Below are 111585 nucleotides of genomic sequence, written 5' to 3'. Positions count from 1 at the left end.
AGCCGCTTGAGCTCGTCGCGCAGGCGCGCAGCCTCCTCGAAGTCGAGATCGGCGGCGGCCGCCCGCATGCGCTTCTCGAGATCGGCCATGACCGCCTTGAGATTGTGCCCGACGGTGATCGCGTCCTTGGCCAGTCCCGTATCGACGCGGACGTGATCGCGCTCGTAGACGCTCTCCAGGATGTCGGCGATGCCGCGCTTGACCGATTGCGGCGTGATGCCGTGCTCGGCGTTGTAGGCGAGCTGCTTCTGGCGGCGCCGCTCGGTCTCCGCCATCGCCCGCTCCATCGAGCCGGTGATGCTGTCCGCGTAGAGGATGCAGCGGGCCTCCGCGTTGCGGGCCGCGCGGCCGATGGTCTGGATCAGCGAGGTCTCCGAGCGCAGGAATCCCTCCTTGTCGGCGTCGAGGATCGCGACAAGGGCGCATTCCGGGATGTCGAGGCCCTCGCGCAGCAGGTTGATGCCGATCAGCACGTCGAAGGCGCCGAGGCGCAGGTCGCGGATGATCTCGATGCGCTCCAGGGTGTCGATGTCCGAGTGCATGTAGCGCACCCGCACGGAGTTCTCGTGCAGGTACTCGGTCAGGTCCTCGGCCATGCGCTTGGTCAGGGTGGTGACCAGGGTCCGGTAGCCGGCCTGGGCCACCGCGCGGACCTCTCCCAGAAGGTCGTCCACCTGGGAGCGGGCCGGGCGGATTTCGATCACCGGATCGACCAGCCCGGTCGGGCGGATCACCTGCTCGGCGAAGACGCCCTCGGTGCGCTCCATCTCCCACTTGCCCGGCGTGGCCGAGACGTGGACCGACTGGGGCCGCATCGCGTCCCATTCCTCGAAGCGGAGCGGCCGGTTGTCGAGGCAGGAGGGCAGGCGGAAGCCGTATTCGGCCAGCGTCGCCTTGCGGCGGAAGTCGCCCCGATACATGCCGCCGATCTGCGGCACGGTGACGTGGCTCTCGTCGGTGAAGACGAGGGCGTTGTCCGGCAGGTACTCGAACAGGGTCGGCGGCGGCTCGCCGGGCTTCCGCCCGGTGAGATAGCGCGAGTAGTTCTCGATGCCGTTGCAGGCGCCGGTGGCCTCGATCATCTCGATGTCGAAGGTGCAGCGCTGCTCCAGCCGCTGCGCCTCGATCAGGCGGCCCATCTTGGTCAGCTCGGCGACGCGCAGCCGCAGCTCCTCCTTGATGCCCTTGATCGCCTGCTGCAGCGTCGGGCGCGGCGTGACGTAGTGCGAGTTGGCGTAGACCTTCACGAACTTCAGCTCGTTGATCTTCTTGCCGGTCAGCGGATCGAACTCGACGATGGATTCGACCTCGTCGCCGAACAGGCCGATGCGCCAGCCGCGATCCTCCAAGTGGGCCGGCCACAGCTCGATCACGTCGCCGCGCACCCGGAAGGTGCCGCGGGCGAAATCGGACTGGATCCGCTTGTATTGCAGCGCCACGAGGTCGGCGATGAGCTGGCGCTGCTCGATGCGCTCGCCCAGCGACACGGTGAAGGACATCGCCGTGTAGGTCTCGACCGAGCCGATACCGTAGATGCAGGACACCGAGGCCACGATGATCACGTCGTCTCGCTCCAGCAGAGCGCGGGTGGCGGCGTGGCGCATGCGGTCGATCTGCTCGTTGATCGAGCTTTCCTTCTCGATAAACGTATCGGAGCGCGGGACATAAGCCTCGGGCTGGTAATAATCGTAGTAGGAGACGAAGTACTCGACCGCATTGTCCGGGAAAAAGCTCTTGAACTCGCCGTAGAGCTGCGCGGCCAACGTCTTGTTCGGGGCCAGGATCAGGGCCGGGCGCTGGGTCTCCTCGATCACCTTGGCCATGGTGAAGGTCTTGCCCGAGCCGGTGACGCCGAGCAGCACCTGGTCGCGCTCCTGCTGCCTCACGCCGGCCACCAGGTCGGCGATGGCGGTGGGCTGGTCGCCGGCGGGAGTGAACTCGGATTTCAGCGTGAACTTCACGCCGCCTTCCGATTTCTGCGGCCGCTCGGGCCGGTGCGGCACCCAGGCCTGGCCGTTCTTGAAGAGCGGGTTGCCCTCGGTGAGCAGCTTCTCCAGCGCCTCCACCGTGGCCGAGACGCCCTCGGTGGCGAGCGACGGCGCGTCCTCGTCGGGCGCGGGCGCCGTCTCCGGGGCCGGCCCGTCGTCGGGGGGTGTCAGGCCGAGGGCCTGGGCCAGATGCGGGTCGATCTCGGCGGCGTCGTCGCGCAGGGTGAATCCCGCCTGCGGCGCCTCGGCGAAGCCCTCCGCCCGCCCGGACGCGGCGGCCTTCCGGCCCCGCCCCTTGCCCGCGGCGGGTGCAGGCTCGGCCACCTTCAACCGCTCGCGATTCAGCGCCGGGTTGAGCAGGGCCGCGAGATGCTCGTCGAGCGGCTTCAGCTCGGGCTTGTCGGCCTTGGCCGCGGCGGAACGCGCCTTGGGGCTCGGCTTGGCGCTGGGCTTCTTCGGAGTCGGCATGGGCTGAATATGGGCTCGACCGGAGGGATGAGGAAGACGGGTCAAACCGTTTCAGTCCCCGTCTTGCCGAGACTTCCGCCCGAACTACCGTTCCCTTGTTCAGGATATGCGCGTTGGCGAGGGAAGGGCCGTCATGAAAACGGTCAGCCTTCAGGAGGCTGAGGCGGATCTGCCGCGCCTCGTCGAGCAGGCCGCCCGCGGCGAGCCCTTCGTGATCACGAAGGGCGGCCGGCCGCTGGTGCGCGTCGTGCCCGAGACGGCCGACGCTCCGCGGACCCGGCGCATCGGCTTCCTCGCGGGGAAGATCTCGGTTCCGGACGATTTCGACACCCTCCACCAGGAGGAGATCATCCGGCTGTTCGAGGGTGAGCCCGACGCGCCGCGCTGACCGGTCGCCGGCGGCGCGGGGCGTTGCCTCACGCCGGCAGGGCGAGGTCCCGGTCCCAGTGAGGCTCGCCCTCGAAGCGGCGGACGAGGAAGGCGAGGAAGGCGCGGGTCTTGGCCGGGCGCCGGCCCGGCGGCATCAGCGCGGAGATCGGGAGGATGGGGGTGGGCGCGCCGAGATCGAGGGCGACGAGCCGCCCCGCCCGCAGGGCGTCCCCCACCAGGAAGGTCGGCTGGTAGACGAGGCCCTGGCCAGCGATCGCCGCCGCCACCAGGGCCGCGCCGTTGGGCGCGCGCAGGTTGCCCGAGACCGCGTAGGTCCGATCGCCGAAGCGCCAGCCGCCCGCATCGGCGAGGGTGTAGCTGAGGCAATTGTGGTCCTTCAGCGCCTCGGGCCGGTGCGGCGTGCCGTGCCGGGCGAGGTAATCGGGTGCGGCGCAGACCGCGATGCGGCAGGGCGCCAGGGTGCGGGCGATCAGGCTCGAATCGCCGAGCGCCCCGATCCGCACGGCGAGGTCCCAGCCCTCCTCGATCAGGTCGACACGCCGGTCGTTCAGGCCCAGCTCCACGCTCACCGCCGGATGCGCGGCGGCGAAGGCGGCGAGCGCCGGGGCGATCTCCCGCACGCCGAAGGAGAGGGGCACGTTGAGCCGCAGCGTCCCGCGGGCCTCCACCGCCTCCGCGCCCGCCACCGCCTCGGCTTCGGCGATCTCGGCGAGGATGCGCTCGCAGGCCTCCCCATAGGCCCGGCCCGCCTCCGTCAGGGTCAGGCGGCGGGTCGAGCGGTGCAGCAGCCGCGTGCCGAGCCGCGCCTCCAGGGCCGCGACATGCTTGGTCACCCCGGTCTGCGACAGGCCGAGCGCCCGGCCGGCGGCGGAGAAGCTGCCCAGGGCCGCTACCCGCGCGAACACTTGCATCCCGGTCACGCGGTCGAGCACGGCGTCATCTTACTCCAGTAGAGTGAGATGAATGGAGAAATCGGCGGATTATCGCAAGCGCCGGCATGGGGCACGATCTCTCTATCGCAAACGGACCCGTTCGACCATGACCACCGCCCTCACCACCACCACCGACACCCGCACCGCCCCCTATGCCGCGCTCCTGCTGCGGCTGACCCTGGGCGGGCTGTTCCTGGCCCATGCCGGGCTGAAGCTGTTCGTGTTCACCCCCGCCGGCACGGCGGCCTTCTTCGGCTCCCTCGGCCTGCCGCCGGCCCTCGGCTACGCGGTGATCGCCGCGGAGGCAGCCGGCGGCCTCGCCCTCATCCTCGGCCTCTATGCCCGCTGGGTGGCCCTCGCCCTGATCCCGATCCTCGTCGGCGCCATCGTCACCGTGCACGGCGCCAACGGCTTCTTCGCTCAGAACCCGGGCGGCGGCTGGGAATTCGCCGGCTTCTGGGCGGTGATGCTCCTGGTCCAGGCCGGGCTCGGCAGCGGCCCCTACGCCCTGCGCCGCGGCTGAGGGGGGCGGCGATGAGCGCGCCCATCCATCCGGAGACCCGCATCGGCCACGTCCATCTCAAGGTGGCCGATCTGGAGCGGGCGCTCGGCTTCTATTGCGGCGTGCTCGGCTTCACGCTGATGCAGCGCTACGGCAGCCAGGCGGCCTTCGTCTCGGCCGGCGGCTACCACCACCATATCGGCCTCAACACCTGGGAGAGCGCCGGCGGTCCCCCGCCGGCCCCGGGCACCACCGGCCTCTACCACGTCGCCATCCTCTACCCGAGCCGGGCTGCCCTCGCCGACGCCCTCCGCCGCCTCGACGCCGCCGGCATTCCCCTCGACGGGGCGAGCGACCACGGCGTCTCCGAGGCGCTCTATCTGCGCGACCCCGACGGCAACGGCGTGGAGCTCTACCGCGACCGCCCGGAGCCCGAATGGCCGCGGGACGAAGCCGGCCACCTCGCCATGGTCACCCGCCGCCTGGATCTCGCCGGACTGCGCGCCGAACCTTGAGGGCCGTGCCTGCTCAAAGCGCGCGAAAGGGCGTCATCGCCGCGACGGCTCGGGCGAAAACCGCCGCGCCGGAGTCTCCATCGGCTGGACAGGGAGGGGCGGGGGCGCCAGATGCCGGCTGCCGCAAGCAGTGAGATCCCGATGGCCGAAGACCGCCCCGCCGCCCCGCCCGCCCTCGACGACGAGACCCTCGCCTTTGCCGGGCGGGTCTTCCAATATGCCCGGATGGGGCATGCCGCGGAGCTTGCCGAGCTGTTCGGGCAGGGGCTGCCGGCCAATATCCGCAACGACAAGGGCGACAGCCTGCTGATGCTCGCCGCCTATAACGGCCAGGAGGAGACCGTGAAGGTGATCCTCGAGGCCGGCGGCGATCCGGAGCTCGCCAACGACCGTGGCCAGACCCCGCTCGCCGGCGCCGCCTTCAAGAACGAGCTCGGCATCGCCCGGCTGCTGCTGGAGCACGGCGCCCAGGTCGACGGCACCGGGGGCGGCAGCCGCACCGCCCTGATGACCGCGGCGATGTTCGACCGCACGGAGATGGTGGCCCTGCTCCTCGATCACGGCGCCGACCCGGATGTGCGCGACGGCGCCGGGCAGGATGCCGCGGCGCTCGCCCAGTCCATGGGCGCCACGCAGACCCCGGCCCAGCTCGCCGCGGCCAAGCGCTAGAAGCCTGCCGCCGGGCACAACTTCGGCGCGCAAGGCCCTCGACCGGCAAAGTGAATACGGAATAATCTCCGCCCAAAGAACGTGGGAGGAGGGTTTCGTGAAGAGGGTGTTCCGGATGGTCGGCGCCGCGCTCGCCGGCGGCTGGCTCTGCGGCGCGGTCGCGGCCGCGCCCGCCGCCTATCCCAACCAGAAGGAGGGCGACCTCGTCGTGAAGGATTTCCGCTTCGCGGGCGGCGGCAGCCTGCCCGAGGCGAAGCTGCACTACACGACGCTGGGCACGCCCCACCGGGACGAGACGGGCGAGATCGACAACGCGGTTCTCGCCCTGCACGGCACCACCGGCACCGGCAAGGCCTTCCTGGTCCCGACCCTGGGGCTGGAGCTGTTCGGCCCCGGCGCCCCCCTCGATGCGGAGAAGTACTTCGTGATCCTGCCGGACGGCATCGGCCGCGGCGGCTCCTCCAAGCCCTCGGACGGCCTGCGCGCCCGCTTTCCCCGCTACGGCTATGCCGACGTGGTCGAGGGCCAGTACCGGGTCGTCACCGAGGGGCTCGGCATCAAGCATCTGCGCCTCGTGCTCGGCACCTCCATGGGCGGCATGCAGGCCTGGATGTGGGCCGAGCGCTATCCCGGCATGATGGACCTGGTGATGCCGGTGGCGAGCCAGCCGATCCCGGTGAGCGGCCGCAACGCCCTGTGGCGGCGCCTGCTGATCGAGGGCATCCGCACCGATCCCGAATGGAAGGGCGGCGACTACGAGAAGCAGCCCTCCCGCTTCGGGAAGATCCTGCCGATCTTCAACATCATGACCGAGAGCGTGCTCGGCCTGCAGAAGGACGCGCCGACCAATGCCGGCGCCCAGGCGCTCTACGACAAGCTCGCCGCCGCCTACGAGAACAAGGCCGACGCCAACGACTGGCTGTACTGGTTCGATTCCTCCTTCGACTACGACCCCTATCCGCAGCTCGACCGGATCACGGCCAGGGTGCTCGCCGTGAACTTCGCCGACGACGAGCTGAACCCGCCCCAGCTCGACGTGATGAACGGCGCCATCGCCAAGGTGAAGGAGGCCCGCTTCGTGCTGGTGCCGACCTCGCCGGACACCCATGGCCACCAGTCCCTGCGCTACGCCAATCTCTGGAAGGGCTACCTCGCCGAGTTCCTGGCGAGCCCGAAGGCCGCCACGGACAAGCCGAACGCGGCCGAGGGCCCCGGCGGCGCGCCGGCCCGCTGAGGCCGGCGCTCAGCCCCGCGGAGGGGGCGGGGCGTCCGGCAGGTGGATGCGCCAGGGCTGCTCGAAAGGGTGCTCGTCGAGATTGGCTCCCGGGCCGCCCCGGTCGACCACCAGGAAGTCCTGCGCGGCTCCGAACGGGGTCAGCACCCCGTGCCACGTGCCCCGATGGTAGCTGACGCCCTGGCCCGGCGCGGTGACGAAGGCCTGCGGCCGGCCGGGCCGGTCTCCCTCGTCCGGGCAGACCACGACGAGGAACGGCGCGCCGTTCAGGGGCATGAAGGCCTGGCTGCCGAGGGGATGGCGTTCGACGAGGCGCAGGGTCAGGGGCATCGCGCAGGGCTGCGCCGCGACGAGGCCGATCACGACGCGGCCGTCCGCGCCCGCCACGCAGGCTTCCGCGAGCGCCGGAAAGCGCTGCGCCCGGCCGCCGTTCATCGGGCGCGCCGCCTCCGCCCGCTTGTCGAGGACGTCGCCGAAGGGGGCGAAGGCCTCCCGCGTGAGGGGACGCGCGATCAGGATCCGCTCGCTCACGGGGCTGCTCCATGCCAGGGGACGGCCCGCGCGGGATCCGTCCCGGTTCAGAGATCCGACGAGCGCCGCGACAGCTCGGCGCGCAGATGGCGCGCCGCCTCGATCAGGCCCGCATCGCGCCGCCGGCGCGGGCGCGGCTGGTCCAGGGTGACGTCGGCGGCGATGCGGCCGGGGCTGCCGGCCAGCACTACCACACGGTCGGCGAGATAGACCGCCTCGTCGATGTCGTGGGTCACGAACAGCACGGTCTTGCCGGTCTGCGCCTTGATCCGCTGCAGCTCGTCCTGCAGCCCCTCACGGGTGAAGCTGTCGAGGGCCGAGAAGGGCTCGTCCATCAGGAGCACGTCCGGATCGACGGCGAGGGCCCGGGCGATGGCGACGCGCTGGCGCTGGCCGCCGGAGAGCTGGTGCGGCCAGCGCTGGGCGAGATCGGCGAGGCCGACGAGCTTCAGCATCGCCTCGGCCCTGGCGTAGCGCTCCGCCTTCGACAGGCCGCTGTTCTCCAGGCCGAAGGCGACGTTGGCGATCACCCGCCGCCAGGGCAGCATCCGCGCATCCTGGAAGACCAGGGCCATGGGCGTGCGGACCTTGGGATCCGCGTCGATCGTCACGCCGCCCCCGCTCGGCTTGGCGAGCCCGATCAGCACCCGCAGCAGGGTCGACTTGCCCACCCCGGATTCGCCGACGATCACCAGGAACTGGCCCCGCGGGATCGCGAGGTCGAGCTCCGACAGGATCACGTTGCGCCGGCCGTCGCGCGCGTAGGCGAGGCTGAGGCCGCGGATGTCGATGATCGGCCGGCTCACGCGCGCCACCGCAGCAGGAAGTTCTGGAGGGCGACGAAGCCGGTGTCGAACAGGCCGTAGAGGGCGGCCATGGTCAGCATGTAGACCACCACGATGTCGGTGGAGAGGAGCGAGGAGGCCTGCATCATCCGCGCGCCGATGCCCGGCACGCCGAAGATCTCGGCGGCGACCACCGCCATCCAGGCCTGGCCCAGGGCCGTGCGCAGGCCGACCAGGATGCCCGGCGTCGCCGCCGGCAGCAGGATCTTGGTCAGGCGCGCCCAGGCGGAGCGGAAGCCGAAGGCCTCGGCCACCTCGAGCAGGTCGCGGTCGACCCCGCGCACCGCCCCCTGGGTGGCGAAGAACACGATCCAGAACACGCCGATGGCGATGATGAACACCGCGGCTGCCGGCTGCACGCCGAACCAGATGATCGCGAAGGGCACCCAGGCGAGGCCCGGGATCGGCCGCAGCAGCCGCACGATCCAGGCGGTGACGCTCTCGAAGGGGCGGAACATGCCGCTCAGGGTGCCGAGCGCGATGCCCATGCCCGCGCCGAGCCCCAGCCCGACCACGTAGTGGCTCAGGCTCTCGACGACCGCCGTCGGCCAGGCGCCGCCCGCGATCTCCTTGAGGAAGGCGGTGGGCAGGGTCGAGGGCGGCGGCAGGAAGGCCGGGTTGACGAGGTCGAGCCGCGGGGCGGCCTCCCACAGGCCGAGGAAGGCGAGGAGCCCCGCCGCCGCGAGCCCGGTCGAGCGCAGGAAGGTCATGGCGTCATGGCGTCGGGGTTACGGCTTGGCGGCCTTCTCGTAGAAGCTCGGCACGAACAGGCCGTCGATCGGCACCTCCTTGTCGAGGGTGCCGACGGTGACCTGGAAGGCCTGCATCTGCTTCGTCGCCTCCACGATCACCCGCGGGTCGGCGGTGAACTTGGCGGCCGGCGAGGTCAGCGCCTTCTGGATCGTGGCGACGTCGGTGATGCCCTTGCCCAGCGCCGCCTCGACCGAGGGCGCGGCCTTGGCCGGGTCCGTCTTGAGGAGGTCGACCGCCTTCACGAGCGCCTTCACCAGGCCCTCCACGGCGGCCGGGTTCTTGTCGGCGAACTTGCCGTAGACGGCGACCACGGTGCCGGGCTGATCGGGGAACATCTCGCCGCCATTGGCGATCAGCTTGATCGCCGGGTTGCGGCCCTGGACGATGGTGAGCGCCGGCTCGCGGATCGAGGCGCCGTCGACGGCGCCGGCGAGCAGGGCCTGCTGCGTGGCGTCGATGCCCATCGGCACGATCTCCACATCGGCCTTGTCGGCCTTCGCCACCTGCCAGAGCCAGTGCTGCAGGGTGGTGTTGGGCACCGAGCCGGGGGGCTGGGTGGCGAGGCGGGCCGGCTTGCCCTCCTTCGCCCGGTACTGCTGGAACGCCTCCGCCTTGCTCGGCGCGCTCGCGAAATAGGGGGCGAGCTTCGGGCCGGCGACGAAGACCATCTCCTCGACCGCGGTGGCGGCCACCACGCGCACGTCGATGCCCTTGGTGCGGGCGACGGCCAGGGGGGCGATGCCGGCGACGTAGACGTCGATCGTGCCCGAGGCCAGCGCCTGGATCATGTTCGGGCCGGATTCGAAGGTGGTGAAGCTCGGCTCCAGCCCCGCCTCCTTCAGCCAGCCCTCGCCGCGGGCGACGAAGATCGGCGCGGCGCCGATGACGGGGATCACGCCGATGCGCACGGGCACCTGTTGGGCCTGGGCGGGCACGAGGAAGGCCAGGGCCGCCAGCGCGGCGAGCAGGAGACGCATGGGGCAGGGTCCGGTATCGCGGGAACGGCTCCCCTTACGCATGGACGCGCGCAAGATCAAAGCGGCGTGATCGGCGGAACCCCGCCGTCCCCAGTCTCGGCCCCGATCGGCGGGTCAGGAACGCGGACCGGCCCCGCTTCGTTACGCTGGCGCTGCGCGACCCGCGCGGCCCGGACAAGGGATATATGCCATGAGCCTCCTCGGCAGCATCGTCAGCAAGATCCTCCATCCGTTCGGCGGCGGCGAAGCCCAGGCCAAGGAAGGTCCTGCGCCCTCGCAGGCGGAGGCCAAGCCCGGCGCGGGCGGCGACGCCCCCGCCACGCCCACGAGCGGCGGCACGGCCGGCAGCGGCGGCACCGTCGACGTGGCGGAGGTGCTCGACGGCCTCGCCGCCAAGAACCCGCAGAAGCTCGACTGGCGCCACTCGATCGTCGACCTGATGAAGCTGATCGACCTCGATTCGAGCCTCACCGCCCGCAAGCAGCTCGCGGACGAGCTGCACTACACCGGCGACAAGAACGACTCGGCCACGATGAACATCTGGCTGCACAAGCAGGTCATCAGGAAGCTCGAGGAGAACGGCGGCAAGGTGCCGGCCGACCTGAAGGACTGAGCGCCGATCCGCCCTCTCCCCTCTGCGGGAGAGGGCTTTTCCCCTACAGAGACCCCACCGTGCGCAGCCGCGCCCGCGGGTGGATCTCCGCCTGGCTCATCACCGCCGTCTCCCGGCGGAAGCGCTCGATGATCGAGCGCACGAAGGGCCGGGCCTGGGCGGAGGTGACCAGCACCGGCATCTCGCCGCGCCGGGCCGCGGCCTCGAAGCGGTCGCGCACGGCGTTCACGAATTCCGACAGGCGCGAGGGCTGCATCGCCAGGTAGCGCTCGTCGCGCTCGCCCACGATCGACTCGATGAAGGCCTGCTCCCAGGCCGGCGACAGGGTGATGATCGGCAGCGTCCCGTCCGGCCCCTGATACTGCGCGCAGATCTGGCGGCCGAGGCGCGCGCGGACATGCTCGACGATGTCGCGCGGGTTCTTCACCTGCCCCGCCACCTCGGCGATGCCCTCGACGATGGTGCCGAGGTCGCGGATCGAGACGCGCTCGGCCAGCAGCAGCTGCAGCACGCGCTGGATGCCCGTGGTCGCGATCTGGCTCGGCACGATCTCCTTGAAGAGATCCATGTGCTCCTTGGGCAGCTCCTTGAGCAGCTTCTGCACCTCGACATGGTTCAGGAGCTCGGAGACATGCGCCTTGATCACCTCGGTGAGGTGGGTCGAGACCACGGTGGCCGCGTCGACCACGGTGTAGCCCTTGAGCTGGGCTTGGTCGCGCAGGCTGGCGTCGATCCAGGTCGCGGGCAGGCCGAAGGTCGGCTCCAGCATGTGCTGGCCGGGCAACTGCACCTGGCCGCCCATCGGGTCCATGGCCATGAACTGGCCGGGGAAGATCTGGCCGTTGCCCGCCTCGATCTCCTTCACGCGGATCACGTAGCCGTTGGCGTCGATGCCCACATTGTCGAGGATGCGCACGGAGGGCATCACGAAGCCGAGCTCGGCGGCGAGCTGGCGGCGCAGGGCCTTGATCTGGTCGGTGAGCCGGTCGCCGCCCTCGCCGCTGACGAGGGGCAGGAGGGCGTAGCCCATCTCGAGCTTGAGGTCGTCGAGCTTGAGCAGGTCCGTCACCGTCTCCTCGCCGGCCGCGGTCGCGGCGGAGGCGGCGGTGGGGGTGGCCACGGCGTTCTCGGCCGCCGCGCGCTCGCGGTTCACCTTGGCGATCTTCCAGGCGGCGTAGCCCGCCCCGCCGCCGAGCGCCAGGAAGGGCAGCATCGGCATGCCGGGCAGGAGGGCGATGAGCAGCATCACCCCCGCCGACATGCCGAGGGCCTTCGGGTAGTTGGCGATCTGCTTGCCCAGGGCCTTGTCGGCGGCGCCCTTCACGCCCGCCTTGGAGACGAGGATGCCCGCTGCGGTCGAGACGATCAGGGCCGGCACCTGGCTGGCGAGGCCGTCGCCGATGGTGAGCAGGGTGTAGGTCTTGGCGGCCTCGCCGAAGCCGAGGCCCTGCTGGGCCACGCCGATGATGATGCCGCCGATCACGTTGATCGCGGTGATGAGCAGGGCGGCGATGGCGTCCCCGCGCACGAATTTCGAGGCGCCGTCCATGGCGCCGAAGAAGGAGGATTCCTCCTCCAGGGCCGCGCGCCGGGCCTTGGCGACCTTCTCGTCGATGAGCCCCGCCGAGAGGTCGGCGTCGATCGCCATCTGCTTGCCGGGCATGGCGTCTAGGGTGAAGCGGGCCGCCACCTCGGCGATGCGGCCCGAGCCCTTGGTGATGACCACGAAGTTCACGATGATCAGGATCGCGAAGACGATGATCCCGATCACGAAATTGCCGCCCATCACGAAATGCCCGAAGGCTTCGATGACGTGGCCGGCCGCCGCCGTGCCCTCGTGGCCATGGCCGAGGATCAGGCGGGTCGAGGCGAGGTTGAGCGCCAGCCGCAGCATCGTCGCGATGAGCAGCAGCGTCGGAAAGACGGTGAATTCCAGCGGGTTGTCGATGAACAGCCCGGTCATCATGATCAGCACGGACATGATGATCGACACCGCGAGCAGCAGGTCGAGCAGCACCGCCGGCAGCGGGAAGATGAGCACCGTGAGGATGCCCAGCACCGCCGTGGCGAGGAACAGGTCGGAGCGCTTCGCGAGGGCCTGGAGGCTCGCGCGGTCCGGCAGCGTAAGGCCGCCGAGGCCCGGGAATCCGGGCCGGCCGGTGGTCACCGCGCCTGCCGTCTCGCTCATGCTCGTCCGCATCCCGGCCGCGGGAAGGGCGCGGCAACCCGGCAAGAATTGCCGGGCACACGGTTAGCGGAAGGTTAACGCGGCGCGCGCCGCCTCCGCGCGCCGCCCCCGCTCGGGAACCAGCCGGAGCCGACCCGCTTGATCGGACAGGGGTCGGAAGGCCCCGAAGGAGGACATCATGGCGGCCAGGACGATCACGGCCCTCTTCGACGATTACGAGGAGGCGGCCCGCGCCATCGACGCGGTCGAGGCGGAGGGAGTGCCGCATGCCGCTATCAGCATCGTGGCGAGCAACCCCGACGACCGGCATTCCGGCCGCGTCCCGCCCCAGCCGCCCGGCCGGCCGACGGCCGTGGCGGGGCACGACGCCGCCGACGGCGCCGGGACCGGCGCGGCGGTCGGCACGGTGATCGGCGGCGGGGCCGGGCTGCTCGCGGGCCTCGGCCTCCTCGCCATCCCCGGGATCGGCCCGGTCGTGGCCGCGGGCTGGCTCGTCGCCACGGTGGCGGGGGCCGGATTCGGCGCCGCCACCGGCGGCCTGCTCGGCGCCCTTACCGGCGCGGGTTTGAGCGAGGCGGATGCGGAGGCCTATGCCGAGGGCGTGCGCCGGGGCGGCACCCTGGTGACGGTGCGGGCCGAGGAGGACTTGGCGGACCGGGTCCTGCACATCCTGGAGCGCGGCGGCTCGATCGATCTCGACGAGCGGGCGAGCGACTGGCGGAGCCAGGGCTGGCAGGCGACGGGCGCGGCTTCGGCCCACCCGGTCCCGGCGCCCCCTTCCGCGACGCTCCCCGCCGCGGCTGCCGCCGTCCCTCCGGCGGCGACCCCTGCCGCTCCGCCCGGCTCCAGCACGCATTCCGTCCCGGTCCCGACCCCCGAAGACGACGACGAGGCGGAGCCGTTCTCGAGCGGCGAGCCCCGGCCCTCCACGGACCCGACCCACGCCCCCCATACCCGTCAGGTGCCCGGCGGCATCCGTTAGGGACGCGACGACGCGGCCGCCCCGTGAGGCGGCCGCGGTCTGCCATGAGAGCGGATCGGGGGCGGCGCGGCGCCGGCCTCAGGGTTTGGCCTCGAGCACGCTCGCCATCACGGTGCCGTAGTGGCAGGCCGTGGCGAGGAGCACGAAGCCGTGCCAGATCGCGTTCTGGAAGGGCAGGCTGCGCCAGACGTGGAAGACCACGCCGAAGGAGTAGAGCAGGCCGCCGATGCCGAGCAGCCAGAGCGCCTGAAGCGACAGGCCGGCGATGATGGAATCGTAGGCGAGCACGCCGCTCCAGCCTAGCATCAGGTAGAGGGCGATGGAGACCCGGTCGAAGCGGCCGGGCATGGTCAGCTTGATGGCGATGCCGATGGCGGCCACCGTCCAGATCAGGGCGAGCAGGCTCCAGGCGACCGGGCCGGACCCGACCAGGGCCACCAGCGGCGTGTAGGTGCCGGCGATCATCAGGTAGATGAAGGCGTGGTCGTAGCGCCGCAGGATCCATTTGCGCGGGGAGACCGGCCACATGTTGTAGGCGGCCGACGCCCCCAGCATCGCCACCAGGGCGGCGGCGTAGATCAGCACCGAGGAGAGTTCGGTCCAGCCGAGATGGGTGAGCGCGGCGGTCACGATCAGGGCGATCGCGCCGGTCAGGCCCAGCGCCACACCGACGAGGTGGATGGCGCCGTCCGCCAGCAATTCGTGCCGGGTATAGTGCCAGGTCAAGGCCAGGGGCCTGCCGTCCTCCGCCAGGGACATTGTCGGCGCCTTTCTCCTCTCTGTTGCCGTGACGATAAGAGGAATCGCCCCAAGTCGTTCCATAGGAAGAGTACGGACTTTCGGGATATCGTTACCGCATCTCTTCGCAGGTACTCCGAAAGAGAAAGGTGGGGCGTCACGCTCGACTGACGTCGGGCGTGGTTTCACATTGCACTGCGCCGTTCATCTTGCGCCGCAAAACACAGCGACCTCCACTCTACGTTGGGTCCGTGACATGGGTACGACTTGCGACAGCGGGCCCGGCGCCGGTTATCGCCCGTGGATTGGCCGCAAGGACCGGGCCAGGAGCTGTCTAAGCCCGGCGAGCGGGCCGTCCGTGTCGGGCGCGTCCCGGGCGAGCCGCTCGGCCTTGCGCAGCAGGGCGGCCGCCGTGCCCTTCGGGTCGGGCAGCTCCCAGGCCACGTCGAAGCCCGCCCGCGTCACGTAGCGCGTGTCGGGAGCGTGGTAGTAGCGGGCGCGCGTTCCCGCCACCCGGTCGACCAGGGCGAAGTTCGCGTTGAGCGCGGGCTGCCAGTTGAGCCCGACGACCCGCCGCCCGGGCGCGGCGAAGGCGGTGGTGTGGAAGGCGGATCCCGCCGAGCCCAGCACGACCGGATGGGCCGAGAGCAGGCGGACCTGCTCGGGGAAGCGCAGGGTCTCCGGATGGGCGATCGCGACCCCGCGCCGCGCCAGCTCGGCCTCCAGGGCGTCCTCGTTGACGATCCGGGCGATGCCCGCGCCGAGCCGGGTCTTCGAGAGATAGAGGAAGCGTTCCTGGCGTTCCCCCTCCCAGTAGGGCCGGCCGATGGCGCGGCAGAGGTCGCCGAAGACCGCGTGCACGCCGCTCTGCTCGGTCAGGCTCGGGGCCGGCACCAGAACCTCGGCGAGCCGCAGGGGCGCCCCGGGGCTCTCCAGCTCGTCGAGTTCGTAGCCGAGGCGGCCGAAGATCGCTGCGCCGAAGCCGGCCCAATGGGCGTCCTGGACCGGGCCGGGGCGGTGGCAGAGCAGCGCCGGCCTCTCCCCCTCCCAGCCGATCAGGGGCCAGAGCCGGGGGAGCGTGTTGAGCAGGAAATGCCCGTAATGCCAGGCGATCGGCCCGAGATAGAGGGCGCGGCCGAGCGCCGAGGGCGTGCCTTCGGGCAGGCGCTCCCCGGGGGCGAGGTCGCGCCCGGCATCGCCGATCCGGGTCGGCCCGGAGAACAGGCCCCAGGCCCCCTCGGGCCGGGGCGGCACCAGCAGGGCGTCGCGCACGGGAACGAGCGCCGGGGGCGCCTCGATCCAGTCCGCCCGTCCCCAGAGCGTCGTGCAGCGCAGGAGCGGCCGTGCCATACGTCCCGACGCTCCTTCGCGGGTGGGGGAAAGCGGGCCGCCATGCCATGCCCGCGGCGGGAAGGCCAAGCCCTGCGGCAGAAAGGCCGAGCCCTGCGGCAGCAAGGTTAAGCCCCGCGGGGCCCGCGCGCGCGTCCCGGTGCTTCACGGCGCCGGTGCGATGGTGTAGGCGCGGCCCCTTGTTCGCATCGGATCCGCCGGTGCTCCGACCAGACCCGGCCGCGAGGCATTTCCGCATGACCGCCCGCATCGAAGCCGCCTTCGCCCGCTGCCGCGCGGAAGGCCGTGCCGCCCTCGTCACCTACGTGATGGCGGGCGATCCCGATCCGGAGACCTCCCTCGCCGTGCTCAAGGCGCTGCCGAAGGCCGGCGCCGACATCGTCGAGTTCGGCCTGCCCTTCACCGATCCGATGGCCGACGGCCCGGCGATCCAGGCCGCGGGCCTGCGGGCGCTCGCCGCGGGCCAGGACCTGCGCAAGACGCTGGCCCTCGTCGCCCGCTTCCGCGAGGAGGACCGGGACACGCCGGTCGTGCTGATGGGCTACTACAACCCGATCCACAGCTACGGCGTGCCGGCCTTCCTCGAGGCCGCGCTGGCGGCGGGAATCGACGGGCTGATCGTGGTCGACCTGCCGCCGGAGGAGGACGACGAGCTCTGCCTGCCGGCGCTCGCCAAGGGCCTCGCCTTCATCCGCCTCGCCACGCCGACGACGGATGCGGAGCGCCTGCCCGCCGTGCTCGCGAACACCGCGGGCTTCGTCTACTATGTCTCGATCACCGGCATCACCGGCACGGCGACCCCGGATTTCGGGCGCGTGGCCGAGGCGGTGGGCCGCATCCGTCCGCATACGGACCTGCCGGTCGTGGTCGGCTTCGGGGTGAAGTCGGGGGCGCATGCCGCCGAGATCGCCCGGGGCGCGGACGGCGTCGTGGTCGGTTCGGCCCTGGTCGACGCCCTCCATCGCAGCCTGGACGCCGAGAATCGCGCCCAGGCGGGGAGCGTCGAAGCGGTGGCCGGTCTGGTGCGCGAGCTCGCGGCGGGCGTGCGCGGCGTCGCCAAGGCCTGATCCGCCGCAGGAAAACCGCATCTCCCTGGCATTGGCCGCCGCGTATTCCGATATCGGCCCAATCCGGCAAGGATCTCTTCCATGGTCGAAGCGATGAACTGGATCTCGGAGGTCGTGCGCCCCAAGATCAAGACGCTGTTCAAGCGCGAGACGCCCGAGAATCTGTGGATCAAATGCCCCGATACCGGGCAGATGGTCTTCCACAAGGAAGTCGAGCAGAATCTCTGGGTGATCCCGGGCTCCGAGCATCACCTCAAGATGAGCGCCCCGGCCCGTCTCAAGGCGATGTTCGACGAGGGCACCTGGATCGACGTGCCCCTGCCCGAGGTTCCGGCCGACCCGCTCAAGTTCCGGGACGAGAAGCGCTACGTCGACCGCCTCAAGGAGGCCCGCGCCAAGACCGGCATGCCGGACGCCTTCAAGATCGGCTTCGGCCGGGTCGGCGGCCTGCCCATGACCATCGCCGCGCAGGAATTCGGCTTCATGGCCGGCTCCCTGGGCATGGCGGCGGGCGAGGCCTTCATCCGCGGCGCCGAGACGGCGCTCGAGAAGCGCACCCCCTACGTGCTGTTCTCCGCCTCCGGCGGCGCGCGCATGCAGGAGGGCATCCTGTCGCTCATGCAGATGCCGCGCACCACCGTGGCCGTGCGCCGGCTCAACGCGGCCCGGCTGCCCTACATCGTGGTGCTCACCAACCCGACCACCGGCGGCGTCACCGCCTCCTACGCCATGCTCGGCGACGTGCATCTCGCCGAGCCGGGGGCGCTGATCTGCTTCGCCGGCCCGCGGGTGATCGAGCAGACCATCCGCGAGAAGCTGCCCGACGGCTTCCAGCGGGCGGAGTACCTGCGCGAGCACGGCATGATCGACCAGGTCGTGCACCGCAAGGACCTCAAGGAGACCATCGCCCGGCTCTGCCGCCTGCTGATGAACGTCCCGGCCGAGGCGGCGAAGAAGCCGGAAGCGGCCTCGGCGCCCCGGCCCGAGCCGGCGTGAGCGGGATGGCCCGATGATGGATTCCTCCGACGCGCTGATGGCGCGCTTCCTCGCCCTGCATCCGCGGACGATCGACCTCTCCCTCGGGCGCATCGAGCGGCTGCTGGAGAAGCTCGGCCATCCGGAGCGGCGTCTGCCGCCGGTGATCCATGTGGCCGGCACCAACGGCAAGGGCTCCACCATCGCCTTCATGCGGGCGATCCTGGAGGCGGGGGGACTCGCCGCCCATGTCTACACCTCGCCCCATCTCGTCCGCTTCCACGAGCGCATCCGCCTCGGCGCCATCGGCGGCGGCGTCTTCGTGCCGGAGGAGCAGCTGGCCGACGCCTTCAGCCGCTGCGAGACCGCCAATGACGGCGACCCGATCACCGTGTTCGAGATCACCACGGCGGCCGCGCTCCTGCTCTTCTCGGAGGCGCCCGCGGACGTGCTGCTGCTCGAGGTCGGCCTGGGCGGGCGGGTCGACGCCACCAACGTGATCGACCGGCCGGCCTGCGCCGTGGTGACGCCGATCGGGCGCGACCACGCGGAATATCTCGGCGACACCCTGGAATCGGTGGCCACCGAGAAGGCCGGCATCTTCAAGCGCGGCTGCCCGGCGGTGATCGCCGCGCAGGACTACGCCCAGGCCGATTCGGTGCTCTGCCGCCGGGCCGAGGCGGTGGGCGCCGGCCCGATCTTCGTCGGCAACCAGGATTTCTCGGTGCACGAGGAGAGCGGCCGTCTCGTCTACCAGGACGAGCGGGAGCTGTTCGACCTGCCGCGGCCGCGCCTCGCCGGCCGCCACCAGCTCACCAATGCCGGCACCGCCATCGCCGCCCTGCGCGCGGCGGGCTTCGGCGATCTCGGCTCCGCGGCCTTCGAGACCGGCCTGCGCCGGGTCGAGTGGCCCGGCCGCCTGCAGCGCCTCACCAAGGGGCATCTCGCCGAGATGATGCCGAAGGACGCCGAGCTCTGGCTCGATGGCGGCCACAACGCCGATGGCGGCCGCATCCTCGCCGCCGCCATGGCCGATCTCGGCGAGCGCAGCGACGTGCCCCTCGTTCTCGTGGTCGGCCTGCTCGGCACCAAGGACGCGGAGGGCTTCCTGAAGAACTTCGTCGGGCTCGCCCGCTCGCTGATCGCCGTGCCGATCGCCGGGCAGCTCGCCGCGCGGCCGGCGGAGGAGGTGCAGCGGATCGCGCAGGGCGTCGGCCTGATGGCCGAATCGGCGTCGAGCGTGGAGGCCGCCCTGGCGAGCCTCGCGGCGACGGTGTTCGAGAAGCCGCCGCGGGTCCTGATCTGCGGCTCGCTCTATCTCGCCGGTGCTGTCCTGACGGCGAACGGCACGATTCCTACCTGAACTTTAACTAGATTGAATTCTCCCTGTCCCATTTGGGAGAAGCGTCTTCCCGAGACTGAGTTTCCGCGGCTCATGACCGCGGAGATTTCCCACTCCTGCGGTTGCGCTCGGGTGGCGGTGTGGCCTGAGGGTTACATCGTGGGGGTGGAAAATGGTCTAGCTTCCACGGCGATCGGGCAATTCGCTGGGGATCAACAATGAAAAAGCTTCTTACGTCGCTCGCCGCCTTCACGGCGCTGACGGCTGCGGCTTCCGCCGCTGACCTGCCGCGTCGCGCTGCTCCGCCGGTCTTCACGCCGGTTCCCGTCTTCACCTGGACCGGTTTCTACGCCGGTTTCAACGCCGGCTACGGCTTCGGCGTGCAGGACAACACCGCCGCTCCGGTGGTGGGCGTGAACGCCGCCACCGGCCTCGTGCCGGCCGGCACCACCGCGGTCATCGCCTTCGGCGACAACCGCAGCACCGACGGCTTCGTCGGCGGTGGTCAGATCGGCTACAACTACCAGTTCACCCCGGGCAACGGTGTGGTCGTCGGTATCGAGGCCGATGCCCAGTACGTCGATTTCGGTCGTGACCGGAACCGCTTCACGGTCGTGAACAGCACCGCCGCCGTCAACGGCCTGGCCGCTCAGCAGGTGTTCAACCCGAACGGTCTCGCCGGCCTCGACTTCTTCGGCACCGTCCGCGGCCGCATCGGCTACGCCTTCGACCGCGTCCTGTTCTACGGCACCGGCGGTTTCGCCTACGGCGCCGGCGGCGGCCGCGAGTTCGGCCTGCCGAACAGCTCGCGCGACGACTTCCGCACCGGCTACGCCGCCGGCGGTGGCGTCGAGTACGCTCTCCCGACCGACTCGTTCCTGAACTTCTTCCGCTCCTCGGCCGTCACGCTGAAGGTGGAAGGTCTGTACGTGAACCTCGATCGCGGCGGCGGTGCCCTCAACGGCGCCTTCGCGGTGAACAACGCCGGCACGGTCATCACCACGACCTCCCCGGGTGTGGTCGTCGCTTCCGGCGCCCTGCGCCGCAACGACACCGAGTTCGCCGTCATCCGCGCCGGCCTCAACTACAAGTTCGGCTCCTACTAAGCCGACCGAGGGTCCTCGAAACCACGGAAAGCCCGGCCGCAAGGCCGGGCTTTTTCGTGTTCGGGACCGGCCGGCGAAGCCCGGGCCGTTGCGCCTTCTGGAGCGCCCACGAAAAAGGCCCGGCGGGGAACGCCGGGCCTTTCGCGCGCCGGAGCGCGCCGGAAACGGGGAGCGGATCAGGCGCTCGCCTGGATCCAGCGGGAGAGATCGCCCTTGGGGGCGGCGCCGACCTTCTGGCTGGCGAGCTTGCCGTCCTTGAACAGCATCAGGGTCGGGATCGAGCGGATGCCGTAGGTCGAGGCGATGCCGGGATTCTCGTCCACGTTCACCTTGGCGATCTTCACCTTGCCCTGCAGGTCGACGGAGATCTCCTCCAGCGCCGGGCCGATCTGACGGCAGGGGCCGCACCACTCCGCCCAGAAATCCACCACGACGGGTTCGGCGGACTTGAGAACGTCCTGCTCGAAGCTCGCGTCGGTCACTTTCACCGTGGCCATGGCCGGTCCTTTCCGAAACGTCACACCTGTCGCCCTGGAACCGGGCGACCTGCCCTTCCTTGGAAGCGAGTTGCCGAGAATTGGCGCCGCCCCCCTTCACGGTCAAGGCGGACGGCGTCCGGGGCAGGGCAGGGGCGCAGGGATCTCATGAAAACCCGGTGAGGAGCGCCGGGCCGTCGCGCCGAGGGATGCCTTTCGTCGGCCCTTGCCCCGCTTCGGGGCTCGCCGCGGCGGGGTTGCCGCCCCATGTGGCGAGCGGAGCCGGCGTTTCCCCGGCACCCTCCGCGCGCGATCTCGCCGGAATCGCGCGGCCAGACGACCAGGATGTCTCGTGCCCTTCCTTCGGGAGGCGGGGCCGCCGGTACGGGATCGGACAAGGAACAACGACGTGACGCGCTTCTCCCTCGCCCTGCTCGCCTCCGTCGCCGCCTTCTCGCCGGCCGCCTTCGCCCAGCAGGAGGGGACGGAGCCGCGCGCGCCCCGGATCGAGGGCGACGCCTTCCAGGCCCCCGCGGCGCCGACCGCCGGCGAGAAGCCCGCGGAGACCCAGGCCCCGAACACGAGCTACACGCCGCTCCTGCCCAACCAGACCCGGGCGCCCCAGCCTGCCAAGGCGACGCAGGTGGAGGTGAGCCCGGTGGTGAGCGGCCTCGACAGCGCCTGGGCGCTCGAATTCCTGCCGGACGGGCGCATGATCGTCACCGAGAAGGCGGGCAAGATCCGGCTGATCGGCAAGGACGGCAAGCCCGGCCCGGCCATCGCCGGGGTGCCGAAGGTCGATGCCCGCGGGCAGGGCGGGCTCCTCGACATCGCGCTCAGCCCGAGCTTCGCCGGCGACAAGACGATCTATTTCAGCTTCAGCGAGCCCCGGGACAAGGGCAACGGCACCAGCGTGGCCAAGGCCAAGCTCGTCGAGGACGGCAAGGGCGGCGGCAAGCTCGAGGATCTGAAGGTCATCTTCCGCCAGACGCCGTCCTATGACGGCGACAAGCATTTCGGCTCGCGCCTCGTCTTCGCGCCGGACGGCAACCTCTTCGTCACGGTGGGCGAGCGCTCGGACAAGGGGCCGCGGGTGCAGGCCCAGGACCTGTCGAGCGGCCTCGGCAAGGTCTTCCGCATCGACAACGAGGGCAAGGCGCCCAAGGACAATCCCTTCATCGGCAGCGACAAGGCCAAGCCCGAGATCTGGTCCTACGGCCACCGCAACGTGCAGGGCGCGACCCTCGACGGCCAGGGCCGGCTCTGGACCGCCGAGCACGGCCCGCGCGGCGGCGACGAGCTCAACCGGCCGCGGCCGGGGCTCAATTACGGCTGGCCCCTCGTGACCTACGGCATCGAGTATTCCGGCGAGAAGATCGGCGACGGCGCCACCCAGGCCGGCGGCACCGTGCAGCCGGTCTATTACTGGGATCCGGTGATCGCCCCCTCGGCGCTCGCCTTCTACGACAAGACGCTCTTCCCCGAGTGGAAGGACGACTTCATCCTCGGCGGCCTCGTCAGCACCGGACTCGTGATCCTGAAGGTGAGCGGCGACAAGGTGCTCACCGAGGAGCGCATCCCCCTCGATCACCGCATCCGCGACGTGAAGGTGGGGCCGGACGGCGCCGTCTATGCCGTCACCGAGGGGCCGGACGGCCAGATCCTCAAGGTGACGCCGAAGAAGAGCAGCTGACGCGTCTTCTCGAAAACAGGGTCCGTTCGGCGCGGGACGGCGAGCCCGGACCCGGCGCCGCCGGCCCGATGCGATCGGGCCGGCCGTCGCGCGGGCGGGGCGGGCCTCAGCCCAGCACCACCACCTTGGCGCCGACCTCGACGCGGCTGAACAGGTCGATCGCGTCCTGGTTGATCATGCGGATGCAGCCCGAGGACACGCTGCGGCCGATCGAGGCCGGCTCCGTGGTGCCGTGGATGCGGTAGAGCGTGTCCTTGTTGTTCTGCCAGAGATACATCGCCCGGGCGCCGAGCGGGTTGCGCGAGCCGCCGGGCACGCCGAGGCCGCTCTGCAGCGTGGAGACCTCGCGGGCGAGCGCCGGCTTGCGGGCGATCATCTCCTTGGGCGGATACCAGTCCGGCCAGGCCTGCTTCGCGTTGATGGTCGAGGCGCCGGACCAGGAAAAGCCCTGCTTGCCCACGCCGACGCCGTAGCGCCGCGCCCGGCCGCCGGGCAGGACCAGGTAGAGGTGATGGGCCTTGGGATCGACCACGATGGTGCCCGGAGCCTCGCTGCCGGTATAGGCCACCTCCTGGCGCAGGAAGGAGGGGTTGGCCTTCTTCCAGTTGAAGGCCGGCACCGGGAAGGGCTCGCCCTGCACGGCGGCATAGGCCTTGGCGTAATCGATCGGCCCGTCATCCGGCTTCGCGTTCGCCGCGGCCGCGCCGTTGGCGGCCGGCGTCGGCGGCTCGGCGGGCGGGGGCTCGCCGTAGCGCTCGGCCCGGCGGCGGGCATAGGCCTCCGCGTCGAGATCGATCTCGGGATCGGCCACCGGCCGGCCGTTGCTGACCCGGCCGCGATAGGGCACGTAGTCCCCGCCGCGGCGGCGATAGAGGTTGCCCTGCTCGTCCCGGTAGAGCCTGTCGTCGTCGTAGCCGCCCAGGCCCTGGGCGAGGCCGAGGCTCGGGACGGCGGACAGGAGGAGGCCGGAGACGGCTCCGGTCAGGATCTGGCGGCGGTTCTTGATGGACATGGATCGCTCGATGGATCGCCGGACGAGGCCGGTCCGGATGGCACCCCGGAAGGCACAACGCGGAACGGTCAAGCCTGCTCCCTAGCAAGCTTGCGGTTGCGCGTCACGCGACCGGGAACCCCGCGGCGGCCCGACCTGCGGGCAGGCTTTACCATCCCGTAAAAATTGAGCGGAAAGCCGCGCGAATCGAGCGGCCTCGTCATTGAACTGTCGGCACCCGTGGCGATCTATGCGGGGAAGATCCCCTGAGGAACCGCCCCGTGCCCGTCGCTCCGCTCCGGCGCCCCCTCGCCCGTGCCGCAGGCTGTGTCCTCGCCTGCGCGTTCGCCCTCGGCGCGGGCGGCGCCGAGGCCCGCAGCCCGAAGCGCGTGCCGCCCCCGGCCGAGGCCCCCGCCGCGGCGGAGCCGGCCAAGCCCGGCGTGACCTGGACCTCGGGCGAGGCGCCCCTCCTCTGCAGCACCGGCCGCCGCAAGATGTGGCAGGACGGCGAGGGCTGGATCGTGCGCCGGGTAAAGATCTGCCGCTGATCGCCCACGCGGTCCGCAGGACGCTTCGGTGAGACGACGCTTCGACGACAGGGGCGCGCCGCTAGGCAGTGCGGCGCGGCAACAGCCTCTTTCCTGAGCAATCCCACGGATGAGGCCGCGCCCCCCGCCGTGGCCGGCGCCCGCACCGGATCTGGCACGGCTGCTGCATGGGTCGGCCGCCGCTTCTTGAACGCGGCGCGCGGGGCAACGGCGCCTCGCATGCGGACGGCGCGAGTCCGGATCCCCCGCATGAGCGGCTCCGCCCGGCGATTGGCCGGCGCTTCGGGCTGCGTTCGAGAGACGAGCACTGCCATGGCCAGTTTCAAGACCGTGATGAAATCCGGTCATCCCAAGACCCTGTTCGCCGCCTTCCTCTATTTCGATTTCTGCTTCGCGATCTGGGTGCTGAACGGCGCCATGGGTCCGTTCATCACCGAGACCTACAAGCTCACCCCGGCCCAGACCGGGTTCATGATCTCGCTGCCGATCATGGCGGGGGCGATCATGCGCTTCCCCCTCGGCGTGCTCGCCCAGTATATCGGCCGCAAGAACGCGGCGATCACCGAGATGAGCATCATCATCCTGGCGATGGCCTACGGCTTCTTCTTCGTCTCCTCCTACAACGACGTGCTCGCCATGGGCGTGCTGCTCGGCATCGCCGGCGCCTCCTTCGGCGTGGCCCTGTCGCTCGGCTCGGGCTGGTTCCCGCCGGAGCACAAGGGGCTCGCCATGGGCATCGCCGGGGCCGGCAATTCCGGCACCGTGCTCGCCGTGCTGTTCGCGCCGCCGCTGGCCCAGGCCTATGGCTGGCAGACGGTCTACGGCTTCGCCGGCCTGGTGATGGTCCTGCCCCTCGTGGTGATGATCGCCCTGGCCAAGGAGCCGCCGGACGCCCACCGGCAGACCTTCAAGGAGCATGTCTCCTGCCTGTTCACCAAGGACGGCTGGGCCTTCTCGCTGATCTACATCATCACCTTCGGCGGCTTCATCGGCCTATCGAACTTCCTGCCGACCTTCTTCTACGAGCAGTTCGCCGTCACCAAGGTCGAGGCCGGCCGGCTGACCATGCTCGCCGCCCTGATGGGCTCGGGCATCCGCATCCTCGGCGGCTATTTCGCCGACCGCATGGGCGGCCTCCTGGTGCTCTCGATCGTGCTGCTCGCGGCGATCGGCTCCTTCCTGGCGCTCACCGGCGCGCCCTCCCTGGCGCTGACCACCGGCCTGTTCATGCTCTGCTTCGCCGCGCTCGGCGCCGGCAACGGTGCGCTGTTCCAGCTCGTGCCCCTGCGCTGGCCGAACAACACCGCCGTGGCCGGCTCGATGATCGGCGAGATCGGGGCCCTCGGCGGCGCGATCCTGCCCAACGTCATGGGCTTCTCGAAGCAATATACCGGCGCCTTCGGCCCGGGCTTCGTGGTCTATGCCCTGTTCGCGGCCATCGTGCTCGGCTGCCTGTTCCTGTGGCAGCGCAAATGGGTCGGCGCCTGGGTCGGCCCCCGCGGCAAGGTGCTCGCGCCGGAGACGGAGGCGGCCGCGACGGGCACGCTCAAGCCCGCCACCGCCTGAGCGGTGGCCTCGCAGGATCGGAAGAACGCAACGGGGGCTTCGGCCCCCGTTTTCGTGTCGCGGCGCGTCCCGTTGATCAAAGCGCGCATGGCCGAAGCGATCGTGCGGAAACCCGTTAAGGTATTGTATCGAAACAGTCTTTTGCGCGGCGAGGGTCGCCCCATCGACCGGCCTCCGGCTCACCCCTGCACGGCGACGGTCGCGAAGGTGAGCAGGTCGACCTGTTTCGCCCCGCCCCGCAGCAGGGCCCGGGCGGCGGCGTTGCCGGTGGCGCCGGTGGTGGTGACGTCGTCGACGAGGAGGAGGCGCCGGCCGGCGATCCGCGGGCGGGCGGCCTCGGGCACGCGGAAGGCGCCCTGCAGGTTCTGCGCGCGCTGGGCCCGGGTGAGGCCCACCTGCGGGCGCGTCGCCTTCACCCGGGCCAGCGCCTGGAGGTCGCAAGGCCGCTGCGCCAGCCGCCCGACCGCCCGGGCGAGCAGGGCCGATTGGTTGAAGCGGCGGCGCCAGAGCCGCAGCCCGTGCAGGGGCACCGGCACGATCAGGTCGGTCTCGGCCAGGAGATCCCGGCCCGCGGCGGCCATCATCCGCCCCATCACCCGGGCGAGGTCGAGGCGGTCGCCGTATTTGAGCCGGTGGACGAGGTCGCGGGCGGTCCCGTCGTAGAGCGCCACCGCCCGGGCGCGGGCGAAGACCGGTGGCTCGGCGATGGCCCGCGGCGAGAGCAGCGGGCCGAGGCCGAGATCGAGGGCAAAGGGGGTGCCGAGCCGCTCGCAGAAGGGCCGCTCGATCAGGGACAGGCCCGACCAGCAGGCGGGGCAGAGGGCGTGGGGCTCGGCGGTGGCCGCGCCGCAGCCCACGCAGGTCGGCGGATAGACGAGGCCGAGCGCCCCGTCCCAGGCGGCGCGCAGCCCGGCGAGCAGAAGGGTCCGGGCCGCCGCCGTGCTCAGCGGGCCGGCTGCTGTTGGGGTTGGGCGGCCGCCTTGTCCTTCTTGTTGGCGTAGTGGTGGCCGATGGCGCAGCCGGCGGCGGCGCCCGCGACGCCGTGCCCGGCGGCGTGGCCGGCCAGGCCCCCCACCAGCGCTCCCTTGATGCAGCCCTTCGCCTCGGCGCCGCCGGCGAAGGTGGCGGCGGCGAGAACGAGGCCCGCGGCGACGAGATGGCGGATCATGCTGGACACTCCGTTGAAAAGCGGCACAGCAACGGGCGGCCCCGCCCCGGCGTTCCGCCCTCCCGAAAGCGTGAAGCGCGATGATCCGCCAGACTGGCGCCGGCGGCAAGCCGGGACCATGTTGAGCCCGCGATGAACCCGCCGCCGCCCCTGTTCGACACCGCCCTGATCCGGCACCGCCTCGCCCGCGCCCGGCGTGCAGGCTTCGCCGATTTCCTGCTCGCGCGGGTGATCGAGGATGTCGACGACCGCCTGTCCGCGGTGCTGCGGCGCTTCCCCCTCGTCCTCGACCTAGGGACGCCGCTCCCCCAGCTGGCGCAGGCCCTGCGGGCGAGCGAGGGCGTCGAGGCGGTGCTGCGCCTGAGCCCGCTCGCCGAGCCGGGGGCGCCCCTGACGGTCCTGGGCGAGCCCGAGGCGCTGCCCTTCGCCGGGCAACGCTTCGACCTCGTCGTCTCGGCGCTCGCCCTCCAGCACGTCAACGACCTGCCGGGGGCGCTGGCCCAGCTGCGGCGGGCGCTCAAGCCCGACGGGCTGTTCCTCGCCTGCCTGATCGGCGGGTCGAGCCTGACCGAGTTGCGCCAGAGCCTGCTCCAGGCGGAGAGCGAGCTCGCCGGCGGGGTCAGCCCGCGAGTGGCGCCCTTCGCCGAGGTGCGCGACCTCGGCGGCCTGCTGCAGCGGGCGGGCTTCGCCCTGCCGGTCACGGACACGGATCGGATCGTGGTGCGCTACGCCGACGCCTTCGGCCTGATGCGCGACCTGCGGGCCATGGGGCTCACCAACGCGCTCAGCGAGCGCAGCCGCGCCGGTTTGCGCCGCGACGTGCTGATGCGGGCGGCCCAGATCTATGCCGAGCGCTTCGCCGACCCCGATGGCCGCCTGCGCGCCACCTTCGAGATCGTCTGGCTCTCCGGCTGGGCGCCCCACGAGAGCCAGCAGAAGCCCCTGCGCCCCGGCAGCGCCAAGGCGCGCCTCGCCGAGGCTTTGGGAACCGACGAGCGCCCCCTCACCCCCGGAGGTTGACCATGAAGGAGCCCGGCCCCGACCATCCGATCGTGATCGCCCCGCACCCGGCCGCCGTGAGCGTGCGGGTCGCCGGCACCCTGGTCGCCCACACGCGCAACGCCCTGCGGCTGACGGAGGCGCGGTATCCGCCGGTGCTCTACATCCCGCGGGCGGATGTGCGGGCCGACCTGCTGCGGCCGAATCCGCGCACCACGCAGTGCCCCTACAAGGGCGAGGCGCACTATTTCGACCTCGCGGTCGGCGACGACCTGCGCAGCGCCGCGGCCTGGAGCTACGAGACGCCGTTCCCCGCCGTCGCCGCGATCCGCGGCCATCTCGCCTTCTATCCCGACCGGGTGGATGCGATCGAGGAAGAGCCCGGTCTATAAGCGGATCCCGGTCCGGAGCCCGTCTTGAACAAGCCCTTCGTCGTCGATGCCCTCACGCAGGACCGGCAGCGCCGCGCCGCCGATCCCCGCGCCTCGGCCTGGGTCTCGGCCAATGCCGGCTCGGGCAAGACCAAGGTACTCACCGACCGGGTGCTGCGCCTGCTGCTCGACGGGGCGCGCCCCGGGCGTATCCTCTGCCTCACCTTCACCAAGGCGGCCGCCGCCAACATGTCGAACCGGGTGTTCGACCGGCTCGGCCGCTGGGTCACCCTGGAGGAGGGGGCCCTCGCCGCCGAGCTCGAATCGCTCACCGGCGCCCGGCCGGCCCGGCGCCAGCTCCAGGTCGCCCGGCGCCTCTTCGCCCATGCGGTCGAGACGCCGGGGGGCCTCAAGATCGAGACCCTGCACGCCCTCTGCGAGCGGCTCCTGCACATGTTCCCCTTCGAGGCGAACGTGCCGGCCCGCTTCGTCGTGCTCGACGAGAACCAGAGCGGCGAGGCCTTCGCCCGCGTCACCGACGACGTGCTCGCCGACGCGATCCGCGGCGGGCATCCGCATCTCAGCGCGGCGCTGGACATCGTCGGCCCCGAAGCCTCCGGCGAGACCCTGCGCGAGGCGATCCGCGCGGCGATGCGGCGGCGCGCCCTCTTCTCCGATCCCCGCGCCCTGAAGCCGGGGCTCGCGAGGCTGACCAAGGCGCTGGGCCTCGAGGACGGCGACGACGAGGCGGCGCTCCTCGCCCGCATCTTCGACCGCGCCCCCCAGGATCTGCCCGGGCTCGCGGAAGGCCTGCGCACGGGCAAGGCCACCGACGAGAAGCTCGCCGAGGGGCTCCTGGCCGCCCATGCGGCCCGGGGCACGCCGGAGGGGCTCGCCGCCTATCGCAGCGTGTTCTTCACCGAGAAGCAGGAGCCGCGGGCCGAGCGCAGCCTCGGCACCAAGGCGGTGCCGCCCGCGGTGAAGGAGGCCCTGCTCGCCGAGCAGGCCCGGCTGATCCCGCTCCTCGACGCCCTCAAGGCCGCCCAGGCCGCGGGCCGGACCCAGGCCCTGTTCACGCTCACCGCCGAGATCCACCGCCGGGTCGAGGCGCACAAGGCGCGCATCGGCGCCCTCGATTTCGACGACCTGATCCACAAGACCGTGGACCTGCTCGGGCGGGTCGAGGCCGCCTGGGTGCTGTTCAAGCTCGACAAGGGCGTCGACCACGTCCTCATCGACGAGGCGCAGGACACCAACCCGCAGCAATGGGAGATCCTGCGCCGCATCACCGCGGATTTCGCCAGCGGCTTCGGGGCGCGCCCGCTCCTGCGCACCCGCTTCGCGGTGGGCGATCCCAAGCAGTCGATCTACAGCTTCCAGGGCGCCGAGCCGCGGGAATTCGCCGCCACCCACGGCGACTGGCGGAAGGCCGCGGCCGAGGCGGAGCTCGCCTTCGAGGACGTGAAGCTGGAATTGTCCTTCCGCTCCGCCCGCGGGGTGCTGCGGGCGGTCGATGCGGTCTTTGCTGTGCCCGACCATTTCCAGGGCCTGTCCTTCGAGGACGGGGCCACGGGCACCGTGCACACCTCCGCCCGCGGCGAGGCGCCGGGCTCCGTCGAGCTCTGGCCCGTCGAGGTGCCGGCGGAGGAGACCGAGCCCGATGCCTGGGCCGCCCCCGTGGACGCGCCGGAGGCGAGCGCCCCGGGCATCGTCGTCGCCCGCCGGATCGCCCGGGCGGTGCGGGAATGGACCACCCGGGGCGACGCCCTCGGGCGGCGCTGGCGGCCGGGCGACATCCTGGTGCTGGTGCGCAAGCGCTCCGCCGCCTTCGAGGAGGTGATCCGGGCGCTCAAGGCGCTGGGCCTGCCGGTGGCCGGCCAGGACCGGCTCGAGGTCGCCGCCCATATCGCGGTGGCCGATCTCGTCGCCATCGGCCGGGCCGGGCTCCTGCCCGCCGACGACCTGACGCTCGCCACCGCCCTCAAGACGCCCCTGGTGGCGCTCACCGACGACGACCTCGTGCGCATCGCCGCGGGCCGCCCGGAATCCGAGACCCTGGAGGACGCGCTCGCCCGCCACGCCGAGGCCGGAGACCCGGCCGCGCGCCGGGGGCATGCGGCCCTGCAGGGCTGGCGCGCCCGTGCCGCCTGGCAGGGGCCATTCGGCTTCTACGCCGCCCTGCTCGGCCCGGAGGGCGGCCGGGCGAAGCTGGTGGCGCGCCTCGGCGGCGAGGCGGGGGACGCCGTCGACGTCTTCCTCACCGAGGCGGCCAAGGCCGAGAACGGCACCGACGCGCCGAGCCTCGACGCCTTCCTCGCCCGCTTCGTGGCCCGGCAGGTCCGGGGCGAGCCGGGCATCACCGTCAAGCGCGACATGGAATCGAACCGGGACGAGGTTCGGGTGATGACCGTGCACGGCGCCAAGGGCCTGGAGGCCCCCGTCGTCGTGATGATCGACGGCTGCGAGCCGCTCGGCCGCAACGATCCGCCCCTGCTGCCGATGGGGCCGGAGAGCATCGTCGCGCCGCTCCCCCCGGTCTGGCCCGGCGCCAAGAGCCAGGATTGCGCCGCCACCACCGCGGCGCGGGCCGCCCTGCACGCCCGGGCGCGGGAGGAGCACAACCGCCTGCTCTACGTCGCCATGACCCGGGCGGCCGACCATCTCGTGATCGCACCCTATTGCGGGGCGACCGAGCCCGACGAGGCCGCCTGGAGCCGGATGATCCGCACCGGGCTGGAGCGCGGCCTCGGCCCGGGCACGGACAGCGAGGCGGCCTACGGGCCGATCACCCTCTGGCAGGACGGCACCGCCCGGGCGGAAGCCGAGGCGCCGGCCGCGCCCGGGGCGGTGCGTCCCGGCCCGGAGCCCCTGCCGGACTGGCTGCGCCGGCCCGTCCCGGAGGAGCGCGACGCGGCGCCTCCGCTCACGCCCTCGAACCTGCTCGGCGCGGCCGACGGCCCCCGCGATTCCCGGCGCCGGGAGGCCGGGGCCGAGGCGCGGCAGCGCGGCACCCTGATCCACGCCCTGATCGAGCATCTGCCGCGGGTCGCGCCGGAGCGCCGGGCGCAGACGGCGGCCCGCTTCGTGGAAGCCCGCGCCCCGGCCATGGCCGCCCCGAAGCGCGCGGCCATCGTCAAGGCGGTGCTACATCTCCTGGAGGAGCCGGATCTCGCCCCGCTCTTCGCGCCGGGGGCCCAGGCGGAGGTCGCCCTGTCCGGCCGGGTCGTGGCGGGGGGCGTCGAGCGGATCGTGTCCGGGCGGATCGACCGGCTCGCGGTGGGCGAGGGGGTGGTGCGGCTCTGCGACTTCAAGACCGGCCGGCCCCCGGCCGCGGAGGCGGCGCTGCCGCCGGCGGAGGCGGCGCAGATCGCCCTCTACGCCGCGCTCCTCGCGGAGCTCTATCCGGGCCGCCGGGTCGAGCCGATCCTGGTCTGGACCGCCGGCCCGGTCCTGCGCCGCCTGTCCCCGGCGGAGATCGCGGACGCCCTCGGCGCGGCGGCGATCTCCGCCGGGTGAGGCCGCCGGCCCGGGCGAGAGGCCCGGGGCCGGCCTTGCCTGCCTCAGGCGTCGAGCTGGTCCTCGTCTTCGTCCTCGTCGTCGATATCGACGAGGAACACGATGTCGGCCTCGTCCTCTTCCTCGTCGTTGTCCGCGCCGGCGTGATGCGGGTCGGGCTCGAACGCGCCGTCCTCGTCGGACTCGTCGGCCGCCAGCGCGTCCTCGAATTCCTCGATCTCGTCCTCGGTGGCGGGGCGGATCGTCAGGGCGGAGGTGCCGTTCCAGATCGGCTTGCCGCTGGTCGTCAGCGTGCGGATGTCCTCCTTGAACCCGTCGCAGGTGAAGAGGTCGCGCGCCGTCTCCTCGTCCCCGTTGATGACGGCGACTGCCGTCCCGTCGATCTCGAGCGTGAACATCGAAATAGCCTTTCGTGAGGAGCGTCCGCCCGGCCGCCGCGCGCCGCGCGGCGAGTCGCCGTATGGGCCGGGCGCCCACCCTGTAGGGGCGCGCGCCGGCCGGGTCGAGGGGCGGGGCGGAGATTGATGCGGGCTGCGCTCAGGCGCCGCCGGCCCGGCCGATCGCGCGCTTGACCACCCCCTGCACCTCCTTGTTGGAGAGGAACAGGTCGTGGTTGATCAGGCCGCCGCCATACTCGGAGGCGTCGGCCACGCGCACGCCGAGGGCCTCCAGGCGCTCCCGGTCGGCGGCGCCCGCGCGCACGATGCCGCCGGCGATGGCGCCCGACAGCTCCAGGGCCCGGTCGTTGGTCGACGAGATCACGGTGATTTTGTTCACGTCCGGGCCGAGCCGTTCGACGCCCGCGGTGAACAGGTCGATGTCGATGTCCGGGGCGGCGAGCACCACCGCGCCGATGCGCGCCATCGCCGCCTCGCCGGCCTCCGCCCGCAGCATGCGCAGGGTCTCGAGGGTCAGGAGCGTGCCCATGGAATGGGCCACGATGTGGATGCGGCCGCCGCTCGGCGAGGCGGTCAGCGCCTTGAGCAGGTCCTCGAAGCCGTCCCGCGACCACAGGGCGCTCTCGCGGTCGTAGCCGTAATCGAAGGTCGCGGCGGCGGAGGGCCAGGTGAACAGCCCGGAGGCGCCGCGGAAGCGGATGCCGTCCGAGAGCATGGCCGCGCTGATCGCCGCCGATTCGAAGCTCTCCCGGTAGCCGTGCACGTAGAGGAGCACGTCGCGCCCGAAGGCGGCCTGGGTGAAGGCGGCGGCCGCGCCGGCGCCGGTCTGCACCTGCGGCACCGCCTTGATGCCCCAGTCGCCGGTCACGACCGAGGAGACCTGGCCGATCAGCGAGCGGTCGGGGGCCGACATGCGCACCTCCGCGAAGGAGAGGCCGCGGCCGCGCTCGGAGCCGAAATAGGGGGATTTGGAGCCGCCGGAGACCGGCTTGCGGGTGGTGGCGACGAGGAGCACCGGGCTCACGTCGAGGGCCGACTGGCTCTCGGGCGCGCCGCCCACGGCGCCGGTCACGAGCCCGTCCGCGATGCAGCCCGACAGGCCGGGGGCGAGCCCGGCCACGCCCGCGAGCGCGGCGAACCGCATCAGCCCACGGCGCGTCGGGCCGGCCTGCGCGGCATCCCGCCCCGTTCCGAAATCGTTCCGCCGCATGCCTCGACGCCCCCGTTCCGAGCCTTTCCGCCCGGCTTCGGCCTAACCTGTGCAGCAGGATCGTGACCATGGCGGGGCAGCCATGAGGCGCCGCGCGGTGTGGGGCGGTGTGGATTGCGGGGGCCTGCTTCAGTCCTGCCGCGTGCGGCGGGCCGGGGCGGCCCCCTTCGGCGCGCCGGGCTCGGGGCTGAGCATCATGCGGCCCTCGTAGCCGTCGAAGCCGCCGCTATAGGTGAACCGGTTGAGCGCGAGCTTGCGCTTCATCTCCGGCGAGAGCTCCCCCTGCCAGGAGGGTCCGCGCCGGGCCTGACCCGGGCGCCGCATGCGCGCCGAACCCGCCATGTAGGGCTTTGGCATGAGCCACCTCTGCGATTGCCGTCCCCGCAGGATCCGAAAATTTCCGCGGGCTGGATAGGGGCGTTCTTCCGGGAGGAACGTTTTGGGCCGCGATTCCGGGCCTGCCGGGTAGTCCGGTCGATCATCGGCCCTTGGTGGCCGCCGCCCGCTTGTCGCGACCGAGACGGCGGATGTCGTCGGGCGTGCGGTCGCGGATCCCGCTCTCGATCCCCTGGTCCACGAGCGCCTGCAGCTCGGCGAGCCTGTCCGCCCGCTCCTGATCGCGCCGGATCAGGTCGCGCACATAATCGCTCGCGTTGCTGTACCGGCCGGTGCGGGCCTGCGCCTCCACCCACTCCTTCATGGGATCGGGCAGCGAGACGTTCATGGTCGCCATGGCGGCCTCCTTCGCGGCCATCATGTCAAAGATTGCCAAAGACCGTCAAACACCCGGGGCGGACGCGCGGCAGGCTACCGCTTCACCAGCGCGTAGCGGGGATGCGCGATGAACTCGTGGAAGTTGACGCAGAGGGTGTCGATCAGGCCGGTCAGGCGCGGGTTGCGGTGGCGCTGCTTGGGGTAGAGCAGCGAGATCGCGGTCTTCTTCGAGCGCCATTCCGGCAGGAGCGGCACCAGGGAGCCGGACTGGACCTCGTAGGTGACGAAGAAGTCCGGGAGATAGGCGACCGCCGAGCCTTCGACGGCGAAGTACTTCGCCATCCAGTACTCGTTGACGCGGTAGCGCTCGTAGGGGCGGGCGATCGCCTGGGCGCGCCCGCGCTGGAGCGCCCAGGCCTCGGCCACGCCGCTGCGGTGGTAGACCGCCCCCGGCAGGCCCTGGAGATCCTCGGGACCGGCGAGGCCGCCGAAGGAGGCCGCCAGGGACGGGGCGGCATAGACCCCGCTCGCCACGTCCGTCAGCTTGCGGCAGAGCAGCGCCGAATCGGGCGGCTTGCCGACATAGAGCATGCAGTCGAAGTCGATCTGCCCCGAGAGCAGGGTGTCGTTCGGGGTCATCCTGAGATCGAAGTCGAGATGGGGGTTCTGCAGCGCGACCCGGTGCGCGGCCGCCCCGAGGAGTGTGGTGCCGAACTCGCCGCTCGCCACGATCCGCACCCGGCCCTCGACCCGGGAATGCGCGCTCTGCGCGGCGTTCGCGGCGGCCTCGCAGCTGTCGAGGATCGCGCGGCAATGCTGCTGGTACTCGCGGCCCGCCTCGGTCAGCTCCAGCCCCCGCGGCTTGCGCAGGAACAGCTCGACCTTGAGGGCATCCTCCAGCCGGCTCAGGTGGTGGCTGAGGGTGGCCTTGGGGATCCCGTGCGCCGCCGCGGCGCGGCTGATGCTGCCGCAGCGCGCCAGGAGCAGGAAGCCGTGAATGTCCTTGAGCTCGTAGCTGAACAACCCGCGCGCCTGCGTTCGGCATTCTGAACGGAACGATCAGGAAAGCGCTCTAGCCGATCTGTCAATCATCGATATGGTCTCGCGACAGATCAGCGGCGCGAATGTCCATTTGCGAAGCAATGTGCCTGCGATGTGACGGGATCAGTCCAGATTTCAGGCATTCCGATTCTGTGAAGAGCCGTGTCATCCGGCGCGGCAATACTGGGTTCGGGGCCGGCCGCCCTCCGCGGCGGCCGCCCGGGGCGCGAGGAGGCGGGGATGATCAGCGGCGATGTCATGCGCGGCCTGCCGAAGGCGGAGATCCACATCCATCTCGAAGGGGCGGTCAGGCCCGGCACGGCGATGGCGCTGGCCCGCAAGAACGGGGTGGCCCTCGCCGAAGGCGGCGTCGAGAGCCTCTACGTCTATGACGACCTCGCCGCCTTCCTGGCGGTCTATGGCCGGATCGCCGACAGCGTCGTCACCGCCGACGATTTCCGGCGCATCACCTACGAGATGCTCGAATCGGCCGCCGCCCAGGGCTGCCGCTACATGGAATTCTTCATCAGCCCCCATGCCCATCGCGGGGTGCCCTTCGGGGTCCAGTTCGAGGGCATCCGCGCCGGCCGGGCCGAGGCGGAGGCGGATTTCGGCATCGTCTCGCGCATCATCCCCGGCATGAACCGGGAGCTGGGGCCGCAGGCCGGCGAAGACTATCTCGACGCGATCCTAGCCCATCGCGGCGACGACGTGATCGGCCTCGGCCTCGATTACGACGAGGTGCCCCACCCGCCGGAGCCCTTCGCCGCGGTCTTCGCCCGGGCCGCGCGGCAGGGGCTGCGCCTGACCGCGCATGCGGGCGAATCCGGCCCGCCCGCCTCCATCGCCGGGGCGCTCGACGCCTTGAAGGTCGAGCGCATCGATCACGGCTACAGCGTGGTGGAGGACCCCGCCCTGGTCGCCCGCTGCCGGGACGCGGGCATCGCCTTCACCTGCTGCCCCTCGACCACGCGCGTCACCACCCGCTGGCGCGACCTCGGCGCGCCCGAGCATCCGATCCGCCGCATGAAGGAGGCCGGGCTGGCGGTGACGATCAACACCGACGACCCGCCGATGTTCGGCACCGATCTCGGCCGCGAATACGCTCTCGCGCAGACGCAGCTCGGCTTCGCCCCGGCGGACATCAAGGCGGCCATCCTGACGAGCCTCGACGCCTCCTTTCTGGACGCGGCGCAGAAGCGCGCCTGGCGCGCGGAATGGTCGAGGGAGATCGACCGGGCGCTCGGCCTCGCCGCCTGTACGGCGTGAGGCCCGCCCGGCCGCGCCTCCGGTGTCCGCCCGATCGGACCGGTCTACGCGCGCCTTTCCTCTCCCTTGGGGAGAGGTGGCCGCGAAGCGGACGGAGAGGGTGGGCGCCGAGGGGCCCGGTCTCGCGCCCGGCGCGGCCTACGCCATCGCGCTCACGCGCGGCCTCCTCGCCCCGGGGGCGGGGCGAGGCGCTCCTGCCCGACCGACACTTCAACCGGACACGACATCGTCCACCAGCCGAAGGGAACCGCCATGGGCGCCAGCATTCCGATCATCGATCTCACCCCCCTGCGCGAAGGCGGCGAGGCCGGCCGCAGGGCCGTCGCCGCGGCGATCGGCGAGGCCTGCCGGGGCATCGGCTTCTTCTATCTCTCCGGGCACGGCGTGCCGGCCCATTTGAGGGCGGATGTCTTCGCCATGGCGAAGGCGTTCTTCGAGAGCCCGGAGGCGCTGAAGCGGACGGCGCTCTATTCCGCCAAGAGCGGCAATCGCGGCTTCATCCCCATGAAGGGGGAGGCCCTCGATCCGACCAAGGCGCCCGACCTCAAGGAGGCCTTCAACATCGGCCTCGACCTCCCGGCGGAGGATCCGGAGATCCGGGCCGGCGCCCCGTTCCGGGCCGCCAATCTCTGGCCGGACCTGCCCGGCTTCCGCACCACCGCGCTCGCCTATTTCGACGCGGTCTGGGCCCTCGGGCGCGTGCTGCACACGGCCTTCGCCACCGAGCTCGGCCTGCCGACGGATTTCTTCGAGGACAAGCTCGACCGGCCCATGGCGACCCTGCGGCTGCTGCACTACCCGGCCCGCCCGGCCGCGCTCGACGAGGGCCAGCTCGGGGCCGGCGAGCACACGGATTACGGCTGCGTCACCCTGCTCGCCACCGACGCGGTGGGCGGCCTCGAGGTCCGCACCCGGACCGGCGAATGGATCGCGGCGCCCTTCATCCCGGACACCTTCATCTGCAACATCGGCGACTGCCTGATGCGCTGGACCAACGACGTCTACCTGTCCACGCCGCACCGCGTGGTCAGCCCGGCCGGAAGCGAGCGCTACTCCATCGCCTTCTTCCTCGACCCCAACCCCGAGGCGGAGGTCGCCTGCCTGCCGGGCTGCGCCAGCGCGGAACGGCCCGCCCGCTACGCGCCGATCCGGGCCGACGACTACCTGACGAGTCGGCTCAACCCGACCTACGCCAAGGCCGGCCTGCTGGCCGGGGCGGCCGCCTGATCGCCGGGAGAGGGCGGGCCCCGCCGCCGGCCCTCTCCCCCGGCAAGGCTCTCGACGAACGCCGCGCGCCCGGTCATGAAGGGCGCCATGGCGCCTCCTCCTCTTCCCGACATGGACACGATCCGCGAACGGCTGCTCGCGGGCGACCGCGCGGCCCTCGCCCGGGCGATCACCCTCGCGGAATCGCGCCGGGCCGATCACCGGGCGGCGGTGCGCGACCTGATCGACGCCGTGCTGCCCCAGACCGGCAAGGCGATCCGGGTCGGCATCACCGGCGTGCCGGGGGTGGGCAAGTCGACGACGATCGACGCGCTCGGCAGCCTGCTCACGGAGGCGGGCCACAAGGTCGCCGTGCTCGCCGTCGACCCGTCCTCGACCCGCACCGGCGGCTCGATCCTCGGCGACAAGACCCGGATGGCCCGGCTCGCCAACGACGGAAACGCCTTCATCCGGCCCTCGCCCTCCTCGGGCACGCTCGGCGGCGTCGCCGCCAAGACCCGGGAGACCATGCTGCTCTGCGAGGCGGCGGGCTTCGACGTCATCCTGGTCGAGACGGTCGGCGTCGGCCAGTCCGAGACGGCGGTGGCCGACCTCACCGATTTCTTCCTCGTGCTGATGCTGCCCGGGGCCGGCGACGAGCTCCAGGGCATCAAGAAGGGCATCCTCGAACTCGCCGACATGATCGCGGTCAACAAGGCCGATGACGGCGAGGGCGAGCGCCGGGCCCATGCCGCGGCCTCCGAGTACCGGGCGGCCCTGCACATCCTCACCCCGCCCTCCGCCACCTGGACGCCGCCGGTGGTCACCATCTCCGGCCTGCACGGCAAGGGCCTCGACGGGCTCTGGCGCCGGATCGAGGACCACCGCGAGAAGCTGACCGCCACGGGCGAGATCGCCCGGAAGCGCCGGGAGCAGGACGTGAAATGGATGTGGGCGCTGGTGCACGAGCGCCTGCACCAGCGCCTCGTCGGCAGCGCCGAGGTCCGCAAGGCCACCGCCGAGGCGGAGAAATCGGTCGCCGCGGGCGAGCACTCCCCCGCCGCCGGCGCGGACGCGATCGCGACGCTGATCGGGCTTTGAGCGGATGCCGGGCCGGCTCCTCGTCACCGGCTTCGGACCCTTTCCCGGCGTGCCCCGCAATCCGAGCGCGCGCCTCGCCGAACGGATCGCGCGCCATCCGCGCCTCCGGCTCCTGCTCGCCGAGGCGCCGGAGCTGCTGGTGCTGCGCACGGCCTATGCGGCGATCCCCGCGCAGCTGGAGCCGGCGCTGGCGCGGGATCCGGCGGCGGTGCTGATGATCGGGGTCGCCGCCCGCGCGAAGCGGGTGCGGGTCGAGGTCCGCGCCCTCAACCGGGCGAGCCGGCTCTTTCCCGACGCCAGCGGCGGCACCGCCCGGCGTCTCGCCCTCGACCCGGAGGGGCCGCCCCAGCGCAAGAGCCCCGCGGCGGAGCGCGCCCGCCTCGCCATGCGGCGCCGGGGCCTGGATGCGGCGCGCTCGCGGGAGGCCGGGCGCTACCTCTGCAATGCCGGGTACTACCGCACCCTTGCCGAGGGGAAGCCGGCGATCTTCCTGCATATCCCGCTACCGCCGCCGCCCGCCCGGCGCGGCCCGCGCCGCCCCCGCGCCCTGGACCTGTGGACGCAGGCCGGGATCGAGGCGGCGCTCGCCCTGCTGCGGGCGGCGCCCGTCGCGGCCGCGGCACGTCCGGCGTGAGCCGGAATCCCGTCAGTCCTGGCAGGTGATGCGGATCGGGCGCTCGCTCGGGCGCACCGGGGCGGTGGCGATGGCGCCGGTATACTCGTCCTGCGCGGCGACGCCGTAATTGGCGGCGCTGGCATAGCCCTGGGCTTCGCACCAGGCATTGGCGACCACCTGGCCGCACTCGCTGGCGCCGCCGGTGAGGCATTCGCCGACGCCGTAGCCCTCGCCCGAGGGGATCAGGAAGGTCTTCTCGACAGGGGCCTGGGCGCCCTTGGCGGCGCTCTGCCCGTCGCCGGCCGCGAGGCCCTGCGAGGCGGCGGAGGCGAGAATGACGGCGAGCAGGGCGGCGGCCGGTCGGCGCATGGTGAAAGCCTCGTTGACGGGATCGTTCTTGGCCGGAGTGTTCGGACGGTGGGGTAAACAAACCCTTGCGGCGATCCTCACGGCTGCTTGAAGTCTCTCGATCGGACGGGTCGTTCTCGAAATGCTCATGGTTTTGGGGTAGCCCAGGCGGCCCGGTCCGGCCGTCGCCTTCGCGCAACACGGCCTCCGGGCGAGGCCGGCGACCATGCGGCGGCTTGGGCGTGGGCCGGTCCGGCCTGCCCGGAGAAGTCGCTGCATCGCGAGAGGGATAGACCGCCGCCCGGGCCCGCCGGGGCCGGGGCGGGCGGAATCAGGCAGGAACGACGGTGATGGCGCCGATGTTGCGGCTCTACAACACGCTGACGCGGGAGAAGGCGCCCTTCGCGCCGATCGATCCGGGCCATGTGCGCATGTATGCCTGCGGGCCGACCGTCTACGACGCGGCCCATATCGGCAATGCGCGCCCGATCATCGTCTTCGACCTGCTGTTCCGGCTGCTGCGCCATCTCTACGGGGAGGCGCACGTCACCTATGCCCGCAACGTCACGGACGTGGACGACAAGATCAACGCCCGCGCCGCCGAGCGCGGCATCACCATCCGCGAACTCACCGACGGCACCCTCGCCCAGTTCCACAAGGACATCCGCGACCTCGGCGTCCTGATGGCCGAGGACGTGAACGTGGCCGGCGCCCGCCCCCGCTTCATCGAGCCCCGCGCCACCGACCACATCGCCGAGATGCACCGGCTGATCGAGGGGCTGGTCGCGGCGGGCCATGCCTACGTGGCCGAGGACCACGTGCTGTTCGACGTGCCCTCCATGCCCGATTACGGCGCCCTCTCGAAGCGGCCCCTCGACGAGATGGAGTCCGGCGCCCGGGTCGAGGTCGCGCCCTACAAGCGCTCGCCCCTCGATTTCGTGCTGTGGAAGCCCTCGAAGGCGAACGAGCCGTCCTGGCCCTCGCCCTGCGGCATCGCGGCGCCGGGCCGGCCGGGCTGGCACATCGAGTGCTCGGCGATGTCCTGGAAGCATCTCGGCGAGACCTTCGACATCCATGCCGGCGGCCTCGACCTGATCTTCCCCCATCACGAGAACGAGGTGGCCCAGTCCCGCTGCTGCTTCGGCACGAGCGTGATGGCCAATGTCTGGCTCCACAACGGCTTCCTGCAGGTGGAGGGGGAGAAGATGTCGAAGTCCCTCGGCAACTTCATCACCATCCGGCAGGTGCTCGACGACTGGCCGGGCGAGGTCGTGCGCCTCAACATGCTCAAGACGCATTACCGCCAGCCGATCGACTGGACCCTGCGGGGCCTGGAGGAATCGCGCCGGATGCTCGACCGCTGGTACGGGATCGTCGGCGACGCCGCCCCGGCCTCCGCGGTGCCGGCCGCGGTGATCGAGCCGCTCCTCGACGACCTCAACACCGCCGCCGCCTTCGCCGAGCTCCACCGCCTGGAGGAGCCCGCCGCCCTCAAGGCCGGGGCCGGGCTGATGGGCTTCCTCAAGGAGACCCGCAGCACCCGCGAGCAGGCCCAGATCGCCAGCGCCGGCATCGACGTCGCCCGGGTCGAGGCCCTGATCGCCGCCCGCCGGGAGGCCCGCGCCGCCAAGGACTGGGCCGCCTCCGACCGCGCCCGCGACGAGCTCGCGGCCCTGGGCGTGGCCGTGAAGGACAACAAGGACGGCACCACGACCTGGAGCGTGGTGAAGTAGGCCCCGAACCCTCCCCCGCCGGGCGAGGGGCTGCCGCTCGCCCCGCCCGAAGTCGGGCTTGCCCGACTTCGGCATCGCTTGCTGATCCCGGGCAAGCCCGGGATCAGTCGGGGAGGCGGCGGCTCGACCGCCCCGTCGCGACCCGCCTCAGCCCCGCCCCAGCCAGTCCTTCCACCAGGGCTTGCCCGCGAAGGAGCGCCGGCTCAGCCGGTCCAGGGCCTCGGCGGCGGCGGTGACCGGCGTGTCGGCATACATCCGCCCGATCGCGGCGGCGGTGTTGGGCATCTCCGTGAATTCCCGCAGGATCGCGTCGTAGTTCCGCTTGAGCACCTGCGAGGACGGGTCGAGATTCGTGATGAGCACGAGGCCGGTCGGGGCGGCGTCGGCGGCGGTGATGGCCAGGTCCGGGCGGTACTTCCTGAGGATCGCCACCACCTTCCAGACGTCGCCCGTCCAGAAGCTCACATAGTCGGAGCCGCGGGCGCGCTCGAGGGCCTGTTCCGGCTCGCGGTCGGCCATGGCCTCGGTGAGCGGCAGGCAATCGTGCAGGGCGATGATCGAGTCGCGGCGGCAGATCGCCTCCGTGTTGAAGAAGTCGCGCAGCAGGAACTCGAACAGGTGCATCCCGTCGAGGAAGGCGAGGTCGATCCGGTGCCCGATGTCGCGGCGCCAGTTCAGGCGCTGGAAGAACACGTCGCTCGGGAGCTGATACAGGGAAACCCGGGCCTTGTTGGCGGTGACGTTGGTGTTCAACTGGAACAGCGGGTCGACGCCGATGGCGTGCACGCAGCTGATCTGGGTGAAGACGTCGCCGCTTCGGACGCCGACTTCGAGATAGCGCAAGGCCCCGGTCCTTTTGGACAAATCCCGGAGAAGTTCGAAATAGGGAAGGCCCGCATGGGGCCGGATGATGGTCTTCGCCGCGTCAGACATGGCCGAGTTCTACGCGATTCCCCGGTTCAAGGCATCGGCCGGCGCCAGGATGTCGGGAGCCTTTGCCGGACGATCACAGCGGCCGACGCGCATCCCCTTGCCCCCTCTTTCGAGAACCTGTTCCCGCATCCCATTGGGTGCCCGCTGGATCGGCTCGGTCTGCGGCGCATCGTTCCTCTCCCTCCCGGGAGAGGGGGCCGCGAAGCGGACGGAGAGGGCGCCGCCGGGCTCCCCCGCATCGCGCGGCCCCACTCCAGCGCGCTTCGTGCGGTCCCCCTCGCCCAGGGGGGCGAGGAAAGGCGCGGCGGCTGAACGCCGCCTCCTCAGAACCGCTCCGCCACCAGCCGTTCGCGCTCGGGGGCCTCGCTCTTCTGGGCGGCGGCTTGGCGCAGGAGGGGAATCACCTGCGCCACGTCCTCCGTCACGAGGTAGCGCGGGTCGAGGCCGGCGCGCAGGAAGCCGGTCTCGCGCATGTGGTCGAGCAGGGTGAGCAGCGGCGCCCAGAAGGCGTTGGTGGAGAGCAGCAGGATCGGCTTGGTGTGCTGGCCGAGCTGCGCCCAGGTGAGCTGCTCGACGAGCTCCTCCAGGGTGCCGATGCCGCCCGGCAGCGCCACGAAGGCGTCGGCGCGGTCGAACATCAGCTTCTTGCGGGTGTGCATGTCGTCGACGACGATGGTCTCCTGCACCGCGTCGAGCATGCGCTCCCGCGACTTCAGGAAGTCCGGGATGATGCCGGTGACGTGGCCGCCATGGTCGAGCACGGCGCCGGCTACGGTGCCCATCAGGCCGACATTGCCGCCGCCATAGACGAGGCTGAGCCCCGCCTCGGCGATGTCGCGGCCGAGCGTCGCCGCCGCCTCGCGGAAGGCGGGGTCGGTGCCGAAGCCGGAGCCGCAATAGACGCAGACGGAGGTCAGGCGAGCCATGCGCGGCCTCCCGAATCCCGTCCGGACGCCCCGTCCAGGGGCCAAACTGCTGAAGTCGCGTGGGATTCGAGGCCGCACGCGCGCGGGAGCCTTGGTGTTCCTGTCATGTCCGGTAATATGTCGCGAGAATTCGAGCGAATGTCGACGGCCGGAAACGCGGTCCCGTCGTGTCGCCGCCGCAGACGGGTGCGGCGAGGGAGCGTGGCGTGATGACCTCGGAGTTGCGGCGAGGGATCGTTCTCGCGGGCGTCGGTCTGCTCGCCGGATTCGCCCTGGTCGTCGCGCTGTTCGGCACCGGGGAGCTCCTGAAGCGGCAGGGCCCGCCGGTGCCCGCTGCGCCCCATGGCCTGACGGGGAGCGCCGACGGGGCGGGCAAGGCCGGCCCCGAATCGCCGGCGGCGAAGTCCTCCGCGGCGAAGCCCGAGGCCCTGCAGGAGCTGTCGCCGGGCGGCCCGGCTTCCCCCGCCGCGCGGCCCGAGGCGCCGGAGGCGGGGACGCCGAGCTTCGACATCGTCCGCGTCGAGCCGGACGGCTCGGCCGTGGTCGCCGGCCGGGCCGCTCCGGATTCCACGGTGGAGCTGCTGCGGGACGGCCAGCCCTTCGCCCGTGTGCAGGCCGACCCGGCCGGGCAATTCGCCCTGACGCCGCCGGACCTGCCCGCCGGCAACAGCGAGATCACCCTGCGCATGACCGCCCCCGACGGGAAGACGGCGACGAGCCGCCAGAGCGTCGTGGTCGTGGTGGCGCCGAAGCGGGACGCCAAGCCGCTGATCGCCCTGAGCAGCCCCGATAAGCCAACCGTCGTGCTCTCGCAGCCCGAGGAGAAGCCGGGGACGGGCGCCGCGGCCGGCAAGCCGGAGCCGCCATCCTCCGGGCAGGGCCTCGCCGAAGCCCGCACCCCCGAGACGAAGGCGGCGGGCAAGCGCGGCCCGGGAGCGGCGGCGCGGCCGGGGACGAAGCCCGCCGCCGGGGCGCATGCGGGGGCGACCGCCGAGGCGGGGCCGGGCGGCCCCGTGAAGATCGTCAGCATCGATGCCCAGGAGAACGGCCGGCTCTTCGTCAGCGCCGAGGCCGAGAAGGGCAGCACCCTGCGCCTCTATCTCAACGACACCCTGGTCGCGAGCGGGCAGGCCGGCCCGGACGGGCGCATCGCCTTCACCATCGGCAGGGGCGTGCGGCCGGGGGATTATCAGATCCGCGTCGATCAGGTCGATCCGGCCTCCGGCAAGGTGCGGCGGCGCGCGGCGGTGGCCTTCGCCTTCCCCGCGCCGGGACCGGCCCCGGTGGCGGAAGCCGGGAGCGAACCAGGCCGCGGCGGCCCGGCCCGGGCCACCGGCTCCAACGCGACGCCTTCGCCCACCCGCGAGGCCGCCGCCGCGCCCGAGGCCGCCCCAACGACTGCCCCGTCGCGACCGGCCACTCCGGCGGCCGACGGCAAAGCCGGCGCACCGGCCCCGTCTCGCCCCGCGGCGACGGCGGAGGCCGCCGCGCCGCGGAACGCCCCCGGCTCGGTCTTCGTCGCCGAGATCGGCACGGCGCGGATCATCCGGGGCGACAGCCTCTGGCAGATCAGCCGGCGCACCTATGGCCGGGGCGACCGCTACACCGTGATCTACGACGCCAACCAGCAGCAGATCCGCGATCCCGACCTGATCTATCCGGGCCAGATCTTCGTCCTGCCCAAGGACGCCCCCGATCCGGCCAAGCGGGGCTGACCGGCGGACCGGCCGGCCCATCCGGGATCAGCCTTCGCCGGTGCCGAAGGCAGGCTCTCCGAACCCCGCATTGTCTCGCCCCCGCCGCTCCGCCACCCTGCCGGCATGGATGCGGACCCGACCGGCAGCGCCGCCGAGGCGATCCTGAGCATGGTGGCGATCCGGCTCGCCGCCCTCGTGCTGCTCGGGGTGATCCTGCCCTGGCTGCCCGCCGAATCGGGGTCGCGGCATGCAACCGGAGCGTGTCGGGGCGGGGCCGCCGAACGGGTCGCCGCGCCCGTCCCGCCGCCGCCCCCGGCCGGGGACGAGGGCCTGCGCGACCTGCTCCGGCACGATTGACGGCGGCCTCGAAGCCCCGCCCGAGCCGGCTTCGAGGCCCTGGGGGGCAGGCTTCGAAGCGGCGGGGGCCGGCTCTCAGGCGCTCGCCGCCCGCAACCGGTCGAATCCGGCCTCCAGATCCGCCTTCAGATCCTCCGGATCCTCCAGCCCGATATGGAAGCGCAGGGTCGGCCCGCCCGGCTCCCAGCGGGTCGCGGTGCGGTAGACGGTCGGGTCGAAGGGGATGACCAGGCTCTCGAATCCGCCCCAGGAGAAGCCCATCCCGAACAGCTCGAGCCCGTCGAGGAAAGCCGCAACCGCTTGTTCCGGCACGGGTTTCAGCACGATCGAGAACAGGCCGGAGGCCCCCAGGAAGTCGCGCTTGAACAGGGCGTGGCCCGGATCGCTCGGCAGGCCCGGATGCAGGACCTTCAGCACCTCCGGCCGGCTCTCCAGCCATTCCGCCATGGCGAGCCCCCGCGCGCCGTGCTCGCGCAGGCGCAGGCCCATGGTCCGTAAGCCCCTGAGACCTAAGAAGATATCCTCCGGCCCGGCGCACATGGCGAAATGCTCGTAGGTGCGCTTCACCGCCGGCCAGTGCCGGGCATTGGCCGAGACGAGGCCGATCAGCAGGTCGGAGGCGCCGCTCAGATATTTGGTCCCGGCCTCCACCGCGATGTCGACCCCGCGTTCATGCGGCGGGAACAGCAGCGGCGTCGCCCAGGTGTTGTCCATGACCACCGTGCCGCCGCGGGCATGCATCGCCTCCGCGATGGCCGGCACGTCCTGCATCTCGAAGGTCTGCGAGCCCGGCGCCTCGACGAGCACGGCTTTCGTGTTGTCCCGCATGAGGTTGGCGATATCGGCGCCGACCAGGGGATCGTAGTACTCGACCGTCACGCCGTAGCGCGCCAGCACGCCGTCGCAGAAGATCCGCGTCGGGCGATAGGCGGAATCGGTGACGAGCAGATGGTCGCCGGCGCTGGTGCAGGCCATCAGCGCCAGCGTCAGGGCGGACAGGCCCGAGGGCGTCAGCACCGTGCCCGCCGCCCCCGCGATCTCGGTCCAGGCCTCGCAGAGCGCATCCATGGTGGGCGTGCCGGAGGTGCCGTAATTGTAGCGGCCGCGCCGGTGCTTGATGTCGTCATAGGTCGGATAGAGGACCGTCGAGCCGCGATAGATCGGCGTGTTGACGAAGCCGTGCTGTTCGAACGGGTCGCGCCCCGCCAGCACGAGCCGCGTATCGGGCGAGAAGCGCGCACGGTCGCGCGGGGGCGATTTCGACATGGACCTCTGCGCGGGTTCTGGACGCTGCGTAAGAGCGCTTTCAGCCCGCGGCGGCCCCGTGCGTCAACCCTCGCTTAAACCGGGATGTCTAAGGGGATCCGGCCTCGTCGGTCTTGGCGGCCTCCTCGTAGGCCTGGATCCAGGCGGCCCGCTCCTCCGATCCCTCGGGATAGGGGCATTCGCTGCGCGGCTTGCCGTAGAGGCGGGCGTTGCGGCCCTGGATGAAGGGGCTGTCGCTCGCCGTGGCGGTGGCGTCCATGTTGCCGCTCCGTGTCTCGAAACGAAAGGGAAGCCGCGGAGGGCGGCCTTCGGATCGTTAACGAGCCCGGACCTATCCTGTTTCTCTACAATCTTCGCGTGAGGGGCTGCCGCGTTGGGTATCCTGCGTTTCATTGCCTTCGGCGCCACCATGGGCCTCAGCACGCTGGTCGTCTGCTTCGTGAGCGCGGATCGGCTCGCCCATTCGCCGAGCCCTGCCGTGGCGGGGGCGCCCGTGCCGCGCCTCGCGCAGGCGGCGGCGCCTCTGCCCGAGGCCACCGTCACCCAGACCGCCGAGGTGCGCGCTCCGGCCAAGGCCATGGGGGGATTCGACACCGAGCGCCTCAACGCGCTGATGCGCGGCGAGGGTCTGCCGGCAGCGGGAAGGAAGCGCTGAGCCGCCGTTTCGGGTAAGCCCGCCGCGGGAAACGGCGGGGTTTTGGGTCTTGGGTCTCGTTTACGCGCTCGGCGCCTGCCTGATCTGGGGTCTCGTGGTCCCGGTTCAGTTCCGCTGGCTCTCGGCCATGGCGCCGGAGGCGATCCTCGCCCATCGGATCGCCTGGTCCGCGGTCTTCGTCGCCGGGCTGCTCCTGGTGTTGCGCCACCGGCTCGCCAACCCGCTGCCGCTGAGGCCCCGGCACGGCCTTCTCGCGGTCTCGGCCGGCCTCATCGCCTTCAACTGGCTGCTCTACGTCACGGCCGTCGGCTCGGGGCACATGCTCGATGCCAGCCTCGGCTACCTGATCAATCCCCTCGTCGCCGTGCTGCTCGGGGCGGTGGCGCTGCGGGAGCGCTTGCGGCCGGTCCAGATCGTCGCGGTCGTCATCGCCGCCACCGGCGTCGCCATCGCGGTGGCGATGGCGGGCAAGCTGCCGCTGCTCTCCCTCGGCCTCGCCGTGAGCTTCGCGATCTATGCCCTGATCCGGAAGATCGTGGGCGTCGACGCCCTGCTCGGCTTCTGCGCCGAGACCGTCCTGCTCCTGCCCTTCGCGCTCGCCTATCTCGCCGTCCAGCCGGCCGGAACCGCGCCCGCGGACACGTTCGGCTTCGTCCTGCTCGTCGCGACCGGTGTGACCACGGCGCTGCCGCTGATCTGGTTCGCGACGGCCGCGCAGCACCTCACCCTGGCGACCCTCGGGCTGATGCAATACATCGCGCCGTCCTGCCTGATGCTGCTCAGCGTCTTCGTCTATGGCGAGCGGCTGGCACCCGACCGGCAGGTGATGTTCGCCCTGCTCTGGCTGGCGCTGATCCTCTACGCCGCCGATTCCTTCCGGGCGGCGCGGGCGGCCACTGGCGATCGGGGTTCCGGCATGCCAGCCTCGCCGGAGGAGGAGAGGGGAACATGATCGGTCGCCGCAATCGCATCACCGACATCGCCGGCATCCGGGTCGGCCACGCGGGGGACGCCCGCGTCGCTTCCGGCGTCACCGCGCTCCTCTTCGACACGCCCTTCGTCGCGGCGGTGGATGTGCGCGGCGGCGGCCCGGGCACCCGGGAGACGGACCTCCTCGATCCGCAGGCCACCGTGGAGCGGGTGGACGGCCTCTTCCTCTCGGGTGGCTCGGCCTTCGGGCTCGACGCGGCGGCGGGCATCGTCGCCTGGCTCGCGGAGAACGGCCGCGGCTTTCCGGTGGGCGACGTGCGCGTGCCGATCGTTCCCGGTGCGATCCTGTTCGACCTGCTCAATGGCGGTGACAAGCAATGGGGGCGCTTCCCGCCTTACCGCGACCTCGGCTTCGCGGCGGCCGCGGCGGCCTCCGAGGACTGCGCCCTCGGCAGTGTGGGGGCCGGGCTCGGCGCGCGTACGGCGAACCTCAAGGGCGGCCTCGGCTCGGCCTCGAGCCGGGTCGCGGAGACCGGGTTCAGCGTCGGAGCCCTCGTGTCGGTCAACGCCTTCGGGCGCGTCACGATCGGGGAGGGGCCGCATTTCTGGGCCGCGCCCTTCGAGCGCGAGGCCGAGTTCGGCGGCTGCGGGCTGCCCTCCGCCCTTCCGCCGGACGCGTTCACCTGGCCGCGCCTCGGCCTGCCGGGCGCGAACACCACGCTCGCCGTCGTTGCCACCGATGCCGCCCTCACCAAGGCGCAGGCCAAGCGCCTTGCGGTGACGGCGCAGGACGGTCTCGCCCGGGCGATCAACCCGGTTCACACGCCCCTCGACGGGGACGTGGTCTTCGCAGTGGCGACGGGGGCTGTGCCGCTCACCGATCCGATCGGCGATCTCGCCCGGCTCGGTGCGGCGGCCGCCGACACCCTCGCCCGCGCCGTGGCGATCGGGGTGCATGCGGCGACGGCGCTGCCCTGCCTCGACCTGCCGGCCTGGAAGGATCTTCACGGCCGGCAAGGTTAGCTCAGCGCAGGTAGATCACGCTGTAGAGGGAGCGGCGCAACTCGTCCTCCTCCAGCCAGACGCGGCCGAGATCGCAACGCTCGCGGATGCCCGGGCGCATCCGGGCGCAGTACTCGCCCGTATTGTCCTGGAGATGGTACTGGCAGCGGCCCTCGACGCTTCGCCGCGCCAGGATTGGGCTCGAATGGTCGGCGGCGAGGTCCGGGTCCTTCGGATCGCGGTCCTCCAGCACGTACCAGCTGTAGCCGACCGTCGGGATGCGGCCGTGATCGAGGGCGTAGTCGACCATGGCGAGCAGGCGGTCGGTCTGCCGCCGCGTCGGCGGCTGCCCCCGCTCCAGCCGGTCCATGAAGTCGAGCTGATTGTCGGCGACCCGGTAGGAGACCGGCAGCAGCGGCACCGGCAGGGGCCGGCGGCGGCAGCGGGCCTCGACATGGGCGAGCCAGCCGGCATTGAAGGCGTCGGTCTTCGCGCTGCGCAGTTTCTCGACCGTGCCGGCGAGGCTGCGCCAGCATTGCTTCGGCGCCACCACCCGGGCGCGCCAGCGCAGGGCCCGCAGGAACTTCTGGTGCTGGCCGTATCCGTCGAAGGAGGGCAGGTCGCGGTCCTCGCAAAGGCCGCCGACATTGTAGAGGAGGGCGGCCGCGTCTTCCTGCCCGTCCTCCAGCTTGTCGAAATAGGCGAGGCGGCCGGGATTGCCGTCCTTGCTGACATCGGTGTCGTTGCGGCTCGCGGCGATCTCGGCAAGCGTGTCGGGGTTCTCTCGGAGATAGCGGCGCAGCGCGGGATCGCGGGAGGCGGCGAGCCGCGCCGGATCGGCGAAATAGTAGCGCGTCGCCACGTCCAAGGCCGAGACCGTGCGGCCGACCCGCTGGGAGATCATGTCGGCGGTGGCGTAGGCGAAGCAGATCGCGCTGTCGCCCTGGCTCATCGGCGACTCGGCCGGATCCGGGCTGATCTTGCCGTCGAGGGGATGCGTGCCCGGGCGCCGCGCGGGCGCCACCACCGTGATATCGGCGCAGGCGGCGTTGCGGGCGTAGCGGGGATGGGCGGGGAGGATCCGCGGATCGTACGCCATCGCCGGCATCGCCAGGAGGCCGGCAAGGAATGCCCAGGCCACGGGCGCGAGGCGGCTTTTGAAAGAAGGCACCAGTCGCGGTGTCCGGCTACGCTTCGGGTCCCGACCTCATGGCACGGGGACGCATCCGGCCAAAGCGCCGCGGGGCCTCAGATCCCCGCATACCACTCGTAGCCCCGGTCCTCCCAGTAGCCGCCCTTGCCGTCGCCGAGCTTGGCGAGTGACTCCACCACCTCGATGCGGCGGATATACTTGGCCTGCTTGTAGCCGAGCTGGCGCTCCAGGCGCAGCCTCAGGGGGGCGCCGTGGGCGACCGGCAGGGTCTGGCCGTTCATGGCATAGGCCAGAATCGTCTGCGGGTGGAACGCGTCGGTGAGATCGATGCTCTCGTAGTAACGGATCGGCCGGCCTGCCTGCGGGGCGTCGCCCTCGCCGGAGGCCGTCTCCGTGGTCCGGTCCTCCTGACCCACGGGCTTCTCGGACATACCGGGATGGCCGGTAGCCTTCGTGTCGGCGGCTTTGGCGTCGGAGGATCCGGTGTCACCGCTGCCGCCCCAGGCCAGGCCGCCGGCCTCCTTCGGCTTGTCCTCGGCCGCCGGCGTGTCCTGCCCGGATTCGTTGCCGGCCTGATCCCCGCCTTCGAGGCCGCCGCCGGCATAGTCCATCGTGTCGAAGCAATGGAACACGATGTAGCGCGCCTGGGGCTTGAGCCCGGCCCGGTTGAGCAGCTCGGAGAGCGGCACGCCGGTCCATTTGCCGATGCTGCTCCAGCCTTCCACGCAATCGTGCCGGGTGATCTGCGTGCGCGACGGGAGGCCACGCAGCTCCGACAGGGACAGGCTCTGCGGGTGCTCGACGAGGCCGCTCACCTCCAGGCGGAAGCCCTCGAAGCTCTTGGCGGCGAGCGCCTTGTAGTCCCTGTCCTCGGGGTCGACCGTGCCGTTCGGCTTGAAATAGGCCGAGATCGCGCTCTCCGGGAATTCGCGCGCCAGCGAGGCGGGGGTGAGCAGCAGGCGCTGCACGAAGAGATTGGCGTCCTCGCCGGCTTCCAGGCTGCGCCGGCCCCAGGGCGCCTTCGCGATCTGGTCGCAGCCGGTGAGCGCGGTCGCGCCGAGAAGGCCTGCGACGCCCGTGAGGAAACCCCTGCGATGGGGCGGGGGGAGGCGCAGGCGGCGGCTCATCGGTTCTCTCCCCCGGCCGGGATCCGTCGTTTCTCGATCACGAACCAGCCGGTGATCATGCCCCGCAGGTTGTTGAACAGACCCGAGACCAGCACGAGCAGCACGTGCACGATCGTGAACAGCACGAGCAGGTTCATCGACAGGAAGTGGATCGAGCGGGCCGATTGCCGGCCGCCGAACAGGTCGACGATGGGCGGGAAAATCGCGTCGAAGCCCGGCGACATGGCGAGGCCGGTGAGCAGCATCAGCGGCAGCAGCACGAGCACCACGACGAGATAGGTGAGCTTCTGCAGCACGTTGTAGCGCTTGGCCTCCTCGCCTTCCGGGAAGTGCAGTGTCAGGTGCTCGCGGATCGAGCCGCCGATGTCGCGGATCTGGTCGCCGTCCGGGATCAGCCGGCGGCGCAGCTGGCCGCTGCCGAGGCCGTAGAGGAGATAGATCAGCCCGTTGATCACGAAGGCCCAGGCGAACAGGAAGTGCCAGCGCCGTCCGGTGGCGAGATCCTGGTTGGCCGGCAGGGTCGCCCAGGCGGGGAAGGCGCGGCTTGCCGCCTCGCCCTGGTCGCGCGAGAGGCCGAGCCAGCCGGTCGTGTCGAAGGTCCGGTCGCCGAGCATCACGACGCCCCGCGGCGTACCGTCGGGCGTGGTGTCGTCAGTGATGGCGAGGAACGGCTTATCGAAGGTGGAGGCCTGTCCCCAGTAGAGGGCCGGATGGGCGTTGAAGATCTGCAGCCCGCTCATCAGCAGGATGGCGAGGCAGGCGAGATTGATCCAGTGCGCGAGCCGGATCGTCAGCGGGTGCCGGAAGACCCAGTGCCGCCGCACCGTCTCGATGGCCTCCGGCATCGCCGGTGTCGCAGATCCCGCCACGAAGTTCCTCGCCTCCCTGCCACACGAAAACGCCCGCCCGGTCGTCCCGGACGGGCGAGCACCATCGATTACGTGTTCGACGGCGCGCGGGTTTCGTTACATGCCGCTGTTCATGTCCGAGCCCTGCTCCATGCCGGAGCCGGAGTTCATGCGCTTCTTGGAGCGCATCATCTTCTTGTTGCTCTTCATCTTTTTCATGGACTTCTTCTTCATCGGGCGCTGGGCCATGTCCTCGTTGCCCATCTGGCCCTGCTGCATCTGGCCGTCCATGCCCGGCTGCATGCCGGGCTGCATCTGCTGGGCGGAGGCGACCGAGGCGAGGCCGAGACCGAGCGAAAGCGCGCCGGCGGCGATCAGAAGGCGGGTGTTCATGAAGCACCTCGTGAATGACGTGGACGTGCGTCGCGTGCGAACAACCCGGCAGGGCGCACAGGCCTGCCGGACCTGAGCGCCAACGGACTCGGCCGCGGATCGTTCAAAAAATTTTCTCGCAAGCGGCCCGGGGCGGGATTCAACTTTCCGTCAGCCGCGGCCGGGAAAGCGGTTCTTTCTCCCTTGAGGGATCCGGCCGCTTCGCCTGCTTGCCGCCCCCGGATCCGCCGCCTATAGCCTGCGGCCTGTCATGAGCGCAGCGCCCGCACCGCACAGCTTCCCCCACCGGCACCTGCTCGGCATCGAGGGGCTGTCACGCCCGGATATCGAGGCTCTGCTCGCCCGGGCGGACGACGCCGTCGCACTGTCCCGTCAGGTCGAGAAGAAGCGCAACGTCCTGCGGGGCCGCACGCAGATCAACCTGTTCTTCGAGCCCTCGACGCGCACGCAATCCTCGTTCGAGCTGGCGGGCAAGCGCCTCGGCGCCGACGTGATGAACATGTCGGTGGCCTCCTCCTCGGTGAAGAAGGGGGAGACCCTGATCGACACCGCCGCGACGCTGAACGCGATGCGGCCGGACATCATCGTGGTGCGCCACCATTCCGCCGGCGCCGTGCATCTGCTGGCCCGCAAGGTCGATTGCTCGGTGGTGAATGCGGGCGACGGCGCCCACGAGCACCCAACCCAGGCGCTCCTCGATGCCCTGACGATCCGCCGCAACAAGGGCGGGATCGAGGGGCTGCAGGTCGCGATCTGCGGCGATGTCCTGCATTCGCGGGTGGCGCGCTCCAACATCATCCTGCTCCAGGCGCTGGGCGCCCGGGTGCGGGTGATCGGCCCCTCCACGCTGCTCCCCACCGGCATCGACCGCTTCGGCGTCGAGGTCTTCACGAACATGCGCGAGGGCCTGAAGGGCTGCGACATCGTGATGATGTTGCGCCTGCAGCGCGAGCGGATGAACGGCTCCTTCGTGCCCAGCGTGAAGGAGTATTTCCGCTATTACGGACTCGACGGCGACAAGCTCGCCCTCGCCAAGCCCGACGCGCTGGTGATGCATCCCGGCCCGATGAATCGGGGCGTCGAGATCGCCTCCGACATCGCCGACGGGGCGCAGTCGCTGATCCGCGAGCAGGTCGAGATGGGCGTGGCCGTGCGCATGGCCGTGCTGGAGGCCCTGGCGACGCATCTGCCGAACGGGTGATCGAATGAGCCAGCTCCTCCTCGCCAATGCGCGCCTGCTCGATCCCGCGACCGGCCGGGAAGGCCCGGGTGCCGTCCTGGTGCGCGACGGCCGCATCGCCGACCTGGCCTGGTGCGCGACCCCGGAGGCGCCGGAAGGCTGCGCGCGAATCGATTGCAACGGGCAGGTTCTCACCGCCGGTCTGATCGACCTGCGCGCCTTCGTCGGGGAACCCGGCGCCGAGCACCGGGAGACTCTGGCCTCGGCGAGCGCGGCGGCGGCGGCAGGCGGCGTCACGACCCTGGTCTGCATGCCCGACACCAACCCGGTGATCGATGGCGCGCCGATCGTCGACTTCGTGCTGCGCCGTGCCCGGGACACGGCGAGCGTGAACGTGCTGCCGGCCGCGGCCATCACCAAGGGGCTCGCCGGCAAGGAGATGACCGAGTTCGGCCTCCTCGCCGAGGCCGGCGCCGTCGCCTTCACCGATGGCCTGAAGGCGGTGACGAACGCTCAGGTCATGCGCCGCGCCCTCACCTATGCCCGCGATTTCGGCGCCCTGCTGATGCAGCATGTCGAGGAGCCCGACCTCGTGGCCGAGGGCGTGATGAACGAGGGCGAAATGGCCTCCCGCCTCGGCCTGATCGGCATTCCCCGCGAGGCCGAGACCGTAATGCTGGAGCGGGACATCCGCCTCGTCCGCCTCACGGGCGGCCGTTACCACGCAGCCATGATCTCCTGCGCCGATTCGGTCGAGATCGTGCGCCGCGCCAAGGAGGCCGGGCTGCCGGTCACCTGCGGCGTGTCGGTCAACAACCTCGTGCTCAACGAGGGCGACATCGGCCACTACCGCACCTTCTGCAAGCTCTCGCCGCCGCTGCGCGACGAGGCCGACCGGCACGCGGTGATCGCGGCCCTGAACGAGGGGGTGATCGACGTGATCGTCTCCGATCACAACCCGCAGGACGTCGAGACCAAGCGCCTGCCCTTCGCGGAGGCCGCGGACGGGGCGCTCGGCATCGAGACCCTGCTCGGCGCCTCCCTGCGCCTGCTCCATACCGGCGACGTCGCCCTGCCGAAGCTGCTCGCCGCGTTGAGCGCCAACCCGGCCCGGCTCCTCGGGCGCGAGGTCGGGCGCCTCGCGGCGGGAGCGCCGGCCGATCTCGTGCTGATCGATCCGGACGTGCCCTACGTGCTCGACAAGCGCCAGCTGAAGTCGCGTTCCAAGAACTCGCCCTTCGACGAGGCCCGGCTGCAGGGCGCCGCGGTGCTCACCCTGGTCGGCGGCCGTATCGTCCACCGCGCCGAGACGCTGGCGGACGCCGCATGACCGCTGCGCTCGATGCGGGCTGGCCGCTCGTCCTGGTCGGGCTCGGCTTCGGCTATCTCCTCGGCTCGATTCCCTTCGGGCTGATCCTCACGAAATATGCCGGGCTCGGGGACGTCCGGGCCATCGGCTCCGGCAATATCGGCGCGACCAACGTTCTGCGCACCGGCCGGAAGGGGCTCGCCGCCGCGACGTTGCTCGGCGATGCCCTGAAGGGGACGGTCGCCGTGCTGGTCGCTGGGCTCTGGGGCGAGGAGCCTGCTCTGGCCGCGGGCCTCGGCGCCTTCCTCGGCCATCTCTTCCCCGTCTGGCTCGGCTTCAAGGGCGGCAAGGGCGTGGCCACCTTCCTCGGGGTCCTGCTCGCCCTCAACCCCCTGGCTTTGCTCGCTTTCGCCGTGATCTGGCTCGGACTGGCCTTCGCCCTGCGCTATTCCTCGCTCTCGGCGCTCGCCGCCTCTGCCGCGACGCCCCTCGTCCTATGGGCGCTAGGCCAGCCGCGCACGGCCCTGCTCTTCCTCGTGCTCGGCCTGCTGCTCTGGTGGAAGCACGCGCCCAACATCCGGCGACTTCTTGCCGGCACCGAGGGACGCATCGGGCAGAAGGGCTGACGAGGCTGCCTGGGCCGCCGGTGCGTCAGCCCATGCATTGATCCTCGTGCGTCTTGGCGGCGTCGTTCTTGGGCTCGTGCTCGGCCGGGCGCCCACGGCCCACCACACCGTCGGACCGCGCCTTCAGGTAGACGTAGATGTCGTCGACGTAGCACATCACGTTCTTGTTCTCGCCGAAGGCCGGCATGACCAGCTCCTGGGAGGCGCTCACGTCCTTCTTGCCGCCGGCCACGATGCCGATGAAGGTGGGATAGTCGTCATGCTTGAGGGCCTCGACGAGGGACGGCGCGTAGGTCGAGCTCGCGCCGTGCGGCCCGTGGCAGACGATGCAGTTCGCGTTGTAGCGCAGGTATCCGGACCTCGTCGCCCAATCGATCTCCATGCCGAAAGGTTTTCCTGGCGCAACAAGCTGGGCCGACTTAGCTTTCCGCGACGGGAGCGCCCCTCGGGGAATCGAGTCCGGCCGGCCGCTCTCCCGAAAGGAGGGCGGTCATGCAGCTCACCGATGCACAGCGCCTCGACTGGCTGCGTCTGATCCGCACCGAGGGCGTCGGCCCGCGGACCTTCCGCATGCTGATCAACCGCTTCGGCGGGGCCGCCGCCGCGCTGGAGGCCCTGCCCGACCTGACCAAGCGCTCCGGCAAGCGCGTGGTGCCGCCGAATCGAGCCGAGATCGAGAAGGAGATGGCGGCGGCGGGCCGGATCGGCGTCCGCTACCTCGCCATGGGCGAAGCCGCCTATCCGAAGAGCCTCCAGGCGGCGGACACGGCGCCGCCGATCCTGGCCGTGCGCGGGGCGGCGGAGGCGCTTCTCAGGCCCGCGGTAGCGATGGTCGGGTCCCGCAACGCCTCGGCCTCCGGCCTCGCCTTCACCGAGCGGCTGGCGCGGGGGCTCGGCGAGGCGGGTCTCGTCGTGACCTCGGGCCTCGCCCGCGGCATCGACGCCCGGGCGCACCGGGCCGCGCTCGCGACGGGAACGGTTGCCGTGCTCGCGGGCGGGCATGACAGGATCTATCCGGAGAATCACGCGCCGCTGCTGCAGGAGATTCTGGAGAACGGAGGCGCCGTGGTGGCGGAGATGCCGCTGGGCTGGGTGCCCCGCGGGCGCGACTTCCCCCGGCGCAACCGGATCATCTCCGGGCTGTCCTACGGCACCGTCGTGGTGGAGGCGGCGCGCCGCTCAGGCTCCCTCATCACCGCGCGCTTCGCCCTGGAGCAGGGCCGAGAGGTCTTCGCCGTGCCGGGTTCCCCGCTCGATCCGCGCGCCGAGGGCACCAACGATCTGATCCGCCAGGGGGCGACGCTGGTCGGCGAGGTCGCCCATATCCTCGCGGTGATCGGCCCCCTCGTCGAGCATCCGGATGCCTTCGGTCCGCGCGATCTCCTGAGCCGCGACCGGCCCGCTCTGGAGGAGCGGCCGGATTTCTGGGACGAGATCGATCTCGACGGGGAGGTGATCCGGGTGCCGGTCGCCGGGCTCGACAGCCCCGATCCGGCCGAGCCGGAGGGCGACCGGGCCCGCTTGATCGCCGCACTGAGCCCGACGCCGATCGGCACGGATGAACTCGCCCGGCTGGCCGGCCTGTCGGTGCGCGTGGTGCAGACGGCGCTGCTCGAACTGGAGCTCGACGGGCGAATCGAACGGCATGGCAGCGGTGCGGTTTCCCTGGTGCCATGAGGCAGGCGAATCGGTCTTTCTTGAGCGGCCGATTTGACAACCCGGCGCCCTTAACCCACTTCTGCGCGGCGCGAGGCCCCGGCCATCGGCGGGAGCGCATCCGCGCATCTCCTACAAACCGTTCTGGCGGTGAGGCTCTGGCGAGAGGCAGAGGTTCATGAAAGTCGTCGTCGTCGAGTCGCCGGCCAAGGCCAAGACGATCAACAAGTACCTGGGGCGCGATTACGAGGTTCTGGCCTCCTTCGGTCATATCCGCGACCTGCCGGCCAAGGATGGCTCGGTCGATCCGGAAGCCGATTTCGCCATGATCTGGGAGCTTGAGGATCGCGGCTCCAAGCGCGTCTCCGAGATCGCCAAGGCGGTGAAGGGGGCCGAGAAGCTGATCCTCGCCACCGACCCGGATCGCGAGGGCGAGGCCATCTCCTGGCACGTCATCGAGGCGCTCTCCGCCCGCAAGGCGCTGAAGGGCATCCCCGTCGAGCGCGTCACCTTCAACGCCATCACCAAGGACGCGGTGCAGACCGCGATGCGCAAGCCCCGCGAGATCGACCAGGCCCTGGTCGATGCCTATCTCGCGCGCCGCGCCCTCGATTATCTCGTCGGCTTCAACCTCTCCCCCGTGCTCTGGCGCAAGCTGCCCGGCGCCAAGTCGGCCGGCCGGGTGCAGTCGGTCGCGCTCCGCCTCGTCGTCGAGCGCGAGATGGAGATCGAGCGCTTCAAGCCGCGGGAATACTGGTCGATCGTGGCGACCCTGGTCACCGAGGCCGGCGGGGTGTTCGAGGCGCGGCTGGTCGGCGCCGACGGCAAGCGCATCCAGCGCCTCGATGTCGGCAATGCCGAGGAGGCGGCGGCCTTCAAGCGCGATCTCGAACTCGCGACCTTCCAGGTCGGGTCGATCGAGGCGAAGCCCGCCAAGCGCCATCCGCAGCCGCCCTTCACCACCTCGACCCTGCAGCAGGAGGCGTCCCGGAAGCTCGGGATGGCGCCCGCGCAGACCATGCGTGTCGCCCAGAAGCTCTACGAGGGCGTCGACATCGGCGGCGAGACGGTCGGCATCATCACCTACATGCGAACCGACGGCGTCGACATGGCGCCGGAGGCGATCCAGGACGCCCGCCGGGTCATCGGCCGCGAGTTCGGGGACGACTACGTCCCCAACGTGCCGCGCAAATACTCGGTGAAGGCCAAGAACGCGCAGGAGGCCCACGAGGCCGTGCGCCCGACCGATATGGGCCGCCTGCCGAAGCAGATCGCCCGCTACCTCGAACCGGAGCAGGCCAAGCTCTACGAGCTGATCTGGACGCGCACCGTGGCGAGCCAGATGGAATCGGCCGAGCTCGAGCGCACCACCGTCGACGTGATCGCGAGCGTCGGCCCGCGCCGGATCGACCTGCGCGCCACGGGCCAGGTCGTGAAGTTCGACGGCTTCCTCGCCCTCTATCAGGAGGGCAAGGACGACGAGGAGGACGAGGACGGCAAGCGCCTCCCCGCCATGAAGGCGGGCGATCCCCTCAAGCGCGAGCGCATCGCTTCGACCCAGCACTTCACCGAGCCGCCCCCGCGCTATTCCGAGGCGAGCCTCGTGAAGCGGATGGAAGAACTCGGCATCGGCCGGCCCTCGACCTATGCCGCCGTGCTCCAGACCCTGCGTGATCGGGAATATGTCCGGATCGAGAAGAAGCGCCTCCAGCCGGAGGACAAGGGCCGCCTCGTCACCGGTTTCCTCGAGAGCTTCTTCAAGCGTTACGTCGAGTACGATTTCACCGCGAGCCTCGAGGAGCAGCTCGACCGGGTCTCCAATGCGGAGATCGATTGGCGCACCGTTCTGCGCGACTTCTGGCGCGACTTCTCCGCTGCCATCGGCGGCACCAAGGAGCTGCGCGTCGCCGAGGTGCTGGAGGCGCTCAACGGTCTGCTCGGTCCCCACATCTTCCCCGAGAAGGCGGACGGATCGAATCCCCGCGCCTGTCCGACCTGCGGCTCCGGCCAGCTCTCGCTGAAGCTCGGCAAGTTCGGCGCCTTCATCGGCTGCTCGAACTATCCGGAATGCAGCTACACCCGGCAGCTCTCGGCCTCCGGCGTCGACGGCGACGGCGAGGGCTCCTCCGGCGAGGGCGGCCAGCCCGGCGTGCGCGTGCTCGGCAACGATCCCGTCACCGGCCTGCCGGTCACCCTGCGCGACGGCCGGTTCGGCCCCTTCCTTCAGCTCGGCGAGGCCAGCGCCGACAAGGATGCGGAGAAGCCCAAGCGTTCCTCGATCCCGAAGGGCGTGGCGCCGGCGAGCGTCGACCTCGAAAAGGCGCTCAAGTACCTGTCCCTGCCCCGGGAGGTGGCGCGCCACCCCGAGACCGGCGAGCCGATCCTCGCCAATATCGGCCGCTACGGGCCCTACGTGCAGCACGGGAAGACCTACGCCAATCTCGGCCGGGACGACGACGTGCTGGAGGTCGGCGCCAACCGCGCGATCGACCTGATCGTGACCAAGGAGCAGGGCGGCGGGCGCGGGCGCCCGTCCTCCGATCCCGGCCGCCCCCTCGGCAAGGACGAGGCGACGGGACGCGAGGTCACGGTGAAGGCGGGCCGCTACGGGCCCTACGTCACCGACGGCGAGGTCAACGCCACCCTGCCCAAGGCGATGGCGGCCGAGGCCCTGACCCTGGAGCAGGGCATCGATCTGCTCAACGCCAAGCGCGCCTCCGGGGGCGGCAAGAAGGCGCCGGCCCGGGGTCGGAAGGCGCCGGCCCGCAAGGCAGCCGCGAAGTCCGGCGAGGACAAGGCGCCCAAGAAGGCGGCCGCCAAGGCTCCGGCCCGGAAGACGGCGGCGAAGAAAAGCGCCGGGTGAGCGTTCTGCCGCATCCGGTCGATTGCACTATCGGCCTGATCGACAGTTCTGGGGACAGCCGATACTCTTTCCGCTCGAGGCCAGCCCCTCGGGCGGAACGTCCGGCCTGCGACATCCCGGAACCGACGCCGCCCGCATGACCGACAGTCCCGAGAAGCCTCCGCACGCGACGCATCGCGGCGTCCTCACCGGTGCCCTGGCCGAGATCGCCGAACCCGGCAGCGACATCTTCTTCGCGGCCGTGGAGACCACCCGGATGCCGATGGTGGTGGTCGATCCGCGCCAGAACGATCTGCCCATCGTCTTCGCGAACCCGGCCTTCCTGGCGATGACGGGATACACCCGTGACGAGGTGCTCGGCCGCAACTGCCGTTTCCTGCAGGGGCCGGAGACCGATCGCGCCAAGGTCGCGATCGTCGCGAGGGCGATCGCCGAGCAGCGCGACGTGTCCCTCGAGATCCTGAATTACCGGAAGGACGGCTCGACCTTCTGGAACGCCCTGTTCGTCAGCCCGGTCTATAACGCGGCCGGCGAGCTCGTGTACTATTTCGGCTCGCAGCTCGATGTCTCGCGCCGCCGCGACGCCGAGGATGCCCTCGGCCAGGCGCAGAAGATGGAGGCGCTTGGCCAGCTCACCGGCGGCATCGCCCACGATTTCAACAACCTGCTCCAGGTCATCCTCGGCTATGCCGACGTGCTTGCGAGCGGCCTGTCGAAGCCCGAGCCGGACCGGGGCCGCCTCGGGCGGGCGACGCAGAACATCCGCGAGGCGGCCGAGCGCGCGACCACGCTGACCCAGCAGCTCCTCGCCTTCGCCCGCAAGCAGCGTCTGGAAGGCCGGCCGGTCAACCTCAATGCCCTCGTCCGGGAGATGGGCGAGCTCGCCCGCCGCACCCTCGGCGAGACGGTAGAGGTCGAGACCGACCTCGCCGGCAATCTCTGGACCTGCCGGGTCGACCCGACCCAGGCCGAGGTCGCCCTGCTCAACATCCTGATCAACGCCCGGGACGCGATGCCCGGTGGCGGCCGGGTGCGGATCACCACCACGAACGAGACCATCGCCGACTCCGATGCCCAGGCGACCGACGCCCTGCGGCCGGGGCGCTATGTCGGCGTGGCGATCAGCGACACCGGCAGCGGCATCCCGCCCGCGGTGCTGTCCCGGGTGATGGATCCGTTCTTCACGACTAAGGAGGAGGGCAAGGGCACGGGCCTCGGCCTCTCCATGGTCTATGGCTTCGCCAAGCAATCGGGCGGTGCGGCGCGGATCAGCTCGACCCTCGGTGTCGGCACGACCGTCCACCTGTTGTTCCCGACCGACGATCGGCTCGAGGAGCGTCCTTCCCGCGAGAGCGAGGAGGACGGCGAGCGTCACGGCACCGAGACGATCCTGATTGTGGAGGATCGGGAGGACGTGGCCGAACTCGCCCGGGCCATTCTGCGGGATTACGGCTACGTCACGCACATGGCCGGCAATGCCCGCGAGGCGCTCGCCATCCTGGATGCCCACGAGGGCATCGCTCTCCTGTTCTCCGATCTGATCATGCCGGGGGGCATGAACGGCCTCGTGCTCGCCCGGGAGGCGCGTCTGCGGCGTCCGGACCTGAAGGTGCTGCTGACCACCGGCTATGCCGAGGCGAGCCTGGAGCGAACCGATGTCGGGGGATCGGAGTTCGAGATCCTGAAGAAGCCGTACCGACGCGCCGATCTGATCCGGCGGGTGCGGGCGGCCCTGGACTCACCCGGCGGCGCCTGACGGCAGCGCCGCACGCCATGTCAGGAGTGGCCCATGCCCCGCGGCGACAAGTCGAAATACACCGACAAGCAGATCCGCAAGGCGGAACACATCGCGGAATCCTACGAATTCCGTGGTGTGCCCGAGAAGGAGGCGGAATCCCGTGCCTGGGCCACCGTCAACAAGGACGATGGCGGCGGCAAGCACCCCGGCGGCTCGGGGCGGGGGCGCAGCACGGGCAAGCCCGCCGCCCACAAGGGCGGCCGCGTCGGCGGCGAAGCCTCGGCCTCCCGCACGGCCGAGCAGCGCTCCGCTTCCGCCAAGAAGGCCGCCGAGACCCGCAAGCGCAACGCCGCCAAGAAGGCGTCCTGATTACCGGGCGACGGCGCCCACCAACGGACCGAGCGGGCGGCTGAGATCGGAGCGGCCGATGCCCGGCGCGTAGAGACTCGACACCGAGCCGTCGAGGAACAGCGCGTTGCGGCAGGCGAAGGTGTCCTTGAACAGGCGTGCGAAGGCGCCGAAGCTCACGGGACGTTCCGAGATCGCGAAGACGGCGGTGTGGCCGTCCTCGCGCACCCCGACGCCGTTGCGGATCTTCTGGCTCGGGCCGTCCGTCGAGATCTTGGGGTGGATGCGGCCGTCGATGACCAGCATCGGGCCGGACTGCGTGGCGTAGTCCGGCTTCAGCTTCGCCTTGAGGTAGCGTCCCGTCTCCAGCACGCCGGCCCGGTCGCCCTTCACGTAGAAGATGCCGTTGGGCTTGAGGTGGAAGTTGCCCGGGCCGTTGGCGGTGGAGACGCCCTTCAGCTCGCGTCCCTCCTCGATGTAGAGCCCGACCGGCGCCTGGCCCTTGTCGTACATGCCCGCATTCATCGCGAAGCTGAGGCGGTCCCCTTGCGCCCGCGCGAGGTTCGAGAGCGAGGAATAGGGAAGGCCGTCCGAGCCGAGCCAGAACAGCCGGAGCCGCTGCTTGCGCAGGTCGATCAGGCAGGCGGTGTAGGCCTCTCCTTCGGACTCCACGACCCGGCAGGGGCTCGCCGCCGTGGCGGTCTTGCCAGCCGCCGGTGCATCCGCCTCCCGCGACCAGGCCTGCGTGGCGGCGAGAGCGAGCAGCACGGCAGGCAGAAGACGGGCGGCGTATCGAGACATCGGACGCTTCCTGGCAGAGCGTGAACCGGCGGAGCTTGGCCGCGCGGCGCTCTCCTCACCCGGAAAAGCGGCAGCATTCAAGCGGGGCCGCTCCCGCGATTCTCGAAGCTCACGCATTCGAGACCGGACGTCGCATGAACCGTTTCCCGGAGCTGAGCGTTTTTTGGGCAAGGGGCAGTCAAGGGGCGGTCTTCCCCCTCAGTCCGGAGAATTTTCATATGAAACGCGTCTTGATGGCTTCGGCCGCCCTGGTGGGCGCGCTGGCGATGGTTCCTGCCACGGCCGAAGCCCGCGGCTTCGGTGGGTTCCATGGCGGCGGCTTCCACGGGGGTGGATTCCACGGCGGCGGGTTCGGCGGCTTCCGGGGTGGCGGTTTCGGCGGTGGCTTCCGCGGGGCGGGCTTCCGTCCGGGCTGGGGCGGTGGCTGGCACCGGGGCGGCTATGGCTGGCGCCGTGGCGGCTACGGCCTCGGTGGTCTCGGCCTCGGTCTGGGCCTCGGTCTCGCGGCGGGCGGCCTCTACGGCGGGTATGGCGGCTACGGATATGGCTACGGCCCGTATTACGGCGGCTACTCGGCGGTGGGCTACGATCCCTATTACGGCGGCGGCTGCTACACCGTCCCGCGCCTGCGCTGGACGCCCTATGGCTACCGCCGGGTCCTGGTCGAGCGCTGCTACTGAGGCACGTTCCGAAAGCACGGACAACGAGGGGCCGCGCCAGCGGCCCCTTTTGCCTGCCCTCTTGAGGCGGCGCTCGGTCTCAGCGCCGGCGCATCTCGTCGCGCCGCATCGGCATGGCGTCGATGGTCGAGAACAGGGTCTGAGGCGGGATCGGCTCCTGCGACGACAGCTTGACGCCGCCATCCTTGCCGACCAGCACGGCGTGGAACGCCTCGGCCGAAAGCCCGAGCCGTCGGCGCAGGCGTACCGCGTCCGCGCTCGACCCCACGGCTTCGAGAACGACGAGGTCCCGCTCGCGCAATCTCGTCCGGGCCGAGGCGAGGGCCTCCCGCTGCGCCCTGAGGGTTTTGTCCTCCGCTCCGGGGGCGGAGAGCACCAGCACGCGGGACCGCCACTGATGGGCGGCCAGCGGGTCGCCGTCCGCGGCTCCGCCGGCCAGCAGAGCCGCGAGCGTGGCGGCGGCGAAAAGGCTCTGGCGCGGCATCGGCGGCTCCTGTCGCGGGGCGGTTGCCGCAACCAACGCGCGGCGCTGGGAGCCGGTCTGCGGTCGTTCGGCGCAGCCCTCGGCTCACACCGCCCGCAGGGGAGGCTCCAGGACGCCGAGGACCCGGGCGAGGTCGCTGCCGCGCTTCATCACATGGCCATTGGCCGCGATGACCGCATAGGCCCCCTGGCGGCGGGCGAGCTTCGGATCCTTCTCGACCCGGTAGAGCGGCATCTCGGAAGAGCGGCGGTAGATGGAGAAGATCGCCTTGTCGCGGCGGAAGTCGAGGGCGTAGTCGCGCCATTCCCCTTCCGCGACCCGGCGTCCGTAGAGATTGAACAGGATCCGCAACTCGTCCCGCCCGAAGGCCACCTGGGGCGGCGGCGCGCTTCTCGGAAACGGAATGATCTGCGGATCGCTTGCGGCGGGATCGGCACCGGGCCTCTCGCTCATCGTCTCTCCCTTGTCCGGGCCGCCGAAGCCATCCGTCGAGCCGAAGCGGTGACCGTTTCGGCAGGTCGGGAGGGTTTGGGGGCGGCGTCGATCTGATGATGGGCCGCCCGGATGCCCGCGGCAAGCGCCGGCTAACGGTTCGAATCGCCGCTTTTCCGCCGCAATAAGGCCCTTGCGCAGCCTCATCGCGCTGATCAACTGTTGCATGGAACCTCGTCGGCTCGAGCCCCGGGGCGGCGACTGCAACCCGAGCTCCCCAGCCCGTGGTCGCTGCAACGGATCCGCGAAGGCCGGCACTCCGAGGTTTCGAGACCCAAGGACTTCAGGCGGCCTCTTCGGAGCGCCGCCCTTTTTCTTGGATTTTTCCCCCGATCCTGCGAAGGCTCCGGGCGATCATGACCTCGCCCCCCGTCTTCGACAGCGCTTTTCGCGACCGCCTCGCCGATCTCATCGTCTGGCGGCGGGACGTGCGGCGCTTCCGTGCCGAGCCGGTGGACGAGGCGGTGCTGCACCGCTGCCTGAAACTCGCGAGCCTCGGCCCTTCCGTCGGAAACAGCCAGCCGGGCCGCTTCGTGCGGGTCTCGGATCCGGAGCGCCGCGCCGCGGTGGTCGAGAGCTTCTCCCGCTGCAACGCCGCGGCGCTCGCCTGCTACGCCGAGGAGCGGCAGGCGCTCTACGCCCGGCTCAAGCTCGAGGGCCTGCGTGAGGCGCCGATCCACCTCGCCGTCTTCTGCGACGAGGAAACCGAGGCCGGCTTCGGGCTCGGCCGGGTCACCATGCCGGAGATGCTGCGCTATTCCGTGGTCACGGCGGTGCACGGTTTCTGGCTCGCCGCGCGTGCCCATAACCTCGGCGTCGGCTGGGTCTCGATCCTCGAGCCGGAGCGGGTGACCGCCGCCCTCGACGTGCCCCCGGCCTGGCGCCTCGTGGCCTATCTCTGCGTCGGGCATCCGGTGGAGGAGCACGCCGACCCGGAGCTCGTCCGCCACGGCTGGCAGGCGCGGGTCGCCGCTCAGAGCCTGCTCCTGGAGCGCTGACCGGCGCGCTGCCGCGGGGTAACGGAATGATATCCTTACCCGTCCATCGCCCCGATCACGCGCCTTTTCGGCATCGCGTCGCGGCGGAGTTAGCCGTCTGAAAGCATTGAAGAAACCGGCGGTGGATAAGTCGCAGGGCTTCACCGGAACGGCAAGGCCTCGCGGCGCTTTCTTGCTCAAGCGTATGGTCACGCTTGAGGAATGAAATCCATGTCTGCGTTCACGCTGGAGGAGTTCAAGGTATCGTCGTTCCCGCGGCTGCGGGCCGTCCTGACCGGCGCGGCGTTCGCGACGGTCGCGGCTTCGGCTTTCGCGACGCCGGCCGCGTCCCGCGAGATGGTACCGTTCGCCGATCCCGTTGCGCCGGGCTCGCTCGTGGTGCGCACCTCGGAGCGGCGCCTCTATCTCGTCAACGGCGACGGCACGGCGATCCGCTATCCCGTGGCGGTGGGCAAGCCCGGCAAGCAGTGGAGCGGCCACACCGAGATCGACGGCAAGTATTACGAGCCCGACTGGTCGCCCCCGGCGGAGGTGAAGCGCGACCATCCCCGGCTGCCGAATCTCATCCGCGGCGGCTCGCCGCACAATCCGATGGGCGTGGCGGCGATGACCCTGCGGGGCGGCCAATACGCCATCCACGGCACCAATCGGCCGAACTCCATCGGCACCTTCGCGTCCTATGGCTGCATCCGCATGTACAACCAGGACATCGCGGATCTCTTCCAGCGCGTCGATGTCGGCACGCAGGTCTACGTGGTGCGGTAGAGCGCTTGTTCGACGAAGCGGCTCCCCCTCGTCGAAAGACATCCCGTCCTCATCGGGACCGGAAGAAGCCGGCCTGACCCGATCGGACCGGAACGGGAGGCGTCAGAAATCGACGGCGAGGCCCTTCACCTCCCAGTCCTGGTAGCGGACGGGCTCCAGCCCGCCGCGGCCCTGGCGCTCCGTCTTGGCCGCGATCTCTGCTGCGCGGGCGTCGATGGCGGCGCGCCGCTCGGCGGCTTCCGCCAGGGCGCGCTCCGCGGCGGGGCTGAGGGGCTTGCGCGCGGGCGGCGCATCCGGGCGATCGTCCGTCGTCGTCATGTCGTCTTGCTTTCGGTCGCGTCCGGTGGGAGGGCGTCGGGAAACCCGACCCCTCGTTCTTTCGGAAAGTGGCATTCATGGCGAGACGCCGCAACGCGGCCGGCCGCGAGACGACTTCGGAGCCGGACGTCCCCGGCCTCGGAGCCCGCCGCGTTGCCCGCGAAGCCGTCGCCGACCTGATCGGCAAGGCTCGCGGCCTCGCCCTCGACGACGCCCTCACCCAGGCCCTGCGCCGCACGCCCCTCGAGCCCCCCGATGCGGCGCTTGCCCGCGCCATCGCCACGGCCACCTTCCGGCGCTTCGGCTCCCTGCGCGCGGCCCTCGCGGAGCGGATGACCAGCGGCCTGCCGGAGGAGCAGCCGCGCCTCCTCGCCCTGCTCGCCACCGGGGCCGCGCAGATCCTCGACCTCGCCGTGCCCGATCATGCCGCCGTCGATCTCTCGGTGCGGCTCGCCAAGTCCGATCCCGAACTCGCCCATGCCGCCGGCCTCGTGAACGCGGTCCTGCGCCGGCTCGCCCGCGAGGCGGAGGGGATCCGGGCCTCCGTGCCGGATCCCCTCGACATCGACACGCCCCCCTGGCTCGCCCGGCGCTGGCGGGAGAGCTACGGCGAGGCGACCGCGCGTGCGATCGCAGCCTCCCATCGCGCCGGGGCGGCGGTCGATCTCACCGTTCCGACGGACGCCCAGGCCTGGGCCGAGCGGCTCGGGGGCCTCCTCCTCCCTCTCGGCAGCGTCCGCCTCGCGGAGGTGCGGGCCGCGGTGTCCGAGCTGCCGGGCTATGCCGAGGGCGCCTGGTGGGTGCAGGACGCTGCCGCCGCGATCCCCGCCCGGCTGCTGCGGCCTGCCAAGGACGAGCGCATCGCCGATCTCTGCGCGGCGCCGGGCGGCAAGACCGCCCAGCTCGCCGCGGCGGGGGCCCGGGTGACCGCCGTCGACCGCTCCGCAGCCCGCCTCGAACGGTTGCGCCTCAATCTGGCCCGGCTCTCCCTCACCGCGGAGGTGCAGGCCATCGACGCCCTCGATCTGCCCGAGGACGCGCCTTTCGACGCCGTGCTCCTCGATGCGCCCTGTTCGGCCACCGGCACGATCCGCCGCCATCCGGACGTGGCCTGGACCAAGAGCGAGGGGGATATCGGCCGTCTCGCCGGCCTGCAGGCGCGGCTCCTCGACAAGGCCGCCAAGCTGCTCCGACCCGGGGGGCGGCTCGTCTATTGCACCTGTTCCCTGGAGCCGGCGGAGGGGGAGGCCCAGGTCGCCGCCTTCCTCGCCCGGCATCCGGATTTCGCCCGTCTGCCCGTCACCCCGGAAGAGGTCGGCGGCCATGCCGAGCTGATCGGGCCGGAGGGCGACCTGCGCACCCTGCCCTCGCACCTGCCGGGTCCCGCGGGCTCGCGGGTGGGGGGGGTGGATGGGTTCTTCGCGAGCCGGCTGGTACGAGGCGGCTGAGGGCGCCAACAGCGTTAGCAAACGGTTAAGAGGCGGGCTCTACCGTCAGGCTTGGGAGCCGGCCGACGCACGCCCCGCGTCGCCCGCGCCGGAAGAGGACACTGCGTGGGTTGGGGGTCTGACCGCTGGGATCTGTATCGGCTGGCCGGGACGGAACTCGCCCGATCCGTCCGGATGACGGCCGCCCACCTGACCTCGCCGCCGGACATCCTGTCCCGTGCCCGGGTGCGCGCGCTGGTGATCGCGCCGCATGACCTGCGCACGAGCGATCCCACCTTCGCCGACGACATCTATTCCGGCCTGTTCGTCTTCGCCGGGCGCTCCCTGGTGGTGAGCGGCCGCTCGCCCTTCGACTACGACCCGCCCTCGCCGGAATGGGCGCAGGTGCTCTACGGCTTCGGCTGGCTGCGCCACCTGCGCGCCGCCGACAACGCCCTGGCCCGGGCCAATGCCCGCGCCTTCGTCTCCGACTTCATCGCCGGCCGGGGCGATCCGGATCTGGCGAGCCCGGTCCCCGTGGCGGCCCGCCGCCTCGTCTCCTTCCTGTGCCAGTCGCCCCTGGTGCTGGAGGGAGCGGACCACGCCTTCTACCAGGCCTTCCTCAAGGCGATCGGGCGCAATGCCCGCGAACTGGAGCGCTGGCTGCGCCGGGGCGCGCCGCCCCAGGCCCAGCTCGTCTCGGCCGTGGCGCTCAGCTATGCCGGCCTCTGCTGCGAGGGCATCGAGCCGATCCTGCGCCGGGCCACCCGGGTGCTCTCGCGCGAGCTCGACCGGCAGATCCTGCCCGATGGCGGCCATATCAGCCGCAACCAGCGTTTCGCCCTGGAGCTGCTGCTCGACCTGCTGCCCCTGCGCCAGAGCTTCCTCAGCCGCAGCATCGACCCGCCGGAGGCGCTGCTGCGCGCCATCGACCGGATGCTGCCGCTGTTCCGGCTTCTGCGCCACGGGGACGCCTCGCTCAGCCACTTCAACGGTGTCGGCGTGACCGCCGCGGACCACCTCGCCACGCTGCTCGTCTATGACGGGGGCGCCGCCCAGACGATGCTGCGGGCCCCGATCTCGGGCTACGAGCGGCTGGAGGCGGGCCGCACCGTCGTGGTCGCCGATGTCGGGCAGGCGCCGGGGCCGCGCGAATCGGCGGAAGCCTGCGCGGGCTGCCTCTCCTTCGAGATGACGAGCGGCCGCGAGCGCCTCGTCGTCAATTGCGGCATGCCCGCGAGCGGGTTCGAGCTGCGCCGCGTCGCCCGCAGCACCGCCGCCCATTCCACCGCGACGGTGGACGACACCTCCTCCTGCCGCTTCCTGGCGACCCCGGACGCCTGGTGGGGACGCCGGCTCGTGGCGAACTGGCTCTCCGACCGCTACGGGCCCGCCATCCTGCGCGGGCCGACGAACGTGGCCGTGGAGCGCGGGGCGGAGGCCGGAGCGGCGACCCTGGCGGCCCGGCACGACGGTTACCTCCTCTCCTTCGGCGTCGTCCACGAGCGCCGCTGGACGCTCTCGGCGGACGGTGGCCTGCTCGAGGGCGTGGACGCCTTCCTGCGCGAGGGCCGCGGCAGCCGCCGGCCCCACGAGATCGCCGTGCGCTTCCACCTGCACCCGAACGTCCATGTGCGCGGGGAGGGCGGCGGCCAGGTCGAGCTGACCACGGCCTCCGGCGAGGTCTGGCGCTTCTCGGCCGACGGCGCGGACGTGGCGATCGAGGAGAGCGTCTACTTCGCCGGCGTGGTCGGCGCCTGCCGCACCGAGCAGATCGCGCTCTATCTCGCCCTCACCGAGGGCGCGCGGATCCGCTGGCGCTTCGTGCGGGTCGCGGAAGGCGGCGGAGGGCGGTCCGGCCCGGTTTGATCCGCCCGGGTGGAAGCCCGGAGGCGTTCCATGCTACCGCGCGCCGGCAGAACGCCTTTTCGAGACCGGACGAGCCTTCCATGTCGCGCGACCAGACCCGGGTGACCCGCGCCCTTCTTTCCGTTTCCGACAAGACGGGCCTCGTGGCCTTCGCCCGCGCCCTGGCGGAGCGCGGCATCGCCCTGGTCTCGACCGGCGGCACCCACCGCGCCCTGACCGAAGCCGGCCTCGCCGTGACCGAGGTGGCGCAGCTGACGCAGTTCCCCGAGATGATGGACGGGCGCGTGAAGACGCTGCACCCGGCCGTCCATGGCGGCCTTCTCGCCATCCGCGACAATCCCGAGCATCAGGCGGCGCTGGCCGCCCACGGCATCGGCGCCATCGACCTGCTCGTGGTCAATCTCTACCCCTTCGAGGCGACGCTGGCCCGGGGCGGCTCCTACGACGACTGCGTCGAGAACATCGATATCGGCGGCCCGGCCATGATCCGCGCCGCGGCCAAGAACCATGCCGACGTCGCCGTGGTGGTCGACGTGGCCGATTACGGCACGATCCTCTCCGAACTGGCGGCGAACGACGGCGCCATCGCCGCCGCGACCCGCCGCCGCCTCGCCCAGAAGGCCTTCGCCCGCACCGCCTCCTACGATGCCGGCATCGCCAACTGGCTCGCCGGCGCGATCGAGCCGGAGGCCGCGCCCGCCTTCCGCGCCTTCGGCGGCAGCCTCGGCCAGGCCCTGCGCTACGGCGAGAACCCGCACCAATCCGCCGCCTTCTACCGCTCCGCCGGCACGCCGCGGCCCGGCATCGCCACGGCGCGGCAGCTCCAGGGCAAGGAGCTGTCCTACAACAACCTCAACGACACCGACGCGGCCTATGAATGCGTGGCCGAGTTCGATCCGGCCCGCACCGCCGCGGTGGCGATCATCAAGCACGCCAATCCCTGCGGCGTCGCCGAGGGCGGCAGCCTGCTCGAAGCCTATGAGCGGGCGCTCGCCTGCGATCCCGTCTCGGCCTTCGGCGGCATCGTCGCCCTCAACCGGCCCCTCGACGCGGAGGCCGCCCGCAAGATCGTGGAGATCTTCACCGAGGTCATCATCGCGCCCGATGCGACCGAGGAGGCCCAGCGCATCGTCGGCGCCAAGAAGAACCTGCGGCTGCTGCTCGCCGGCGGCCTGCCCGATCCCCGCGCCGCGGGCGAGACCGTGCGCAGCCTCGCCGGCGGCCTGCTGGTGCAGGGCCGCGACGCGGCGGTCGTCGACGACATGGCGCTCAAGGTCGTGACGAAGCGCCAGCCGACGGAGGCCGAATACGCCGACATGCGCTTCGCCTACCGCGTCGCCAAGCACGTGAAGTCGAACGCCATCGTCTATGCCCGCAGCGGCGCCACGGTCGGGATCGGGGCCGGGCAGATGTCGCGGGTCGATTCCTCGCGCATCGCCGCCTGGAAGGCCGCGGAGGGCGCCAAGCGCCTCGGCCTGTCCGAGAGCCTCGCCAACGGCTCCGCGGTCGCCTCCGACGCCTTCTTCCCCTTCGCCGACGGGCTTCTCGCCGCGGCCGAGGCGGGGGCCACCGCGGTGATCCAGCCCGGCGGCTCGATGCGCGACGAAGAGGTGATCCGCGCCGCCGACGAGGCGGGGCTGGCGATGGTGTTCACCGGCACGCGCCACTTCCGGCACTGAGGGGCCGCGGCCTCTCGGACCCCAATCCAAGAGAGACGAGCGCAGGATGCGTGACGGCGCCCCGCCTTCCGACGGAGCGCCGCCGCGTCTCGCGGCGCCCCTGCGCCCGCAGCGTCCGCTCACGCCCCTGCAGCTTCTCAGGACGGTGGCCTCGAACACCGTCGGCATCTTCGACGAGGCTCTGTTCGACGAGCTCGTCGTGGTGCGCCGCTACGGTCCGGTGCGGCTCGCCTTCGTCAGCGACCCGGCGGCGATCCGGCAGGTGCTCGTCGACCGCTTCGACGACTATCCCCGCGTGCCGATGATCAAGCGTCTCTACGCGGCGGAGATCGGCACGGGCACGCTGGCGACCTCCGGGGCGATCTGGTGGCGGCACCGCCGGATCTGCGCCGCGACCCTGGACCGGCGCGCCACGGCCCCGGACCTGCCCGGGCTGATCGCCCAATGCGAGGCGCTGGTCGCGGGCTTCGAGCAACGGCTCGCCGAGCCTGTCGACATCGAGGCGCAGGCCGCCCGGATCTGGATCCAGCTCCTCAACCGGATGTCGGCGGGGGGCGACCCGGATTTCGTGCCGATCCTGAAATGGCTCTCGAGGGTGCCGCGCAAGCCCCGCGCCCTCGATCTGCTGCCGATGCCCGAATGGCTGCGCGACCGGGTCAGCTCGGCGCGGCAGAGCCCGGAGCGGATCGCGCTCCGGGCGCAGCTCGCCGCGATGATCGCGGCGCGCAAGGCGGCGGGCTATGCCGGCCCGCGCGACCTGCTCTGGCGGATCGCCCACAGCGCCGACCGTGCGACCGGCGAGACGCTGCCGCCCAACGAGATGGCCGACGAGGCGGCGAGCCTGGTGGGGGCCGGGGACGCCACCATCCGGGCGCTGACCTGGATCTGGTACCTGCTCGGCACGCATCCCGCGGTCGAGGCGCGGCTGCATGCCGAGCTCGACGCGGTGCTCGGCGACGGGCCGCTCCGCCCGGAGCAGCTGCGCCAGCTGCCCTATCTCCGCCGGGTCCTCGACGAGGTGATGCGGCTCTACCCGCCGATCCCGATCATCGCCCGCGTGGCTCGGGTCACCGACACGATCGCGGGCAAGAAGGTCCCCAGGGGCACCTTCGTCATCGTCGCGCCCTGGGTGGTGCACCGGCACCGGCGCCTGTGGGACGAGCCCGAGCGCTTCGATCCCGACCGCTTCACCGAGGCGCGCAGCGCCGACCGGCCGCGCTTCGCCCATCTCCCCTTCGCCGTCGGCCCCGGCGTCTGCCCGGGCTCCCACTTCGCCCAGACGCAGATGATGGTGATCGCCGCGGCCATCGCCCGGCGCTACCGCTTCCATCTGGCGCCGGACGCCAACGTGGTGCCCTTCGGCGCGATCAGCCTGCAGCCCCGCGGCGGCCTCTGGGGGGCGCTGGAGCGGCGCTGATCGGATCCGTTCAAACGAAGAAGCCCCGGCCGTGCGGAGCGGCCGGGGCTTCTTTTCGTCGATGACGGCGCCTCGCGGCGCCGTTGCTCGTGCCTGTCAGTGCGCGTGGGCGCCGGCGGCGCCGATGCCGGTCTCCGAACGCACGTATTGCGCGTCGAAGGCGGCCCGCTCGCGGTTGGCCCGGCGCGTCTTGTCCAGGAGCGACACCGCCCAGATCGTCACGAAGGCCAGCGGCATCGAGAACAGGGCCGGGTTGGCGTAGGGGAACAGCGGCGCCGGATGGCCGAAGGTCTTCACCCAGACCGCATCCGAGAGCACCACCATGGTCACCGCCGCCACGAGACCGACGAGGCCGCCGATCAGCGCCCCCCAGGTCGTGGTGCCGCGCCACAGGATCGACATCGCCAGGACGGGGAAGTTGCAGCTCGCCGCCACCGAGAAGGCGAGGCCGACCATGAAGGCCACGTTCTGGTTCTCGAAGACGTAGCCGAGATAGATCGCCACGATGCCGATGCCCACGGCGGAGATCTTGGAGAGGTTGACCTCCGCCTTCTCCGTGGTGCGGCCGCGGGCGATGACCTGGGCGTAGAGATCGTGGCTGATCGCCGAGGCGCCGGCCAGCGTCAGGCCCGCCACCACCGCGAGGATGGTCGCGAAGGCCACCGCCGAGATGAAGCCGAGGAAGTACGGCCCGCCCACCGCGTTGGCGAGGTTGACGGCGACCATGTTGGTGCCGCCGATCATGTCCTTGATCTTGTCGAAGGACCCGCCCGCGCCGAGCTTGAAGTAGGAGGGATCGGACATCAGCAGGGCGATGCCGCCGAAGCCGATGATGAAGGTGAGGATGTAGAAGTAGCCGATCAGGCCGGTGGCGTAGAACACCGACTTGCGGGCGGCCTGGGCGTCCGACACCGTGAAGAAGCGCATCAGGATGTGCGGCAGGCCGGCGGTGCCGAACATCAGGCCGACGCCGAGCGAGATCGAGTCGATCGGGTTCGAGACGAGGCCGCCCGGCGCCATGATGGCGTCGCCCTTCGGGTGGGTCTGCACGGCCGCGGCGAACAAGGCCTCGGGGCTGAAGCCGAACTTGTAGAGCACGGCCCCGGCCATGAAGCTCGCGCCGCCCAGCAGCAGGCAGGCCTTGATGACCTGCACCCAGGTCGTCGCCTTCATGCCGCCGAAGGCGACGTAGATGATCATCAGCGCGCCGACGATCACCACCGCATAGAGATAGGGCAGGCCGAACAGGAGCTGGATCAGCTTCCCCGCGCCGACCATCTGGGCGATCAGGTAGAACGCCACCACCACGAGGGTGCCGGTCGCCGAGATGATGCGGATCGAGGTCTGGTCGAGGCGGAAGCTCGCCACGTCGGCGAAGGTGAACTTGCCGAGGTTGCGCAGGCGCTCCGCGATCAGGAACAGCACGATCGGCCAGCCGACCAGGAAGCCCGTCGAGTAGATCAGCCCGTCGAAGCCCGAGGAATAGACGAGGCCGGAGATGCCGAGGAACGAGGCCGCCGACATGTAGTCGCCGGCGATGGCGAGCGCGTTGGTGCGGGCCGAGATGCCGCCCCCCGCCGCGTAGAAGTCGGCGGCCGATTTCGAGCCCTTCGCCGCCCGGTAGGTGATGACGAGGGTGAAGATCACGAAGAAGAAGAACATCGTGACGGCCGGCCAGTTCGTGGCCTGCTGCTGCACGGCGCCGAGATCGGGGCCCGCGGCCAGGGCCGGGGCGGCCGCCAGCGCGAGGCCGGCGGCGGGGAGGAGGAGGCTGCGGCGGATCATCGGGCGAGGCTCCGGGCGAGGTCGGCCGAGAGCCGGTCGAAGCGGGTATTGGCGCGGGCGACATAGGCGCCGGTGAGCAGGAACGCGAAGACGATCACGAACATGCCCATGTAGAAGCCGAGGGAGGCGGTGCCGCCGACCTTGGTGGCCAGCAGCGCCTTGTCGAAGGCGATCAGGCCGATGAAGCCGAAATAGACGACGAGCATCAGGCCGGTGAGGATCCAGCCGTAGCGGGTGCGCTCGCGGACCAGGGTCTTGAAGGTCGGGTGCTCGGCGATCCGGTCGAGGTCGTGATCCGGCTCGGGCATCTCCAGGGCGCCGATGCCATGGATCGTCTGGGCCTGGGGCGTCACCGACGCTCCCGCCGTTTGCAGGGTGCTCATGGGGTTCCTCCCGCCTGTCCGGTCCCGTTCTGTCGGGATCCGCGGCCGGTTTTCTGGCGTGGGGGCGTGACAGGCGGATGTTGGCGCTCCGCTCCGTCACGCTTGCGGTCTGCCGGGCCCTCCGAAATGGAGGGCCTGCGATCGACTTGTGCGCGATCTTATGCCGGCCGGTTCTGCCGGTTCTCGATCAGGTCGTCAACGACCGCCGGCTCGGCGAGGGTGGAGGTGTCGCCCAGCGAGCCGAAATCGTCCTCGGCGATCTTGCGCAGGATGCGGCGCATGATCTTGCCCGAGCGGGTCTTGGGCAGGCCCGGCGCGAACTGGATCAGGTCGGGCGAGGCGATCGGGCCGATATCCTTGCGGACCCAGGCGACGAGCTCCTTGCGCAGCCCGTCCGAGCCCTCCTCGCCCTCGTTGAGGGTGACGTAGGCGTAGATGCCCTGGCCCTTGAGATTGTGCGGGTAGCCGACCACCGCCGCCTCCGCGACCTTCGGATGGGCCACGAGGGAGGATTCGACCTCCGCCGTGCCCATGCGGTGGCCGGAGACGTTGATGACGTCGTCCACCCGGCCGGTGATCCAGTAATAGCCGTCCGCGTCCCGGCGGGCGCCGTCGCCGGTGAAGTAGAGGTTCTTGTAGGTCGAGAAATAGGTCTGCTCGAAGCGCTCGTGGTCGCCGTAGACCGTGCGCATCTGGCCCGGCCAGGAATCCTTGATGCAGAGATTGCCCTCGCAGGGGCCGTCGAGCTCCTTGCCCTCGGCATCGACCATCACCGGCTGCACGCCGAAGAAGGGCCGGGTCGCCGAGCCGGGCTTGAGCTTGGTGGCGCCCGGCAGCGGCGTGATCAGGATGCCGCCGGTCTCGGTCTGCCACCAGGTGTCGACGATGGAGCAGCGCTGCTCGCCGACGACGTTGTAGTACCATTCCCAGGCCTCGGGATTGATCGGCTCGCCGACGGAACCCAGCACCCGCAGGGATTGGCGCGAGGTCTTCTTCACCGGGCCCTCGCCGCCGCCCATCAGCGAGCGGATCGCGGTGGGAGCGGTGTAGAAGATGTTGACCTTGTGCTTGTCCACGACCTCCCAGAAGCGGGAATTCGACGGATAGGTCGGGATGCCCTCGAACATCAGCGTGGTCGCGCCGTTCGCGAGCGGGCCGTAGACGATGTAGCTGTGGCCGGTGACCCAGCCCACATCCGCCGTGCACCAGTAGACGTCGCCCTCGCGGTAATCGAAGACGTATTCGTGGGTCATCGAGGCGTAGACGAGATAGCCGCCGGTGGTGTGCACCACGCCCTTGGGCTGGCCGGTCGAGCCCGAGGTGTAGAGGATGAAGAGCGGATGCTCCGCCTCCACCGCCTCGGCCGGGCATTCGTCGGTCACCTGGGCGGCGGCCTCGTGGTAATAGACGTCGCGGCCCGGCTCCATCGCCACGGCGCCCCCGGTGCGCTTCACGACGACGACGTGCTCGACGAGGTCCTTGTCGAGCCGCTTGATCGCCTCGTCGACATTGGCCTTGAGGGGCACCTTGCGCCCGCCGCGCAGGCCCTCGTCGGCGGTGATGACGACCTTGGAGCCGCAGCCGCTGATCCGGCTCGCCAGCGAGTCGGGCGAGAAGCCGCCGAACACGATGGCGTGGATGGCGCCCAGCCGCGCGCAGGCCAGCATGGCGTAGGCGGCCTCGGGGATCATCGGCAGGTAGAGCGTGACCCGGTCGCCCTTGCCGACGCCGCGGTTGCGCAGGACGTTGGCCATGCGGCACACCTCGGCGTGCAGCTCCCTGTAGGTGATGTGCTTCGACTCGTTCGGGTCGTCGCCTTCCCAGATGATCGCGGTCTGGTTGCCGCGCTTGGCAAGGTGGCGGTCGATGCAGTTCAGCGCGACGTTGGTCTTGCCGTCCTCGAACCACTTGATCGAGACGTTGCCCGGGGCAAAGCTCGTATCCTTGACCTTGTGGTAGGGCTTGATCCAGTCGATCCGCTTGCCGTGCTCGCCCCAGAACGCGTCCGGATCGGCAACGGAGGCCGCATACATCTCCCTGTACTTGGCATCGTCCACGTGGGCGCCCTGGCGCCATGCGTCCTGGACCTCGACGACCTTCTCAGACATCGTGTTTCATCCCTCGAGGTGCCCGATCGTATCGCGAAGCTTGCGCAGCCGGGTCTTTCCGATCCGTGGTTCTAGGCTCTCCGGAAACGGGGCAGCAAGCACCATTTAGTCCAGGGCTTTGCGGGATCGGCAGATTGTTATGGCCGGCCCCGCGCGCGGTCGGCGGGGCGGTCATGCGGCCGGGAACATCATCTCGACGAGGGTGCCCTCGTTCTTGCGGCTGGAGATGCGGAAGCGCCCGTGATTGGCCTCGACGATCGCCTTGGTCAGTGTGAGGCCGAGGCCGCTGCCGCCGCCCGGATGGGCGGTCTGGACCGGTCCGAAGGGTTCCAGCGCGTTCGCCACTTCCTCCGGCGTCATGCCGATGCCGGTGTCGCGCACCCGCAGGGCGATCTCGCCGCGCTCGGCCAGGGTCGTCGAGACGATGACCTGGCCGCCGGCTTCCGTGAAGCGCACGGCATTGGCGATGACGGTGAGCGCGGCCTGGCGCAGGGAGCGCTCGTCCGCATGCAGCCTCCGCAGGTCCGGGGCGAGGCTGGTGCGCACGAGGACGCGTTCGCGCGCCGCCTGGGGCTGCACGGCGGCGATGCAGCCCGAGACGAGGTCGTTCAGGGCGATCTCGGTGGGGGCGAGGCCGGCGCGCCCCGCCTCGATCTGCGCGAGTTCGAGCAGGTCGTTGACGATGGCGAGCACGTGGCTGCCCGCGTCGCGGATGTCGCGCAGGTAGTCGCCGTAGCGCTCGCAGCCGAGCGTCTCCAGCGGCGCCTTCATCATCGCGTCGGCGACCTCGATGATGCCCGTCATCGGCCGGCGGATCTCCTGGCTCGCCTTGGCCAGGAAATCCGCCTTGCGCAGGGCGGAGGCTTCGAGCTCCCGGCGCGCCGCCGCCTGCTCCTCGCGCAGGCGCTTCGCCTCGCCGCGTTCCGTCAGGACGGCGCTGAAACGGGCGGCGTCCCGGCCCGGGAGGCGGGCGAGGCGCAGGCTCACGGGATCGCCGCCGGGCGCATCCTTGGGCAGGATCTCGCTGGCCTCGCCGGTGCCGGCGCGCTCGGCCGCGGCGATGGCCGCCCCGAGCGCCGGGGCGCTTTCGGGGGCCAGCAGGTCGCGCAGGGCGATGCCGACCACCTCGCGGGGATCGCCCCGCAGCCGGGCGGCGGCGCTGCGGTTGAGGGAGAGCACCCTGGCCGTGTCGTCGAGGGTCAGCACCCCGTCGGGCAGGCTGTCGAGCACGTCGCGCAGGGCCTGCTCGCGGGCGGCATGGCTCTTGGCGACATGGGGCGGCACCACGGGGGAGGGCGGCGCGACGCGGGCGAGCAGCAGCTCGGCCGGCGCGCCCTCCCAATCGAGCCGCGCCCGCTCGACGAGCAGGGGCACGCTGCCGCCATCCGCGGTGGCGCAGGGCACGACCTCGCCGGCTTCGCTGCGCTCGGACGGCACGAGCCCGCGGAAAAGCCGCGCGATGCCCGCTTCCCCCTGCAGGGCCGAGCGGTCGGGAAAGCCGGTCAGGCCGAGGAACCGGGTATTGGCGAACAAAACCGTGTCGTCGCGATGCACCAGCACCCCCGCCGGCAGCTGGTCGAGCACCTCCGCCAGGGCGGTGGGCATCGGTTCGGGACGCCAGGGGCGGACGGGCTGCGGGGCTTGGTTGTCCTGCGACAACTCGCCGTCGAAGCGCACGCCGAGGGCGCGCGCGATCTCCCGGAAGGCGGTCTGCTCCGTCTCGGACAGATCCGTCGCCGGCGGCTCGGGGCGCCGGTGCCAGGGGGAGGCCGCCGGCTCGGGCAGGGCCTCGGACGGGGAGGCGACCGTTTCCGCCGCGAGCGAGGCCGGCTCCGGAGCCGAAGATTCGGGGGCCGCCGGCGCGGGCATGGCGGTGTCCGGTGCGTCGGCTGCGGGCTCGTCGATCTCCGGCTCGCCGAGCACGGGTTCTTCGGTCCCGATCGCCGCGCGCGGGGCGTCCGCGATGTCCTCTGACGCCCGGTCGGGGTTCGCGGGATGGCGTGCGCGCAGGAGGCCGAAGCCGGCGAAGCCCGCGAAGGGCTGGCCCGGCCGGGCGGCCGGCATGCCGGACAGCTCGGCCTCCGCCGTCGCGCCCGAGCCTGGCGCGACGACGCGGACCGGCTGCGCCCGGAAGGTCGCCTGCGTGGCGAGCGCGGCCGCGAGGGCCTCGCCGCGCACGATGCCCCGCGCGAACAGCTCCGCCCAGGATTGCCCGACCAGGAGCGGCGCCAGATCGGCGGCGGCGCCCGAGATCGCGGTCACCACGTCGGCCGCGTCCGAGCGCCACACGAAACGGCCGGTTTCCGGCCGCGGCGGCGCGGCGTCGCCCGGGCCGTCCGGACCCTTGTCCTGCGGTGGGTCCGGGGGCGTGTTTTCCGGCGCCGCGGCGACGGCCTTTCCGGGGAGCGGCGGCAGCTTCGGCAATGCGCCGAACGGGGCCAGGACGAGGGCGGGCCGGCCGTCCTCCAGCGTGGCCAGGGCCGCCCGGCAGGTGACGGGGGCGGCGAGGCCCCGCGGATCGAGACGCAGCCGGAACAGCCGGGCCCGGGCACCGGCGCCGCCGGCCCGCTCGATCTGCCGGGCGAGGCCCAACGTCTCCGCAACGCGTCCCTCGGGATCCGCGATGCCCGCGCGCAGCCCGCGCGCCGGGGGAGAGGCGAACAGCACCCGCTCGGCCCCGGTGTCGAGCACGAGGAAATGCGCCTCCTGCCCGCGCAGCAGGCCGCCGAGCTCCGCGCCGGCGCTCCAGCGGGGGAGGGCGTCGGTCACGGCCGCTTCGTCAGGGGTCGCAGCTGGCTGCATCAGGGTATCGGGTATCCGTAGCCGGCCTTCGCGCAAGGGCCTGTGCTGAGTTTCTAGGGGTGGCTTGTACCCCGGACATAGACTTCGGCGAGCGCCGACACACGTTTATCAACTGTTAACCCTAATCAGCCTCGCCGGGGCTGGAAATCGCCGCGGCCTGTGTTATTGTGCAGTGCACAATCGCTGTGTGAACCAAAAACTCGAGGAGACGGACATGGCCGAGACCCCGAATTACGAGATCCCCACCGAGATGCGCGATTTCGCGGAGAAGAGCGTCGACCAGGCCCGCAAGGCCTTCGACTCCTTCATCGGCGCGGCCCGGCGCACGGCCGAAACGGTGAGCGGCTCGGCCGATCTCGCCCGCAGCAATGCGAGCAACCTGTCCACCCGCGGCTTCGAATACGCCGAGCAGAACGTGAACGCCGCGTTCGACCTGGCGCAGAAGCTCGTCCGCTCCCGTGACGTGAACGAGGCCATGCAGCACCAGGCCGAGTTCGTCCGCTCGCAGTTCGCCGCGATCCAGGCCCAGGCCAAGGAGTTCGGCGGCCTTGCCCAGAGCGCCTTCCAGCAGGGCGCCGAGAACGCCAAGAGCGCCGTGCAGCAGGGCGTGAGCGAGGCCCGCGACGCCTTCAACCAGAGTGCCGAGGCCGCCAAGAAGGCGACCGACCAGGCCTGATACCCCCTTCGCGGCTTTCCGCGGACCGGGCCGGCGCGATCACCGCGCCGGCCCTTTTCGTGTCGGGCCTTCAGCCCCGTCCGGCTCAACCCTTGAGGAAATCGCCGCATTTGGGCGGCGGCTCCGTGCCCCAGGGGGCGAGGGGGACGCTCGAGGTGGAGTTCTTGGGCGAGCCCTGGATCACCTTGTCCGAGTAGACCATGTAGATCAGCGTGTTGCGCTTCACGTCGCAGCCGCGCACGATCTGCATCGACTTGAAGATCAGCGACCGGCGCTCGCTGAACACCACCTCGCCCTGCTTGAACTTGTCCTTGAACTGAACCGGCCCGACCTGCCGGCAGGCGAGCGAGATGTCCGACACGTCCTCGGCGAGGCCGAGGGTGCCCTTGATGCCGCCCTTCTCCGGCTGGGTGTACCAGCAGGCGACGCCCGCCACCGCCGGGTCGTCGATGCCGTAGACGACGAGCTTGTCGTTGGGCGTGAGCGGCCGCCAGACCGTCGACTTGTCGAAGATCCTGTCGGGCTCCTGCGCCTGTGCCCCGTTCCCCGCCAGGGCCGCGAGGCCCAGGCCGAACACCCCCGCAAGACCCATGGTGCGCTTCAGCCACATCATTCCCGCAATCCCCGCAAAGCTGCGCCGTTGTGATGTGGGGTGTCTGTCGCCGGTCTGCGAGGAGGTTTATTCAGGACGTTGATTTGCCCGACGCGTCCCGCTGCCCCTTTCGCGGGCCGTGCCCCGCCCGACAGCAACCCGAGCTATGCCGTTGATTCGTAGGTCGACACGTCTGCCGGTTGCGCTCCTCCTGCTCGCGCTGTTCGCCGTGCCGTTCCTCCCGGCGGCCGCGCGCGCGGACCAATGGGCCTGCCAGCGCTACAAGGCCGAGCTCGCCAACCTCAACAACGGGGCGAGCGCCGCCGAGGCCCTGCGCAACGAGATCGGCCGCCTCCAGGCCTATTACCGCAGCCTGAACTGCGAGGGCGGCAAGTTCCTGTTCTTCGACACCCGGCCGCCCCAGTGCGGGGCCGTGGAGCAGCGCATCCGCGCGCTCAATGCCGGCTACGGCTCGGAGAACGGAGAGGTCGTCTCGGCGCGCCGCCGCCAGCTCACCCAGGCGGTCGCCACGGCCTGCGGCGACCAGCCGCCCGGCACCGGCCTGCCCGGCGAGCAGACCGCCCGGGGCGGCCATCAGGTCATCTGCGTGAAGACCTGCGACGGCTCCTATTTCCCGATGAGCAACCTGCCCGAGGGGCGCTCGGGGGCCAACGACATGTGCCAGGCCCTCTGCCCGGGCACCGAGGCCGTGGCCTATTCGATGCCGGCCGGCGACGACGCCCTCAAATACGCGGCGACGGTCAAGGGCAGCCGCGCCTACACGGCGCTGCCCAACGCCTTCAAGTTCCGCACGAGCTTCACGCCGAACTGCTCCTGCAAGCGCGAGGGCCAGACCTGGGCGCAGTCCCTGGTCAAGGCCGAGAGCATGCTGGTGCGGCACAAGGGCGACATCTTCGTCACGCCGATGCAGGCGGAGGCGTTGTCGCGGCCGAAGGTGCGCCTCACCCTGGTCGGCCGGGCCGACCGCACCGCCGCCGAGATCGCGGCGGATGCGGCGCAGCGTTCGGGCACGCTGTCCGACGGGGATGCCGCGGGCGGCAGCCCCGCGGCGACGGGCAGCGCCGCCCCGCAGAACATCCGCGTCATCGCCCCCTCGATGATCCCCGTGCCGGCCCGGACGGGCGCGCCCTGACCGGCTGATCCCCAGGATGTGAACGGCCCGACCCCGGGTCGCCGCCGGCTCGGCGGCGGCGGGGAGGCGCCTGCGGCGTGGAACCATATCGGCCCGACCGAGTTCGGATCCCCCGATTGCGTTTCACGAAGGCTGACCTGATGGGGATGACCCGCTCGCTGCTTCTGACGGGCACGATCCTGCCCACCCTGCTCCTGTCCGGGCCGATCGCCGCCCGGCCATCGGGCGAGGGGCTGACCGGCCGGATCGAGCTCGCGCAGGCGGAAGAACCACGGGGCGGCCCCCGCGGCCCCGGTGGCGGCGAGCGCGGCGGTCCGGAGCGTGGCGGTCCCGGCGGCGCGGAGCGCGGGGGACCGCCTCCGGGACTGGCCCGAACGGGCGGCCCCGCCCGAGCGCCCGTCCCCGCCGAGCGGCCCGGTCCCGCGGCCCGGCCGGAGCGTCCCCCCCCGCGGAGCGCCCTGCGCCGGCGGAGCGGCCGGCCCCCTCGGCCCGTCCCGAACGTCCGGCGCCGGCGGAGCGTCCCGCCCCTGCCGAGCGCGCGGCGCCGCCCGCGGCCCGCGAGCGTGCCCCGGAGCGCCCGCCCGCCGCCGAACGGCCCGATCGGGCGCCGGCCGCCCGCCCCGATCGCTCGGAGGAGCGCCCCACGCCGCCCGCGGCCCGGGACCGCAGGCCCGGCCCCGACCGGGAGGCTCCGGACCGCGCCGCGCCCAATCGCCCGGACGAGAGGTCCGGTCCCGCCCGCTCCGAGGAGAGGCCCGAGCGGGCGACGCCGCCCCGCCCCGGCGCTGCGCCGAATGCCCCGCCCCGGCCCTGCAGAACCGGTCCGCGCCCCCGCGCCGAACCGGCCCGCTGGCGCGGAGACGACGCCGCCCGCGCGCCCCGGCGCCCCGGCGCAGCCCCATGCGGCCCCGCCCGAAACGCCGCCCCGAGCCGCCCCGGCCAGCCCACGGCCCCGGGCGCGCCGCCGCCCAACCGTCCCGGCGAGCCGGAGGCGCCGGCCGCGCGCCAGCCGGAGACGCCGACCCCGCCGAACCAGCGTCCCGGCGTGCCGGGCCGTCCGGTCGCGCCCAATCAGCAGCCGGGCGTTCCCGGCCGTCCCGTCACGCCTCCCGGCGCGCAGCAGCCGGCCGTGCCGCCGGGCACGCCCCCGGGGACGCCGCCCGGGCAGCCCGTGCCGCCCAATGTGCAGCCGCCCGGCGGCCGCCTGCCTCCCGGCCAGGGACAATCCAACCAGATCGCGCCCGGCCAGCCGAACCAGGTTCCGCCGGGTGCTCCGCCCCAGCCGGGTCAGCCGGGCTACCAGCCCGGCAATGCGGGTGGCTACGACCGCCGCGACTCCTCGGATCGGCGCGACGTCTATGACCGCCGCGACGGCGCCGAGCGCCGCGACCGCTTCAACGTGCCCGGCGGCCCCGGCTACATCCCGGGCGGCTTCAACGACAACGATTACCGGGTGCGCGACTACGACACCGTGCGCCGCGACCGCCGCGAATACGACGTGGACGGGCGGACCTATATCCGCGAGCCCGGCCGCATCATCGTGCGCGACCGCGACGGCTATTTCATCCGCCACGACGAGAACGAGCGCTTCCGCGAGATCTACGGCGACCGCGGCTATCGCAGCGAGCGCCGCGGCGGCGAGATCTACAGCTATGTCGACAGCCCCGGGGGCGGCCAGGTCGTCACCGTGGTGGACGACGACGGCCGCCTGCTGCGCCGCTACCGCCGCTACGGCGACGGGCGCGAGGTCTTCCTGATCAACAACAGCTATGGCGGGCCGCCGCGGCCGATCTACGAGGATGTGGTCGACCTGCCCCCGCCGGACATCCGCATCCCCCGCGACCGCTACATCGTGGATTACGAGCGGGCGGACGAGCGGACGGTCTATCAGGCTCTCTCGGCGCCGCCGGTCCAGCCGGTCGACCGGCGCTACACGCTCGATCAGGTCCGCTACAGCCCGCAGCTGCGCGCCCGCATGCCGAGCGTGGACATCAACACGATCAACTTCGATTCCGGATCGTTCACGGTGACGCCCGACCAGGCGCAGCGCCTCTCGACCATCGCCGCGGCGATCAACCAGGCGGTGAAGGCCAATCCGCAGGAGGTGTTCCTGATCGAGGGCTATACCGACGCGGTCGGTGCGGAGGTCGACAACCTCTCCCTCTCCGACCGGCGGGCGCAATCGGTGGCCTCGGTGCTGACCCAGACCTTCCAGGTGCCGCCGGAGAACCTCACCACACAGGGCTACGGCGAGCAGTACCTCAAGGTGAATACCCAGAGCGCCAACCGCGAGAACCGCCGCGTCACGGTCCGTCGCATCACCCCGCTGCTCCAGCAGCAGGCGGAGGGCCAGCCGTCATCGGCTCCGCCGCCGCAATAATCCGGCCGCCGCCCGATCCTGGGCGGGAGCCGTGACGATCGCGAGCCGGCCCGACCTGGAAAAGGTCGGGCCGGTTTTTTCGTGGAGGCGTCCACCCGGCATGGCCGCATGCCTCTCCGACGCCAAGCCCCTTCCCATGCGCGCCTTGCGCAGGGGATGAACATTCGCTCAAAAATTGTGCAGTGCATCGGCGCTGCTGCCGTCCGGGGCACGCTCCGGTCACGCTTCGGCACCCTTCGCCCGCGCTGCGGCGAAAGGAGACCGGCCGCCGCTCCGCGGGCGCCGGCGAAAGTTGGCATGCTTCGTGCTGGATATCCCGCATAGGCCGGTCAACGAAGATCGGCCCACCGTCAGCAAAGCCGCTGATCCGATGTTCGCACGCGACGATTTTTGATCGCGCAGGCGATCCCGGATGGCGGCTTTTTTCATGCGCGATGGCGCCGGGGGGACGAAGATCAGATGAGCATCGACCCGAGCAACACGACACGCCGTGGCATCATCAAGGGGGCGGCCGCCGCGCTGGCGCTCGCCGGGGCGGCGCGCGCCGCGCTGCCGGGCGGCGCCTTCGCGCAGGGCGCCGGGCCGGAGGTCAAGGGTGCCAAGCTCGGCTTCATCGCGCTCACCGACGCGGCCCCCCTCTTCGTCGCCAAGGAGAAGGGCATCTTCGCCAAGTACGGCATGCCCGACACGGAGGTGCTGAAGCAGGCCTCCTGGGGCACCACCCGCGACAACCTCGTGCTCGGCTCCGAGGGCAACGGCATCGACGGCGCCCACATCCTGTCGCCGATGCCCTACCTGATCTCCGCCGGTCGGGTGACCCAGAACAACGTGCCGGTGCCGATGTACATCATGGCCCGGCTCAACCTGAACGGTCAGTGCATCTCGATCGCAAAGGAATACCTCGACCAGAAGATCGGCCTCGACACCAAGCCGTTCAAAGCCGCCCTCGAGGCCAAGAAGGCCTCGGGCAAGTCGGTGAAGGCGGCGATGACCTTCCCGGGGGGCACCCACGACCTCTGGATCCGCTACTGGCTCGCCGCCGGCGGCATCGACCCGGACAAGGACATCGAGACCATCGTCGTGCCGCCGCCCCAGATGGTGGCGAACATGAAGGTCGGCACGATGGACTGCTTCTGCGTCTGCGAGCCGTGGAACGAACAGCTCATCCACCAGGGCATCGGCTACACGTCCGTGACCACGGGCGAGCTCTGGAAGGACCATCCGGAGAAGGCCTTTGCCCTGCGCGCGGCCTGGGTCGACAAGTATCCGAACGCGGCCAAGGCCCTGCTGATGGCGGTGATGGAGGCCCAGCAATGGTGCGAGAAGCCGGAGAACCGTGAGGAGCTCGCCGGCATCGTCGCCAAGCGCCAGTGGATCAACGTGCCGGTGGCCGATGTCGTCGACCGGATGAAGGGCAAGTTCGACTACGGCACCGGCCGCGTCGTCGAGAACAGCCCCTTCACCATGAAGTTCTGGGCCGACAACGCTTCCTACCCCTACCAGAGCCACGACCTCTGGTTCCTCACCGAGGACATCCGCTGGGGCAAGTTCGAGGCGACCACCGACACCAAGGCGCTGATCGGCAAGGTGAACCGCGAGGATCTGTGGCGCGACGCCGCCAAGGCGCTCGGCGTCTCCGCGATCCCGACCTCCACGTCCCGCGGCAAGGAGACGCTGTTCGACGGCAAGGTCTTCGACCCGGCCGATCCTGCCGCCTACCTCGCCAGCCTCGGCATCAAGAAGGTGGCGTGATGGCGACCGGAGCCACCCTCTCGAACGCCGCGGGCGCCCGCGCCGTGGCCAAGGCCCGCGGGCCGCTCGTCACCCTGGCCGGTCTGCGCGCCTTCGCGGCTCGGATCGTGCCGCCGCTCGTCGTGCTGGCGGGCTTCCTGCTCCTGTGGGAGGTGCTCTGCTCCTCCCCGACCGCCGGCCTGCCGGCGCCCTCGCGGGTGCTGTCGGAGGCGCACGACATCATCGTCGATCCGTTCTTCGACAATGGCGGCACCGACAAGGGCCTGTTCTGGCATATCGCGGCGAGCCTCAAGCGCGTCGCGCTCGGCTTTTCCCTGGCCGTGGTGGCGGGCGTGCTGCTCGGCACCCTCGTCGGCCAGTCCGAATGGGCGATGCGCGGCCTCGACCCGATCTTCCAGGTGCTGCGGACCATACCGCCGCTGGCCTGGCTGCCGCTCTCGCTCGCCGCATTCCGCGACGGTCAGCCGAGCGCGATCTTCGTGATCTTCATCACCTCGATCTGGCCGATCATCATCAACACCGCGGTCGGCATCCGGAACATCCCGCAGGACTACCGCAACGTGGCGGCGGTGATCCGGCTCAACCCGATCGAATTCTTCTACAAGGTCATGCTGCCCTCGGCGGCGCCGTACATCTTCACCGGCCTGCGCATCGGCGTCGGCCTGTCCTGGCTCGCCATCGTGGCGGCCGAGATGCTGATCGGCGGCGTCGGCATCGGCTTCTTCATCTGGGACGCGTGGAACTCGTCGCATATCAGCGAGATCATCGTCGCCCTCGTCTATGTCGGGCTCATCGGCTTCGTCCTCGACCGGCTGGTGGCCGGGGTGGGCGTGCTCGTGACCCGCGGCACCAGCGCAGCGTGAGGCGAGCCCCATGAGCCATCTCTCCCTCTCCCAGGTCGGCATCTCCTTCCGCCGCGGCGGCAAGACCTCCGAGGTGCTGCGCGACGTGAACCTCGACATCGCCAAGGGCGAGTTCGTCTCGATCATCGGGCATTCGGGCTGCGGCAAGTCGACGGTGCTCAACATCGTTGCCGGCCTGCTCAAGGCCTCGACCGGCGGCGTGCTCCTCGACGGCAAGGAGGTGAACGCCCCCGGTCCCGACCGCGCGGTGGTGTTCCAGAACCACTCCCTGCTGCCCTGGCTCACCGTGCGCGAGAACGTGGCGCTCGCCGTCGACAAGGTGCTCAAGGGCAAGAAGTCGAAGGCCGAGCGCGCCCAATGGATCGAGCACAACCTCGCCCTCGTGAACATGATGCACGCCGCCGACAAGCGCCCGAGCGAGATCTCCGGCGGCATGAAGCAGCGCGTCGGCATCGCCCGGGCGCTGGCCATGGAGCCGACCGTGCTCCTGATGGACGAGCCCTTCGGGGCGCTGGACGCGCTCACCCGCGCCCATCTCCAGGACCAGCTCATGGAGATCCAGACGCGGCTGCGGAACACCGTCATCATGATCACCCACGACGTGGACGAGGCGGTCCTGCTCTCCGACCGCATCGTGATGATGACGAACGGCCCCTCGGCGACGATCGGCGAGATCTTGCCGGTGCCGTTGCCGCGTCCGCGCCGCCGCCTCGAACTCGTGGAGGATGCCACCTACGTCCATGCCCGCGCCGCGGTGCTGGAGTTCCTCTACGCCCGCCACGCCAACCCCGCCGCCCTCGCCGCGTGAGCTTGGAAGGGGGATCGGGCATGGGCGCGCAGGCCATGGGCGGAAAGGAGCGGCTCGTCGTCGTCGGCAACGGCATGGCCTCGCTCCGTTTCCTGGAGCGGCTGACCGAGCGGGCGCCGGGGCGTTACGACGTCACCGTCGTCGGCGCCGAGCCGGTCGCCGCCTATAACCGCGTGCTGCTCTCCTCGCTGCTCGGCGGGGAGGTGGACGAGGCCGCCTGCGGCTTCCGCCCGCTCTCCTGGTACGACGATCACGGCATCCGCCTGATCACCGGCGCGCCGGTGACGCAGATCGACCGGGAGAACGGGCTGGCCATCGTCGGGGAGACGCATGTCCTGCCCTTCGACAGGCTGGTCCTGGCGATCGGCTCCCTGCCGATCCGCCTGCCCCTGCCCGGCATCGACCTGCCGGGCGTGCTCACCTTCCGCGACTTCGCGGACGTGGCGGCGATCCGCAAGGCGGCCGTCGAGCACGCCAAGGCCGTGGTGATCGGCGGCGGCCTGCTCGGGCTCGAGGCCGCGGTCGGGCTCGCCCGGCTCGGCGTCGACACCACGCTGATCCACGTCATGGACCGGGTGATGGAGCGCCAGCTCGATCACCATGCCGCCCGCCTCGTGCGTGCGGCGATGGAGGCCCGCGGCGTGAAGGTGATGCTTTCGGCCGACACCGCCGCCATCGAGGGCGACGGCAAGGTCGAGCGGCTGGTGATGAAGGACGGCACCGTGGTGCCGGCCGACCTCGTGGTGATGTCGGTGGGCATCCGCGCCTCCATGGCGCTGGCGCAGGGCTGCGGCCTCGCCTGCGGGCGCGGCATCACCGTCGACGACCGCATGACCACCTCCGACCCGCGCATCTTCGCGCTCGGCGAATGCGCCGAGCATCGCGGCGTGGTCTACGGCCTCGTCGAGCCCGCCTACGAGCAGGCGGAGGTGCTGGCGCGGCATCTCGTCGGGGAGGCGGCGGCCTATCTCGGCACGTCCCTTGCCACGAGCCTGAAGGTGTCGGGCCTGCCGGTGTTCTCCGCCGGGGTGGTCGACACGCCCGAGGGGGCCGAGGCGATCGTGATGCACGACGCCTCCGCCGGGCTCTACCGCAAGCTGACGATCGTGGACGGCACGCTGATCGGCGCCGTCTTCGTCGGCGACATCGCCGAGCAGGCGCGGTGCAAGGACCTGATCCGCACCGGCGCGGCGCTTCGACCTGAAGACCGGGACGACCTGATGTTCGGCCCGTCTGTGAAACCCCTCGCAGCGTGAGTGAGGCAGCGATGGCAGACGATTTCAATCCTGAGCAGAAGCGCTATCTGGAAGGCTTCGCCTCCGGCATCGCCGCCGCCCGGATGACCGGCGGCCTCGCCCTGGGTCAAGCGCCCGCGGGCGCGCCGTCCGAGCCGACGGGACCGGATGCGATCCACATCAAGGCGCAGGACCGGACCGTGAAGAACGGCGGCAAGCTCTGCGACCAGGAGAAGTGGAAGCGCGCCGAGAACCCGTTCGACGGCCATAACCGCCTGATCGCCGAGGCGGCGGCCGGCAAGCCGCCCAAGCCCGAGGACAATTTCCGCTGGCGCTACCACGGTCTGTTCTGGGTCGCCCCCAACCAGACCTCCTATATGTGCCGCCTGCGCATCCCCAACGGGATCCTGCAGCACTGGCAGTTCGCCGGGATCGCCGACCTCGCCGATGCCCATGGCGGCGGCTACAGCCACGTCACCACCCGCGCCAACCTGCAGGTGCGCGAGATCGCGCCGGAGCACGGCCAGCCCTTCCTCGACGGCCTGACCGATCTCGGCCTGACCGCCAGGGGCGCGGGCGCGGACAACATCCGCAACGTCACCGGCTCGCCCACCGCCGGCATCGACGCGCAGGAACTGCTCGACACCCGCCCGCTCGCCAAGTCCTGGCACAACTGGATCCTCAACGACCGCTCGCTCTACGGCCTGCCGCGCAAGTTCAACGTCGCCTTCGACGGCGGCGGCGTGATGCCGGTGCTGGAGGAGACCAACGATATCGGTTTCCAGGCGATCGAGGTTCTGGAGGGCGCGAGCGTGCCCGCCGGGATCTGGATGCGCCTCGTGCTCGGCGGCATCTCCGGCCACAAGGACCTCGCCCGCGACACCGGCGTGGTGCTCAAGCCCGAGGATTGCAACAAGGTCGCCGATGCGATCCTGCGCGTCTTCATCGAGAACGGCGACCGCACCAACCGCAACAAGAGTCGGATGAAATACGTCCTCGATGCCTGGGGCTTCGACAAGTACCTCGCCGCCGTCGAGGAGAAGCTCGGCCGCCCGCTCGACCGGGTCGATCCCGCCCATGTCGCCCCGCGCAAGGCGACGAACCGCTTCGCCCATGTCGGCGTGCACAAGCAGGTGCAGCCCGGCCTGAACTGGATCGGCGTCGTCCTGCCGGTGGGCAAGATGACCACCGACCAGATGCGGGAACTCGCAAAAATCTCGGCCGAGTGCGGCGACGGGCAGATCCGCCTCACGGTCTGGCAGAACTTCATCTTCTCCGGCGTGCCGGACGCGAAGGTGGCGGAGGTCGAGGCCCGCATCGAGGCGCTCGGCCTCACCATCAAGGCCGCGGGCATCCGCTCGGGGCTCGTGGCCTGCACGGGCAACCGCGGCTGCAAGTTCGCCGCCGCCGACACCAAGGGCCACGCGCTGCTCATCGCGGACCATGTCGAGAAGACCGTGACCCATCTCGACGTGCCGGTGAACGTGCATCTCACCGGCTGCCACCATTCCTGCGCCCAGCACTACATCGGCGATATCGGGCTCATCGGCGCCAAGGTCACCGTCTCGGAGGAGGGCGACACCGTCGAGGGCTACGACATCGTGGTCGGCGGCGGCTTCGCCGAGGCCCCGAAGATCGGCACCGAGATCTGGAAGGGCGTGAAGGCCGAGGAATGCCCGGGCCGCGTGGAGGCCCTGCTCCACGCCTATCTCGCCCGCCGCCAGGGGCCGGAAGAGAGCTTCCAGGCCTTCACCGCGCGCACCGGCCCCGAGGCCCTGCGCGACGCCGCCGAAGAACAGCCCGCCCTCAAGGCCGCCGCATGACCCAGCACGTCACGCCCCCGCTCGTTCTCATCCCCGAGAGCGCCCCCTTCACCGCCGACCAGCGCTCCTGGCTCTCGGGCTATTTCGCGGCCCTGCTCGGCCCGGCGGTCGAGGGCGCGACGGCGCTCGCACCCGGTGAGGCGCCGGGCGGTGCGAAGAAGCTCGCCGACAACGACGATGCGCCCTGGCACGACCCGTCCATGCCGATCGCCGACCGCATGGAGATGGCCAAGGATCGGCCGGACGCGCAGAAGCTGATGGCCGCCATGGCCCAGCAGGATTGCGGCCAGTGCGGCTACAACTGCGCCGACTATGCCAACGCGATCTTCCTCAAGAGCGAGGAGCGCCTGAACCTTTGCCAGCCGGGCGGCAAAGAGACCCTGCGCATGCTCAAGAAGCTCGACGAGGAGTTCGGCGCCTCCGGCGGGGCGGCGGCCGCGCCGAAGGCGGAGGCGGCCGCTCCGAAGAAGGAGCCGGAGCTCGGCCCCCTGGGCTATTGCCGCGAGAATCCCGTCGAGGCGACCTTCCTCGGCCGTCGTCGTCTCAACGAGCCGGGCGGCGAGAAGGAGACCTGGCACATCGAGATCGACCTGAAGGATACGCCGATCGAGTACGTGGTCGGCGACAGCCTCGGCCTGTTCCCCGCCAACGCCCCCGCCCTGGTCGATGCGGTGATCGCCGAGCTCGGCACCCGTCCCGAGCGGATCATCGGCGGCAAGACCCTGCGCAACCGCCTGCTCGCCGATTACTCGCTGGGCGCGGCGCCGGACGGGCTCTACCAGCTCCTCTCGCTCCTGACCTCGGGCGAGGCGCGCCGGAAGGCCCAGGCGCTCGCCGCCGGCGAGGATCCGGACGGCGACGCGGCCTATCTCGACGTGCTCGGCGCGCTGCACAAGTTCCCGGGCGCCCGCCCCGATGCCGAGGTCTTCCTCGAGGCCCTCGACGAGTTGCAGCCGCGCCTTTACTCGATCTCGTCTTCGCCCAAGATGGATGTCGGCAAGGTCTCCCTCACCGTCGACGCGGTCCGCTACAACCACCGTTCGCGGCTGCGCCTCGGCGTCGCCTCGACCCATCTCGGCGAGCGCCTGCCCGAGCAGACCAAGGTCAAGATCTACCTGCAGAAGGCGCACGGCTTCGCCCTGCCGGAGGATCTGTCCAAGGACGTGATCATGTGCGGGCCCGGCACGGGCATCGCCCCGTTCCGCGCCTTTCTGCGGGAGCGCGCCGCCACCCAGGCGCCGGGCCGCAACTGGCTGTTCTACGGACATCAGCGCCAGGCCAGCGACTTCTTCTACAAGGACGAGCTGACCCAGCTGAAGGACGACAAGGTGCTCACCCGCCTGTCGCTCGCCTGGTCCCGCGACGGCAAGGAGAAGACCTACGTCCAGGACCGCATGCGCGAGACCGGGGCGGAGCTGTGGAAGTGGCTCGAGGGCGGCGCCCATTTCTATGTCTGCGGCGATGCCAAGCGCATGGCCAAGGACGTGGAGCGCGCCATCATCGACGTCGCCGCCAGCCACGGCGGCAAGAACCCCGACGAGGCCGTGGCCTATCTCGCCGCGCTGAAGAAGGCGGGGCGCTACCAGGCCGACGTGTACTGAGCCTTCGAACCCTCCCCTCGGATCTCGGGCCGGCCCGAGATCCGCAAGTGCGACTTGCGGGGGGAGAGGGCGAAACGGCGGCCAGCCGGCGGCCCGGCTCTTGCTGCCTGTGACGACGCGATATCCGCCGAGGATCGGCCCATGACCCAGCCCGTCTCCGACACCGCCGCGACCGTGGTGAAGACCACCTGCCCCTATTGCGGCGTCGGGTGCGGCGTGCTCGCGAGCCCGGACGGGCAGGGCGGTGCCGGCATCGCCGGGGATCCCGAGCATCCGGCCAATCGCGGCCGGCTCTGCTCCAAGGGCTCGGCTTTGGGCGAGACGCTCTCCCTCGAGAACCGCCTGCTGCATCCGGAGATCGACGGCCGCCGCGCGTCCTGGGAGGAGGCGCTGGGGGCCGTCACCGGCGGCCTGCGGCGCATCGCGGAGGCGCACGGGCCGGATTCGATCGCCTTCTACCTCTCCGGCCAGCTGCTTACCGAAGACTATTACGTCGCCAACAAGCTCGCGAAGGGCTTCCTCGGCACGCCCCATGTCGACACCAATTCGCGGCTCTGCATGTCGAGCGCGGTCGCGGCCCATCGCCGGGCCTTCGGCTCGGACACGGTGCCCGGCTGCTACGAGGATCTCGACGAGGCCGATCTCCTCGTGCTCACCGGCTCCAACACCGCCTGGTGCCACCCGATCCTGTTCCGCCGCATGATCGACGCGCGCGCCAAGCGCGGCACCAAGATCGTGGTGATCGATCCCCGCCGCACCCAGACCGGCGAGGAGGCCGACCTGTTCCTCGGCTTGAAGCCGGGGAGCGACACCGCCCTGTTCTCCGGCCTGCTCGTCCATCTTGCCGCGACGGGCAAGCTCGATCCCCGCTTCATCGAGGAGCACACCGCCGGCTTCGACGGCGCCATCGAGCGCGCCCGGCAGATCGCCCCCGACGTCGCGGCGACCGCCGCCGCCACCGGCCTCGCCGAGGCGGATGTCGCGGCCTTCTTCGCGCTGTTCGCGGAGACGAAGCGGGTCGTCACCTGTTTCAGCATGGGCGTGAACCAGTCCGCGCAGGGTACGGACAAGGGCAACGCCATCATCAATTGCCACCTCGCCACGGGCCGCATCGGCCAGCCGGGCATGGGGCCGTTCTCCCTCACCGGCCAGCCCAACGCCATGGGCGGGCGCGAGGTCGGCGGGCTCGCCAACATGCTCGCCGCCCACATGCATTTTGCGCCGGAGGAGGTCGACCGGGTCAGGCGCTTCTGGAACGCGCCGCGCATCATCACCGGCGAGGGCATGAAGGCGATCGCGCTGTTCGAGGCGATCGAGCGCGGCAAGATCAAGGCCCTCTGGGTGATGGGCACCAACCCCGTCGTGTCGATGCCCCAGGCCGACCGGGTTCTGGCGGCGATCGCCAAGCTCGATCTGTTCGTGGTGTCCGAGGCCGTCGCCGACAGCGACACGGCGCGGGCCGCCGGCCACAAGACCATCCTGCTGCCGGCCCTCGCCTGGGGCGAGAAGGACGGCACGGTGACGAATTCCGAGCGGCGCATCTCCCGCCAGCGCGCCTTCCTGAAGGCGCCGGGGGAGGCTCGGGCCGATTGGGCGATCATGAGCGAGATCGGCCGCCGCCTCGGCCACGGCGCGGCCTTCCCCTACACCAACGTCGCGCAGATCTTCCGCGAGCATGCCGCGCTCTCGGCCTTCGAGAACAACGGCAGCCGCGACTTCGACATCGGCGGCCTCGTCGAGCTGAACGACCGCGCCTACGAGGCGGCGGCGCCGGTGCAGTGGCCGCTGCCGAAGAAGCTTTCCGGCAAGGGCGGGCAGCCGCGCCTGTTCGGCGACGGGCGCTTCTTCACCTTCGACCGGCGTGCCCGCTTCGTGGCGGTGCAGGCCCCGGCCCTCGCCACGGCGCCGAGCGCGCCATTCCCGCTCGTGCTCAACACCGGCCGCGTCCGCGACCACTGGCACACCATGACCCGCACGGGCAAAAGCCAGCGCCTCTCCGCACACCGGGCCGTGCCCTTCGTCGAGGTGAGCCCGGAGGATGCCCGCCGCCTCCAGCTCGCCGAGGGGGGCTTCGCCCGCGTCACCACCGAGCAGGGCAGCGCCGTGCTGGAGGTGACGGTGACCGACGGCGTGCGCCCGGGCGAGATCTTCGCCCCCATGCACTGGAGCGCCATGACCGCCTCCGACGCCCGCGTCGGCGCGCTCACCCGCGGCATGCCCGATCCCGTCTCCGGCCAGCCCGAGCTGAAGGCGACGCCGGCGGCGCTGGAGGCCGTGGCCTTCCGCTCCCGCGGCTACCTGATCACCCGCGACCCGCAGGCGGCGCCCCAGGGCTGGTGGTGGGCGCGGGCCACGGTGCAGGACGGCTCCGGGCTGATCTTCGCGACGCAGGACGGCTCCCGCGAGATCGCCCTGGCCCTGCGGGGCGCCTTCCAGGGCCTCGACATCGCCGAATATTCCGATCACGGCCGCGGCCTCTATCGGCTGGCCGCCTATGACGGCGCGCGGCTGGTGGCGAGCCTCGCCGTGGTGCCGGGCGAGGCGAGCCGGCCGGACTGGGAGCTCGCCAAGAGCGCCTTCGCCGCGGGCGCCCTCGAATCCGGCGACCGCCGCGCCCTGCTCACCGGCCGCGCCGCCACGCCCTCGGCCGGGCCGACCATCTGCGCCTGCCACGGCGTCGGCCTCGACGTGATCACCGCCTGCATCGCCGCGGGCGCCGGCTCGGTGGAGGCGGTGGGCGCCGCCTGCAAGGCCGGCACGAATTGCGGCTCCTGCATTCCCGAGATCCGCAAGCTCCTGCCCGAACCGCTTGCGCGCAGCGCCGCCTGAGCGCAGGTTTCCCGGTTCCCTCTCCCTCGGATAAAGGAGAGGGTCCGCCGGCCGTCTCCCGAGGCGCCGGCCCGGTACCGAGCGAAGAAGTCTCCGCCCCCCGATGAACACCCCGCGCCAACCCCGTGAGACCCGCTCCGCCGGCCTCGAGCCCCTGGCGGTGCTGCCGGTCTTCGTGCCCCTGCAAGACAAGCGGGCCGTGCTCGCCGGCTCGAATGGCGGCGCGCCCTGGAAGGTGAAGCTGCTGGCCGCCGCCGGCGCCCGGGTCGACGTCTATGCCGCCGCGCCCAGCGAGGAGCTGCGCGGCGTCTCCGACGAGATCGCGGCGGGCTCCATCACCCTGCACGAGCGGGCCTGGACCCCCGACGACCTGACGGGGGCCGCCTTCGCCATCGGCGCGATGGAGGACGAGGCGGAGTGCGTCGCCTTCGTCGCCGCGGCCCGGGCGGCGGGCGCCATCGTCAACGCGGTCGACCGGCCGCATCTCTGCGACGTGAAATTCGGCGCCATCGTCAACCGCTCGCCCCTCGTCGTCGGCATCTCGACGGAGGGCGCCGCCCCGGTCTTCGGCCAGACCGTGCGGGCGCGCATCGAGGCGATGCTGCCCCGCGGCTTCAAGCACTGGGTCGCCGCCGCCCGCGACTGGCGCGAGACGGTCTCCGCCCGCTTCCACGGCTTCGCCGAGCGCCGTGGCTTCTGGGAGCGCTTCACCGACCGCGCCTTCGCCGAGCCCGAGCGGGCGCCGACCCAGGCCGATCTCGACGCGCTGATCGGCCAGACGGAGGCGCTGCCCCTGGGCGGCGCGGTGACGCTGGTGGGCGCCGGCCCGGGCGATGCCGAGCTCCTCACCCTCAAGGCCCTGCGCGCCCTGCGCAACGCCGACGTGATCCTCTACGACGACCTCGTCGCCCCCGAGATCCTCGATTATGCCCGCCGGGAGGCCCGCACCATGCTGGTGGGCAAGACCGGGCACGGCCCTTCCTGCCGGCAGGACGACATCAACGCGCTGATGGTGTCGCTGGCGAAATCCGGCAAGCAGGTGGTGCGGCTGAAATCCGGCGATCCCCTGGTCTTCGGCCGGGCGGGCGAGGAGATCGAGGCCTGCCGCCAGGCCGGCATCCCCTGCGCCGTGGTGCCGGGCGTCACCGCCGCCCAGGGCGCGGCGGCCTCCATCGGCGTCTCACTGACCCATCGCGACGCCGCGCGCCGCCTGCAATACGTCACCGGCCACGATCGCCGCGGGGCCCTGCCCGAGGACCTGAACTGGGGCGCGCTCGCCGATCCGAGCGTGACCACCGTGGTCTACATGCCCAAGCGCACCCTGCGCACGCTGCTGGAGCGGGCGGTCCGCGAAGGGCTGGCCCCGACGACCCCGGCGCTGGTCACCTTCAACGCCACCCGGCCGAACCAAGCGGTGGTGCGCGGCAGCGCCGCCGATCTCGCCGACCGGATCGAGGCGGCCGGACTCGAAGGCCCGGCGATCCTGATAGTCGGCGAGGCCCTGGGCCGGGACAAGGTCGCCCTGCCGCTCCCCGAGACCGCGGCCGCCGCGCGCTGAGCCCCTAGAGATCCCCGAGGGAGAGCTGGCCCTGCGGGGAGGGCTTGCCCGGGTGGGCCGTTTTCTCGGCGGTCTTGCCGGTCCTGGCCGCGCGCTTGCGCTGGGGCGGGGCGTCGGCCCGCAGCCGCGCCTTGGCCCTGTCGCGGGCGACCGCCTCCGGCGCCTGCGGATCGTTGTCGAGCCACTTGCCGCGCTTGATCACCTCGTTGACCCGGCCCTGGTTCACCCCGAGCTTGAAGGCGATCTCCTGCTGCGTCATCCCCGTGGTGGCGTGCAGCTCCAGGATCGACCGGGCCAGGTCCGGCGTCATCTTGCGGCCGGTGAGGCGGCGGGCGGGACGGATCACGCGGGTGGCGCGGTCGCGTTCCCGCAGGCGCTCCAGCAGGGCGAGCGCCATGTGCATGCCGTGCTCGCGCAAAGCCTCCTCGAATTCCTTCAGCGTCGCCATTCCCGGCTCCCCGCCTGCGGGCATTCCTCGATGAGGGACAACCACGGCGCCAAGGCCAAGGTTGCGCCGCCCGTTCCGATTCGGAACGCTCTGCCGCTTCGGCGCCACTGGCAACGCCGACGTGACGTCATCCACCGGAAAGCGTCGCCGGCTTGGCACCGGGCCGCGGCCTCGGGTAAACCGCGCACGATTTCCTGCCGCACGAGGCGCTCTCCGCGATGATCAGCCCGATCCTGCCCGTGGCCCGCGAGGGCGCCGCGCCCGGTGGCCCGTCCCTGGTGGAGGCGCTCGAGGGCGGCGCGGTTCTGGTCTTCCGCGACCTCGACTTTCCCTTCGACGCCTTCGAGCGGCGCTTCGTCGAAAAGCCCTTCGCCGACGGGAAGGCCAAGAACGTCAACATCCGTGGGCCGCAGGCGGAGCTGCGCGGGGCGGCGGGCAGCGAGGAGGAGCAGGCCCGGCTGCGGGCGCTGCTGCAGCGCTACCGCAGCTTCGCCCAGTCGCTCATCGACACCTACCTGCCGGCCTATACCGGCAAGGTCACGCTCGCCGGCACCTCCTACCGGCCCTTCGACGTCGATGCGCGCAAGCTGAGCTGGCGGCGGGACGACACCCGCATGCATGTCGACGCTTTCCCCTCCAACCCGATCGGCGAGAAGCGCATCCTGCGCATCTTCCGCAACATCAACGCCGAGGGGCAGCCGCGGCACTGGCGGGTGGGCGAGGATTTCGGCGCGATGGCGGAGAAATTCCTGCCGAAGCTGCCGGCCTATTCGGGCCTCTCCGCGGGGCTCCTGGCGCTCCTCAAGATCACCAAGGCCAAGCGCTCCGAATACGATCACCTGATGCTGCACCTGCACGACGCGCTCAAGCAGGACATGGGCTATCAGGCCAATGCGCCCCAGGAGAACGTGTATTTCCAGCCGGGCGAGACCTGGGTGACCTTCTCCGACCTCGTGATGCACGGCGCCATGGGTGGCCGCTACATGCTGGAGCAGACCGCCTATCTCCCCGTCGCCGCGCAGGCCGACCCGGAGAAGAGCCCGCACCGGATCCTCGCGCAGAAGCTCGGGCGCCCGCTGCGGCATTGAGCCATTTCAGGCGGGGCCCGGCTCCTCGGTGAAGTCCCGCCACAGCAGCACCAGCGCCGCCATCACCGCCGGGCCGACGAAGAGGCCGAGGAGTCCGAAGGTCTCGACGCCGCCGAGAATGCCGAGCAGCACCCAGAGGAAGGGGAGCTGGGTGGTGCCGCCGATCAGCGCCGGCCGCACGAAATGGTCGGCCACGAAGGTGACGACGAAGCCCGCGGCCACCACGATCACCGCCGGCACGATCTTGCCCGCCGCCGCGAGCAGCAGGGCCGCGATCCCGAAGGCGAGGGGGGCGCCGAAGGGGATCATCGCCGCCACGGCGGTGAGCGCGCCGAGCAGCACCGGATGCGGCACGCCCGCGAAGGCGTAGACGATCCCGAGCAGCACGCCCTCGCCGATCCCGACGAGCACCAGACCGTCGACGGTGCCGTGCACCGAGGCCACCATCTGCCGCGCCACGCGCTCCCCCCGCTGGCCGAACAGGCGGTGGCTCGCGGTCAGCCCCTGCCGCACCAGCACCCGCCCGTCGCGGAACAGGAAGAACAGGGCGAGCAGGCAGAAGCCGAACAGCACGACCCGGTGCACCAGCCCCGCGCCGATGGTGCGGGTAAGGTCGCGGTTCGAGGCGGTGTCGAGGCGGTGCAGCAGTTCCTGCGCCCAGCCGGCATGGGCGAGGTTGGCGTTCCACCAGTCGGTGACGGCCTGGGCGCCGAAGGGCAGGCGCTGCACGATCTCCGGCACCGGCACGCCGTTCTGCTCGGCCTGCCGGAAATACTCGAGGATGTCGTGCGCCTCCCGCAGGGCCTCGACGGCGAGCACGCCCACGGGCAGGAGGAAGACGAGGGCGACGGCCCCCGTGAACACGGCCGGCCACAGGATGTTGTGGCGGCCCGGGGGAAACCGCCTCTGCGCCCGCTCGAACAGCGGCCAGAGGGCGATGCCGAGCACCACGGCCCAGACAAGGGCCTTCAGGAAGGCCAGCAGGATGTAGAGCCCGAGCCCGAGCAGCCCGAGGGCGAGCGCCGCCCGGGCCGCCGATTGCGCCCGATCCACGCCGGCATGCGGCCCCATCCTCTGATCGTCCATCGTCCGAATGTCCCCTGCCTCTGCGATTGCTCCGGCACAGTTCTAGGGCATTCGCGTGCGAAGGCGCCGGCTCCTCACGCCGTCGTGCGGTCTCAGGCGGCGACCCGGTTCCGGCCCTTGGCCTTGGCACGGTAGAGCGACCGGTCGGCCCGGGCGATGGCCTCCGCGACCCCCGTCTCACCCGGCCGGATCTCGCCGCAGCCGAGGCTCACCGTCCAGGCGAAGCGGCCCTGCGCCCCGGCGACCGCGCTGCGGATCGCCTCCGCTCCGGCATGGGCGGAGGCGAGGCTCGCCGCGGGCAGCACGGCGACGAACTCGTCGCCGCCGAGCCGGGCCATGAGCGCGGCCGGCGGCAGGGCGATCCGCGCCCGCGCCACGAGATCGGCGAGCACGGTGTCGCCGGCGGCATGGCCGTGGCGGTCGTTGATCGCCTTGAAGTGATCCACGTCGATCACGATCACGGCGCCGCCCCCGGCGAGCAGCCGCCCGGCACGGGCCTCAAGGCCCGCCCGGTTCCAGGCGCCGGTCAGCGCGTCGGTATGGGCGAGGTCGCGCAGCTTGGCCGAATCGCGCTCGCCCGGCATGGCCAGGAGCCCGAGATTGAGCACGGCCAGCAGGATCTGGTCCGACAGCATCGGCACCAGGGCGACCATGTTGATGAGGGCGCGGCCGGTCCCCTCCTCGATCATCGCGACGGCGTAGCCCGGCAGGTAGCCGAGCAGGCCGAGTCCGGCGATGCGGCGGCCCGTCGAGACCGTGCCCCGCCGCGGAAACGCGACCAGCCAGCCGCTCAGGCCCATGGTCAGGGCGGTTCCGAAGGTGCCTCCGATGCGGGCCGCCGCCGAATCCGGGCCGACGATCCAGGCGGGAAGGGCATAGCCGAGCCCCGTCGCGGCGATGGGCAGGATCATCCAGGCCGCGAAGGCAGGCCGGCCTTCGAAGCGGCGTACGCCCGCCAGCACGATCAGGTCGCTGGCGGCGAGCAGCGCGTAGAGGCTGCCGTCCTGGAGCGGGCTATGGTCGGAGAGGCCGAAGCCCAGGAGCGTGAGGACGTAGAGGGCGGAGGTCAGCGCCCAGTAGAGCAGGTAATCCTCGCTCCTGCGGCCGAGCCACAGGCACAGATACACCAGCACGAAGGCCGCGCTGGCGAGCATGCTGCACAGGCGTACGGTCGCCAGGTCCGGAAGGTCGGGCATGAGCCGGCATGCAGGAGCGGTCGGGAGGGGGATTCTATTAGCGCTTGATTAAGCGTCCGTCTCCGCCACGAGAAGTCGGTTCCGCGAGAGCGGTCGGCGACAGAGATCGCAGGCTTCGTAACAAATCGCTCATCCCGCCCGTGGCCGGGGCCGGGTGACGGGATTACTCCGGACGCAACCGCCCCGTCGCGGCCCTCAACCTGGTGCGAGCAAGCAGGCTGTCACGCCTCTCATGTCGCTGACGACTCTCCTCATCCCGGCCTATGCGCAGATGCTCCGGGCGCTTGCGGGCTGGCTCGACAAGGCACGCCGGCAGCTTCCGGAGGCCGATGCGGAGGCTCTCCTGTCCGCACGGCTTGCCCCCGACATGTATCCGCTGTCGTCCCAAGTGCGTTTCGCCTGCTTGCAGGCACAGGAGGCCGTTTTCCGACTCAGGGGAGAGGCCGTGCCGGAGGCGCTGGAGCAATTGGCTCGTGAGGGTCGGAATGCGGGTGAGCGGCCGGGTTCGCTGTCGGAGGCACAGGCGCGCATCGGCGAAACGCTGGCCATGTTGCGCGCTCTCGATCCGGAGGCGCTCGACGCGGGGGCGCAACGCGCGCTGACGCTCGCGCTTCCGACCGGGATGACCTTCGACCTTGACGGCGAGCAATATGCGCGGGACTGGGCGCAGCCTCAATTCTATTTTCATCTGATCACGGCCTACGCCATCTTGCGAAGCCGAGGCATCGAACTGGGAAAATCCGATTACGTGCCGCACATGTTCGCGTATCTTCGCCCCGGTTCGATGCCGCAGACCTGAGGCTGCCAGGGGCCGTTCCGGGCAGGTCGCGCGCTCATCCCGATGCCATGGAACCGGCAAGGTTGCCCGGCCTCCATCGCTTCGTGTAAGGGGTCGCGATCTATTTCCAGAGCACCGATGGGAGCCGGCGGCGGAGAGGGGCCGCACTGGATCCCGGGTGGGGGACAGCGTCCGGTCCGGGGGATTTCCGCGGCGCTTGCCCGAAGTCACGAGAAAGCGGCCAATCTTCATGTCCAACGAGACCGCCACCTTCGATCGCGTGGCCGACATCATCGCCGAGACGGCGGATATCCCGCGCGACAAGATCACGCCGGAGAGCCACGCCATCGACGATCTCGGCATCGATTCCCTTGCCTTCCTCGACATCGCCTTCGCGGTCGACAAGGCCTTCGGGATCAAGCTGCCGCTGGAGCGCTGGACCCAGGAGGTCAACGAGGGCAAGGTCCCGGCCGAGGAGTACTTCGTGCTCAAGAACCTCTGCGCCCGCATCGACGCGCTCGTCGCCGAGAAGGCCGCGAAGGCCTGATCGGGCCGAAGCGTCGGCCATGCGGCTCGAATATTTCGAGATGATCGACAAGGTGGTGCGGCTCGACCGCGCCGCCGGCACGATCGAAGCCTTGGCGCAGGTGCCCGAGGCGAGCCCCGTCTTCGAGGGGCATTTTCCCGGCCATCCGCTGGTGCCCGGCGTGCTGCTCACCGAGACCATGGCCCAGGCCTCCGGCTATCTCGTGCTGGCCCATCTCGGCTTCGCGCAGATGCCGTTCCTGATGGCGGTGGACAAGGCGCGCTTCCGTTCCTTCGTCGGCCCCGGGGCGAGCCTGGAGATCAGCGCGAGCCTCGAGCATGACGGCTCGGGCTACGCGGTGACCAAGGCTGCGATCCGCCATGCCGGCAAGCCGCTCTGCGACGCCGAGCTGCGCTTCCGCACCATGCCGTTCCCGGCCGGGCTCGACGCGCCGATGCGCGAGCGCGCCCGCAAGATCGGCCTCCTCGATCTCGATGGAGCCGCCGCATGAGCGCGACCCGCGACGTCGTCGTCACCGGCATCGGGCTACTGTCCTGTGCCGGCGAGGGCATCGAGGCGCATCTCGCCGCCTATGCCGCGGGCGAGGCGCCGCGCACCGACGCGCAGAGCTACGCGCCCTATCCGGTGCATCCGGTGGCGCCCCTGACCTATGATGCGCAGATCCCGAAGAAGAGCGACCAGCGCCAGATGGAGGCGTGGCAGCGCCTCGGCGTCTACGCGGCGGGCCTCGCCCTCGATTCCGCGGGCGTGAAGGAGGATGCCGCCTTCAAGGCCGGGCTCCACCTGATCGTGGCGGCGGGCGGCGGCGAGCGCGACTACGCGGTCGACGGGGCGATCCTGTCTGGCCTGCGCGAGGCGGCCGATCCCGGCGCCTACCTCAACGAGCGCCTGCTCAACGACCTGCGGCCGACCCTCTTCCTGGCCCAGCTCTCGAACCTGCTCGCCGGCAACATCGCCATCGTGCACGGCGTCACCGCCGCCTCCCGCACCTTCATGGGCGAGGAATCCTCGGGCGTCGACGCGCTGCGCACCGCCCAGGCCCGGGTCGCCTCGGGCCAAGTCGATGCGATCATGGTCGGCGGCTCCTACAGCGCCGAGCGGCCGGACGTGCTCGTCGTCCACGAGATGGGCGGCTTCCTCTACAAGCCGGACTACCGGCCGGTCTTCGCCCGCGGGGGCGAGGGCAATGGCGGCTTCATCCTCGGCAGCGCCGCCGCCTTCCTGGTGCTGGAGGCGGCCGAGCACGCCGCCGCCCGCGGGGCGAAGGCGCTCGCCCGGCTGGCGCCGGTCGCCAACGACCGCAGCCGCCGCGAGCCGGGCAGCGTGGAGGCGACGCTCGGCCGCCTCCTCGGCGAGGCCGCCCTCGGCCGGCCCGACCTCGTCCTCTCCGGCGCGACCGGCGTGGCCGACATCGCGGAGGAGGAGGTGCGGGCAATCCGCGCCGCCCTCGGCGAGACCCGCATCCGCGCCACCGGCGACGTGGTCGGTCATCCGATCGAGGTGGCCGCGCCCTTCGGCACGGCCCTCGCCGCCGCGCTCTGCGCCGCGGGCCAAGCCTCCGAAGTGGCGATCACCTCCGTCGGCCATCGCCGCGGCGAGGGCGTGATCCGCGTCGTCTCCGCCTGAGCGGGGGCGCGCCCGATGCACAGCCGGCGCAAAATAGGCTAAGGCGCTTGCCATGAACGCTTCCTCCGCCCGTGACGGAAAGGGCCGGCCGCTCGTCGCGGTGACGGGCCTCGGCATCGTGACCTCCCTCGGGCGCGGCGTCGCCGACAATTGGGATGCGCTGACCTCGGGCCGCTCCGGCATCAAGGCGATCAGCCGCTTCCCGACCGAGGGCCTGCGCACCCGTATCGCCGGCACGGTCGACTTCCTCGACACCGATCCCCTGGTGGCGCCGCTCCTGTCGGAGCGCTTCGCCATGGTGGCGGCGGAGGAGGCGATCGGGCAGGCCGGCATCGGCGCCGATTTCCCCGGCGGCCTGTTCATCGCCGTGCCGCCGGTCGAGATGGAATGGCCCCAGCGCCAGGCTCTGGCCGAGGCGGCCGGCGAGAACGGCCCCGTCACCTATGACAGCCTGCTGCGCGCCGCCGCGAGCCGGCGCTTCGACGCCTGGCACGACCTCTTCATCTTCGGCACCGTGGCCGACCGGGTCGCCGACCGCTTCGGCACCAAGGGCTCGCCGATCTCCCTCTCCACCGCCTGCTCCTCCGGCGCGACGGCGATCCAGCTCGGCGTCGAGGCGATCCGGCGGGGCGAGATGAAGGCTGCGCTCTGCATCGGCACGGACGGCTCGGTGAACCCGGAATCGCTGATCCGCTTCTCCCTGCTCTCGGCCCTCTCGACCCAGAACGAGATCCCGGAGGCCGCCTCCAAGCCCTTCTCGAAGAACCGCGACGGCTTCGTGATGGGGGAGGGCGCCGCCGCCCTGGTGCTGGAGGATGCCGAGGCGGCCCGCGCCCGGGGCGCCCCCATCCTCGGCTACGTGCTCGGCTGCGGCGAGAAGGGCGACGGCTTCCACCGCACCCGCTCCAGCCCCAATGGCGAGCCGATCATCGCGGCGATCCGCGCGGCGCTCGAGGATGCGGGCGTCGGGCCGGAGGCGATCGACACGATCAACGCCCACGGCACCTCGACCCCGGAGAACGACAGGATGGAGGCGATGGGCTGCGCCGCCGTCTTCGGCGAGCGCATCGGCGCGGTGCCGATCTCGTCCAACAAGTCGATGATCGGCCACACGCTCACCGCCGCGGGGGCGATCGAGGCGGTGATCTCGCTGCTCACGATCCGCAACGGCCGCATCCCGCCGACCATCAACTACGCCCTGCCGGACCCGAGCCTGACCCTCGACGTGGTCGCGACCGCGCGGGACGCGAAGGTCTCCAAGGTGCTCTCGAATTCCTTCGGCTTCGGCGGGCAGAACACCTGCCTCGTGCTCTCGGACGGGCCGGCATGAGCGGCGAGGGCAAGCGCGTCCTCGTCACCGGCGGTGCCTCCGGGCTCGGCGCCGCCATCGTGCGGGCGCTGGCGGAGGCGGGCTACGGGGTCGACCTCACCTACCGGTCCTCGCCGGAGACGGCGCAGGCGCTCGTCGCCGAGCTGCAGGCGACTCATCCCGCGGGCCGCTTCGCCGCCCATGCCCTCGACCTCGCCGACCGGGCGGCCCTCGACGCCTTCTGCGACGCGATCGAGGGCGAGGGCTTCTACGGCTACGTCCACAATGCCGGCCAGTCGGCCGACGCCCTCGCGGCCATGCTCGACCAGGACCGGGCCGAGGCGGCGATGCAGGTGAATTTCTGGTCCCTGAGCCGGATCGCGAAGGCGCTCGTGCGCGGCATGATCCGCGCCCGCTCCGGCCGCATCGTCGCCATCGGCTCGGTGGCCGCGCTCCAGGCCAATGCGGGCAACGCGGCCTATGCGGCCACCAAGGGCGCCCTGATCTCCTATTGCCGGACGCTGGCGATCGAATCGGCCAAGCGTGGCGTCACCGTGAACGTCATCGCGCCGGGTTTCATCGACACGGCGATGCTCGCCCCCTACGCCGCCCATCGCGAGGGCATCGAGCGTCAGATCCCCCTCGGTCGCTTCGCCAAGCCGGAGGAGGTGGCGGCGCTCGCCGCCTTCCTGATGAGCGGGCCGGCCGGCTACGTCACCGGCGCGGTCCTGCCGGTCGATGGCGGGCTCACGGCGATGATGGGCGTGCATCGGGCCTGATCCGCGGGACGCAAGCTTCCATGATCCGCTCGCTCGCCCTCGCCGCCCTGCTCGTGACCGGCGCCGGGCCCGTCCTGGCCGCGCCGGAGAGCTTCCGGGTCGACGGGCTGCCGCGGGACGACAGCCTCACCATCCGCGAGACCCCGGATGCGGGGGCACCCGCGCTGGGCCAGATCCCGGTCGGGCGCCGGGTGATGGGATTCGGCTGCACCGCCGACACGCCGAGCCGGCTGACCTGGTGCCGGGTGAAGTTCGGCCGCACCGTCGGCTGGGCGCGGCGGCGCTATCTCACGCCGGATTGAGCCGGCGCCTCTTTCGGTCGATAAGGCCGCCGATCCGGCCCCTCGCCCCGAGGGGCCCATGCGGGATTTCGACCGGCACGATGCAGGCCCTCCAGCTTTTCGGCGACCGCGACCTTCGCCTCACCGAGGTCGAGCCGCCCCCGCCGCCCGGCCCTGGCGAGGTGCAGGTGCGGGTGCGTGCCGTCGGCCTCAACTTCATCGACGTCTGGGGCTTCCGCGGCATGGCCTTCGCCAAGCGCAAGCTGCCCCTGACGGTCGGCGCGGAAGCCGCCGGCGAGATCGCCTGCATCGGCGAGGGCGTGGAGGGGCTGAAGCCGGGCGACCCGGTCGCGCTCTACGGCGCCATGACCTGCGGGCAATGCCGCGCCTGCCGGGAGGGCCGCGACAACCTCTGCGAGGACGTCTCCGGCGTGATGGGCTTCCATATCGACGGCTTCGCCCGCGAGTTGGTGAACATGCCCGCCCGCCTCGTGGTGAAGGTGCCCGAGAGCGTCGATTTCGTCCAGGCGGCCTGTGCCGGCATCGCCTTCGGCACCGTGCAGCACATGCTGTTCGACAATGCCCGGCTCGAGCCCGGCGAGACCATCCTCGTCCATGCCGGCGGCTCCGGCATCGGCACGGCGGCGATCAAGATGGCCAAGGCCATCGGCTGCACCGTGTTCACCACGGTCGGCGACGACGCCAAGGGCGAGAAGGCCAGGGCTTTGGGCGCCGACCACGTCATCAACTACCGCGAGGAGCGCTTCGAGGGCGAGGTGCGACGGCTGACCAAGCGCAAGGGCGTGGACGTGGTGTTCGAGCATGTCGGCGCCGAGACCTGGAACGGCTCGCTGCTCTGCCTCAAGCGGGGCGGCCGCCTCGTGACCTGCGGCTCGACCTCCGGCGTCTCGGCGACGATCAACTTGATGCAGCTGTTCCAGCAGCAATACCGGATCACCGGCTCGTTCGGCTGCCGCCTCGCCAACATCCGCGAGTCGCTGGCCAAGATGGCGGAGGGCATCACGCCGGTGGTCGACACGGTTCTGCCGCTGGCCGACTTCGCGACGGGCCTGGAGCGGCTCGAATCGCGCAAGGTGTTCGGCAAGATCCTCGTGACGCTGTGATCGTCTCGCGCGGATGCGGGAAATGATTTATGCGCGACCTCGTTCTTTCCGAGACACGTTTTCCATGAGGCTTTCGTGCTCCGCCTCGCGCTGATCCTGAGGCGACAGCTCCCGCGTCTTGCGGGCCTGGCCACGATCCCGCTGATCCGCGGCCTGTTCTGGCTCGCCCGCGCCCTCGGCACCAACCGGGCGAGCGATCTCGGCGGCTGGCTCGCCCGCAGCATCGGGCCGTTCCTGCCCTCGCACCGCACGGCGCTCGCCAACCTGCGCGCGGCCTATCCCGACCTCTCCGAGGCCGAGCTTCGGGCGCTCGCGGCGCAGGCCTGGGACAATCTCGGCCGCACGGGCGCGGAATACGCCCATCTCGACACGATCTTCGACTACGACCCGGACAGCGCCGAGACGCAGCGCATGTCGGTGAAGGGCATCGACCACTTCTACGCCCTGCGCGACGACGGCAGGCCGGGCCTGGTCTTCTCCGCCCATCTCGCCAATTGGGAGCTGCCGGCGATCTGCGCGCAGAAATTCGGGCTCGAAACCACCGCCGTGTTCCGGCCGCCGAACAACCCGGCCGCCGCCCAGCTCGTCGCCGAGGTCCGGCGCAAGACCATGGGCGGGCTGGCCGCTTCCGGCACGGGCGCGGTCTTCGCGATGCAGGGGGTGGTGGAGCGCGGCGGCCATCTCGGCCAGCTCATCGACCAGCATTTCACCCGCGGCGTCGTGGTCACCTTCTTCGGGCGGCCGGTGCTCGTGAACCCGTTGCTCGGCAAGCTCGCCCGCCACCACGATTGCCCGGTCCACGGCGCCCGCGTCGTGCGTCACCCGAATTCCCGGTTCCTGCTGGAGCTGACCCCGCCCCTCGACCTGCCGCGGGACGCGGAGGGGCTCGTCGACGTCCAGGGCGCGATGCAGGCGATGACCGAGGTGGTCGAGTCCTGGATCCGCGAGAATCCGGGCCAGTGGCTCTGGATGCACCGGCGCTGGCGCCCGGGGATGTTGCCGAAAATCCTGCCGCCGGCCCTACGGGCGGAGCCTCAAGCCAACGTGACTTTCCAAGGGGCCGATGCGCGCGTCTCATGAGGTCATGCGATTGAGACTGAACATCGCGTTCGCCGCGGTGATGCTCGCGGGCTTTCCCGCGGCGGCGCAGGCGGAGCCCGTCCGCGCGGTCGTGGAGATGTACACGAGCCAGGGCTGCGCCTCCTGCCCCCCGGCCGACCGCCTGACCGGCGCTCTGTCCAAGGAGCCCGGCATCCTCGCCCTGACGCTGCCGGTCACCTACTGGGATTATCTCGGCTGGAAGGACAGCCTCGCGACCCATGCCTTCACCGACCGGCAGCGGGCCTATGCGAGCGTGCGCAGCGACCGCTCCCTGTTCACGCCCCAGGCCATCATCAACGGGCAGGACGTGGTGGTCGGCTCGGACCGGCAGGAGATCGCCCAGCTCATCGAGAAGGCCAAGGCCGCGGGCGGCCTGCCCGTGGGCCTGCGCGTCGAGGAGCGCAACGAGCGCATCGTCGTCGACGTGGAGGCCGATGCGAGCGGCCGCCGTGGCGAGGTCTGGCTGCTTCCGATCGCCCGCCACCGGCTCGTCGACATCGAGCGGGGCGAGAACAAGGGACGGCAGATCGTCTACGAGAACGTCGTGCGCGGCATGCAGCGGCTGGGCGCCTGGGCGGGACAGAGCATCCGCTTCGAGGTGCCCCGGGAGTCCGCCCGCAAGGGAGGCGCGGACGCCTATGTCGTAATGCTGCAGAACGCCGCCGGAGGGCGCCTGGGCGCGATCCTCGCCGCCGCCAAGGGACCCGGCTGGTAAGGGGAGCGGCGCGCGTTCAGCTGCGCGCGGCCGCCCCTTCGAGGGCGTGGCGGATCTCCGGAAGCGCCGCCTTCGCCGCCTGGCGCCCGAGTTCGATGCAGAGCGCGGCGCGGTGGAACTCGAACTGCCCGAATTCCGCGAGCTTGGGCCGGATCGACACGTCGGGCGGATCGCCGGCGAGGCGGGCCCGGGAGATGCGGTCCTGGGTGATGTTGAAGGCCTGGAGCATCACGCGGGCGACCCCCGGGGCCGGGACGCCACCCTCGTCCCGCTCCGTGCGTCCGCGCCCGATCAGGCGCAGGCCGGCGCCGCGCAGCAACTCCCAGCGGCTGCGCACCCGCACCACCGTCTCGATCTCGGCCTCCAGGCTCTCGTCGCCGGCGGGGGAGGCGGGCTCGGGCCGGATCACCGATCCGCGCAGGCGGGTGTCGCAGTTCAGGTTCACGCAGATGACGAGGTCGGCCCCGAGATCCCGGGCGAGGCGCACCGGCACGGGATTGACCAGGGTGCCGTCCATCAGCAGCCGCCCGTCGAGGGGGACCGGCGGGAAGATGCCGGGAATCGCGTAGGAGGCGCGCACGGCGTCGGCCAGCGGCCCGTGGGTCAGCCAGACCTCGTGGCCGCTGCCGAGCTCGGTCGCGACGCTCGCGAAGGCGATGCGCAGATCCTCGATGCGCAGGCCCTCGAGCTCGCGGCTCAGGCGCCGGCGCAGGCGCTCGCCGGCGATCAGCCCCGAGCCGGACAGGCGGGGATCGATCATCCCGATCACCCGGCGCCGCGTCAGCGAGAGCGCGAAATCCTTGAGCGCGCCGATGCGGCCGGCGGCATAGGCGCCCCCCACCACCGCGCCGATGGAGCAGCCGGCCACCACCGCCGGGTAGAGGCCGGCTTCCTCCAGCACCTCGATCACGCCGATATGCGACCAGCCCCGGGCCGAGCCGCCGCCCAAGGCGAGGCCGATGCGCGGCGCGCGGGGGGGCGCCGATACGGGCTCGACGATACCGTTCGGGAACGCGGGCAGGCGCGGTGCGAGCGCCTCCCGCCTCATCGGCCGGCGGGCGCCAGCACCGCGGCGCCGGTCGCGGGATCGAGGGAGACGCTGCGGTAGAAGCAGGAGCGGCGCCCGGTATGGCAGCAGCCCCCGTCGCCCCCGACCGCGACGCGGATGAGGAGCGCGTCCTGGTCGCAATCGACCCGCATCTCGACGATGCGCTGGACCTGCCCGCTGGTGGCGCCCTTGTGCCAGAGCTCGCCGCGGGAGCGCGACCAGTACCAGGCCTCCCCCGTCTCCAGGCTGCGCCGGAGGGATTCGGCGTTCATGTGCGCCAGCATCAGCACCGCCCCGTCCTGCGCGTCGACGGCGATGCAGGCCACGAGCCCGTCCGGCCCGAAGCGCGGGGTCAGCACGGAGCCTTCCTCGACCTCGGCCTTGGAGCCCGGCGGGGGGAACGGGGGCGATGCGGGAATCATGCGCGTCCCGGTGTCAGGCCTTGTTGCGCACGAGGGTGAGGAAGCGGACCTGCTCGCTCGGATCCTCCCGGAACACGCCGCGGAACTGCGTCGTGATCGTGGAGACGCCGGCCTTCTGCACGCCGCGCATCGCCATGCAGAGATGCTCGGCCTCGACCATCACGGCGCAGCCGCGGGGCTTGAGGATGCTCTCGATGGTGTCGGCGATCTGCGCGGTCATGGTCTCCTGCGTCTGCAGGCGGCGGGCGAAGGCATCGACCACGCGGGCGAGCTTCGAGAGGCCGACCACGCCCTTCGTCGGGTAATAGGCGATATGGGCGAGCCCCATGAAGGGCACCATGTGGTGCTCGCAATGGGAATAGAACGGGATGTCGCGCACCAGCACGACGTCCGAATAGCCCTCGACCTCCTCGAAGACCCGGGCGAGCAGGTCTTCCGCATCGCTCCTGTAGCCGCCGAAGATCTGCTCGTAGGCCTTCACCACCCGGGCCGGCGTGTCGATCAGGCCCTCGCGGGTCGGATCGTCGCCCGCCCAGCGCAGCAGGGTGCGCACGGCGGCCTCGGCCTCCTGGCGGCTCGGCCGGCCGAGGGCGATCTCGTGGGGCACGCGCTGGGCGGAAGCC

The 111585-nt window shown here is 71.3% G+C and carries 105 protein-coding genes and 1 pseudogene (2 of these 106 cut by a window edge); 63 read left to right on the top strand and 43 right to left on the bottom strand.

The annotated features are described in order from the left end of the window. A protein-coding gene (uvrB, locus tag MMB17_RS03760) for an excinuclease ABC subunit UvrB (RefSeq protein ID WP_238313217.1) crosses the window boundary here: on the bottom strand, nucleotides 1–2456 show its 5' portion. The gene continues 268 nt to the left of window position 1, outside the view; the window shows 2456 of its 2724 coding nt (coding positions 1–2456); it begins with the start codon at nucleotides 2454–2456; the stop codon falls past the left edge of the window. A gap of 133 nt (nucleotides 2457–2589) precedes the next feature. Between uvrB and MMB17_RS03755 the strand changes: the two genes are divergently transcribed. After that, nucleotides 2590–2844, top strand: coding sequence for a type II toxin-antitoxin system Phd/YefM family antitoxin (locus MMB17_RS03755; RefSeq protein ID WP_241101121.1), 255 nt, complete (start codon nucleotides 2590–2592; stop codon nucleotides 2842–2844). A gap of 28 nt (nucleotides 2845–2872) precedes the next feature. On the opposite strand, the gene MMB17_RS03750 is transcribed toward MMB17_RS03755, so the two are convergent. After that, nucleotides 2873–3778, bottom strand: coding sequence for a LysR family transcriptional regulator (locus tag MMB17_RS03750; RefSeq protein ID WP_241101120.1), 906 nt, complete (start codon nucleotides 3776–3778; stop codon nucleotides 2873–2875). Between the two features lie 106 nt (nucleotides 3779–3884). On the opposite strand from MMB17_RS03750, the gene MMB17_RS03745 reads away from it, so the two are divergent. The 4 genes from MMB17_RS03745 (at nucleotide 3885) to MMB17_RS03730 (ending at nucleotide 6698) form a co-directional block, all read left to right on the top strand. Then, the gene (locus tag MMB17_RS03745; RefSeq protein WP_241101119.1) at nucleotides 3885–4301 is read left to right on the top strand and encodes a DoxX family protein; all 417 of its coding nucleotides are present in this window, start codon (nucleotides 3885–3887) and stop codon (nucleotides 4299–4301) included. Between the two features lie 11 nt (nucleotides 4302–4312). Continuing rightward, complete coding sequence (locus tag MMB17_RS03740) at nucleotides 4313–4795, top strand: VOC family protein (RefSeq protein WP_241101118.1); 483 nt, start codon at nucleotides 4313–4315, stop codon at nucleotides 4793–4795. A gap of 141 nt (nucleotides 4796–4936) precedes the next feature. Continuing rightward, nucleotides 4937–5464, top strand: coding sequence for an ankyrin repeat domain-containing protein (locus MMB17_RS03735; protein WP_238313211.1), 528 nt, complete (start codon nucleotides 4937–4939; stop codon nucleotides 5462–5464). 97 nt (nucleotides 5465–5561) lie between these two features. Continuing rightward, nucleotides 5562–6698, top strand: coding sequence for an alpha/beta fold hydrolase (locus MMB17_RS03730; protein WP_241101117.1), 1137 nt, complete (start codon nucleotides 5562–5564; stop codon nucleotides 6696–6698). A gap of 9 nt (nucleotides 6699–6707) precedes the next feature. Here the strand turns inward: MMB17_RS03730 and MMB17_RS03725 are convergent, their stop codons facing one another. The 4 genes from MMB17_RS03725 to MMB17_RS03710 are packed head-to-tail and all read right to left on the bottom strand — an operon-like array spanning nucleotide 6708 to nucleotide 9804. Then, the gene (locus MMB17_RS03725; RefSeq protein ID WP_241101116.1) at nucleotides 6708–7229 is read right to left on the bottom strand and encodes an ureidoglycolate lyase; all 522 of its coding nucleotides are present in this window, start codon (nucleotides 7227–7229) and stop codon (nucleotides 6708–6710) included. A gap of 47 nt (nucleotides 7230–7276) precedes the next feature. Further along, complete coding sequence (locus MMB17_RS03720; RefSeq protein ID WP_238313205.1) at nucleotides 7277–8035, bottom strand: ABC transporter ATP-binding protein; 759 nt, start codon at nucleotides 8033–8035, stop codon at nucleotides 7277–7279. After that, nucleotides 8032–8784, bottom strand: a complete 753-nt coding sequence (locus MMB17_RS03715; RefSeq protein WP_241101115.1) for an ABC transporter permease — start codon at nucleotides 8782–8784, stop codon at nucleotides 8032–8034. Before MMB17_RS03715 ends, MMB17_RS03720 begins: the two co-directional genes overlap by 4 nt. Before the next feature lie 18 nt (nucleotides 8785–8802). Then, nucleotides 8803–9804: an ABC transporter substrate-binding protein gene (locus MMB17_RS03710; protein WP_241101114.1), complete on the bottom strand. Its 1002-nt coding sequence runs from the start codon at nucleotides 9802–9804 to the stop codon at nucleotides 8803–8805. A gap of 190 nt (nucleotides 9805–9994) precedes the next feature. Here MMB17_RS03710 and MMB17_RS03705 point away from each other — a divergent pair, with 190 nt between their 5' ends. After that, on the top strand, nucleotides 9995–10417 hold the full coding sequence (locus MMB17_RS03705; RefSeq protein ID WP_241101113.1) for a DUF3597 domain-containing protein: 423 nt from the start codon (nucleotides 9995–9997) through the stop codon (nucleotides 10415–10417). A 43-nt stretch (nucleotides 10418–10460) separates the two neighbouring features. Here the strand turns inward: MMB17_RS03705 and flhA are convergent, their stop codons facing one another. Beyond that, nucleotides 10461–12605 carry a flagellar biosynthesis protein FlhA gene (gene flhA / locus MMB17_RS03700; protein WP_241101112.1) on the bottom strand — a complete coding sequence of 715 codons (2145 nt, stop codon included), beginning with the start codon at nucleotides 12603–12605 and terminating at the stop codon, nucleotides 10461–10463. 178 nt (nucleotides 12606–12783) lie between these two features. Here flhA and MMB17_RS03695 point away from each other — a divergent pair. Next, a pseudogene (locus MMB17_RS03695) lies at nucleotides 12784–13338 on the top strand (hypothetical protein); the annotation flags it as partial. A gap of 327 nt (nucleotides 13339–13665) precedes the next feature. Here the strand turns inward: MMB17_RS03695 and trhA are convergent. Beyond that, nucleotides 13666–14346, bottom strand: coding sequence for a PAQR family membrane homeostasis protein TrhA (trhA, locus tag MMB17_RS03690; RefSeq protein ID WP_238313194.1), 681 nt, complete (start codon nucleotides 14344–14346; stop codon nucleotides 13666–13668). A 270-nt stretch (nucleotides 14347–14616) separates the two neighbouring features. Continuing rightward, nucleotides 14617–15675 (bottom strand): glycosyltransferase family 61 protein, encoded by a 1059-nt coding sequence (locus MMB17_RS03685; protein ID WP_241101110.1) that lies wholly within the window; start codon nucleotides 15673–15675, stop codon nucleotides 14617–14619. Nucleotides 15676–15911: 236 nt separating this feature from the next. On the opposite strand from MMB17_RS03685, the gene trpA reads away from it, so the two are divergent. The 4 genes from trpA to MMB17_RS03665 all read left to right on the top strand — a co-directional run bounded on the left by trpA (nucleotide 15912) and on the right by MMB17_RS03665 (nucleotide 20165). Continuing rightward, nucleotides 15912–16742, top strand: coding sequence for a tryptophan synthase subunit alpha (gene trpA / locus MMB17_RS03680; protein ID WP_241101109.1), 831 nt, complete (start codon nucleotides 15912–15914; stop codon nucleotides 16740–16742). A gap of 81 nt (nucleotides 16743–16823) precedes the next feature. After that, nucleotides 16824–17738, top strand: coding sequence for an acetyl-CoA carboxylase, carboxyltransferase subunit beta (gene accD, locus MMB17_RS03675; protein ID WP_241101108.1), 915 nt, complete (start codon nucleotides 16824–16826; stop codon nucleotides 17736–17738). Nucleotides 17739–17754: 16 nt separating this feature from the next. After that, complete coding sequence (locus tag MMB17_RS03670) at nucleotides 17755–19080, top strand: bifunctional folylpolyglutamate synthase/dihydrofolate synthase (RefSeq protein ID WP_241102108.1); 1326 nt, start codon at nucleotides 17755–17757, stop codon at nucleotides 19078–19080. Nucleotides 19081–19277: 197 nt separating this feature from the next. After that, nucleotides 19278–20165 (top strand): outer membrane protein, encoded by an 888-nt coding sequence (locus tag MMB17_RS03665; RefSeq protein ID WP_238313185.1) that lies wholly within the window; start codon nucleotides 19278–19280, stop codon nucleotides 20163–20165. A 176-nt stretch (nucleotides 20166–20341) separates the two neighbouring features. Here MMB17_RS03665 and trxA read toward each other — a convergent pair whose 3' ends face one another. Beyond that, complete coding sequence (gene trxA / locus MMB17_RS03660; protein WP_238313183.1) at nucleotides 20342–20662, bottom strand: thioredoxin; 321 nt, start codon at nucleotides 20660–20662, stop codon at nucleotides 20342–20344. A 388-nt stretch (nucleotides 20663–21050) separates the two neighbouring features. Here trxA and MMB17_RS03655 point away from each other — a divergent pair, with 388 nt between their 5' ends. Then, nucleotides 21051–22334, top strand: coding sequence for a PQQ-dependent sugar dehydrogenase (locus MMB17_RS03655; protein WP_241101107.1), 1284 nt, complete (start codon nucleotides 21051–21053; stop codon nucleotides 22332–22334). A 106-nt stretch (nucleotides 22335–22440) separates the two neighbouring features. On the opposite strand, the gene MMB17_RS03650 is transcribed toward MMB17_RS03655, so the two are convergent. After that, entirely contained in the window at nucleotides 22441–23346 is a 906-nt protein-coding gene (locus MMB17_RS03650) for a L,D-transpeptidase (RefSeq protein ID WP_241101106.1), read from the bottom strand. Nucleotides 23347–23606: 260 nt separating this feature from the next. Between MMB17_RS03650 and MMB17_RS03645 the strand changes: the two genes are divergently transcribed. Together MMB17_RS03645 and MMB17_RS03640 are read left to right on the top strand one after the other, a co-directional pair. Further along, on the top strand, nucleotides 23607–23873 hold the full coding sequence (locus tag MMB17_RS03645; protein WP_241101105.1) for a hypothetical protein: 267 nt from the start codon (nucleotides 23607–23609) through the stop codon (nucleotides 23871–23873). A gap of 312 nt (nucleotides 23874–24185) precedes the next feature. After that, nucleotides 24186–25439: an MFS transporter gene (locus MMB17_RS03640; RefSeq protein WP_241101104.1), complete on the top strand. Its 1254-nt coding sequence runs from the start codon at nucleotides 24186–24188 to the stop codon at nucleotides 25437–25439. Between the two features lie 179 nt (nucleotides 25440–25618). On the opposite strand, the gene MMB17_RS03635 is transcribed toward MMB17_RS03640, so the two are convergent. After that, nucleotides 25619–26359, bottom strand: coding sequence for a ComF family protein (locus tag MMB17_RS03635; RefSeq protein ID WP_241102107.1), 741 nt, complete (start codon nucleotides 26357–26359; stop codon nucleotides 25619–25621). Nucleotides 26360–26382: 23 nt separating this feature from the next. Next, nucleotides 26383–26607, bottom strand: a complete 225-nt coding sequence (locus MMB17_RS03630; protein ID WP_238313336.1) for a hypothetical protein — start codon at nucleotides 26605–26607, stop codon at nucleotides 26383–26385. 132 nt (nucleotides 26608–26739) lie between these two features. Between MMB17_RS03630 and MMB17_RS03625 the strand changes: the two genes are divergently transcribed. The 3 genes from MMB17_RS03625 to addA are packed head-to-tail and all read left to right on the top strand — an operon-like array spanning nucleotide 26740 to nucleotide 31493. Continuing rightward, on the top strand, nucleotides 26740–27627 hold the full coding sequence (locus tag MMB17_RS03625) for a methyltransferase domain-containing protein (protein WP_241101103.1): 888 nt from the start codon (nucleotides 26740–26742) through the stop codon (nucleotides 27625–27627). Nucleotides 27628–27629: 2 nt separating this feature from the next. Next, nucleotides 27630–27998 carry a DUF427 domain-containing protein gene (locus tag MMB17_RS03620; protein WP_238313172.1) on the top strand — a complete coding sequence of 123 codons (369 nt, stop codon included), beginning with the start codon at nucleotides 27630–27632 and terminating at the stop codon, nucleotides 27996–27998. Between the two features lie 24 nt (nucleotides 27999–28022). Beyond that, nucleotides 28023–31493 (top strand): double-strand break repair helicase AddA, encoded by a 3471-nt coding sequence (gene addA, locus MMB17_RS03615; protein ID WP_241101102.1) that lies wholly within the window; start codon nucleotides 28023–28025, stop codon nucleotides 31491–31493. A 44-nt stretch (nucleotides 31494–31537) separates the two neighbouring features. Here addA and MMB17_RS03610 read toward each other — a convergent pair whose 3' ends face one another. The 5 genes from MMB17_RS03610 to MMB17_RS03590 form a co-directional block, all read right to left on the bottom strand. Next, nucleotides 31538–31891: a hypothetical protein gene (locus MMB17_RS03610; protein WP_241101101.1), complete on the bottom strand. Its 354-nt coding sequence runs from the start codon at nucleotides 31889–31891 to the stop codon at nucleotides 31538–31540. A 139-nt stretch (nucleotides 31892–32030) separates the two neighbouring features. After that, nucleotides 32031–33101 carry an alpha/beta hydrolase gene (locus MMB17_RS03605; RefSeq protein WP_238313166.1) on the bottom strand — a complete coding sequence of 357 codons (1071 nt, stop codon included), beginning with the start codon at nucleotides 33099–33101 and terminating at the stop codon, nucleotides 32031–32033. Between the two features lie 129 nt (nucleotides 33102–33230). Next, on the bottom strand, nucleotides 33231–33458 hold the full coding sequence (locus MMB17_RS03600; RefSeq protein WP_238313164.1) for a hypothetical protein: 228 nt from the start codon (nucleotides 33456–33458) through the stop codon (nucleotides 33231–33233). 121 nt (nucleotides 33459–33579) lie between these two features. Beyond that, entirely contained in the window at nucleotides 33580–33834 is a 255-nt protein-coding gene (locus MMB17_RS03595; protein ID WP_241101100.1) for a type II toxin-antitoxin system ParD family antitoxin, read from the bottom strand. A gap of 74 nt (nucleotides 33835–33908) precedes the next feature. Then, nucleotides 33909–34838, bottom strand: coding sequence for a LysR family transcriptional regulator (locus MMB17_RS03590; RefSeq protein WP_241101099.1), 930 nt, complete (start codon nucleotides 34836–34838; stop codon nucleotides 33909–33911). A gap of 258 nt (nucleotides 34839–35096) precedes the next feature. Between MMB17_RS03590 and add the strand changes: the two genes are divergently transcribed. The 4 genes from add (at nucleotide 35097) to MMB17_RS03570 (ending at nucleotide 39066) form a co-directional block, all read left to right on the top strand. Beyond that, entirely contained in the window at nucleotides 35097–36125 is a 1029-nt protein-coding gene (gene add / locus MMB17_RS03585) for an adenosine deaminase (RefSeq protein ID WP_241101098.1), read from the top strand. A gap of 252 nt (nucleotides 36126–36377) precedes the next feature. After that, nucleotides 36378–37352 carry an isopenicillin N synthase family dioxygenase gene (locus MMB17_RS03580; protein ID WP_241101097.1) on the top strand — a complete coding sequence of 325 codons (975 nt, stop codon included), beginning with the start codon at nucleotides 36378–36380 and terminating at the stop codon, nucleotides 37350–37352. A gap of 75 nt (nucleotides 37353–37427) precedes the next feature. Further along, nucleotides 37428–38432, top strand: coding sequence for a methylmalonyl Co-A mutase-associated GTPase MeaB (gene meaB / locus MMB17_RS03575; protein ID WP_238313156.1), 1005 nt, complete (start codon nucleotides 37428–37430; stop codon nucleotides 38430–38432). A 4-nt stretch (nucleotides 38433–38436) separates the two neighbouring features. Continuing rightward, a complete protein-coding gene (locus MMB17_RS03570) occupies nucleotides 38437–39066 on the top strand; it encodes a pyroglutamyl-peptidase I family protein (protein ID WP_241101096.1) in 630 nt (209 codons plus the stop codon). A 12-nt stretch (nucleotides 39067–39078) separates the two neighbouring features. Here the strand turns inward: MMB17_RS03570 and MMB17_RS03565 are convergent, their stop codons facing one another. Further along, entirely contained in the window at nucleotides 39079–39417 is a 339-nt protein-coding gene (locus MMB17_RS03565) for a hypothetical protein (RefSeq protein WP_241101095.1), read from the bottom strand. Between the two features lie 329 nt (nucleotides 39418–39746). Here MMB17_RS03565 and cysS point away from each other — a divergent pair, with 329 nt between their 5' ends. Continuing rightward, entirely contained in the window at nucleotides 39747–41129 is a 1383-nt protein-coding gene (gene cysS / locus MMB17_RS03560; protein WP_241101094.1) for a cysteine--tRNA ligase, read from the top strand. 147 nt (nucleotides 41130–41276) lie between these two features. Here the strand turns inward: cysS and MMB17_RS03555 are convergent, their stop codons facing one another. Together MMB17_RS03555 and MMB17_RS03550 are read right to left on the bottom strand one after the other, a co-directional pair. After that, nucleotides 41277–41972: a class I SAM-dependent methyltransferase gene (locus MMB17_RS03555; RefSeq protein ID WP_238313149.1), complete on the bottom strand. Its 696-nt coding sequence runs from the start codon at nucleotides 41970–41972 to the stop codon at nucleotides 41277–41279. A gap of 413 nt (nucleotides 41973–42385) precedes the next feature. Beyond that, the gene (locus MMB17_RS03550) at nucleotides 42386–42988 is read right to left on the bottom strand and encodes an LOG family protein (RefSeq protein ID WP_241101093.1); all 603 of its coding nucleotides are present in this window, start codon (nucleotides 42986–42988) and stop codon (nucleotides 42386–42388) included. Between the two features lie 209 nt (nucleotides 42989–43197). Here MMB17_RS03550 and MMB17_RS03545 point away from each other — a divergent pair, with 209 nt between their 5' ends. Together MMB17_RS03545 and MMB17_RS03540 are read left to right on the top strand one after the other, a co-directional pair. Further along, entirely contained in the window at nucleotides 43198–44703 is a 1506-nt protein-coding gene (locus MMB17_RS03545) for a LysM peptidoglycan-binding domain-containing protein (RefSeq protein WP_241101092.1), read from the top strand. Between the two features lie 105 nt (nucleotides 44704–44808). After that, nucleotides 44809–45042, top strand: coding sequence for a hypothetical protein (locus MMB17_RS03540; protein ID WP_238313143.1), 234 nt, complete (start codon nucleotides 44809–44811; stop codon nucleotides 45040–45042). 75 nt (nucleotides 45043–45117) lie between these two features. Here the strand turns inward: MMB17_RS03540 and metC are convergent, their stop codons facing one another. Both metC and MMB17_RS03530 read right to left on the bottom strand, forming a co-directional pair. After that, nucleotides 45118–46308: a cystathionine beta-lyase gene (gene metC, locus MMB17_RS03535; protein WP_241101091.1), complete on the bottom strand. Its 1191-nt coding sequence runs from the start codon at nucleotides 46306–46308 to the stop codon at nucleotides 45118–45120. Nucleotides 46309–46396: 88 nt separating this feature from the next. Then, nucleotides 46397–46567: a ribosome modulation factor gene (locus MMB17_RS03530; protein ID WP_241101090.1), complete on the bottom strand. Its 171-nt coding sequence runs from the start codon at nucleotides 46565–46567 to the stop codon at nucleotides 46397–46399. Nucleotides 46568–46681: 114 nt separating this feature from the next. Between MMB17_RS03530 and MMB17_RS03525 the strand changes: the two genes are divergently transcribed. Genes MMB17_RS03525 through MMB17_RS03515 form a run of 3 tightly spaced genes read left to right on the top strand, consistent with a single transcriptional unit; the run spans nucleotide 46682 to nucleotide 48916 of the window. Continuing rightward, entirely contained in the window at nucleotides 46682–46963 is a 282-nt protein-coding gene (locus MMB17_RS03525; RefSeq protein WP_238313138.1) for a hypothetical protein, read from the top strand. Nucleotides 46964–47012: 49 nt separating this feature from the next. After that, on the top strand, nucleotides 47013–47915 hold the full coding sequence (gene rarD / locus MMB17_RS03520) for an EamA family transporter RarD (protein ID WP_241101089.1): 903 nt from the start codon (nucleotides 47013–47015) through the stop codon (nucleotides 47913–47915). Beyond that, nucleotides 47915–48916 (top strand): P1 family peptidase, encoded by a 1002-nt coding sequence (locus tag MMB17_RS03515; RefSeq protein ID WP_420847367.1) that lies wholly within the window; start codon nucleotides 47915–47917, stop codon nucleotides 48914–48916. Before rarD ends, MMB17_RS03515 begins: the two co-directional genes overlap by 1 nt. Nucleotide 48917: 1 nt before the next feature. Here the strand turns inward: MMB17_RS03515 and MMB17_RS03510 are convergent, their stop codons facing one another. The 4 genes from MMB17_RS03510 to MMB17_RS03495 all read right to left on the bottom strand — a co-directional run bounded on the left by MMB17_RS03510 (nucleotide 48918) and on the right by MMB17_RS03495 (nucleotide 52416). After that, nucleotides 48918–50069, bottom strand: coding sequence for a hypothetical protein (locus MMB17_RS03510; protein WP_420847366.1), 1152 nt, complete (start codon nucleotides 50067–50069; stop codon nucleotides 48918–48920). A 74-nt stretch (nucleotides 50070–50143) separates the two neighbouring features. Continuing rightward, a complete protein-coding gene (locus tag MMB17_RS03505; RefSeq protein WP_241101086.1) occupies nucleotides 50144–51175 on the bottom strand; it encodes a molybdopterin-dependent oxidoreductase in 1032 nt (343 codons plus the stop codon). Further along, on the bottom strand, nucleotides 51172–52020 hold the full coding sequence (locus tag MMB17_RS03500) for a cytochrome b/b6 domain-containing protein (protein WP_373325067.1): 849 nt from the start codon (nucleotides 52018–52020) through the stop codon (nucleotides 51172–51174). The genes MMB17_RS03505 and MMB17_RS03500 overlap by 4 nt, the downstream gene beginning before the upstream one ends. Before the next feature lie 120 nt (nucleotides 52021–52140). Continuing rightward, complete coding sequence (locus tag MMB17_RS03495) at nucleotides 52141–52416, bottom strand: hypothetical protein (protein ID WP_241101085.1); 276 nt, start codon at nucleotides 52414–52416, stop codon at nucleotides 52141–52143. A 250-nt stretch (nucleotides 52417–52666) separates the two neighbouring features. Between MMB17_RS03495 and MMB17_RS03490 the strand changes: the two genes are divergently transcribed. Genes MMB17_RS03490 through plsY form a run of 3 tightly spaced genes read left to right on the top strand, consistent with a single transcriptional unit; the run spans nucleotide 52667 to nucleotide 55531 of the window. Next, a complete protein-coding gene (locus tag MMB17_RS03490) occupies nucleotides 52667–53617 on the top strand; it encodes an aspartate carbamoyltransferase catalytic subunit (RefSeq protein ID WP_241101084.1) in 951 nt (316 codons plus the stop codon). A gap of 4 nt (nucleotides 53618–53621) precedes the next feature. Beyond that, nucleotides 53622–54926, top strand: coding sequence for a dihydroorotase (locus MMB17_RS03485; RefSeq protein ID WP_241101083.1), 1305 nt, complete (start codon nucleotides 53622–53624; stop codon nucleotides 54924–54926). Next, nucleotides 54923–55531, top strand: a complete 609-nt coding sequence (gene plsY, locus MMB17_RS03480; RefSeq protein ID WP_241101082.1) for a glycerol-3-phosphate 1-O-acyltransferase PlsY — start codon at nucleotides 54923–54925, stop codon at nucleotides 55529–55531. The genes MMB17_RS03485 and plsY overlap by 4 nt, the downstream gene beginning before the upstream one ends. Nucleotides 55532–55556: 25 nt before the next feature. On the opposite strand, the gene MMB17_RS03475 is transcribed toward plsY, so the two are convergent. Then, the gene (locus MMB17_RS03475) at nucleotides 55557–55913 is read right to left on the bottom strand and encodes a c-type cytochrome, methanol metabolism-related (RefSeq protein ID WP_338041761.1); all 357 of its coding nucleotides are present in this window, start codon (nucleotides 55911–55913) and stop codon (nucleotides 55557–55559) included. A gap of 110 nt (nucleotides 55914–56023) precedes the next feature. On the opposite strand from MMB17_RS03475, the gene dprA reads away from it, so the two are divergent. The 4 genes from dprA (at nucleotide 56024) to MMB17_RS03455 (ending at nucleotide 62157) form a co-directional block, all read left to right on the top strand. Continuing rightward, entirely contained in the window at nucleotides 56024–57208 is a 1185-nt protein-coding gene (dprA, locus tag MMB17_RS03470) for a DNA-processing protein DprA (protein WP_241101081.1), read from the top strand. A 157-nt stretch (nucleotides 57209–57365) separates the two neighbouring features. After that, a complete protein-coding gene (topA, locus tag MMB17_RS03465) occupies nucleotides 57366–60050 on the top strand; it encodes a type I DNA topoisomerase (RefSeq protein ID WP_241101080.1) in 2685 nt (894 codons plus the stop codon). Nucleotides 60051–60186: 136 nt separating this feature from the next. Beyond that, nucleotides 60187–61806, top strand: coding sequence for a histidine kinase famiy protein (locus tag MMB17_RS03460; protein ID WP_241101079.1), 1620 nt, complete (start codon nucleotides 60187–60189; stop codon nucleotides 61804–61806). A 33-nt stretch (nucleotides 61807–61839) separates the two neighbouring features. Then, nucleotides 61840–62157: a plasmid stabilization protein gene (locus MMB17_RS03455; RefSeq protein ID WP_241101078.1), complete on the top strand. Its 318-nt coding sequence runs from the start codon at nucleotides 61840–61842 to the stop codon at nucleotides 62155–62157. On the opposite strand, the gene MMB17_RS03450 is transcribed toward MMB17_RS03455, so the two are convergent. Further along, nucleotides 62158–62937 (bottom strand): phosphodiester glycosidase family protein, encoded by a 780-nt coding sequence (locus MMB17_RS03450; RefSeq protein WP_238313116.1) that lies wholly within the window; start codon nucleotides 62935–62937, stop codon nucleotides 62158–62160. A gap of 218 nt (nucleotides 62938–63155) precedes the next feature. Here MMB17_RS03450 and MMB17_RS03445 point away from each other — a divergent pair, with 218 nt between their 5' ends. Beyond that, nucleotides 63156–63617: a hypothetical protein gene (locus MMB17_RS03445; protein WP_238313114.1), complete on the top strand. Its 462-nt coding sequence runs from the start codon at nucleotides 63156–63158 to the stop codon at nucleotides 63615–63617. Nucleotides 63618–63696: 79 nt separating this feature from the next. Here MMB17_RS03445 and MMB17_RS03440 read toward each other — a convergent pair whose 3' ends face one another. Continuing rightward, nucleotides 63697–64101: a DUF4174 domain-containing protein gene (locus tag MMB17_RS03440; protein WP_241101077.1), complete on the bottom strand. Its 405-nt coding sequence runs from the start codon at nucleotides 64099–64101 to the stop codon at nucleotides 63697–63699. 84 nt (nucleotides 64102–64185) lie between these two features. Continuing rightward, nucleotides 64186–64554, bottom strand: coding sequence for a DUF2794 domain-containing protein (locus MMB17_RS03435; protein WP_238313110.1), 369 nt, complete (start codon nucleotides 64552–64554; stop codon nucleotides 64186–64188). A gap of 395 nt (nucleotides 64555–64949) precedes the next feature. Here MMB17_RS03435 and bluB point away from each other — a divergent pair, with 395 nt between their 5' ends. Next, the gene (gene bluB / locus MMB17_RS03430; protein WP_241101076.1) at nucleotides 64950–65591 is read left to right on the top strand and encodes a 5,6-dimethylbenzimidazole synthase; all 642 of its coding nucleotides are present in this window, start codon (nucleotides 64950–64952) and stop codon (nucleotides 65589–65591) included. Nucleotides 65592–65801: 210 nt separating this feature from the next. Further along, nucleotides 65802–66356: a L,D-transpeptidase gene (locus MMB17_RS03425; protein WP_420847325.1), complete on the top strand. Its 555-nt coding sequence runs from the start codon at nucleotides 65802–65804 to the stop codon at nucleotides 66354–66356. A 102-nt stretch (nucleotides 66357–66458) separates the two neighbouring features. On the opposite strand, the gene MMB17_RS03420 is transcribed toward MMB17_RS03425, so the two are convergent. Beyond that, nucleotides 66459–66674 (bottom strand): DUF1674 domain-containing protein, encoded by a 216-nt coding sequence (locus MMB17_RS03420; protein ID WP_238313107.1) that lies wholly within the window; start codon nucleotides 66672–66674, stop codon nucleotides 66459–66461. A 77-nt stretch (nucleotides 66675–66751) separates the two neighbouring features. Here MMB17_RS03420 and MMB17_RS03415 point away from each other — a divergent pair, with 77 nt between their 5' ends. From MMB17_RS03415 to MMB17_RS03400, 4 genes are all read left to right on the top strand, one after another. Then, nucleotides 66752–68122 carry an RsmB/NOP family class I SAM-dependent RNA methyltransferase gene (locus tag MMB17_RS03415; RefSeq protein ID WP_241101075.1) on the top strand — a complete coding sequence of 457 codons (1371 nt, stop codon included), beginning with the start codon at nucleotides 66752–66754 and terminating at the stop codon, nucleotides 68120–68122. Between the two features lie 105 nt (nucleotides 68123–68227). Then, a complete protein-coding gene (locus MMB17_RS03410) occupies nucleotides 68228–69970 on the top strand; it encodes a heparinase II/III family protein (RefSeq protein WP_241101074.1) in 1743 nt (580 codons plus the stop codon). Between the two features lie 80 nt (nucleotides 69971–70050). Continuing rightward, entirely contained in the window at nucleotides 70051–71649 is a 1599-nt protein-coding gene (gene purH / locus MMB17_RS03405; RefSeq protein WP_241101073.1) for a bifunctional phosphoribosylaminoimidazolecarboxamide formyltransferase/IMP cyclohydrolase, read from the top strand. A 46-nt stretch (nucleotides 71650–71695) separates the two neighbouring features. Next, the gene (locus MMB17_RS03400; RefSeq protein ID WP_241101072.1) at nucleotides 71696–73066 is read left to right on the top strand and encodes a cytochrome P450; all 1371 of its coding nucleotides are present in this window, start codon (nucleotides 71696–71698) and stop codon (nucleotides 73064–73066) included. 96 nt (nucleotides 73067–73162) lie between these two features. Here the strand turns inward: MMB17_RS03400 and MMB17_RS03395 are convergent, their stop codons facing one another. From MMB17_RS03395 to MMB17_RS03380, 4 genes are all read right to left on the bottom strand, one after another. Then, complete coding sequence (locus MMB17_RS03395) at nucleotides 73163–74851, bottom strand: cation acetate symporter (RefSeq protein WP_241101071.1); 1689 nt, start codon at nucleotides 74849–74851, stop codon at nucleotides 73163–73165. Next, nucleotides 74848–75234, bottom strand: coding sequence for a DUF485 domain-containing protein (locus MMB17_RS03390; protein ID WP_238313094.1), 387 nt, complete (start codon nucleotides 75232–75234; stop codon nucleotides 74848–74850). The genes MMB17_RS03395 and MMB17_RS03390 overlap by 4 nt, the downstream gene beginning before the upstream one ends. A 158-nt stretch (nucleotides 75235–75392) precedes the next feature. Continuing rightward, nucleotides 75393–77342: an acetate--CoA ligase gene (gene acs / locus MMB17_RS03385; RefSeq protein ID WP_238313091.1), complete on the bottom strand. Its 1950-nt coding sequence runs from the start codon at nucleotides 77340–77342 to the stop codon at nucleotides 75393–75395. 171 nt (nucleotides 77343–77513) lie between these two features. Then, nucleotides 77514–80111 carry an ATP-binding protein gene (locus tag MMB17_RS03380; protein WP_241101070.1) on the bottom strand — a complete coding sequence of 866 codons (2598 nt, stop codon included), beginning with the start codon at nucleotides 80109–80111 and terminating at the stop codon, nucleotides 77514–77516. Nucleotides 80112–80358: 247 nt separating this feature from the next. Here MMB17_RS03380 and MMB17_RS03375 point away from each other — a divergent pair, with 247 nt between their 5' ends. Continuing rightward, on the top strand, nucleotides 80359–80820 hold the full coding sequence (locus MMB17_RS03375) for a phasin (protein WP_241101069.1): 462 nt from the start codon (nucleotides 80359–80361) through the stop codon (nucleotides 80818–80820). 85 nt (nucleotides 80821–80905) lie between these two features. Here the strand turns inward: MMB17_RS03375 and MMB17_RS03370 are convergent, their stop codons facing one another. Further along, nucleotides 80906–81433: a CreA family protein gene (locus MMB17_RS03370; RefSeq protein ID WP_373325061.1), complete on the bottom strand. Its 528-nt coding sequence runs from the start codon at nucleotides 81431–81433 to the stop codon at nucleotides 80906–80908. A 145-nt stretch (nucleotides 81434–81578) separates the two neighbouring features. Here MMB17_RS03370 and MMB17_RS03365 point away from each other — a divergent pair, with 145 nt between their 5' ends. From MMB17_RS03365 to cysG, 10 genes are all read left to right on the top strand, one after another. Further along, nucleotides 81579–82565 carry a DUF2865 domain-containing protein gene (locus MMB17_RS03365; protein WP_238313086.1) on the top strand — a complete coding sequence of 329 codons (987 nt, stop codon included), beginning with the start codon at nucleotides 81579–81581 and terminating at the stop codon, nucleotides 82563–82565. A 1045-nt stretch (nucleotides 82566–83610) separates the two neighbouring features. Next, on the top strand, nucleotides 83611–84945 hold the full coding sequence (locus tag MMB17_RS25315; protein WP_338041759.1) for an OmpA family protein: 1335 nt from the start codon (nucleotides 83611–83613) through the stop codon (nucleotides 84943–84945). Between the two features lie 459 nt (nucleotides 84946–85404). After that, entirely contained in the window at nucleotides 85405–86697 is a 1293-nt protein-coding gene (locus MMB17_RS03355) for a CmpA/NrtA family ABC transporter substrate-binding protein (RefSeq protein ID WP_238313082.1), read from the top strand. Continuing rightward, the gene (gene ntrB, locus MMB17_RS03350; protein WP_238313080.1) at nucleotides 86697–87560 is read left to right on the top strand and encodes a nitrate ABC transporter permease; all 864 of its coding nucleotides are present in this window, start codon (nucleotides 86697–86699) and stop codon (nucleotides 87558–87560) included. Before MMB17_RS03355 ends, ntrB begins: the two co-directional genes overlap by 1 nt. Before the next feature lie 10 nt (nucleotides 87561–87570). Continuing rightward, nucleotides 87571–88368 carry an ABC transporter ATP-binding protein gene (locus MMB17_RS03345; protein ID WP_241101068.1) on the top strand — a complete coding sequence of 266 codons (798 nt, stop codon included), beginning with the start codon at nucleotides 87571–87573 and terminating at the stop codon, nucleotides 88366–88368. Between the two features lie 35 nt (nucleotides 88369–88403). Then, nucleotides 88404–89624 (top strand): NAD(P)/FAD-dependent oxidoreductase, encoded by a 1221-nt coding sequence (locus MMB17_RS03340; protein WP_238313331.1) that lies wholly within the window; start codon nucleotides 88404–88406, stop codon nucleotides 89622–89624. 11 nt (nucleotides 89625–89635) lie between these two features. Beyond that, nucleotides 89636–91426 carry a NirA family protein gene (locus MMB17_RS03335; protein ID WP_241101067.1) on the top strand — a complete coding sequence of 597 codons (1791 nt, stop codon included), beginning with the start codon at nucleotides 89636–89638 and terminating at the stop codon, nucleotides 91424–91426. Continuing rightward, the gene (locus MMB17_RS03330) at nucleotides 91423–93027 is read left to right on the top strand and encodes a sulfite reductase subunit alpha (RefSeq protein ID WP_241101066.1); all 1605 of its coding nucleotides are present in this window, start codon (nucleotides 91423–91425) and stop codon (nucleotides 93025–93027) included. Before MMB17_RS03335 ends, MMB17_RS03330 begins: the two co-directional genes overlap by 4 nt. 141 nt (nucleotides 93028–93168) lie before the next feature. Beyond that, nucleotides 93169–95856 carry a nitrate reductase gene (locus tag MMB17_RS03325; protein WP_241101065.1) on the top strand — a complete coding sequence of 896 codons (2688 nt, stop codon included), beginning with the start codon at nucleotides 93169–93171 and terminating at the stop codon, nucleotides 95854–95856. A gap of 103 nt (nucleotides 95857–95959) precedes the next feature. Next, a complete protein-coding gene (gene cysG / locus MMB17_RS03320) occupies nucleotides 95960–97414 on the top strand; it encodes a siroheme synthase CysG (protein ID WP_241101064.1) in 1455 nt (484 codons plus the stop codon). A gap of 4 nt (nucleotides 97415–97418) precedes the next feature. Here cysG and MMB17_RS03315 read toward each other — a convergent pair whose 3' ends face one another. Further along, on the bottom strand, nucleotides 97419–97862 hold the full coding sequence (locus tag MMB17_RS03315) for a sigma factor-like helix-turn-helix DNA-binding protein (RefSeq protein WP_241101063.1): 444 nt from the start codon (nucleotides 97860–97862) through the stop codon (nucleotides 97419–97421). Nucleotides 97863–98080: 218 nt separating this feature from the next. Between MMB17_RS03315 and MMB17_RS03310 the strand changes: the two genes are divergently transcribed. Further along, entirely contained in the window at nucleotides 98081–98950 is an 870-nt protein-coding gene (locus MMB17_RS03310; RefSeq protein ID WP_241101062.1) for a Kdo hydroxylase KdoO, read from the top strand. 6 nt (nucleotides 98951–98956) lie between these two features. Here MMB17_RS03310 and MMB17_RS03305 read toward each other — a convergent pair whose 3' ends face one another. Further along, entirely contained in the window at nucleotides 98957–100036 is a 1080-nt protein-coding gene (locus tag MMB17_RS03305) for an AI-2E family transporter (RefSeq protein ID WP_241101061.1), read from the bottom strand. Nucleotides 100037–100128: 92 nt separating this feature from the next. Next, nucleotides 100129–101232 carry a GGDEF domain-containing protein gene (locus MMB17_RS03300; RefSeq protein ID WP_241101060.1) on the bottom strand — a complete coding sequence of 368 codons (1104 nt, stop codon included), beginning with the start codon at nucleotides 101230–101232 and terminating at the stop codon, nucleotides 100129–100131. A 232-nt stretch (nucleotides 101233–101464) separates the two neighbouring features. On the opposite strand from MMB17_RS03300, the gene MMB17_RS03295 reads away from it, so the two are divergent. The 10 genes from MMB17_RS03295 to MMB17_RS03250 all read left to right on the top strand — a co-directional run bounded on the left by MMB17_RS03295 (nucleotide 101465) and on the right by MMB17_RS03250 (nucleotide 109492). Continuing rightward, nucleotides 101465–102031, top strand: coding sequence for a DUF1993 domain-containing protein (locus tag MMB17_RS03295; RefSeq protein ID WP_241101059.1), 567 nt, complete (start codon nucleotides 101465–101467; stop codon nucleotides 102029–102031). A 229-nt stretch (nucleotides 102032–102260) separates the two neighbouring features. Continuing rightward, nucleotides 102261–102557 (top strand): acyl carrier protein, encoded by a 297-nt coding sequence (locus MMB17_RS03290; protein WP_238313062.1) that lies wholly within the window; start codon nucleotides 102261–102263, stop codon nucleotides 102555–102557. Nucleotides 102558–102576: 19 nt separating this feature from the next. After that, on the top strand, nucleotides 102577–103047 hold the full coding sequence (locus MMB17_RS03285; RefSeq protein ID WP_238313060.1) for a 3-hydroxyacyl-ACP dehydratase FabZ family protein: 471 nt from the start codon (nucleotides 102577–102579) through the stop codon (nucleotides 103045–103047). After that, nucleotides 103044–104183, top strand: coding sequence for a beta-ketoacyl-ACP synthase (locus MMB17_RS03280; RefSeq protein ID WP_241101058.1), 1140 nt, complete (start codon nucleotides 103044–103046; stop codon nucleotides 104181–104183). Before MMB17_RS03285 ends, MMB17_RS03280 begins: the two co-directional genes overlap by 4 nt. A 52-nt stretch (nucleotides 104184–104235) precedes the next feature. Continuing rightward, complete coding sequence (locus MMB17_RS03275) at nucleotides 104236–105513, top strand: beta-ketoacyl-ACP synthase (protein WP_241101057.1); 1278 nt, start codon at nucleotides 104236–104238, stop codon at nucleotides 105511–105513. Then, complete coding sequence (locus MMB17_RS03270) at nucleotides 105510–106271, top strand: SDR family NAD(P)-dependent oxidoreductase (RefSeq protein WP_241101056.1); 762 nt, start codon at nucleotides 105510–105512, stop codon at nucleotides 106269–106271. Before MMB17_RS03275 ends, MMB17_RS03270 begins: the two co-directional genes overlap by 4 nt. A 20-nt stretch (nucleotides 106272–106291) precedes the next feature. Next, nucleotides 106292–106573 (top strand): SH3 domain-containing protein, encoded by a 282-nt coding sequence (locus tag MMB17_RS03265; protein WP_241101055.1) that lies wholly within the window; start codon nucleotides 106292–106294, stop codon nucleotides 106571–106573. A gap of 80 nt (nucleotides 106574–106653) precedes the next feature. Beyond that, nucleotides 106654–107676: a zinc-binding dehydrogenase gene (locus MMB17_RS03260; RefSeq protein WP_238313051.1), complete on the top strand. Its 1023-nt coding sequence runs from the start codon at nucleotides 106654–106656 to the stop codon at nucleotides 107674–107676. Nucleotides 107677–107751: 75 nt separating this feature from the next. Continuing rightward, nucleotides 107752–108756 (top strand): lipid A biosynthesis lauroyl acyltransferase, encoded by a 1005-nt coding sequence (locus tag MMB17_RS03255; RefSeq protein WP_238313049.1) that lies wholly within the window; start codon nucleotides 107752–107754, stop codon nucleotides 108754–108756. A 4-nt stretch (nucleotides 108757–108760) separates the two neighbouring features. Beyond that, complete coding sequence (locus MMB17_RS03250) at nucleotides 108761–109492, top strand: DUF1223 domain-containing protein (protein ID WP_373325058.1); 732 nt, start codon at nucleotides 108761–108763, stop codon at nucleotides 109490–109492. Between the two features lie 16 nt (nucleotides 109493–109508). Here MMB17_RS03250 and MMB17_RS03245 read toward each other — a convergent pair whose 3' ends face one another. The 3 genes in view from MMB17_RS03245 to folE are tightly spaced (at most 13 nt apart) and all read right to left on the bottom strand, a layout consistent with a single transcriptional unit that may run on beyond the window. Then, complete coding sequence (locus MMB17_RS03245; RefSeq protein WP_241101054.1) at nucleotides 109509–110540, bottom strand: patatin-like phospholipase family protein; 1032 nt, start codon at nucleotides 110538–110540, stop codon at nucleotides 109509–109511. Beyond that, a complete protein-coding gene (gene hisI, locus MMB17_RS03240; RefSeq protein WP_238313043.1) occupies nucleotides 110537–110962 on the bottom strand; it encodes a phosphoribosyl-AMP cyclohydrolase in 426 nt (141 codons plus the stop codon). Before hisI ends, MMB17_RS03245 begins: the two co-directional genes overlap by 4 nt. Nucleotides 110963–110975: 13 nt before the next feature. Continuing rightward, nucleotides 110976–111585, bottom strand: partial view of a GTP cyclohydrolase I FolE gene (gene folE / locus MMB17_RS03235; protein ID WP_238313041.1) — the 3' portion only. Its footprint extends 182 nt past the window's final position; 610 of the gene's 792 nt are visible here — the last part of the coding sequence; the start codon falls outside the window, past its right edge — the gene reads right to left on this strand; the stop codon is at nucleotides 110976–110978.

This window comes from Methylobacterium organophilum (assembly GCF_022533465.1).
Classification (GTDB): domain Bacteria; phylum Pseudomonadota; class Alphaproteobacteria; order Rhizobiales; family Beijerinckiaceae; genus Methylobacterium; species Methylobacterium organophilum.
This window is presented reverse-complemented; position numbering and strand designations above follow the sequence as displayed.

Bases quoted from the DNA above. Each gene is read 5' to 3' on its own strand.
- MMB17_RS03630 (WP_238313336.1), bottom strand. From the start codon at position 26,607: ATGATCCGCCATCTCGTCGCCGCGGGCCTCGTTCTCGCCGCCGCCACC.
- cysS (WP_241101094.1), top strand. From the start codon at position 39,747: ATGGCGCCGATGTTGCGGCTCTACAACACGCTGACGCGGGAGAAGGCG.
- ntrB (WP_238313080.1), top strand. From the start codon at position 86,697: ATGGCGACCGGAGCCACCCTCTCGAACGCCGCGGGCGCCCGCGCCGTG.
- MMB17_RS03545 (WP_241101092.1), top strand. From the start codon at position 43,198: ATGACCTCGGAGTTGCGGCGAGGGATCGTTCTCGCGGGCGTCGGTCTG.
- MMB17_RS03665 (WP_238313185.1), top strand. From the start codon at position 19,278: ATGAAAAAGCTTCTTACGTCGCTCGCCGCCTTCACGGCGCTGACGGCT.
- MMB17_RS03280 (WP_241101058.1), top strand. From the start codon at position 103,044: ATGAGCGCGACCCGCGACGTCGTCGTCACCGGCATCGGGCTACTGTCC.
- MMB17_RS03475 (WP_338041761.1), bottom strand. From the start codon at position 55,913: ATGGAGATCGATTGGGCGACGAGGTCCGGATACCTGCGCTACAACGCG.
- MMB17_RS03325 (WP_241101065.1), top strand. From the start codon at position 93,169: ATGACCCAGCCCGTCTCCGACACCGCCGCGACCGTGGTGAAGACCACC.
- MMB17_RS03295 (WP_241101059.1), top strand. From the start codon at position 101,465: ATGTCGCTGACGACTCTCCTCATCCCGGCCTATGCGCAGATGCTCCGG.
- MMB17_RS03485 (WP_241101083.1), top strand. From the start codon at position 53,622: ATGAGCCAGCTCCTCCTCGCCAATGCGCGCCTGCTCGATCCCGCGACC.
- MMB17_RS03755 (WP_241101121.1), top strand. From the start codon at position 2,590: ATGAAAACGGTCAGCCTTCAGGAGGCTGAGGCGGATCTGCCGCGCCTC.
- MMB17_RS03715 (WP_241101115.1), bottom strand. From the start codon at position 8,784: ATGACCTTCCTGCGCTCGACCGGGCTCGCGGCGGCGGGGCTCCTCGCC.
- MMB17_RS03670 (WP_241102108.1), top strand. From the start codon at position 17,755: ATGGATTCCTCCGACGCGCTGATGGCGCGCTTCCTCGCCCTGCATCCG.
- MMB17_RS03595 (WP_241101100.1), bottom strand. From the start codon at position 33,834: ATGGCGACCATGAACGTCTCGCTGCCCGATCCCATGAAGGAGTGGGTG.
- MMB17_RS03265 (WP_241101055.1), top strand. From the start codon at position 106,292: ATGATCCGCTCGCTCGCCCTCGCCGCCCTGCTCGTGACCGGCGCCGGG.
- trhA (WP_238313194.1), bottom strand. From the start codon at position 14,346: ATGTCCCTGGCGGAGGACGGCAGGCCCCTGGCCTTGACCTGGCACTAT.
- metC (WP_241101091.1), bottom strand. From the start codon at position 46,308: ATGTCGAAATCGCCCCCGCGCGACCGTGCGCGCTTCTCGCCCGATACG.
- MMB17_RS03275 (WP_241101057.1), top strand. From the start codon at position 104,236: ATGAACGCTTCCTCCGCCCGTGACGGAAAGGGCCGGCCGCTCGTCGCG.
- MMB17_RS03580 (WP_241101097.1), top strand. From the start codon at position 36,378: ATGGGCGCCAGCATTCCGATCATCGATCTCACCCCCCTGCGCGAAGGC.
- MMB17_RS03395 (WP_241101071.1), bottom strand. From the start codon at position 74,851: ATGATCCGCCGCAGCCTCCTCCTCCCCGCCGCCGGCCTCGCGCTGGCG.
- dprA (WP_241101081.1), top strand. From the start codon at position 56,024: ATGCAGCTCACCGATGCACAGCGCCTCGACTGGCTGCGTCTGATCCGC.
- MMB17_RS03330 (WP_241101066.1), top strand. From the start codon at position 91,423: ATGACCCAGCACGTCACGCCCCCGCTCGTTCTCATCCCCGAGAGCGCC.
- MMB17_RS03625 (WP_241101103.1), top strand. From the start codon at position 26,740: ATGAACCCGCCGCCGCCCCTGTTCGACACCGCCCTGATCCGGCACCGC.
- MMB17_RS03310 (WP_241101062.1), top strand. From the start codon at position 98,081: ATGATCAGCCCGATCCTGCCCGTGGCCCGCGAGGGCGCCGCGCCCGGT.
- MMB17_RS03390 (WP_238313094.1), bottom strand. From the start codon at position 75,234: ATGAGCACCCTGCAAACGGCGGGAGCGTCGGTGACGCCCCAGGCCCAG.
- MMB17_RS03450 (WP_238313116.1), bottom strand. From the start codon at position 62,937: ATGTCTCGATACGCCGCCCGTCTTCTGCCTGCCGTGCTGCTCGCTCTC.
- MMB17_RS03460 (WP_241101079.1), top strand. From the start codon at position 60,187: ATGACCGACAGTCCCGAGAAGCCTCCGCACGCGACGCATCGCGGCGTC.
- MMB17_RS03745 (WP_241101119.1), top strand. From the start codon at position 3,885: ATGACCACCGCCCTCACCACCACCACCGACACCCGCACCGCCCCCTAT.
- MMB17_RS03345 (WP_241101068.1), top strand. From the start codon at position 87,571: ATGAGCCATCTCTCCCTCTCCCAGGTCGGCATCTCCTTCCGCCGCGGC.
- flhA (WP_241101112.1), bottom strand. From the start codon at position 12,605: ATGAGCGAGACGGCAGGCGCGGTGACCACCGGCCGGCCCGGATTCCCG.
- MMB17_RS03355 (WP_238313082.1), top strand. From the start codon at position 85,405: ATGAGCATCGACCCGAGCAACACGACACGCCGTGGCATCATCAAGGGG.
- MMB17_RS03540 (WP_238313143.1), top strand. From the start codon at position 44,809: ATGGATGCGGACCCGACCGGCAGCGCCGCCGAGGCGATCCTGAGCATG.
- MMB17_RS03735 (WP_238313211.1), top strand. From the start codon at position 4,937: ATGGCCGAAGACCGCCCCGCCGCCCCGCCCGCCCTCGACGACGAGACC.
- add (WP_241101098.1), top strand. From the start codon at position 35,097: ATGATCAGCGGCGATGTCATGCGCGGCCTGCCGAAGGCGGAGATCCAC.
- MMB17_RS03335 (WP_241101067.1), top strand. From the start codon at position 89,636: ATGGCAGACGATTTCAATCCTGAGCAGAAGCGCTATCTGGAAGGCTTC.
- MMB17_RS03495 (WP_241101085.1), bottom strand. From the start codon at position 52,416: ATGAACACCCGCCTTCTGATCGCCGCCGGCGCGCTTTCGCTCGGTCTC.
- topA (WP_241101080.1), top strand. From the start codon at position 57,366: ATGAAAGTCGTCGTCGTCGAGTCGCCGGCCAAGGCCAAGACGATCAAC.
- MMB17_RS03685 (WP_241101110.1), bottom strand. From the start codon at position 15,675: ATGGCACGGCCGCTCCTGCGCTGCACGACGCTCTGGGGACGGGCGGAC.
- MMB17_RS03455 (WP_241101078.1), top strand. From the start codon at position 61,840: ATGCCCCGCGGCGACAAGTCGAAATACACCGACAAGCAGATCCGCAAG.
- purH (WP_241101073.1), top strand. From the start codon at position 70,051: ATGTCGCGCGACCAGACCCGGGTGACCCGCGCCCTTCTTTCCGTTTCC.
- MMB17_RS03740 (WP_241101118.1), top strand. From the start codon at position 4,313: ATGAGCGCGCCCATCCATCCGGAGACCCGCATCGGCCACGTCCATCTC.
- acs (WP_238313091.1), bottom strand. From the start codon at position 77,342: ATGTCTGAGAAGGTCGTCGAGGTCCAGGACGCATGGCGCCAGGGCGCC.
- MMB17_RS03260 (WP_238313051.1), top strand. From the start codon at position 106,654: ATGCAGGCCCTCCAGCTTTTCGGCGACCGCGACCTTCGCCTCACCGAG.
- MMB17_RS03565 (WP_241101095.1), bottom strand. From the start codon at position 39,417: ATGCGCCGACCGGCCGCCGCCCTGCTCGCCGTCATTCTCGCCTCCGCC.
- MMB17_RS03420 (WP_238313107.1), bottom strand. From the start codon at position 66,674: ATGACGACGACGGACGATCGCCCGGATGCGCCGCCCGCGCGCAAGCCC.
- cysG (WP_241101064.1), top strand. From the start codon at position 95,960: ATGAACACCCCGCGCCAACCCCGTGAGACCCGCTCCGCCGGCCTCGAG.
- MMB17_RS03550 (WP_241101093.1), bottom strand. From the start codon at position 42,988: ATGGCTCGCCTGACCTCCGTCTGCGTCTATTGCGGCTCCGGCTTCGGC.
- MMB17_RS03315 (WP_241101063.1), bottom strand. From the start codon at position 97,862: ATGGCGACGCTGAAGGAATTCGAGGAGGCTTTGCGCGAGCACGGCATG.
- MMB17_RS03610 (WP_241101101.1), bottom strand. From the start codon at position 31,891: ATGTTCACGCTCGAGATCGACGGGACGGCAGTCGCCGTCATCAACGGG.
- MMB17_RS03245 (WP_241101054.1), bottom strand. From the start codon at position 110,540: ATGAGGCGGGAGGCGCTCGCACCGCGCCTGCCCGCGTTCCCGAACGGT.
- MMB17_RS03250 (WP_373325058.1), top strand. From the start codon at position 108,761: ATGCGATTGAGACTGAACATCGCGTTCGCCGCGGTGATGCTCGCGGGC.
- MMB17_RS03710 (WP_241101114.1), bottom strand. From the start codon at position 9,804: ATGCGTCTCCTGCTCGCCGCGCTGGCGGCCCTGGCCTTCCTCGTGCCC.
- MMB17_RS03300 (WP_241101060.1), bottom strand. From the start codon at position 101,232: ATGCCCGACCTTCCGGACCTGGCGACCGTACGCCTGTGCAGCATGCTC.
- hisI (WP_238313043.1), bottom strand. From the start codon at position 110,962: ATGATTCCCGCATCGCCCCCGTTCCCCCCGCCGGGCTCCAAGGCCGAG.
- MMB17_RS03605 (WP_238313166.1), bottom strand. From the start codon at position 33,101: ATGCGGCGGAACGATTTCGGAACGGGGCGGGATGCCGCGCAGGCCGGC.
- MMB17_RS03435 (WP_238313110.1), bottom strand. From the start codon at position 64,554: ATGAGCGAGAGGCCCGGTGCCGATCCCGCCGCAAGCGATCCGCAGATC.
- MMB17_RS03620 (WP_238313172.1), top strand. From the start codon at position 27,630: ATGAAGGAGCCCGGCCCCGACCATCCGATCGTGATCGCCCCGCACCCG.
- MMB17_RS03570 (WP_241101096.1), top strand. From the start codon at position 38,437: ATGCCGGGCCGGCTCCTCGTCACCGGCTTCGGACCCTTTCCCGGCGTG.
- MMB17_RS03600 (WP_238313164.1), bottom strand. From the start codon at position 33,458: ATGCCAAAGCCCTACATGGCGGGTTCGGCGCGCATGCGGCGCCCGGGT.
- meaB (WP_238313156.1), top strand. From the start codon at position 37,428: ATGAAGGGCGCCATGGCGCCTCCTCCTCTTCCCGACATGGACACGATC.
- MMB17_RS03530 (WP_241101090.1), bottom strand. From the start codon at position 46,567: ATGGACGCCACCGCCACGGCGAGCGACAGCCCCTTCATCCAGGGCCGC.
- MMB17_RS03505 (WP_241101086.1), bottom strand. From the start codon at position 51,175: ATGAGCCGCCGCCTGCGCCTCCCCCCGCCCCATCGCAGGGGTTTCCTC.
- MMB17_RS03445 (WP_238313114.1), top strand. From the start codon at position 63,156: ATGAAACGCGTCTTGATGGCTTCGGCCGCCCTGGTGGGCGCGCTGGCG.
- MMB17_RS03375 (WP_241101069.1), top strand. From the start codon at position 80,359: ATGGCCGAGACCCCGAATTACGAGATCCCCACCGAGATGCGCGATTTC.
- MMB17_RS03425 (WP_420847325.1), top strand. From the start codon at position 65,802: ATGTCTGCGTTCACGCTGGAGGAGTTCAAGGTATCGTCGTTCCCGCGG.
- MMB17_RS03370 (WP_373325061.1), bottom strand. From the start codon at position 81,433: ATGATGTGGCTGAAGCGCACCATGGGTCTTGCGGGGGTGTTCGGCCTG.
- MMB17_RS03705 (WP_241101113.1), top strand. From the start codon at position 9,995: ATGAGCCTCCTCGGCAGCATCGTCAGCAAGATCCTCCATCCGTTCGGC.
- MMB17_RS03305 (WP_241101061.1), bottom strand. From the start codon at position 100,036: ATGGACGATCAGAGGATGGGGCCGCATGCCGGCGTGGATCGGGCGCAA.
- MMB17_RS03640 (WP_241101104.1), top strand. From the start codon at position 24,186: ATGGCCAGTTTCAAGACCGTGATGAAATCCGGTCATCCCAAGACCCTG.
- MMB17_RS03440 (WP_241101077.1), bottom strand. From the start codon at position 64,101: ATGCCGCGCCAGAGCCTTTTCGCCGCCGCCACGCTCGCGGCTCTGCTG.
- MMB17_RS03290 (WP_238313062.1), top strand. From the start codon at position 102,261: ATGTCCAACGAGACCGCCACCTTCGATCGCGTGGCCGACATCATCGCC.
- MMB17_RS03400 (WP_241101072.1), top strand. From the start codon at position 71,696: ATGCGTGACGGCGCCCCGCCTTCCGACGGAGCGCCGCCGCGTCTCGCG.
- MMB17_RS03500 (WP_373325067.1), bottom strand. From the start codon at position 52,020: ATGCCGGAGGCCATCGAGACGGTGCGGCGGCACTGGGTCTTCCGGCAC.
- MMB17_RS03340 (WP_238313331.1), top strand. From the start codon at position 88,404: ATGGGCGGAAAGGAGCGGCTCGTCGTCGTCGGCAACGGCATGGCCTCG.
- MMB17_RS03650 (WP_241101106.1), bottom strand. From the start codon at position 23,346: ATGTCCATCAAGAACCGCCGCCAGATCCTGACCGGAGCCGTCTCCGGC.
- plsY (WP_241101082.1), top strand. From the start codon at position 54,923: ATGACCGCTGCGCTCGATGCGGGCTGGCCGCTCGTCCTGGTCGGGCTC.
- bluB (WP_241101076.1), top strand. From the start codon at position 64,950: ATGACCTCGCCCCCCGTCTTCGACAGCGCTTTTCGCGACCGCCTCGCC.
- MMB17_RS03285 (WP_238313060.1), top strand. From the start codon at position 102,577: ATGCGGCTCGAATATTTCGAGATGATCGACAAGGTGGTGCGGCTCGAC.
- trpA (WP_241101109.1), top strand. From the start codon at position 15,912: ATGACCGCCCGCATCGAAGCCGCCTTCGCCCGCTGCCGCGCGGAAGGC.
- MMB17_RS03365 (WP_238313086.1), top strand. From the start codon at position 81,579: ATGCCGTTGATTCGTAGGTCGACACGTCTGCCGGTTGCGCTCCTCCTG.
- MMB17_RS03490 (WP_241101084.1), top strand. From the start codon at position 52,667: ATGAGCGCAGCGCCCGCACCGCACAGCTTCCCCCACCGGCACCTGCTC.
- MMB17_RS03270 (WP_241101056.1), top strand. From the start codon at position 105,510: ATGAGCGGCGAGGGCAAGCGCGTCCTCGTCACCGGCGGTGCCTCCGGG.
- accD (WP_241101108.1), top strand. From the start codon at position 16,824: ATGGTCGAAGCGATGAACTGGATCTCGGAGGTCGTGCGCCCCAAGATC.
- trxA (WP_238313183.1), bottom strand. From the start codon at position 20,662: ATGGCCACGGTGAAAGTGACCGACGCGAGCTTCGAGCAGGACGTTCTC.
- MMB17_RS03415 (WP_241101075.1), top strand. From the start codon at position 66,752: ATGGCGAGACGCCGCAACGCGGCCGGCCGCGAGACGACTTCGGAGCCG.